Origin of the sequence: Mycolicibacterium xanthum (assembly GCF_019710635.1) — a bacterium.
GTDB lineage: Bacteria > Actinomycetota > Actinomycetes > Mycobacteriales > Mycobacteriaceae > Mycobacterium > Mycobacterium xanthum.
The window spans coordinates 56,807-172,149 of sequence record NZ_JAIFZS010000006.1 but is presented as its reverse complement, the minus strand read 5'-3'; the positions used below and the strand labels follow the sequence as shown (position 1 = coordinate 172,149).

At 70.1% G+C, this 115,343-nt stretch carries 105 protein-coding genes and 2 tRNA genes (2 of these 107 running past the window's edge); 42 read left to right on the top strand and 65 right to left on the bottom strand.

Features of this window, described 5'->3' with window-relative positions:
- The 10 genes from JDV09_RS03980 to ftsH form a co-directional block, all read right to left on the bottom strand.
- Positions 1-202, bottom strand: the start of a protein-coding gene (locus JDV09_RS03980) for a type III pantothenate kinase (RefSeq protein WP_221367805.1). The gene continues 614 nt to the left of window position 1, outside the view; 202 of the gene's 816 nt are visible here — the first part of the coding sequence; it begins with the start codon at positions 200-202; its stop codon lies beyond the left edge, outside the window.
- Positions 203-284: 82 nt separating this feature from the next.
- Positions 285-1,229, bottom strand: a complete 945-nt coding sequence (gene panC, locus JDV09_RS03975; protein WP_221367804.1) for a pantoate--beta-alanine ligase — start codon at positions 1,227-1,229, stop codon at positions 285-287.
- On the bottom strand, positions 1,226-2,173 hold the full coding sequence (locus JDV09_RS03970; protein WP_221367803.1) for a Rossmann-like and DUF2520 domain-containing protein: 948 nt from the start codon (positions 2,171-2,173) through the stop codon (positions 1,226-1,228). The genes panC and JDV09_RS03970 overlap by 4 nt, the downstream gene beginning before the upstream one ends.
- Before the next feature lie 78 nt (positions 2,174-2,251).
- Entirely contained in the window at positions 2,252-3,418 is a 1,167-nt protein-coding gene (locus tag JDV09_RS03965) for a DUF6779 domain-containing protein (protein WP_221367802.1), read from the bottom strand.
- A 77-nt stretch (positions 3,419-3,495) separates the two neighbouring features.
- Entirely contained in the window at positions 3,496-3,972 is a 477-nt protein-coding gene (locus JDV09_RS03960) for a DUF3180 domain-containing protein (RefSeq protein ID WP_221367801.1), read from the bottom strand.
- On the bottom strand, positions 3,972-4,499 hold the full coding sequence (gene folK / locus JDV09_RS03955) for a 2-amino-4-hydroxy-6-hydroxymethyldihydropteridine diphosphokinase (protein WP_221367800.1): 528 nt from the start codon (positions 4,497-4,499) through the stop codon (positions 3,972-3,974). Before folK ends, JDV09_RS03960 begins: the two co-directional genes overlap by 1 nt.
- Positions 4,496-4,879, bottom strand: a complete 384-nt coding sequence (gene folB / locus JDV09_RS03950; protein WP_221367799.1) for a dihydroneopterin aldolase — start codon at positions 4,877-4,879, stop codon at positions 4,496-4,498. Before folB ends, folK begins: the two co-directional genes overlap by 4 nt.
- Positions 4,872-5,687 (bottom strand): dihydropteroate synthase, encoded by an 816-nt coding sequence (gene folP / locus JDV09_RS03945; protein WP_221367885.1) that lies wholly within the window; start codon positions 5,685-5,687, stop codon positions 4,872-4,874. Before folP ends, folB begins: the two co-directional genes overlap by 8 nt.
- A gap of 44 nt (positions 5,688-5,731) precedes the next feature.
- Complete coding sequence (gene folE, locus JDV09_RS03940; protein ID WP_221367798.1) at positions 5,732-6,340, bottom strand: GTP cyclohydrolase I FolE; 609 nt, start codon at positions 6,338-6,340, stop codon at positions 5,732-5,734.
- Between the two features lie 29 nt (positions 6,341-6,369).
- The gene (gene ftsH / locus JDV09_RS03935) at positions 6,370-8,703 is read right to left on the bottom strand and encodes an ATP-dependent zinc metalloprotease FtsH (protein WP_221367797.1); all 2,334 of its coding nucleotides are present in this window, start codon (positions 8,701-8,703) and stop codon (positions 6,370-6,372) included.
- 239 nt (positions 8,704-8,942) lie between these two features.
- On the opposite strand from ftsH, the gene JDV09_RS03930 reads away from it, so the two are divergent.
- Complete coding sequence (locus JDV09_RS03930) at positions 8,943-9,896, top strand: alpha/beta fold hydrolase (RefSeq protein ID WP_221367796.1); 954 nt, start codon at positions 8,943-8,945, stop codon at positions 9,894-9,896.
- A gap of 14 nt (positions 9,897-9,910) precedes the next feature.
- Positions 9,911-10,642, top strand: coding sequence for an SIMPL domain-containing protein (locus JDV09_RS03925; protein ID WP_221367795.1), 732 nt, complete (start codon positions 9,911-9,913; stop codon positions 10,640-10,642).
- On the opposite strand, the gene JDV09_RS03920 is transcribed toward JDV09_RS03925, so the two are convergent.
- The 5 genes from JDV09_RS03920 to dacB form a co-directional block, all read right to left on the bottom strand.
- Entirely contained in the window at positions 10,639-12,888 is a 2,250-nt protein-coding gene (locus JDV09_RS03920) for a molybdopterin-dependent oxidoreductase (protein WP_221367794.1), read from the bottom strand. The genes JDV09_RS03925 and JDV09_RS03920 overlap by 4 nt on opposite strands.
- Before the next feature lie 64 nt (positions 12,889-12,952).
- The gene (hpt, locus tag JDV09_RS03915; protein ID WP_221367793.1) at positions 12,953-13,546 is read right to left on the bottom strand and encodes a hypoxanthine phosphoribosyltransferase; all 594 of its coding nucleotides are present in this window, start codon (positions 13,544-13,546) and stop codon (positions 12,953-12,955) included.
- Between the two features lie 58 nt (positions 13,547-13,604).
- Complete coding sequence (gene tilS, locus JDV09_RS03910) at positions 13,605-14,567, bottom strand: tRNA lysidine(34) synthetase TilS (RefSeq protein WP_221367792.1); 963 nt, start codon at positions 14,565-14,567, stop codon at positions 13,605-13,607.
- Entirely contained in the window at positions 14,546-15,616 is a 1,071-nt protein-coding gene (locus JDV09_RS03905) for an Rv3626c family coenzyme F420 biosynthesis-associated protein (RefSeq protein WP_221367791.1), read from the bottom strand. The genes tilS and JDV09_RS03905 overlap by 22 nt, the downstream gene beginning before the upstream one ends.
- Positions 15,613-16,986 carry a D-alanyl-D-alanine carboxypeptidase/D-alanyl-D-alanine endopeptidase gene (gene dacB / locus JDV09_RS03900; RefSeq protein WP_221367790.1) on the bottom strand — a complete coding sequence of 458 codons (1,374 nt, stop codon included), beginning with the start codon at positions 16,984-16,986 and terminating at the stop codon, positions 15,613-15,615. Before dacB ends, JDV09_RS03905 begins: the two co-directional genes overlap by 4 nt.
- 125 nt (positions 16,987-17,111) lie before the next feature.
- Here dacB and JDV09_RS03895 point away from each other — a divergent pair, with 125 nt between their 5' ends.
- From JDV09_RS03895 to alc, 3 genes are all read left to right on the top strand, one after another.
- The gene (locus tag JDV09_RS03895; protein WP_221367789.1) at positions 17,112-17,600 is read left to right on the top strand and encodes an inorganic diphosphatase; all 489 of its coding nucleotides are present in this window, start codon (positions 17,112-17,114) and stop codon (positions 17,598-17,600) included.
- Positions 17,601-17,785: 185 nt separating this feature from the next.
- Entirely contained in the window at positions 17,786-18,307 is a 522-nt protein-coding gene (locus JDV09_RS03890; RefSeq protein ID WP_221367788.1) for a 2-oxo-4-hydroxy-4-carboxy-5-ureidoimidazoline decarboxylase, read from the top strand.
- A 36-nt stretch (positions 18,308-18,343) separates the two neighbouring features.
- Positions 18,344-19,375, top strand: coding sequence for an allantoicase (alc, locus tag JDV09_RS03885; RefSeq protein ID WP_308123994.1), 1,032 nt, complete (start codon positions 18,344-18,346; stop codon positions 19,373-19,375).
- A gap of 66 nt (positions 19,376-19,441) precedes the next feature.
- Here alc and JDV09_RS03880 read toward each other — a convergent pair whose 3' ends face one another.
- Complete coding sequence (locus JDV09_RS03880) at positions 19,442-20,473, bottom strand: TerC family protein (RefSeq protein WP_221367883.1); 1,032 nt, start codon at positions 20,471-20,473, stop codon at positions 19,442-19,444.
- 220 nt (positions 20,474-20,693) lie between these two features.
- On the opposite strand from JDV09_RS03880, the gene JDV09_RS03875 reads away from it, so the two are divergent.
- The 6 genes from JDV09_RS03875 to JDV09_RS03850 are packed head-to-tail and all read left to right on the top strand — an operon-like array spanning position 20,694 to position 30,417.
- Entirely contained in the window at positions 20,694-24,623 is a 3,930-nt protein-coding gene (locus JDV09_RS03875) for a Pls/PosA family non-ribosomal peptide synthetase (protein ID WP_221367787.1), read from the top strand.
- Positions 24,620-25,966, top strand: a complete 1,347-nt coding sequence (locus JDV09_RS03870) for a M1 family metallopeptidase (RefSeq protein ID WP_221367786.1) — start codon at positions 24,620-24,622, stop codon at positions 25,964-25,966. Before JDV09_RS03875 ends, JDV09_RS03870 begins: the two co-directional genes overlap by 4 nt.
- Positions 25,963-27,213, top strand: a complete 1,251-nt coding sequence (locus JDV09_RS03865; protein ID WP_221367882.1) for a hypothetical protein — start codon at positions 25,963-25,965, stop codon at positions 27,211-27,213. The genes JDV09_RS03870 and JDV09_RS03865 overlap by 4 nt, the downstream gene beginning before the upstream one ends.
- Positions 27,214-27,263: 50 nt before the next feature.
- Positions 27,264-28,256 carry a UDP-glucose 4-epimerase GalE gene (galE, locus tag JDV09_RS03860; RefSeq protein ID WP_221367785.1) on the top strand — a complete coding sequence of 331 codons (993 nt, stop codon included), beginning with the start codon at positions 27,264-27,266 and terminating at the stop codon, positions 28,254-28,256.
- 8 nt (positions 28,257-28,264) lie between these two features.
- Positions 28,265-30,028, top strand: coding sequence for a hypothetical protein (locus tag JDV09_RS03855; RefSeq protein WP_221367881.1), 1,764 nt, complete (start codon positions 28,265-28,267; stop codon positions 30,026-30,028).
- A 20-nt stretch (positions 30,029-30,048) separates the two neighbouring features.
- Complete coding sequence (locus tag JDV09_RS03850; RefSeq protein WP_221367784.1) at positions 30,049-30,417, top strand: carboxymuconolactone decarboxylase family protein; 369 nt, start codon at positions 30,049-30,051, stop codon at positions 30,415-30,417.
- A 75-nt stretch (positions 30,418-30,492) separates the two neighbouring features.
- Here the strand turns inward: JDV09_RS03850 and JDV09_RS03845 are convergent.
- Both JDV09_RS03845 and JDV09_RS03840 read right to left on the bottom strand, forming a co-directional pair.
- A tRNA-Thr gene (locus tag JDV09_RS03845) sits at positions 30,493-30,568 on the bottom strand.
- A gap of 53 nt (positions 30,569-30,621) precedes the next feature.
- On the bottom strand, positions 30,622-31,866 hold the full coding sequence (locus tag JDV09_RS03840) for a DNA polymerase III subunit delta' (RefSeq protein ID WP_221367783.1): 1,245 nt from the start codon (positions 31,864-31,866) through the stop codon (positions 30,622-30,624).
- 82 nt (positions 31,867-31,948) lie between these two features.
- Here JDV09_RS03840 and JDV09_RS03835 point away from each other — a divergent pair, with 82 nt between their 5' ends.
- Positions 31,949-33,556, top strand: coding sequence for an adenylate/guanylate cyclase domain-containing protein (locus tag JDV09_RS03835; protein WP_221367782.1), 1,608 nt, complete (start codon positions 31,949-31,951; stop codon positions 33,554-33,556).
- On the opposite strand, the gene topA is transcribed toward JDV09_RS03835, so the two are convergent.
- The 3 genes from topA to JDV09_RS03820 form a co-directional block, all read right to left on the bottom strand.
- Positions 33,553-36,375: a type I DNA topoisomerase gene (gene topA / locus JDV09_RS03830; protein ID WP_221367781.1), complete on the bottom strand. Its 2,823-nt coding sequence runs from the start codon at positions 36,373-36,375 to the stop codon at positions 33,553-33,555. The genes JDV09_RS03835 and topA overlap by 4 nt on opposite strands.
- A 138-nt stretch (positions 36,376-36,513) precedes the next feature.
- Positions 36,514-37,113, bottom strand: coding sequence for a hypothetical protein (locus tag JDV09_RS03825; protein WP_221367780.1), 600 nt, complete (start codon positions 37,111-37,113; stop codon positions 36,514-36,516).
- A gap of 169 nt (positions 37,114-37,282) precedes the next feature.
- Positions 37,283-37,486, bottom strand: coding sequence for a cold-shock protein (locus tag JDV09_RS03820; RefSeq protein WP_011562175.1), 204 nt, complete (start codon positions 37,484-37,486; stop codon positions 37,283-37,285).
- A gap of 303 nt (positions 37,487-37,789) precedes the next feature.
- Here JDV09_RS03820 and sftH point away from each other — a divergent pair, with 303 nt between their 5' ends.
- Entirely contained in the window at positions 37,790-40,135 is a 2,346-nt protein-coding gene (gene sftH / locus JDV09_RS03815) for a DNA 3'-5' helicase SftH (RefSeq protein ID WP_221367779.1), read from the top strand.
- Between the two features lie 119 nt (positions 40,136-40,254).
- On the top strand, positions 40,255-41,355 hold the full coding sequence (locus JDV09_RS03810) for a PAS domain-containing protein (RefSeq protein ID WP_221367778.1): 1,101 nt from the start codon (positions 40,255-40,257) through the stop codon (positions 41,353-41,355).
- Here the strand turns inward: JDV09_RS03810 and JDV09_RS03805 are convergent.
- Genes JDV09_RS03805 through ssd form a run of 7 tightly spaced genes read right to left on the bottom strand, consistent with a single transcriptional unit; the run spans position 41,352 to position 45,885 of the window.
- Positions 41,352-41,666, bottom strand: coding sequence for an Rv3654c family TadE-like protein (locus JDV09_RS03805; RefSeq protein ID WP_221367777.1), 315 nt, complete (start codon positions 41,664-41,666; stop codon positions 41,352-41,354). The two genes, JDV09_RS03810 and JDV09_RS03805, sit on opposite strands and share 4 nt — an antisense overlap.
- 31 nt (positions 41,667-41,697) lie before the next feature.
- Positions 41,698-41,997, bottom strand: coding sequence for a TadE family type IV pilus minor pilin (locus JDV09_RS03800; RefSeq protein ID WP_221367776.1), 300 nt, complete (start codon positions 41,995-41,997; stop codon positions 41,698-41,700).
- Positions 41,998-42,020: 23 nt separating this feature from the next.
- A complete protein-coding gene (locus JDV09_RS03795; protein WP_372452837.1) occupies positions 42,021-42,200 on the bottom strand; it encodes a DUF4244 domain-containing protein in 180 nt (59 codons plus the stop codon).
- A 46-nt stretch (positions 42,201-42,246) separates the two neighbouring features.
- Positions 42,247-42,819: a type II secretion system F family protein gene (locus JDV09_RS03790; protein WP_221367774.1), complete on the bottom strand. Its 573-nt coding sequence runs from the start codon at positions 42,817-42,819 to the stop codon at positions 42,247-42,249.
- Positions 42,816-43,622, bottom strand: a complete 807-nt coding sequence (locus JDV09_RS03785) for a type II secretion system F family protein (RefSeq protein WP_221367773.1) — start codon at positions 43,620-43,622, stop codon at positions 42,816-42,818. Before JDV09_RS03785 ends, JDV09_RS03790 begins: the two co-directional genes overlap by 4 nt.
- Positions 43,619-44,797 (bottom strand): TadA family conjugal transfer-associated ATPase, encoded by a 1,179-nt coding sequence (locus tag JDV09_RS03780; RefSeq protein ID WP_221367772.1) that lies wholly within the window; start codon positions 44,795-44,797, stop codon positions 43,619-43,621. The genes JDV09_RS03785 and JDV09_RS03780 overlap by 4 nt, the downstream gene beginning before the upstream one ends.
- Positions 44,794-45,885 carry a septum site-determining protein Ssd gene (gene ssd, locus JDV09_RS03775; RefSeq protein WP_221367771.1) on the bottom strand — a complete coding sequence of 364 codons (1,092 nt, stop codon included), beginning with the start codon at positions 45,883-45,885 and terminating at the stop codon, positions 44,794-44,796. Before ssd ends, JDV09_RS03780 begins: the two co-directional genes overlap by 4 nt.
- Before the next feature lie 444 nt (positions 45,886-46,329).
- Between ssd and JDV09_RS03770 the strand changes: the two genes are divergently transcribed.
- Entirely contained in the window at positions 46,330-47,187 is an 858-nt protein-coding gene (locus tag JDV09_RS03770; protein ID WP_221367770.1) for an HAD-IB family hydrolase, read from the top strand.
- 471 nt (positions 47,188-47,658) lie between these two features.
- On the opposite strand, the gene JDV09_RS03765 is transcribed toward JDV09_RS03770, so the two are convergent.
- The gene (locus JDV09_RS03765; protein WP_221367880.1) at positions 47,659-48,387 is read right to left on the bottom strand and encodes a Fic family protein; all 729 of its coding nucleotides are present in this window, start codon (positions 48,385-48,387) and stop codon (positions 47,659-47,661) included.
- Positions 48,388-48,555: 168 nt separating this feature from the next.
- Between JDV09_RS03765 and acs the strand changes: the two genes are divergently transcribed.
- Positions 48,556-50,520 (top strand): acetate--CoA ligase, encoded by a 1,965-nt coding sequence (gene acs / locus JDV09_RS03760; protein ID WP_221367769.1) that lies wholly within the window; start codon positions 48,556-48,558, stop codon positions 50,518-50,520.
- A gap of 58 nt (positions 50,521-50,578) precedes the next feature.
- On the opposite strand, the gene JDV09_RS03755 is transcribed toward acs, so the two are convergent.
- Positions 50,579-51,283: a chymotrypsin family serine protease gene (locus JDV09_RS03755; RefSeq protein ID WP_443678022.1), complete on the bottom strand. Its 705-nt coding sequence runs from the start codon at positions 51,281-51,283 to the stop codon at positions 50,579-50,581.
- Between the two features lie 98 nt (positions 51,284-51,381).
- Between JDV09_RS03755 and JDV09_RS03750 the strand changes: the two genes are divergently transcribed.
- On the top strand, positions 51,382-51,939 hold the full coding sequence (locus tag JDV09_RS03750; RefSeq protein ID WP_221367768.1) for a phage holin family protein: 558 nt from the start codon (positions 51,382-51,384) through the stop codon (positions 51,937-51,939).
- Entirely contained in the window at positions 51,939-52,919 is a 981-nt protein-coding gene (locus JDV09_RS03745) for an alpha/beta fold hydrolase (RefSeq protein WP_221367767.1), read from the top strand. The genes JDV09_RS03750 and JDV09_RS03745 overlap by 1 nt, the downstream gene beginning before the upstream one ends.
- Here the strand turns inward: JDV09_RS03745 and marP are convergent.
- The 4 genes from marP to nth are packed head-to-tail and all read right to left on the bottom strand — an operon-like array spanning position 52,909 to position 56,308.
- Positions 52,909-54,099: an acid resistance serine protease MarP gene (gene marP, locus JDV09_RS03740; RefSeq protein ID WP_221367766.1), complete on the bottom strand. Its 1,191-nt coding sequence runs from the start codon at positions 54,097-54,099 to the stop codon at positions 52,909-52,911. The genes JDV09_RS03745 and marP overlap by 11 nt on opposite strands.
- Positions 54,096-54,890 carry an NUDIX hydrolase gene (locus JDV09_RS03735; RefSeq protein WP_221367765.1) on the bottom strand — a complete coding sequence of 265 codons (795 nt, stop codon included), beginning with the start codon at positions 54,888-54,890 and terminating at the stop codon, positions 54,096-54,098. Before JDV09_RS03735 ends, marP begins: the two co-directional genes overlap by 4 nt.
- Complete coding sequence (locus JDV09_RS03730; protein WP_221367764.1) at positions 54,890-55,543, bottom strand: TlpA family protein disulfide reductase; 654 nt, start codon at positions 55,541-55,543, stop codon at positions 54,890-54,892. Before JDV09_RS03730 ends, JDV09_RS03735 begins: the two co-directional genes overlap by 1 nt.
- A 9-nt stretch (positions 55,544-55,552) precedes the next feature.
- Positions 55,553-56,308, bottom strand: coding sequence for an endonuclease III (gene nth / locus JDV09_RS03725; RefSeq protein ID WP_308123992.1), 756 nt, complete (start codon positions 56,306-56,308; stop codon positions 55,553-55,555).
- Between the two features lie 104 nt (positions 56,309-56,412).
- Between nth and JDV09_RS03720 the strand changes: the two genes are divergently transcribed.
- Both JDV09_RS03720 and crp read left to right on the top strand, forming a co-directional pair.
- A complete protein-coding gene (locus tag JDV09_RS03720; RefSeq protein ID WP_221367763.1) occupies positions 56,413-56,712 on the top strand; it encodes a hypothetical protein in 300 nt (99 codons plus the stop codon).
- A 102-nt stretch (positions 56,713-56,814) separates the two neighbouring features.
- On the top strand, positions 56,815-57,489 hold the full coding sequence (crp, locus tag JDV09_RS03715; RefSeq protein ID WP_135128429.1) for a cAMP-activated global transcriptional regulator CRP: 675 nt from the start codon (positions 56,815-56,817) through the stop codon (positions 57,487-57,489).
- 127 nt (positions 57,490-57,616) lie between these two features.
- Here crp and JDV09_RS03710 read toward each other — a convergent pair whose 3' ends face one another.
- The 3 genes from JDV09_RS03710 to sp36 form a co-directional block, all read right to left on the bottom strand.
- Positions 57,617-58,432: an MBL fold metallo-hydrolase gene (locus JDV09_RS03710; RefSeq protein WP_221367762.1), complete on the bottom strand. Its 816-nt coding sequence runs from the start codon at positions 58,430-58,432 to the stop codon at positions 57,617-57,619.
- A gap of 100 nt (positions 58,433-58,532) precedes the next feature.
- On the bottom strand, positions 58,533-58,988 hold the full coding sequence (locus JDV09_RS03705; protein WP_221367761.1) for a RidA family protein: 456 nt from the start codon (positions 58,986-58,988) through the stop codon (positions 58,533-58,535).
- On the bottom strand, positions 58,985-59,146 hold the full coding sequence (gene sp36, locus JDV09_RS03700; protein ID WP_014817956.1) for a Sp36 family protein: 162 nt from the start codon (positions 59,144-59,146) through the stop codon (positions 58,985-58,987). Before sp36 ends, JDV09_RS03705 begins: the two co-directional genes overlap by 4 nt.
- Before the next feature lie 48 nt (positions 59,147-59,194).
- On the opposite strand from sp36, the gene bagA reads away from it, so the two are divergent.
- On the top strand, positions 59,195-60,220 hold the full coding sequence (gene bagA / locus JDV09_RS03695) for an ATPase BagA (RefSeq protein ID WP_221367760.1): 1,026 nt from the start codon (positions 59,195-59,197) through the stop codon (positions 60,218-60,220).
- Positions 60,221-60,233: 13 nt separating this feature from the next.
- The gene (gene bagB, locus JDV09_RS03690) at positions 60,234-61,364 is read left to right on the top strand and encodes an ATPase BagB (protein ID WP_221367759.1); all 1,131 of its coding nucleotides are present in this window, start codon (positions 60,234-60,236) and stop codon (positions 61,362-61,364) included.
- A gap of 23 nt (positions 61,365-61,387) precedes the next feature.
- Here bagB and JDV09_RS03685 read toward each other — a convergent pair whose 3' ends face one another.
- Positions 61,388-61,744 carry a WhiB family transcriptional regulator gene (locus tag JDV09_RS03685; protein WP_221367758.1) on the bottom strand — a complete coding sequence of 119 codons (357 nt, stop codon included), beginning with the start codon at positions 61,742-61,744 and terminating at the stop codon, positions 61,388-61,390.
- Positions 61,745-62,054: 310 nt separating this feature from the next.
- Here JDV09_RS03685 and ponA2 point away from each other — a divergent pair, with 310 nt between their 5' ends.
- The 5 genes from ponA2 to JDV09_RS03660 all read left to right on the top strand — a co-directional run bounded on the left by ponA2 (position 62,055) and on the right by JDV09_RS03660 (position 68,313).
- Complete coding sequence (gene ponA2, locus JDV09_RS03680) at positions 62,055-64,514, top strand: transglycosylase/D,D-transpeptidase PonA2 (protein WP_221367757.1); 2,460 nt, start codon at positions 62,055-62,057, stop codon at positions 64,512-64,514.
- A 56-nt stretch (positions 64,515-64,570) separates the two neighbouring features.
- Positions 64,571-65,536 (top strand): metallophosphoesterase, encoded by a 966-nt coding sequence (locus JDV09_RS03675; protein WP_221367756.1) that lies wholly within the window; start codon positions 64,571-64,573, stop codon positions 65,534-65,536.
- A complete protein-coding gene (gene cds1 / locus JDV09_RS03670) occupies positions 65,533-66,636 on the top strand; it encodes an L-cysteine desulfhydrase Cds1 (RefSeq protein WP_221367755.1) in 1,104 nt (367 codons plus the stop codon). Before JDV09_RS03675 ends, cds1 begins: the two co-directional genes overlap by 4 nt.
- Before the next feature lie 248 nt (positions 66,637-66,884).
- Positions 66,885-66,958 (top strand) — tRNA-Pro (locus JDV09_RS03665).
- A 422-nt stretch (positions 66,959-67,380) separates the two neighbouring features.
- The gene (locus tag JDV09_RS03660) at positions 67,381-68,313 is read left to right on the top strand and encodes a phosphatase PAP2 family protein (protein ID WP_308123991.1); all 933 of its coding nucleotides are present in this window, start codon (positions 67,381-67,383) and stop codon (positions 68,311-68,313) included.
- A gap of 30 nt (positions 68,314-68,343) precedes the next feature.
- Here JDV09_RS03660 and JDV09_RS03655 read toward each other — a convergent pair whose 3' ends face one another.
- On the bottom strand, positions 68,344-69,018 hold the full coding sequence (locus tag JDV09_RS03655) for an SIMPL domain-containing protein (RefSeq protein WP_221367753.1): 675 nt from the start codon (positions 69,016-69,018) through the stop codon (positions 68,344-68,346).
- Positions 69,019-69,123: 105 nt separating this feature from the next.
- On the opposite strand from JDV09_RS03655, the gene JDV09_RS03650 reads away from it, so the two are divergent.
- Genes JDV09_RS03650 through JDV09_RS03630 form a run of 5 tightly spaced genes read left to right on the top strand, consistent with a single transcriptional unit; the run spans position 69,124 to position 74,433 of the window.
- A complete protein-coding gene (locus tag JDV09_RS03650; protein WP_221367877.1) occupies positions 69,124-70,338 on the top strand; it encodes a DUF7847 domain-containing protein in 1,215 nt (404 codons plus the stop codon).
- 1 nt (position 70,339) lies between these two features.
- A complete protein-coding gene (locus JDV09_RS03645; RefSeq protein ID WP_221367752.1) occupies positions 70,340-70,990 on the top strand; it encodes a DUF4129 domain-containing protein in 651 nt (216 codons plus the stop codon).
- Positions 70,987-72,141: a DUF4350 domain-containing protein gene (locus tag JDV09_RS03640; RefSeq protein ID WP_221367751.1), complete on the top strand. Its 1,155-nt coding sequence runs from the start codon at positions 70,987-70,989 to the stop codon at positions 72,139-72,141. The genes JDV09_RS03645 and JDV09_RS03640 overlap by 4 nt, the downstream gene beginning before the upstream one ends.
- Positions 72,138-73,100 carry an AAA family ATPase gene (locus JDV09_RS03635; protein ID WP_221367750.1) on the top strand — a complete coding sequence of 321 codons (963 nt, stop codon included), beginning with the start codon at positions 72,138-72,140 and terminating at the stop codon, positions 73,098-73,100. The genes JDV09_RS03640 and JDV09_RS03635 overlap by 4 nt, the downstream gene beginning before the upstream one ends.
- Before the next feature lie 10 nt (positions 73,101-73,110).
- Positions 73,111-74,433 carry a DUF58 domain-containing protein gene (locus tag JDV09_RS03630; protein WP_221367749.1) on the top strand — a complete coding sequence of 441 codons (1,323 nt, stop codon included), beginning with the start codon at positions 73,111-73,113 and terminating at the stop codon, positions 74,431-74,433.
- Positions 74,434-74,452: 19 nt separating this feature from the next.
- Here JDV09_RS03630 and JDV09_RS03625 read toward each other — a convergent pair whose 3' ends face one another.
- Positions 74,453-75,445 (bottom strand): stage II sporulation protein M, encoded by a 993-nt coding sequence (locus JDV09_RS03625; RefSeq protein ID WP_221367748.1) that lies wholly within the window; start codon positions 75,443-75,445, stop codon positions 74,453-74,455.
- A gap of 28 nt (positions 75,446-75,473) precedes the next feature.
- Here JDV09_RS03625 and JDV09_RS03620 point away from each other — a divergent pair, with 28 nt between their 5' ends.
- Positions 75,474-76,406: an RDD family protein gene (locus JDV09_RS03620; RefSeq protein ID WP_221367747.1), complete on the top strand. Its 933-nt coding sequence runs from the start codon at positions 75,474-75,476 to the stop codon at positions 76,404-76,406.
- A gap of 173 nt (positions 76,407-76,579) precedes the next feature.
- Here JDV09_RS03620 and JDV09_RS03615 read toward each other — a convergent pair whose 3' ends face one another.
- Both JDV09_RS03615 and JDV09_RS03610 read right to left on the bottom strand, forming a co-directional pair.
- On the bottom strand, positions 76,580-77,734 hold the full coding sequence (locus tag JDV09_RS03615) for a cation:proton antiporter (protein ID WP_221367746.1): 1,155 nt from the start codon (positions 77,732-77,734) through the stop codon (positions 76,580-76,582).
- A 123-nt stretch (positions 77,735-77,857) separates the two neighbouring features.
- Positions 77,858-79,399: an NCS1 family nucleobase:cation symporter-1 gene (locus tag JDV09_RS03610; protein WP_221367745.1), complete on the bottom strand. Its 1,542-nt coding sequence runs from the start codon at positions 79,397-79,399 to the stop codon at positions 77,858-77,860.
- A gap of 243 nt (positions 79,400-79,642) precedes the next feature.
- Here JDV09_RS03610 and JDV09_RS03605 point away from each other — a divergent pair, with 243 nt between their 5' ends.
- On the top strand, positions 79,643-80,380 hold the full coding sequence (locus JDV09_RS03605; RefSeq protein WP_221367744.1) for a PadR family transcriptional regulator: 738 nt from the start codon (positions 79,643-79,645) through the stop codon (positions 80,378-80,380).
- 702 nt (positions 80,381-81,082) lie between these two features.
- Here the strand turns inward: JDV09_RS03605 and JDV09_RS03600 are convergent.
- The 3 genes from JDV09_RS03600 to glpK are packed head-to-tail and all read right to left on the bottom strand — an operon-like array spanning position 81,083 to position 85,085.
- Positions 81,083-82,840, bottom strand: coding sequence for an asparagine synthase-related protein (locus tag JDV09_RS03600; protein WP_221367743.1), 1,758 nt, complete (start codon positions 82,838-82,840; stop codon positions 81,083-81,085).
- On the bottom strand, positions 82,837-83,565 hold the full coding sequence (locus tag JDV09_RS03595) for a lasso peptide biosynthesis B2 protein (protein WP_221367742.1): 729 nt from the start codon (positions 83,563-83,565) through the stop codon (positions 82,837-82,839). The genes JDV09_RS03600 and JDV09_RS03595 overlap by 4 nt, the downstream gene beginning before the upstream one ends.
- Complete coding sequence (gene glpK / locus JDV09_RS03590; protein WP_221367741.1) at positions 83,565-85,085, bottom strand: glycerol kinase GlpK; 1,521 nt, start codon at positions 85,083-85,085, stop codon at positions 83,565-83,567. Before glpK ends, JDV09_RS03595 begins: the two co-directional genes overlap by 1 nt.
- A gap of 72 nt (positions 85,086-85,157) precedes the next feature.
- Here glpK and JDV09_RS03585 point away from each other — a divergent pair, with 72 nt between their 5' ends.
- From JDV09_RS03585 to JDV09_RS03570, 4 genes are read left to right on the top strand one after another with little or no spacing between them, the layout of a single operon-like run.
- Positions 85,158-85,895, top strand: a complete 738-nt coding sequence (locus JDV09_RS03585) for a class I SAM-dependent methyltransferase (RefSeq protein WP_221367876.1) — start codon at positions 85,158-85,160, stop codon at positions 85,893-85,895.
- Between the two features lie 40 nt (positions 85,896-85,935).
- A complete protein-coding gene (locus JDV09_RS03580; RefSeq protein ID WP_221367740.1) occupies positions 85,936-87,426 on the top strand; it encodes a glutamate-cysteine ligase family protein in 1,491 nt (496 codons plus the stop codon).
- 57 nt (positions 87,427-87,483) lie between these two features.
- Positions 87,484-88,143 (top strand): class I SAM-dependent methyltransferase, encoded by a 660-nt coding sequence (locus tag JDV09_RS03575; protein WP_221367875.1) that lies wholly within the window; start codon positions 87,484-87,486, stop codon positions 88,141-88,143.
- Positions 88,140-89,198 (top strand): isopenicillin N synthase family dioxygenase, encoded by a 1,059-nt coding sequence (locus JDV09_RS03570; protein WP_221367739.1) that lies wholly within the window; start codon positions 88,140-88,142, stop codon positions 89,196-89,198. Before JDV09_RS03575 ends, JDV09_RS03570 begins: the two co-directional genes overlap by 4 nt.
- A 6-nt stretch (positions 89,199-89,204) precedes the next feature.
- Here JDV09_RS03570 and mftD read toward each other — a convergent pair whose 3' ends face one another.
- The 4 genes from mftD to mftA are packed head-to-tail and all read right to left on the bottom strand — an operon-like array spanning position 89,205 to position 91,932.
- Positions 89,205-90,377, bottom strand: a complete 1,173-nt coding sequence (gene mftD, locus JDV09_RS03565) for a pre-mycofactocin synthase MftD (RefSeq protein WP_221367738.1) — start codon at positions 90,375-90,377, stop codon at positions 89,205-89,207.
- A 13-nt stretch (positions 90,378-90,390) separates the two neighbouring features.
- Entirely contained in the window at positions 90,391-91,566 is a 1,176-nt protein-coding gene (mftC, locus tag JDV09_RS03560; RefSeq protein WP_221367737.1) for a mycofactocin radical SAM maturase, read from the bottom strand.
- Complete coding sequence (mftB, locus tag JDV09_RS03555; RefSeq protein WP_221367736.1) at positions 91,563-91,832, bottom strand: mycofactocin biosynthesis chaperone MftB; 270 nt, start codon at positions 91,830-91,832, stop codon at positions 91,563-91,565. The genes mftC and mftB overlap by 4 nt, the downstream gene beginning before the upstream one ends.
- A gap of 1 nt (position 91,833) precedes the next feature.
- Complete coding sequence (gene mftA, locus JDV09_RS03550) at positions 91,834-91,932, bottom strand: mycofactocin precursor MftA (protein ID WP_221367735.1); 99 nt, start codon at positions 91,930-91,932, stop codon at positions 91,834-91,836.
- Between the two features lie 164 nt (positions 91,933-92,096).
- Between mftA and mftM the strand changes: the two genes are divergently transcribed.
- A complete protein-coding gene (gene mftM, locus JDV09_RS03545) occupies positions 92,097-92,972 on the top strand; it encodes a mycofactocin oligosaccharide methyltransferase MftM (RefSeq protein WP_221367734.1) in 876 nt (291 codons plus the stop codon).
- Here mftM and JDV09_RS03540 read toward each other — a convergent pair.
- From JDV09_RS03540 to JDV09_RS03465, 16 genes are all read right to left on the bottom strand, one after another.
- Positions 92,969-93,607 (bottom strand): MadR family response regulator transcription factor, encoded by a 639-nt coding sequence (locus JDV09_RS03540; protein ID WP_221367733.1) that lies wholly within the window; start codon positions 93,605-93,607, stop codon positions 92,969-92,971. The two genes, mftM and JDV09_RS03540, sit on opposite strands and share 4 nt — an antisense overlap.
- Complete coding sequence (locus JDV09_RS03535) at positions 93,604-94,959, bottom strand: MadS family sensor histidine kinase (protein WP_304619294.1); 1,356 nt, start codon at positions 94,957-94,959, stop codon at positions 93,604-93,606. The genes JDV09_RS03540 and JDV09_RS03535 overlap by 4 nt, the downstream gene beginning before the upstream one ends.
- A 19-nt stretch (positions 94,960-94,978) precedes the next feature.
- Entirely contained in the window at positions 94,979-96,163 is a 1,185-nt protein-coding gene (locus tag JDV09_RS03530; protein WP_308124002.1) for an iron-containing alcohol dehydrogenase, read from the bottom strand.
- A gap of 222 nt (positions 96,164-96,385) precedes the next feature.
- Positions 96,386-97,918, bottom strand: coding sequence for a VWA domain-containing protein (locus tag JDV09_RS03525; protein WP_221367731.1), 1,533 nt, complete (start codon positions 97,916-97,918; stop codon positions 96,386-96,388).
- Between the two features lie 9 nt (positions 97,919-97,927).
- Positions 97,928-99,094: an AAA family ATPase gene (locus JDV09_RS03520; RefSeq protein WP_221367730.1), complete on the bottom strand. Its 1,167-nt coding sequence runs from the start codon at positions 99,092-99,094 to the stop codon at positions 97,928-97,930.
- Complete coding sequence (gene mdo / locus JDV09_RS03515) at positions 99,094-100,386, bottom strand: NDMA-dependent methanol dehydrogenase (RefSeq protein WP_221367729.1); 1,293 nt, start codon at positions 100,384-100,386, stop codon at positions 99,094-99,096. The genes JDV09_RS03520 and mdo overlap by 1 nt, the downstream gene beginning before the upstream one ends.
- A gap of 179 nt (positions 100,387-100,565) precedes the next feature.
- Positions 100,566-101,681 carry an ergothioneine biosynthesis PLP-dependent enzyme EgtE gene (gene egtE / locus JDV09_RS03510; RefSeq protein WP_221367728.1) on the bottom strand — a complete coding sequence of 372 codons (1,116 nt, stop codon included), beginning with the start codon at positions 101,679-101,681 and terminating at the stop codon, positions 100,566-100,568.
- Positions 101,678-102,658, bottom strand: coding sequence for an L-histidine N(alpha)-methyltransferase (egtD, locus tag JDV09_RS03505; RefSeq protein ID WP_255604781.1), 981 nt, complete (start codon positions 102,656-102,658; stop codon positions 101,678-101,680). Before egtD ends, egtE begins: the two co-directional genes overlap by 4 nt.
- Entirely contained in the window at positions 102,658-103,362 is a 705-nt protein-coding gene (gene egtC / locus JDV09_RS03500; RefSeq protein ID WP_221367727.1) for an ergothioneine biosynthesis protein EgtC, read from the bottom strand. Before egtC ends, egtD begins: the two co-directional genes overlap by 1 nt.
- Positions 103,355-104,743, bottom strand: a complete 1,389-nt coding sequence (egtB, locus tag JDV09_RS03495) for an ergothioneine biosynthesis protein EgtB (RefSeq protein ID WP_221367726.1) — start codon at positions 104,741-104,743, stop codon at positions 103,355-103,357. Before egtB ends, egtC begins: the two co-directional genes overlap by 8 nt.
- A complete protein-coding gene (gene egtA / locus JDV09_RS03490) occupies positions 104,740-106,014 on the bottom strand; it encodes an ergothioneine biosynthesis glutamate--cysteine ligase EgtA (RefSeq protein WP_221367725.1) in 1,275 nt (424 codons plus the stop codon). Before egtA ends, egtB begins: the two co-directional genes overlap by 4 nt.
- A 129-nt stretch (positions 106,015-106,143) precedes the next feature.
- Positions 106,144-106,815, bottom strand: coding sequence for a sensor domain-containing protein (locus JDV09_RS03485; RefSeq protein WP_221367724.1), 672 nt, complete (start codon positions 106,813-106,815; stop codon positions 106,144-106,146).
- Between the two features lie 71 nt (positions 106,816-106,886).
- Positions 106,887-108,338 (bottom strand): catalase, encoded by a 1,452-nt coding sequence (locus JDV09_RS03480; protein ID WP_221367723.1) that lies wholly within the window; start codon positions 108,336-108,338, stop codon positions 106,887-106,889.
- 113 nt (positions 108,339-108,451) lie between these two features.
- Positions 108,452-108,931: a hypothetical protein gene (locus JDV09_RS03475; RefSeq protein ID WP_255604780.1), complete on the bottom strand. Its 480-nt coding sequence runs from the start codon at positions 108,929-108,931 to the stop codon at positions 108,452-108,454.
- Positions 108,932-109,011: 80 nt separating this feature from the next.
- Positions 109,012-110,547, bottom strand: a complete 1,536-nt coding sequence (gene hutH / locus JDV09_RS03470) for a histidine ammonia-lyase (RefSeq protein WP_221367721.1) — start codon at positions 110,545-110,547, stop codon at positions 109,012-109,014.
- Positions 110,548-110,611: 64 nt separating this feature from the next.
- Positions 110,612-111,400, bottom strand: a complete 789-nt coding sequence (locus JDV09_RS03465) for an IclR family transcriptional regulator (RefSeq protein ID WP_221367720.1) — start codon at positions 111,398-111,400, stop codon at positions 110,612-110,614.
- Positions 111,401-111,495: 95 nt separating this feature from the next.
- Between JDV09_RS03465 and hutU the strand changes: the two genes are divergently transcribed.
- The 3 genes in view from hutU to JDV09_RS03450 are tightly spaced (each overlapping or abutting the next) and all read left to right on the top strand, a layout consistent with a single transcriptional unit that may run on beyond the window.
- Positions 111,496-113,157: a urocanate hydratase gene (gene hutU, locus JDV09_RS03460; protein ID WP_221367719.1), complete on the top strand. Its 1,662-nt coding sequence runs from the start codon at positions 111,496-111,498 to the stop codon at positions 113,155-113,157.
- The gene (locus JDV09_RS03455; protein ID WP_221367718.1) at positions 113,154-114,368 is read left to right on the top strand and encodes an allantoate amidohydrolase; all 1,215 of its coding nucleotides are present in this window, start codon (positions 113,154-113,156) and stop codon (positions 114,366-114,368) included. Before hutU ends, JDV09_RS03455 begins: the two co-directional genes overlap by 4 nt.
- A protein-coding gene (locus JDV09_RS03450; protein ID WP_308123988.1) for a formimidoylglutamate deiminase crosses the window boundary here: on the top strand, positions 114,365-115,343 show its 5' portion. Its footprint extends 338 nt past the window's final position; the window shows 979 of its 1,317 coding nt (coding positions 1-979); it begins with the start codon at positions 114,365-114,367; the stop codon falls past the right edge of the window. Before JDV09_RS03455 ends, JDV09_RS03450 begins: the two co-directional genes overlap by 4 nt.

Below are 115,343 nucleotides of genomic sequence, written 5' to 3'. Positions count from 1 at the left end.
GCACGGTCGACAGCCCGGTCGCGCCGGTGAGCCGCTCCGCGTCGTCACCGATCAGTCCGTCGATCGTCAGCGCGAGTTCGTCGGCGGTCACCTCCGCCTCGGTGCGGATCCGCCAGTGCGAAACCACCTTGGCGTGGGCGCCCGTGCCGGAGATCAGCCCGACGACCGTATGGGTGTTGCGGACGTCTATCGCAAGCAGCACTCAGATCACCGAACCGACATCGTGCAGGTCGGCCTGCGTGACGCGCCACGGTGAGTCTTCGACTTCGTCATCGTTCGTAACATCAATTCCTCCAGGGCAGTTCGTGACTCTTGCCGGAAGCGGCACGCGGATGACCGTCGATCCCGGAGCTGGCCCCGATGTCGATCGCGATGTTGTCGAGCAGCCGGGTCCGCCCGAGCCTGGCGGCGACCAGCATCCGGCCCGCACCCTCGGCCGGCGCCGGTCCCAGCACCGGATCGCGGACCTCGAGGTAGTCGACCTCCAGCGCGGGCACCTCGTCGAGCACGGCCCGGGCGGCATCCAGCGCGGCGGGCACCCCGTTCGAGGCCGCATACATCCCGGCCAGCAGCGCCGCCGACAGCGCGCCCGCCTGGTCCCGCTGCTCGGCGTCCAGGTAGCGGTTGCGCGACGACATCGCCAGACCGTCGGGCTCCCGCACGATGGGCACCCCCATCACCTCGACGGCCAGATCGAGGTCGGCGACCATCTGCCTGACCAGAACCAGTTGCTGGTAGTCCTTCTCGCCGAAGAATGCCCGATCCGGGTGCACGACATTGAACAACTTGAGCACCACGGTCAGCATCCCGGCGAAATGTGTTGGCCGCGAGCCGCCTTCGAGTTCAGCGCCGAGGGGTCCGGGGATCACGGTGGTCCGGGGCCCCTCGGGGTACATGTCATCGCCGGTCGGGGTGTAGGCGACCTCGACCCCTTCGGCCCGCAGCGCGGCCAGATCGTCGTCAAGGGTGCGCGGGTAGGCGTCGAGGTCCTCGCCCGCGCCGAACTGCAGCGGATTGACGAAGATCGACACGACCACCACGGCGCCCGGCACCCGCCGGGCCGCCCGGACCAGGCTCAGGTGTCCGTCGTGCAGGGCACCCATCGTCGGCACCAGCATGATCCGGCGCCCGGTGGAGCGCAACGCGCGGGTCACATCGGACACGTCGCGCGGTCGCTGGTAGACGTTGAGCTGCCCGGCCACGAACTTCGGCGGAGTTCGAGTGGTCATGATCGTCCCGCTTCCGACAGCACCTCGAAGACCTCCTCGGGGGCGTGTGCACGCTGTGCCGTGCGCCACGAATTCGTTCGGTACGCCGCCGCCAGATCGGGATTCACCTCTGCCAGGGCCTGCAGATGGCCGGCGACGGCGGCAGCGTCGCCGCGGGCGACCGGACCGGTGAGGGCCGCCTGCCCGCGCTGCAACGCGTTCTCCAGCGAGGCGCGGGCCAACGGACCGATGATCCGCTCGGCGAGCCCAGCCGGGGTGTCGTCGACGGTCTGCTGGCCGAGCAGTTCCTGTCCCCACAGCGCCGCTCTGAGCGCCTCGACCGCGTCGAGCAGCACGGTCACGACATGGTTGGACGAGTGCGCCAGGGCCGCGTGGTACAGCGTGCGGGCGTCTTCGCGGACACGGAACGGCTCGCCGCCGATCTCCAGCACCAGCGACTGGGCGATCGCATAGCCGATCTCGTCGCCGGCGGTGATGCCGAAGCAGGTGCCGCGCAACCGGTCGACGTCCTCGTCGGTACCCGCGAACGTCATCGCCGGATGTATCGCCAGGGTGATGCACCCCTGTGCCGCCAGCGGCGCCAGCACGCCGACCCCGCTGGCGCCCGAGGTGTGCACCACGATGGTGTCGGCCCGCACCGCACCGGTCGCGGCCAGCCCTGCCACCAGGCCGGGCAGTTCGGTGTCCGGCACCGCCAGCAGCAGGAGTTCGGCACGGCCGGCGACCTCGTCGACGGGAAGCACCGGGGTGTCGGGCAGCCACCGTCCGGCCCGCTGCCGCGAGGCGTTGGACACCGCGTTGCAGCCGACGACGACATGCTCGGCTCGCTCCAGCGCCACACCCAGTGCGGTGCCGACGCGACCGGCGGAGATGACGCCGACCGTGAGCCGGGCCGGCCGGAGTCCGTCGTGGGGCGCACCCCCGGCGGCGGGAGGCTGCACCATCGCAGACGACCTCGCAGATTCTCAGGCATTCGTTCCGGTCCCGCGGCGCGGGTACCGGACGGTCGACACGAGCCTAACTCAATCCTCCCGGCGCCTGCGCCGACCGCCGCCGGACGGGCTGACCTGCAGGCGTGCCAACAGGTCGGCGACCGACTGGCCACCGGTGTGGGCACCGTCGGATGCCTGTTCGCCCTCCGGTTCCTCGGGCATAGGCGGCGGGGGCGGCTCGACGGGCACGTCCCCCGCGGTGGAGTGACGGCCCTGCGGTGCCTCCGGTGCACGCCTGCGGCCGACGTACTCACCGGGTGTGCCGTCGCCGGGCCGGGCCTCGCCCGCGACCCAGTTGCTGCCCGGCTCCCCCGCCGGGATCCACTGTCCCTCGGCCGGCGCCGGCCGCCAGTGCTGCGCGGCGGGTGCGGCCCCCTCCGGCGGCCGGGCCTGCGGAGGCAGCCACGGGAGATGCGGCTCCGGCGGAACCGCCCGTGGCGGTGGCGGCGCCCACTGCCCCTGGGCGGCGGCCTCGGCACGATGCCTGCTGTGCGGTTCTTCGGCAGGCACGCGGTGCCCACCGTAGGGTTCGCCGTACGCGGGCACCGGTTCGCTCTCCGGGGGGTGCGGTTCGGCGGGGACGTCGATGATCGGGCTCTCCTGGGTGTCCGAGTCGTCGTGGGCACCCACGCCGGCCAGAACCTCCTCGGCGTCCTCGGTGTCGATCCGGCTGCTGCTGACCCGTCCCGCGGTGTCCGGGCGCGGTGTCCACGGACCGATCTCCCTGGCGGCGTTGCGCTCGGTCCCGATCGCGTGCCGGTGCGACAGGTCGGCGTCGAACAGGAACTCCAGGTTGGCCCGCAACGCGGCCAGCTCGGCACGGAGCGCGGCCACCTCGTCGGACTGCTGCGCGCGCAACTCTGCGGCGAGCTCGCGACGCAGCTGGGTTTCGACTGACAGCTCGTACTCGCGCCGCGCGGAGATCTCCCGGTCGAGTTGCAGGTCGTAGACCAGCTTGAGGTCGCGCACCTTGGCCTGGTCGCTGTCGCTCTGCCTGCGGAACACGACCGACACGAACGCGGCCACCACCGCCGCCCACAACGCGAGAATGACTGCGAGCTTGAGCAACTCGACGCGATTGGTGAACACCAGGGCCGAACTCGCGCCGATCGCGAGCACCAGCAACACCGTCATCAGGATCCAACCGGGCCGGCGGGTGCTGCGCCGAATGCGCGCTCCGCGGCTCGGATCGGTCATGGGCCGACTGTACCCGCCACAGGTCACCTCGCGTGTCGACCGGTGCGGCGATTCGGCGTGCGTCGTCGGCGGATCCGTCAGCCGGGCGCTGGATCGGCGTTGTCCTGAGGATCGTCGGGAGACCTGCAGCAATGCTGCAGCCACAGAGCCGCGACGACCAGACCCAACGCACACAACGCGGCCACCACCGCACCCGCGGTGTCCTGCTCGGCGACCCGCAGCGTGCTCCGGCGGGGCAGCAGGTAGGCCACCACCGCCACCCACCAGCCGAACACCACGCTGCCCATCCACGCCGCCGCCTTGGCGATCACGACCGACCGCGCCACCGCCAGCGGGTGCAGCCGGTCGGTGCCCACCCCGATCTCACCGTGGCCGATCTTGGCCCGGACATAGCAGCCCCACCCGGCCAGCGCCGCGGCGACGCCGAGCAGCGACAACCCGGTCCACACCGTGATCGGCGGGAACCACCGGTACAGGACGCGCACCGACAGATAGCCGGCGACACCGGCCACCAGTGCGCCGACCGCGAGGTCGCGCCAGCGGGTCGGCCCCATCAGCCGGCGGTCCCGATCCGCAGTGCGAGTCCGGTCGCCCGCACACCGGCGCGTTCGGCCGGGTCGAGCGCATCCACCAGGTCGGAAACCCGGATCGTCGCGCCGTCCACGGTGAGCGTCGCATCCGCATCCGTGGCCACCCACGGGACCAGTACGAACGCCCGCACGTGCGCGTAGGGGTGCGGCAGCGTGAGTTCGGGGTCGGTCATCGTGACCTCACCGTCGGCGCCGTGACAGCTCACCACGTCGACGTCCAGCGTGCGGGGACCCCACCGCTGCGCACGCACCCGCGCTGCGGCGTCCTCGAGTTCGTGTGCGCGCCGCAACCAGTCATGCGCGTCGCGCGCCGGATCGCCGGCGAGCACCACCGCGTTGAGGAACGGACCCTGCTCGACACCGCCCCACGCGTCGGTCTCGTACACCGGGGACACGGCCGCGACCGCTCCGTCGAGCCCGTCGACCACCGACTGCAGATGGCCCAGCCGGTCGCCGACGTTGGATCCGATGGACAGCACCACCGTGCTCACAGGCCCGCGCCCCGTCCCCCGCGCCGCGACCGGCGGGCGACCACCGCGACATCGGCGAAGTCCAGCGGTATCGGAGCCGCCGGTTTGTGCACCACGACTTCGACGGCGTGGATCCGCTCGTCGGTCATCACGTCCTCGGCGATCTCGCCGGCCACCGTCTCGATGAGCTGCCGCGGCGGCCCGGCGACGATGCCGGCCGCACGCTGCGCGAGCGACCCGTAGTCCACGGTGTCGGCGAGGTCGTCGCTGACGGCCGCCGCACCGAGGTCGATCCACACGGTGATGTCGACGACGAAGTCCTGGCCGTCGCGGCGCTCGTGCTCGAACACCCCGTGGTGGCCGCGAACCCTCAACCCGCGCAACTCGATCCGGTCAGCCATCGCACCCCTCCCCGGCCCGCCGCCACGCCGCGACCACCGCGAGCGCGTCCACCGATGCCCGCACGTCGTGCACCCGCACCCCCCACACGTCGTGCCAACCGGCCAGCGCCGAGATCACCGCGGTGGCGGTCTCGCGACCGCCCGGCGGGCGCGGCGCGCCGTCCGGACCGGCCAGCAGAGCGCCCAGGAACCGCTTCCGGGAGGCTCCCACCAGCACCGGGATGCCCGTCGCGACGAACCGGGGCAGCGCGGCCAACAGCGCCCAGTTGTGCTGCGCCGTCTTGGCGAATCCGAGACCGGGGTCGATGATCAGCCGGTCCGGGTCCACCCCGGCATGCACCGCGGCGTCCACCCCGGCCAGTAGTTCGTCCCGCACCTCGGCGACGACGTCACCGTAGGCGGGCACCTCGTGCGGACGGTCGGCGCCGACCGAGCGCCAGTGCATCAGCACCCACGGCACCCCCGCATCGGCCACCACCCGCGCCATGTCGGGGTCGGCCCGCCCGCCCGAGACATCGTTGACGATCCGCGCGCCGTTCTCCAGCGCGGCACCTGCCACCACGGCGTGCATCGTGTCGATGCTCACCGTGATTCCTTGCTGGGCAAGCTCTTTGACCACCGGAAGCACCCGATCGGTTTCAACGGCCGAGTCCACCCTGACGGCGCCGGGGCGGGTGGACTCGCCGCCCACGTCGATGATCGCTGCACCCTGGGCGGCCAGCTCGAGACCGTGCGCGACGGCCCGGTCACGGTCGAGGAACAGCCCACCGTCGGAGAACGAGTCGTCGGTGACGTTGACGATGCCCATCACCTGCACGGCGGCGCGCTCGGACGTGGACGGGGTGGCCGCGCTCACTTGCGCAGGATCAGTTCCAGAGCCTCGGCGCGCGACGCCTTGTCCGTCTTGAACTGCCCGCGCACCGCGGAGGTGGTGGTCACGGCACCGGGCTTGCGGATGCCGCGCATGGCCATGCACAGGTGCTCGGCCTCGACCACCACGATGACTCCGCGCGGGGCGAGTTTGCGCATCAGCGCGTCGGCGATCTGGGCGGTGAGCCGTTCCTGCACCTGCGGGCGCTTGGCGTACAGGTCGACCACCCGGGCCAGCTTCGACAGGCCGGTGACCCGGCCGTCCAGACCCGGGATGTAGCCCACGTGCGCCACCCCGTGGAACGACACCAGGTGGTGCTCGCAGGTGGAGTACATCGGGATGTCCTTGACCAGGATCAGTTCGTCGTGCTGCTCGTCGAACGTGGTGTTCAGCACGTCGTCGGGATCGGTGTGCAGACCGGCGAAGATCTCCTGGTAGGCGCGGGCCACCCGGGCGGGGGTGTCCACCAGGCCCGGCCGGTCGGGGTCCTCACCGACCGCGATGAGCAACTCGCGCACCGCCGCCTCGGCACGGGCCTGGTCGAAACCCGGTGCGGCGAGCGTGGCCGAGTGGTTGTGCGAGCGCGTCATCGAAGTCTCCGTTCAGTGGTCGGCAGGCGCTACGAGCGGCTCGGCGGGTTTGTGCTGCCGTTCCCGCCGCCGGAATCGGCACTCGAATCCTCGACGGGGCCGGGTGCGGGTTGTCCCTGCTGCGGGTACGGCTGATGCGGCGGGTAGTAACCGTGCGGGGCCGGCGGGGCGGCCTGCTGCCAGCCCGACGGCGGTGGCGGCGGGTACCAGTAGCCCTGGGGCTGCGGCGCCCCGTCCGGCTGCGGCGCGCCCGGCCGCGGCGGCCACCCGGGCGCGTGCCAGCCCGCGGGCGCGCCGTAGTCGGGCTGGGTCGGACCGTTGGGCGCGGAACCGTTCGGGCCCGCCCCGTTGCCGCCGTTCTTGTGCGCGGCTTCCGCGGCCGCCTGTGAGGCCTGGGCGATCGCGGTCTTGAACGCGGGCTCGGGCATCGGCTTGGGCCACGGCTCGCCACGTTCGATGGCCAGCTCGCCGGGGGTCTTGATCGGCGGCTTGTCCGACGGCACCCGGCCACCGAAGTCGTCGAACATCGTCAACCGCGGGCGTTTCTTGACGTCCGCGAAGATGGCTTGCAGCTCGACGCGGTGCAGCGTCTCCTTCTCCAGCAGCTCACCGGCCAGTGTGTCGAGCACGTCGCGGTACTCGGTGAGGATCTCCCACGCCTCGGTGTGGGCCGCCTCGATGAGCTTGCGGACCTCGTCGTCGATGTCCCGGGCGACCTCGTGACCGAAGTCCGCCTGGGTGCCCATGGTGCGGCCCAGGAACGGGTCACCGTGCTCCGTGCCGTAGCGCACCGCGCCCAGCTTGCTGCTCATGCCGTATTCGGTGACCATCGCGCGGGCGATCTTGGTGGCCTGCTCGATGTCGGACACGGCGCCGGTGGTGGGCTCGCGGAACACCAGCTCCTCGGCGGCCCGGCCGCCCATTGCGAACACCAGCCGCGCGATCATCTCCGACCGGGTCATCAGTCCCTTGTCGTCCTCGGGCACCGACATGGCGTGGCCGCCGGTGCGGCCGCGGGCCAGGATCGTCACCTTGTAGATCGGCTCGATGTCGGGCATCGCCCAGGCGGCCAGCGTGTGGCCACCCTCGTGGTAAGCGGTGATCTTCTTCTCGAGCTCGCTGATGATGCGGCTCTTGCGGCGCGGACCGCCGACGACCCGGTCGACGGCCTCCTCGAGTGCGGCACCGGTGATGACGGTGCCGTTCTCGCGGGCGGTCAGCAGGGCCGCCTCGTTGATGACGTTGGCCAGGTCGGCACCGGACATCCCCACGGTGCGCTTGGCCAGGCCGTCCAGGTCGGCGCCCTCGGCGAGCGGTTTGCCCTGCGAATGCACCTTCAGCACCGCGCGGCGGCCGGCCAGGTCCGGGGACGACACCGGGATCTGGCGGTCGAAGCGCCCGGGACGCAACAGCGCGGGATCGAGGATGTCGGGCCGGTTGGTGGCGGCGATCAGGATCACGCCCTGGCGGTCGCCGAAGCCGTCCATCTCGACCAGCAGCTGGTTGAGCGTCTGTTCGCGCTCGTCGTGCCCGCCGCCGAGGCCGGCGCCGCGCTGACGGCCTACGGCGTCGATCTCGTCGACGAAGATGATGCACGGGCTGTTCTGCTTGGCCTGCTCGAACAGGTCGCGCACGCGGGATGCGCCGACGCCGACGAACATCTCGACGAAGTCCGAGCCGGAGATGGTGAAGAACGGCACCCCCGCCTCACCCGCGACCGCACGCGCCAGCAGCGTCTTTCCGGTGCCGGGTGGACCGTAGAGCAGCACACCGCGCGGGATCTTGGCACCGAGCGCCTGGTACCGGCTGGGGTTCTGCAGGAAGTCCTTGATCTCGTAGAGCTCCTCGACCGCCTCGTCGACGCCGGCGACGTCGGCGAACGTGGTCTTGGGCATGTCCTTGGACAGCTGCTTGGCCCGGGACTTGCCGAAACCGAAGCCCATCCGGCCGCCGGTCTGCATCCGCGAGAACATCACGAACAGGCCGACGAGCAGCAGCAGCGGCAGCATGTAGATCAGCAGCGTGCCGAACATGCTGCTCTGGTTGACCACGGTGTTGACTTTCGCGTTCTTGGCGCTCAACTGCTCGAACAGCGTGACCCCGTACCCGGTGGGGTACTTGGTGATGATCTTGTTGCTGTCCTCGGTGTCGCTGTTGCCGTTTTTCAGCTCGAGCCGCAGCTGCTGCTCCCGGTCGTCGATCTGCGCACCGGTGACGTTGTCGGTGTTGATCTGTGCCATCGCGACCGACGTGTCGACGGTCTTGTAACCGCGGGTGTCGTCGCTGAAGTAGAAGAACGACCATCCGAGCAACAGCACCACGGCGATCACCGTGAGGGTGCGGATCACATTCTTGCGATTCATGCGTGAGTCCGGTTCATCGATTCCTAGGGCCCACGAGCGGTCCCGCGGGCCAAATCCTTCCAATACGCGCAGTTGGAAACCTCAAGGCTACCGCTAGACCAACGTTTGGCAGTTCCGGGCGGTCCCGGAGGGAACCAGAGGGCACGGCCCGACGGTCCCGGGCTTCTCCGCGAGAGTGCATTCGCGGTCGTGACCAGGCTGCGGACAACCCCGGGTGCACGTTCGGCGAGACTGGACCCATGCGATCGCGGATGGTGCAGACGAACGGGGTCACGCTGCGCGTGACCGAGGCCGGCGAGCCCGGGGCGCCGCCGGCGGTGCTTCTCCACGGCTTTCCGGAGCTGGCGTTCTCGTGGCGCCATCAGATCCGCGCGCTGGCCGACGCGGGCTACCACGTGCTGGCGCCCGATCAGCGCGGCTACGGCGGCTCGGACCGACCGGCCGCCGTCGACGCCTACAACGTGGTCGAGCTGGTCGCCGACGTGGTGGGGCTGCTCGATGACGTCGGCGCGCGGCGGGCGGCGGTGGTCGGCCACGACTTCGGTGCGGTGGTGGCGTGGGCGGCGCCGCTGCTGCACCCGGAGCGATTCTCGGCGGTGGCCGGCCTGAGCCTGCCACCGGTGCCACGGCCGCGGGTGCCGACCACCCAGGCGTTCGGCAGGATGTTCGGCGACCACTTCTTCTACATCCTGTACTTCCAGGAACCCGGCCCCGCCGACGCCGAGCTGGCCGCCGATCCCGCGACCACGCTGCGGAAGCTGTTCGCCGAACCGCCCGACGATGCCGCGGCGGCACGGCGGATGCTCGCACCGGGACCCGAGGGATTGCTCGCCCGTATCCCCGAACCCGGCGGTCTGCCCGACTGGATCAGCACCGAGGACTTCGGCGTCTATGTCGACGAGTTCACCCGCAACGGGTTCACCGCACCGCTGAACTGGTACCGCTGCTTCGACCGGAACTGGGAGCTGATGGCGGCGCCCCCCGCCGCGACCATCGCGGTACCCGCGCTGTTCGTGGGCGGCACGGCGGACGCGACGCTGGCCTACACCCAGCGACACCGCGCCCGAGAGGTCGTCACCGGCGACTACCGCGAGGTGATGATCGACGGCGCCGGGCATTGGCTGACCGAGGAGTGCCCGGACCGGGTGACACGCCTGCTGCTGGACTTCCTTTCGGAGTCCGGCGCGAAATGACTAGTGTGCCGACCATGTCCATCACCGCGGTAGCGACGAAGCTGATGTGTCTGGCCGCAGCGGCGACCGCGGCCGTCACCGTCACGGCGTGCGACTCGCAGGCCGGCCCCGCAGCGGCGCCCGCCACGGCCACCGACGTCGGCAGGCAGGTCACGGTGGTGGGCTCGGGTCAGGTGCAGGGCACCCCGGACACGCTGACCGTCAACGCGTCGATGGAGTTCGTCGGCCCCGACGCCACCGCGGCGATGAATCAGACCAACGAGCGTCAGCAGGCGGTGATCGACGGGCTGGTGGGCCTGGGCATCGACCGCGGCGACCTGACCACCACCGAGGCCGACCTGCAGCCGCAGTACGGCTCCGACAGCGCCACGATCACCTCCTACCGCGCCACCAACTCGATCAACGTGAAGGTCCGCGATCTCGACACGGCCTCGGACGCGATCGGCCTGATCGTCTCCACCGGCGGCAACGCGGCCCGGATCAACTCGATCAGCTATTCGATCGAGGACGACTCCCAGCTGGTGCGCGACGCCAGGGCCCGGGCGTTCAAGGACGCCGAGGACCGCGCCGACCAGTACGCCGAACTGTCCGGTCTCAACCTCGGCAAGGTCGTCTCGATCACCGAATCCGGTGCCGCGCTGCCCCCGCCGATGCCCGCGCCGCGGGCCATGGAGGCCGCGGTCCCGCTGGAGCCCGGCCGGCAAACGGTCGGCTTCTCGGTGACCGTGGTCTGGGAGTTGACCTAACCGCGGCCCGCCGCCGCGGGCACGTCGACCGACCCGACGGATACCGGGATGCCGTTGAGCACCGCGGTTCCCGACAGCGGGTCGAGCACCGACCCGTCGTTGAGCTGGTTGACGTTCACGCCGGGCCGGCCGGCGGCCAGCCGCTGCCCGGTCCCGGTCCGGTCGTGCCCCCAACCGTGCGGCAGCGACAGCACCCCGCGCCGGATGTCCGCGGTGATCTCGACCGGCACCACCAACTCGCCGCCGGGCCCCTTCACGATCGCGGTGTCGGACACCCCCAGCTCCGCGGCATCGTCCGGATGCATCTGCAGCGTGCAGCGGTTGGTACCGCCGGCCAGCGCGGGCAGGTTGTGCATCCAGCTGTTGTTGGAGCGCAGGTGGCGCCTGCCGATCAGGACGAAACCGTCGGCACGACGGCCCAGTGCGTCGCGCAGCCGGGCGGCGTCGGCGACCAGCTCGGGTGGCGCGAGCTCGATCCGGCCCGACGGGGTTCGCAGCAGATCCGGCAGCCGCGGCTGCAGCGGACCCAGGTCGATCCCGTGCGGTGCGGCCTTCAGCCGGGCCAGCGTCAGGCCGTCGGGACGGCTGCCGAACGCGTCGCCGTAGGCGCCCAGCCGCAACATCATGTCGAGCCGGCGCTCGTAGCCCGGGCCGTCGGGCAGCATCGCGGTCAGCTCGTCGACGGCGCGCCCGGCCACCGGCGACCCGGCGTCGGCGGTCTCCTTGGCCAGCGTCATCGCGATGACCTGCTCGTCGACCAGGGCCGGGTCGGCATCGTGGCCGAGCCCGAAGATCACCAACGCGATCCGGGACAGGATCTCCGCTTCCCCCGGTCGCCCGTCCAGCGGCAGCACCGGCGGCGAGTAGCGCGCGTTGTTGCGGACCGCGAGATTGTTGAGCGCGAAGTCGAAGTGCGGGCTGCGTGACGGCGGGGGCGGCGGCAGGATCACGTCGGCGTGCCGGGTGGTCTCGTTCAGGTAGGGGTCGACGGATAGCATGAAGCCGACGCCGGCCAGCGCGCGATCGAGCCGCTGCCCGTCCGGCGCGGAGAGCACCGGGTTGCCCGCGAGGGTGATCATCGCCCTGATCTGGCCCTCGCCGGGTGTCTCGATCTCCTCGGCCAGCACCGCAGCGGGCAGCTCGGAGAGCGCTTCCGGGCGACCGGAGACCCGGCTTTGCCACCGCCCGGTCGTGAAGCCGCGGCCGGGCCGGTGCCCGCGCGGCGCGGGGGCCACCGCGGACAGCGGGAACATCGCCCCGCCGGGCCGGTCCAGGTTGCCGGTCAGCACGTTGACGACGTCGACCAGCCAGCTGCCCAGCGTGCCGAACTCGACCGTCGAGGTGCCCATCCGGCCGTAGACGGCGGCCGTCGGGGCGGCCGCCAGCTCCCGGGCCAGGGTGCGGATCTCCCCGGCCGCGACACCGCAATGCTCCGCGACCGACTCCGGCGGGAAGTCACGGGCCAGGGCTTCGACTTCGCCGAGGCCCGCGGTGTGCTCGGCGAGTGCGCCCAGGTCGACCAGGCCCTCGTCGAACAGCACGTGCACCACGGCGAACAGCAGCGCCGCGTCGGTGCCGGGCCGCGGTGCGATGTGCCGGTCGGCCAGCGCGGCCGTACGGGTGTGGGCCGGGTCGATGACCACCAGTCGGCCCCCGCGTTTACGCAGCGCCCGCAGCTTCCCGCCGAAGTCGGCGGCGGTGGCCAGGCTGCCGTTGGACACCAGCGGGTTGGCGCCGACGATCACCAGGTAGTCGGTGCGGTCCAGATCGGGCACGGTGAACGCGACGGGGCTGCCGAACATCAGGCCCAGCGCCACGTGCTTGGGCATCTGGTCCAGCGTGCTGGCCGAGAACAGCTGCCGGGTGCCCAGGCCGCGGATGATCAGCGGCGGATACAGCGCGCCGGCGACCGTGTGGGCGTTGGGGTTGCCGAGGTAGATGCCCACCGAGGCGCCACCGTGGTCGGCCAGCACCGCGCCCAGCCCGTCGGCGACCGCCGCGAATGCCTCGTCCCAGGTCGCCTCGGTGAGCACGCCGTCACGGCGCACCAGCGGCGCACTCAAGCGGTCGGGGTCGTTGTCGAGTTCGGCGAAGCTGGCGCCTTTCGGGCAGATGAAGCCCTTGCTGAACACGTCGTCGGCATCCCCGCGCGCGCCGGTGACGCGGCCGTCCTCGACGGTCAGCGTCAGGCCGCAGGTGGCCTCACAGAACGGGCAGATCCGCAGGGCGTGCGACACAGAGGGCATGTCGGCATTGTGCTCGCCACGGTGGCGGCGCGTCGACCCCTTGAACGGCCGGGCTCGGCGCGGTCTAGCGGCTTTCGTACACCTTGGGATCCAGCGTGCCGATGTAGGGCAGGTCGCGGTAGCGCTCGGCGTAGTCGAGGCCGTACCCGACGACGAACTCGTTGGGGATGTCGAAACCGATGTAGGCGATGTCGACGTCGGCGCGCACCGCCTCGGGTTTGCGCAGCAGCGTGCAGACCCGCAGCGAGCGCGGATGCCGGGTGTTCAGGTTGCGCAGCAGCCAGGACAGCGTCAGCCCGGAGTCGACGATGTCCTCGACGATCAGCACGTCGCGGTCGTGGATGTCGCGGTCGAGGTCCTTGAGGATGCGCACCACCCCCGAGGAGGAGGTCGACGAACCGTAGGAGCTGACCGCCATGAACTCGAGCTGGGTGGGCAGCGGGATGGCCCTGGCCAGGTCGGTGACGAACATGACCGCGCCCTTGAGCACGGTGATCAGCAACAGATCCTGCCCGTCGGCCCCGGCCAGCGCGTCGCGGTAGTCGACGGCGATCTGCGATCCGAGTTCGGCGGTCTTGGACCGGATCTGTTCTTCCGACAGCAACACCGACTTGATGTCCCCCGGATACAACTCGGCGGTATGCGCAGGCACGAGCACAGCCTAGCGGTGCCGCGCCGCGCGGGTGCGACACGATCGCCGATCCAGTTGCCGACCGTCATACCGGTTCCCGGTAGAGAATCAGCTGTTCGCCGCGTCGGCCCGCGAACAGCCGCTCGCGGGGCGGCCCGCCGGGCACCGCCACCCCGCCCTGTCCGCGCCACGCGGTCACCAGCGCATCCACCGCGTGGATCTGGACGGCGGTCAGTCCGCGCGCCCCGGCGGCCAGCAGCCAGGCGCGGATGGCGCGGCGGCGCACCGCGGGCGCCAGCCCGGCCAACTCGGTCACCGCCAGCCCGTCGCCGGTGCGGGCGCGGTCGAGGGCCTCACCCGCCAGCAGATCGAGCACGTCGCCGTCCTGCTGCAGCGCCGCCGCGGTACGGGCCAGCGCCTCGGCCACCCCGCCGCCGAGGACGTCCTCGAGCAGCGGGAGCACCTCGGTGCGCAACCGGACCCTGGTGAACCGGGCGTCGGTGTTGTGCGGGTCGCGCCACGGCGTCAGCCCCAGCTCGGTGCACGCCCGCTCGGTGAGCGACCGGCGCACGCCGAGAAACGGCCGGTACCAGGGTGGGTCGTAGGGCCGCATGCCCGCGATGGACCGGGCGCCCGATCCGCGGCCCAGCCCCAGCAGCACCGTCTCGGCCTGGTCGTCGAGGGTGTGCGCGAGCAGCACCGGTTGCCGGCCGCGGGCCTGTTCCAGCGCCGCGTAGCGGGCACTGCGGGCGGCCGCCTCCGGGCCGCCGGCGGTCCCGACGTCGACGCAGAGCACCTGGGCGGCAACACATCCCAGCGCAATGGCCTGATCACGCGCCGCGGCGGCGACCGCGCCGGAACCCGGTTGCAGCCGGTGATCGACGATCAGCGCCGTGGTCGGCACGACGGCCGCCGCGACGGCGGTCAACGCCAGCGAGTCGGGCCCGCCCGACAACGCGACGCACCATCGGGTGTCGCCCGGGGTGTGGTCGCCGACGAACCGGCGAAGCTCAGCGGTCAGCTCCGCTACAGCACCCGGTCGATCCATCGCTGCGGCTCGTCGATCTCGGTGGGCAGTGGCAGGGTCTCGGCGTCGGTCCAGACCGCGTTGAACCGCGTCATCCCAACCTTGCCGACGACGGCGTCGACGAACGCCTTGCCCCTGGTGTACTGGCTCATCTTGGCGTCGATGCCGAGCAGGGCGCGCATCAGCCGCTGCAGGGGCGGCTGATGCCGTTGCCTGCGCTCGTCGAACCGGCGCCTGATGGTGGCCACCGACGGCACCACCGCGGGCCCGACGGCGTCCATCACGTGGTCGGCGTGGCCCTCCAGCAATGTGCCCAGCACCAGCAGGCGGTCCAGCGCCTCCCGTTGCGGCTCGGACTGAACCGCCCGCAACAACCCCAGCACGCCCGTCGAGCTCGGTTCGGGCTGTTGACCGTTGGACCCCGCTCGGCGCGCGCGCAGATACTCGGCGAGCCGGCCGATCAGCTGCGCCACGTCCTCGCCGCTCTCGTCGGTGACGACGGCCAGCGACTCCGACATCAGGTCGGCCAGCCACGGGTTGGCCCGGAACTGCACCCGGTGGGTGACCTCGTGCAGGCACACCCACATCCGGAAATCGGCGGGCTGCACCCGCAGTTGCCGCTCGACGGCGATCACGTTGGGGTACACCAGCAACAGCTCGCCGCCGCCCGCGGCGAACGGGTCGTACTGACCGAGGATGCCCGAGGACACGAACGCCAGCACCGCCCCGGTCTGCACCCCGGCGATGCGTCCGCTGATCGCCCCGGGCCTGGCCTCGCCGTCGGCGCCGCCACCGGTCATCACCCGCATGGAGTGCGCCGCGGCGCTGATCCACTCCGGGCGGTTGACCACCCGGGCCTCGGGGACGTCGCCGCCCTCGATCAGGCCCGTCACCTCACGCACCGGCACCTCGGCGGCCCGGGCCGACTCGGCGAGCTGCTCGACAGCCTGCGTGCGGGTGTAGTCGGTGGCCGCGGGCTCGGGCCGGGCCAGCCGGCCGCCCAGCGACGCGGCGAGGTTCCAGTCGACGGCGCGGCCGACGTTGAAGCCGGATCCGGTCGCCGGGCTCATGCGCCGCATCCGCAGGAGCGCAGCGTGGCGGCGAACGCGTCGAGGGCGGTGCGCCCGGTGGGGCCCGCCTCGTTCGACAGCAGCGCGAACGTCAGGACCCGGCCGCTCTCGTCGGTGACGATGCCGGCCAGCGTGTTGGTCGCGGTCAGCGATCCGGTCTTGGCCCGCAGGTAACCCGCGGCGGCGCGGCCGGCGTCGGTGTCGAGGTAGCGGTTCGACAGGGTTCCGCTGCCACCGGCGATGGGCAGCAGGTCGACCAGCGGGCGCAGCGCGGGCCGGTCGTCACCGGCCGCGGCGTTGATCACCTCGTCCAATGTGCGGGCGGTGAGCCGGTCGTCGACCGACAGCCCGCTGGAGTCCAGCAGCCGCGCACCGGCCGTCTCGATGCCCGCGTTCCCGAGAGCGGTGAGGACGGCGCGGGCGGCGCCGTCGAAGCTGCGGGGCTGCCCGGCGGCGGCGGCCACCTCACGACCGGTCGACTCGGCCATCACGTTGTCGGAGTAGTTCATCATCTCGCGCAGCCGTTGCATCAGCGGCGGCGACTGCACCGAGGCGATCTCCTCGCCCCGCGCCGCGGCGGGCAGCACCGTCACCGTCGCCGGGTCCACCCCGAGGGCCACCGCGAGCGCCCGGCCGGCGTCCAGGGCCGGGGTTCTGGACCGCCGCGACTGGTCGGTCAGCGGCTGGGTGCGGCCCCCGTCGAGCATCACCGACTCCATCGGGGCGATATCGCCGCCGTCGATGTCCAGTGGATCCCAGCCGGGCGCCATCGTGGGTCCGCTGTAGGCGCTGACGTCGACCTGCACGGTCTTGACGGCGACCCCGCTGCGGCGGACCTGGTCGGCGAGATCGACGATCCGCGCCGCGTCGCGGTACAGGGTGTCCTGTCCGCGTGGCGCCGCCGACAGCGTCTGGTCGCCGCCCCCTACGAGCACCACCACGCCCGGCGAGGTGGACAGCACCGTCGTGGTCAGCCGGGCGTCCCGGTCCAGGGTCAGCAGGGCCGCGGCGGTGGTCAGCACCTTGTTGGTCGACGCCGGCTGCATCGGCACGTCGGGACCCTGCGCCCACAGCTGTTCGCCGGTCATCGCGTCGGTGATCCGGCCGGTGAAACGCCCCAGGTCCGGGTTGGCGGCGACACCGGCCAGCGCCGCGGCCAGGCCGGCCGGGGTCGGGGTCGCCGCGGCATCGGCGACGGGGACCACCGCGGGCGCGGCGGTGGCCGGTGCCGGCTGTGGCGCGACCGCCACCTGTTCGGAGTTCCCGCGCGAGGACACCAGCACAGCCGCCGCCACGATGACGCCGACGAGCAGCGCGATGGTCGCCCCGACCGCCAAGTAGGTGGATCGTCGCCACCGAGTGGGCCGCATCATCCTCCTGCCCTCGATCGACAACCCGAGCCACCCCTGCAGTGCAGGGTATCGCTCCTCTAAGGTGACCTCGGCGGGTGATACGCGCCCCACACACGGTCCGAGGTTGCGAAGGAGTCGCGGCGGTGCAGTTCGATGTCCTCATCGAGATCCAGAAGGGTTCACGCAACAAGTACGAGGTGGACCATGACAGCGGCAAGATGAAGCTGGACCGCTACCTGTTCACGGCGATGGGTTATCCGACCGACTACGGCCTCATCGAGGACACCCTCGGGGAGGACGGCGACCCGCTCGACGCGCTCGTCCTGCTGCCGGAACCGGTGTTCCCCGGATGCATCGTGGAGGCCCGTCCGGTCGCGATGTTCCGGATGACCGACGAGAAGGGCGGCGACGCAAAGGTGCTGTGCGTGCTCGCCGACCCGCGCTGGGACCACATCACCGACATCGGCGACGTGTCGTCGTTCGAGCTGGACGCGATCAAGCACTTCTTCGTGCACTACAAGGACCTCGAGCCGGGCAAGTTCGTCAAGGCCGCCGACTGGGTGGGCCGCGCGGAGGCCGAGGCCGAGGTCGAGCGCTCCATCGCGCGGTTCAAGGAGTCCGGCGGCCACTGATCGCTCTGGGCCCTCGAGATTGCACCCTCCAGATTGCTCTGGCGGTTGTGACCACGGGCGTCACACGACCCTGCACACAATCTCGGCGGCCCTGTCCCGACAGTGCGACATACACCACACCGCGATTTTGCGTGGCTGTAACACGGCGTAACGCCGTTGTTCCATCCAGCTTCGATCATGGCGGTGTGTTGCTGCATCAGGGGATCGGTTTGGACGCGTTCAACGCGATGCCGATGCGCCGCGCCGTGCACGCCCTCTTCGAATGCTGCTACAGCGTGCCGCTGGCCGCCGAGATCGCCCGGGCCCGTCCCTTCGCGAGCCACGACCAGCTGTTCCGCACCGCCGATTCGCTGCTGTTCGGGCTCGGCGAGGAGTCGATCGACTCCATCCTGCAGGCCTACCCGGACATCGGCCGCCGGCCCGGCAGTGAGAAGTCGCACGCCGAGCAGTGCGCGATCACCGACGAGCGGCCCGAGATGATGGAGCAGCTCGCGGCGGCGTCCAAGGAGTACCTGGACCACTTCGGGTTCGGCTTCGTGATGTACATCAACGGTTACGGCGCCGAGGATGTGCTGGCCGCCATGCACGACCGGATGCACAACGACGACGAGACCGAACGCAAGGCGGTCCGCAACGAGCTGGCCCGGATCAACCGCACCCGGCTCGAGCGGATGCTCGGCCCCGAGGGCGGCTTCGACAACTGGTGACAACCGGTTTGCCGGTGCTCGCATAGGCTCGTCCGGGTGAACACCCCGTCGAGACCCACCGGCCACACCCACTTTCTGTCCCTGCCCGACCTGGCGGCCCGGTCCGCCGGCGGAGCGGTGCTGTGGGCCAACGACGATGTGTTCGCCGAGAAGGAGAACCTGGTCAAGCCCGGTCCCGCCGAACACCGCCCGGCCACCTTCGGCCACAAGGGGCAGGTCTACGACGGTTGGGAGACCCGCAGGCGACGAGGCGTGACCGAGGATTCACACGATGCGGCGATCATCCGGCTCGGGGTGCCCGCGATCGTCCGCGGCGTGGTCGTGGACACCGCGTGGTTCACCGGCAACTATCCTCCGGAGATCTCCGTCGAGGCCGCGCATGTCGCAGGCCATCCCTCGGTGGAGGAACTCGTCGACAAGACCGAGTGGACGACGATCGTCGGGCGCACCGGCGTCAACGGGGACACCCGCAACCCGTTCGAGACCGACTCCGACCGGCGATGGACACACGTACGGTTGTCCATCTATCCCGACGGCGGCGTCGCGCGCTTCCGGGTGCACGGCGAGGGGCTGATCAACCCGGATTTCGCCGAGAACATGACGCTGGACCTGGCCGCCCTGGAGAACGGCGGCCGGATCACCGCCTGCTCGAACATGTTCTACAGCTCACCCAACAATCTGTTGCTGCCCGGGGTGGCGCGGACGATGGGTGAGGGGTGGGAGACCTCACGTCGCCGCGACGCCGGAAACGACTGGGTGGAGATGAGACTCGCCGGCCAGGGCGTGCTGAACGCGATCGAGTTGGACACGTCGTATTTCGTCGGCAACTCGCCCGGCGCGGCACGGGTGTCGGGCCGCGACGGCGACGGTGCGTGGTTCGAGATCCTGCCGCTGACCGAGTTGCAGCCCGACACCCGCCACCGGTTCCGCGTCTACGACGACCGTCCGGTGACCGCTGCGCGCCTGGACGTGTACCCCGACGGCGGAATGGCCCGGGTCCGGCTGTTCGGTGCGCTGACCCCTGCCGGTCTGCGCGACGTCTGCGACCGCTGGGAAGCCAGCACATAGGCGATCGTCACGACGCGACCGACGTCGCAGCCGCGCTCGGCCGCACCGCCGGCGCGGTGAGGTGACTCAGTGCGTCGGGCCGGCCTGCGCCTCGTCGGGGTCCTGCGTGCCGCCGGCCGGCTCGCCGTTCTTGCGCACATCGTGCACCCGCGTCTTGTACAGGCTCGCCGCGGTGGTGACCAGCAACGTGACGACGATGACACCCAGGCTCAGCAGTGTGGGGATCTCCGGCACCGGTACGTGTTCACCGCCGTTGATGAACGGCAGCTCGTTCTCGTGCAGCGCGTGCAGCAGCAGTTTCACCCCGATGAAGGCCAGGATGAGCGCCAGCCCCTGGGACAGGTAGACCAGCCGCTTGAGCAGGTCGCCGAGCAGGAAGTAGAGCTGGCGCAGACCCATCAGCGCGAACACGTTCGCGGTGAACACCAGGTAGGGCTCCTGGGTCAGGCCGTAGATCGCCGGAATCGAGTCCAGCGCGAACAACAGATCGGTGGTGCCCAGCGCGACGATGACGAGGAACATCGGCGTCATCAGCCGGGTGCCGTTCTCCCTGACCCACAGGCGCAGGCCGTCCCACCGATCGGTGAACTTCATGTGCCGCCGGGCGAACCTCACCACCGAGTTCTCGGCATCGTCGTCGTGCTCGGTGTCACGCACCAGCTTGATCGCGGTGTACACCAGGAACGCCCCGAAGACGTAGAACACCCAGGAGAACTGCTGGATCGCCACCGCGCCGAGCGCGATGAAGACCCCGCGGAAGATCAGCGCCAGGATGATCCCGACCAGCAGGGCCTGCTGCTGGTAGATCCGCGGCACCTTGAAGCTGGCCATGATGATCAGGAAGATGAACAGGTTGTCGACCGACAGGCTGTACTCGGTGAGCCAGCCGGCGAAGAACTCGAGTCCGTACTGGCTGCCGTGGAAGAACCAGGTCCACAGCCCGAAGATCACGGCCAGTCCGATGTAGATGCTCAGCGCGGTCGCGGTCTCGCGCCGCGACGGCTCGTGCGGGCGGCGCCCGATCACGACCACGTCGAACAGCAGGATCGCGATCGTCACCGTGAGCGTGATCGCCCACTCGAGCGCACTGACGTTCATCAAACCTCCGGCCGTCGTGTCAACGCCGGAGGTCTCTTCCACCACCGCATCGGCGGCCCACAGCACCGGTCGTCCTCATCCGGACGACGTGGTGACGACGCTGCGGCGAAGGAATACTCCCCTCCAAGTAGGCCATTCTGCCAGGCGGTCACCCGACACGCGAAACAAGGCGTTGCGCCACGACTACGTGCGGACTCTCGCCGCTTAGTAGTTTGTACCCGTGACAGCTGCGGATCCGACCCCGGAGATCCCCACCCAGTTCGTGCTGTCGGCGTCTGCGCCCGAATCGCGCACCCTGATCGACATCCTCTACGCCACCGCGGCCCGCCACCCGGACGCGACCGCGCTCGACGACGGCGCGGTGCAACTCACCTATGCCGAGTTGATCTCCGATGTCGAGGACAGTGTGCAGTGGCTGGCCGCGCGCGGCATCGGCCGCGGCGACCGCATCGGGATCCGGATGCCGTCCGGCAGCTACGCGCTCTATGTCGCGATCCTGGCGGCGCTGGCCGCCGGCGCGGCCTACGTGCCCGTCGACGCGGACGACCCCCAGGAGCGGGCCGAGTTGGTGTTCACCGAGGCCGACGTCGTCGCGGTGATCACCGAACGGGGCCTGGTCCGCGGCCCCGGCTCGTCGCGGGGCTGGCGGGCCGCCGCGCCGCTGAGCCGTGACGACGCCTGGATCATCTTCACCTCGGGCTCGACCGGCACCCCCAAGGGTGTGGCGGTCAGCCACCGCAACGCGGCGGCGTTCGTCGACGCCGAGGCGCAGATGTTCCTGCGGGACAACCCGCTCGGCCCCGATGACCGGGTGCTGGCCGGGCTGTCGGTGGCGTTCGACGCCTCCTGCGAGGAGATGTGGCTGGCGTGGCGACACGGCGCCTGCCTGGTACCCGCGCCGCGTTCGCTGGTGCGCAGCGGCATGGACCTGGGCCCGTGGCTGGTGTCGCGCGACATCACCGTGGTGTCCACGGTCCCCACCCTGGCCGCGCTGTGGCCGGTGGAGGCCCTGGAGGCGGTGCGGCTGTTGATCTTCGGCGGGGAGGCCTGCCCGCCCGACCTGGCCGAGCGACTCGCGGTCGACGGGCGCGAGGTCTGGAACACCTACGGCCCCACCGAGGCCACCGTGGTCGCCTGCGCCGCGCAACTGGACGGCCGCGGCCCGGTCAGCATCGGCCTGCCGCTGCCCGGTTGGGATCTCGCCGTCGTGGACAAGGACGGCGCCCCGGTCGCCGTCGGTGAGGTCGGCGAGCTCGTCATCGGCGGGGTCGGCCTGGCCCGCTACCTGGACCCGGAAAAGGACGCCGAGAAATACGCGCCTCTCCCCTATCCCAGCCCGATCTCGCATTGGAGCCGCGCCTACCGCAGCGGCGACCTGGTCCGCCTGGAATCCGACGGCCTGTACTTCGTCGGACGGGCCGACGACCAGGTCAAGGTCGGCGGGCGGCGGATCGAACTGGGTGAGGTCGACACCGCGCTGGTGCACCTGCCCGGGGTCAGCGGCGGCGCGGCCGCGGTGCGCCGCACCGCCAGCGGCACCCCGCTGCTGGTCGGTTACATCGCCAGCGCCGACCCCGATTTCGACATCGCGGCCGCCCGCGCCACGCTGTCGCAATCCCTTCCCGCCGCGCTGGTTCCGCGGCTGGTGCTGGTCGACGAACTGCCCACCAGGACCTCGGGCAAGGTCGACCGCGAGGCGCTGCCGTGGCCGGTCGACGACGACACCGACGCGGACGCGCCCGACCTCGGCGGCACGATGGGCTGGCTGGCCGGGCTGTGGCGCGACGTGCTGGCCGCCCCGATCGACGGTCCCGAGGCGGACTTCTTCGCCCTCGGCGGCGGATCGCTGTCGGCCGCACAGCTGATCGCCGCACTGCGCCAACGCTATCCGCAGGTCACCGTCGCCGACCTGTACGACCATCCCCGGCTCGGTTCACTGGCCGGCTATCTCGACGAGCTCGCCCCACCGCCCGAGGTGCAGATCCGCACGGTCACACCGGTGCCGCGGCTCACCCAGGTGGCGCAGGTGGCGCTGAGCGTGCCGCTGTCGATGCTGTCCGGGATGCAGTGGGTGGTGTGGCTGGCTATCGCGAACAACGTCGCCGCCGAGCTGTCGCTGCTGTCCTGGGCGCGCCCGATCGGCTGGTGGTGGGTGCTGGCCGGGTTCCTGCTGTTCGTCACGCCGCCGGGCCGGATGGGTATCGCGGTGGTCGCGGCGCGGGTGCTGATCGGCAACCTGCAGCCGGGCAGCTATCCCCGCGGCGGTTCGGTGCATCTGCGGGTGTGGCTGGCCGAGCGGCTCGCCGAGGCCGGCGGCGCGGAGAACATGGCGGGGGCGCCCTGGCTGGTGTACTACGCCCGCGCGCTGGGCAACAAGGTGGGCCAGGGGGTGGATCTGCACTCGGCGCCGCCGGTGACCGGGATGCTGACGCTCGGGCACCGCTGCTCGATCGAGCCCGAGGTGGACCTGACCGGCTACTGGATCGACGGCGATCTGTTCCACGTCGGGCCGGTGACCGTCGGCAACGATGCCACCGTCGGGGCGAGGACCACCCTGCTGCCCGGCGCGGTGGTGGGCAAGGACGCCGACGTCGCACCCGGCTCGGGGGTGGTCGGCAAGGTCAAGAACGGGCAGTACTGGAAGGGTTCCCCCGCGGTGAAGTCCGGCAAGGCCAAGCATCCGTGGCCGGATCACCGGCCGCCGCGGGCCCCGCACTGGGTGGCGGTGTACGGCGTGACCTCCGTGCTACTGGGCGCGCTGCCGCTGGCCGCACTGGCCGCCGGGCTGGCCGTGATCGGTTGGGCGGTGCGCGACACCGCAACGGTGGGCGCGGCCCTGGTGCCCGCACTGGTGTGGACCGTCCCGGCGACCCTGGCGGCCCTGCTGACCTATGCGGCGCTGACCGTGCTCGGCGTGCGGGTCCTGGCGCTGGGCCTGCGGGAGGGGTACCACCCGGTGCGCAGCCGCTCGGGCTGGCAGTTGTGGGCCACCGAGCGGCTGATGGACGGCGCACGCAACTACCTTTTCCCGATCTACGCCGGGCTGCTCACCCCGTGGTGGCTGCGGCTGCTCGGCGCCGAGGTCGGCAAGGGCACCGAGATCTCCACCGCGCTGATGGTGCCGAAGTTCACCGTCGTCGACGACAGCGCGTTCCTCGCCGACGACACCATGGTCGGTTCCTACGAGCTGGGCGGCGGCTGGATCCACGTCGCCAGGGCCACCGTCGGCAAGCGGGCGTTCCTGGGCAACTCGGGCATCACCCAGCCCGGTCGGCGGGTGCCCGACGACGGACTGGTCGCGGTGCTGTCGGCCACCCCGTACAAGGCCAAGGCCGGCTCGTCGTGGCTGGGCAGCCCGCCGGTGCGGCTGCGGCGCCAGCCCACCGCCGCCGACGCGCTGCGCACCTTCCACCCGTCGGCGCGGCTGAAGGCGCTGCGGGCCACCGTGGAGACCTTCCGGCTCGTGCCCGTCGCGGTCACCTTCGCGATCGGCCTGGGCGTGCTGTTCGGCATCCAGTCGCTGGTGGTCGTGGTCGGCTGGGGGTGGGCCGCGCCGGCCACCGGGCTGATCCTGCTCGCCGCGGGCGCGGTGGCCGGCACCATCGCCGTGCTGGCCAAATGGCTGGTGATCGGCCGGATCGGCGCGATCGAGCATCCGCTGTGGTCGTCGTTCGTGTGGCGCAACGAGGTGTCGGACACCTTCGTCGAGACGGTGGCCGCACCCTGGTTCGCCCGGGCAGCGGCGGGTACACCGGTGATGAACCTGTGGCTGCGGGCCCTGGGCGCGAAGATCGGACGCGGTGTGTGGTGTGAGACGTATTGGCTCCCGGAGGCCGACCTGGTGACCCTCGGCGTGGGTGCGACGGTCAACCGGGGCTGCGTCGTGCAGACCCACCTGTTCCACGACCGGATCATGCGGATGGACACCGTGGTGCTCGAAGCCGGCGCCACGCTGGGACCGCACTGCGTGGCCCTGCCCGCGGCGCGCATCGGCGCCGCCGCCACCGTCGGGCCCGCGTCGCTGGTGATGCGCGGTGACGTGGTACCGCCCTCGACCCGCTGGCAGGGCAACCCGATCGCACCGTGGCTGCCCCGCAAGAAGGATGCGCAGGCCCCCGAGCCGAAGCCGACCAAGCCGGCGGCCGCGTGACGGCACGCAGACGCGGGGGCAAGAAGAACACCCCACCGGTCATCGATCCCTACCTGCCCACCACCGGCAACTTCGGCTACCGCGTGTCCCGCTACGAGCTCGAGCTCGAGTACAAGGTCACCATCAACCGGCTGGCCGGCGCGGCGACCATCACCGCGGTCACGCTGGCCGAGTTGAAGGCCTTCACGCTGGATCTGTCCGGCGCCCTGTCGGTGTCCAAGGTCGCCGTCAACGGCAAACGCCCGGCACACTTCCGCACCGGCGAGGGCAAGCTGCACGTCACGCTGGTCGACAAGCTGCCCGCCGGGGCCGCGATGACGATCGCGGTGCGCTACGGCGGAACCCCGCGACCGATCCGGTCCCATTGGGGGGAGGTCGGTCTCGAGGAACTCACCGACGGGGTGCTGGTCGCCGGGCAGCCCAACGGTGCGTCGTCCTGGTTCCCGTGCGACGACCACCCGAGCGCCAAGGCCAGCTTCCGCATCCAGATCACCACGGAGAGCTCGTACTTCGCGATCGCCAACGGAAAGTTGTTGTCCCGCAGGGCCCGCGCCGGAATGACCACCTGGATCTACGAGCAGGCCGAGCCGACCTCGACCTACCTCGTCACCCTGCAGATCGGCATGTACGCCAGACACCGGATGGCCAAGAACGGCGCCGAGATCTTCGCGGTGCTGCCCGCCCGGCTGCGTCGCACGTTCGACCACGACTTCGGCCGCCAGCAGCAGATGATGAAGCTGTTCGTCAAACTGTTCGGGCCCTACCCACTGGCGACCGGCTACACCGTGGTGGTCACCGACGACGATCTGGAGATCCCCCTGGAGGCACAGGGCATCTCGATATTCGGCGCCAATCACTGTGATGGACAGCGCGGGTCCGAGCGGCTGATCGCCCACGAGCTGGCGCACCAGTGGTTCGGCAACTCGGTGACCGCGCAGCGCTGGCGGCACATCTGGCTGCACGAGGGATTCGCCTGCTACGCGGAGTGGCTGTGGTCGGAGCACTGCGGCGAGCGCAGTGCCGACGAACTGGCGCGTTACTACCATCAGCGCCTGGTCGCTTCGCCGCAGAACCTGGTGCTCGCCGATCCGGGTCCCCGCGACATGTTCGACGACCGGGTCTACAAGCGGGGCGCGATCACCCTGCACGTTCTGCGCAAACGGATCGGTGACACCGATTTCTTTGCGCTGCTGAAGGAATGGACGACGCGGTACCGGCACGCCAGCGTCGTCACCGACGATTTCACCGGGCTGGCCGCCCACTACGCCGATGACCCGCTGCGCCCGTTGTGGGCCGCCTGGCTGTACTCACCCGAGGTTCCCGCGCTGGACGCATGGGAATGACCGACGCGACGGCCGGCCCCTCCAGCGCGGTCACCCGGGGCAGCGTGGTCCGTGTCGGGGCGGCGACCGCGGTGTCGGCGCTGTGCGGCTACGCGGTGTTGTATCTGGCCGCCCGCGATCTCGAACCGGCCGGTTTCTCGGTATTCGGGGTGTTCTGGGGGGCGTTCGGCCTGGCCAGCGGCGCCGCGTTCGGTCTGTTGCAGGAGACCACCCGCGAGGTGCGTTCGGCACCGTTCGCCGAACCGGGCGGCGAGCACAGTCACCCGATGCGGATCGGGGCCGGGGTCGGGGTGGCGGCCGCCGCGTTGATCGCGATCACCTCGCCGCTGTGGTCGGCGCACGTCTTCGTCGACGACCGGTGGCTGAGCATCGTGCTGCTCAGCGCCGGGCTGGCCGGTTTCTGCCTGCACACCACGCTGCTGGGCATGCTGGCCGGGATCGACCGGTGGTCGCAGTACGGCGCGCTGATGGTCACCGACGCGGTGCTGCGGGTCGCGGTCGCCGCCACGACGTTCGCCGTCGGCTGGGGGCTGGGCGGATACCTGTGGGCCACCGTCGCGGGATCGGTGGGCTGGCTGCTGATGCTGCCGGCGTCGCCGACGGCGCGCGCGGCGGCGCGGATCCGCACACCCGGCACGTCGGCGACCTTCCTGCGCGGGGTCGGCCATTCGGTAGCGGCCGCGGGCGCCAGCGCGGTGCTGGTGATGGGATTTCCGGTGCTGCTCAAGGCCACCTCCGGCGACCTCGGCGCGGCGGGCGGCGTGGTGATCCTGGCGGTGACGCTGACCCGGGCCCCGCTGCTGGTACCGCTGACCGCGATGCAGGGGAACCTGATCGCCCACTTCGTCGACCAGCGGGCACACCGGCTGCGGTCGCTGGTCGTGCCCGCGGCGCTGGTCACCGGCATCGGCGCGGTCGGGGTGGTGCTCGCGGGGGTCTTCGGCCCGTGGCTGCTGCGCGAGGCGTTCGGCGCGCAGTACCAGGCCGATGGCGCGCTGTTGGCCTGGCTGACCGCGGCCGCCGTGACCATCGCGCTGCTGACCCTGACCGGCGCGGCAACGGTGGCCGCCGCCCTGCACCGGGCGTATGCGGCCGGCTGGTTGTCCGCGACCGTCGCGTCGACTCTGCTGTTGCTGCTGCCGGTCGCCCTCGAGGTCCGCACGGTGGTCGCGCTGCTGTGCGGCCCGTTGCTGGGCATCTCGGTGCACCTGCTGGCGCTGGCCGGGGCGGGCCGGGGCGCCGCATAGGATGCGGGCGAGCGCGCCGCAACCGGGCCCGCCCCGACGAAGGAGAGATCATGACCTGGCTGGTGACCGGCGGGGCCGGCTACATCGGCGCTCATGTGGTGCGCGCGCTCCGTGACGCCGGCACCGAGGTGGTGGTGATCGACGATCTCTCCACCGGGCTGCAGCGGTTCGTCCCCGCCGGCGTGCCGCTGGTGCGCGCGAATCTGCTCGACGGCGCCGCGGTGCGCGACACGCTGGCCACCCACCGGGTGACGGGGGTGATCCACATCGCGGGTTACAAGTTCGCCGGCGAGTCGGTGAAACGGCCGCTGCACACCTATGCGCAGAACGTCTCGGCGATGGTCACGCTGCTCGAGGCGACGACCGAGGCCGGCATCGACAAGGTGGTGTTCTCGTCGAGCGCGGCCACCTACGGCACCCCCGACACCGAGGTCGTCGACGAGGCGACCGCGACGACGCCGGAATCCCCGTACGGCGAGAGCAAGCTGATCGGCGAGTGGCTGCTGCGCGACGTCGGGCGCGCGACCGGTCTGCGGCACACCAGCCTGCGCTATTTCAACGTCGTCGGCTCGGGGTCCGACGACCTGTTCGACGTCAGCCCGTTCAACCTGTTCCCCAAGGTGTTCGACATGCTCTACCGCGGCCGGACGCCGCGGATCAACGGAACCGACTACCCCACACCCGACGGCACCTGCATCCGCGACTACGTGCACGTCTCCGACATCGCGCTGGCCCACGTCGTGGCGGCCGAGCGGCTGACGGCCGGGCAGCAGCTGGAGCCGGTCTACAACCTGGGCAGCGGGACCGGAACCTCGGTCCGCGAGATCATGACGGCGATGCGTGAGGTGACGGATATCGATTTCGAACCAGAGCCGGCGCCGCGCCGGCCCGGGGATCCGGCGCGCATCGTCGCCACCGGCGAACTGGCCGCCCGCGACCTGGACTGGGCGATGCGGCATTCGCTCACCGAGATGGTGGCCTCGGCGTGGTCGGCGCGACAGGCGGCCGGCACCGAGTACCCGTCGTCCGCGCCGGTTCCCTGACCGGCCAGATGAACTGGGTCGGCCGCACCGCTCTGGCGCTGATCGCTCTGCACCTGGCCGTCCGGGCGGCGCTGGCGTTCGGCGGCTACTTCTACTGGGACGACCTGATCCTCGTCGGCCGGGCCGGCACCCAGAGCCTGCTGTCGCCCGGATACCTGTTCGACGATCACGACGGCCACGTCATGCCCGGCGCATTCCTGATCGCCGGCGCCATCACCCGAGTGGCGCCGCTGAACTGGGTGGGACCGGCCGTCAGCCTGATGGTGCTCGCGGCGCTGACGTCGCTGGCGCTGCTGCGGGCGCTGTATGTGATCCTCGGCTGGCGTCCGATGTTGCTGGCGCCCTTGACTTTCGCGCTGTTCACCCCGCTGGCGGTGCCGGGGTTCGCATGGTGGGCGGCCGGGCTGAACTCGCTTCCGATGCTGGCCTCGATGGCCTGGGTGTGTGCCGATGCGATCCTGCTGCTGCGCACCGGGCGGCACCGCTATGCATACTCGGCGACGCTGGCCTACCTCGGCGGCCTGCTGTTCTTCGAGAAGGCGGCGATCATCCCGTTCGTCGCGTTCACCATCGCCGCGCTGTACCACCACGTGACCGACACCGGGTCCGTGCGGCAGGTCTGGCAGCGGGGCCGGCGGTTGTGGGTCGCCTGCCTGGCCGTCACCGCCGGGTGGGTCGGCGTCTATCTGGTGGTCGTCGATCAACAGCGCTGGAGTTTCGACCTGTCGATGACGTCAGAGCTGTTGTGGCGCTCGGTCACCCACGGCATCGTCCCGGGTCTGGCCGGCGGGCCGTGGGACTGGCAGCGCTGGGCTCCGGCCTCGCCGTGGGCGATGCCCCCGCCCGCGGTGATGATCCTCGGCTGGGTCGCGCTGGCCGGGGTGGTGGCGGTGACACTGCTGCGCAAACGGCGCATCGGGCCGCTGTGGCTGGCCGCGCTCGGCTACGCCGCGGCCTGCCAGTTGCCGATCTATCTGATGCGTTCGTCGCGGTTCACCGCCCTGGAGCTGGCGCAGACCCTGCGCTACCTGCCCGACCTGGTGTTGGTGCTGGCGCTGCTGGCGGCCGTCGGGCTGTGCGCGCCCAACCGGGACACCTCGACACGACTGGACGCGTCGCCGGCCCGCACCGTCGTGGCGGTGGGCCTGGCAGTGGCGTTCGTCGCGAGCAGCCTCTACTCGACGGCGACCTTCCTGACCAGTTGGCGCGACAACCCGGCCCAGCCGTATCTGCAGAACGCCAGGGCGGGCCTGGCGGCCGCGCACGCCGACTCGGATGCCCCGCTGCTCGACCAGGAGGTCGATCCGCTGGTGCTGCAGCGGGTGGCCGCGCCGGAGAACCTGGCCTCGCACATGTTCGCGCTGCTTCCGGAACGCCCCGAGTTCGCCTCGGCGACAACCGAACTGCGCATGCTGGATGCGCACGGGAAGCTGGTGGACGCCAAGGTGACCTGGGTGCGCAGCATCGTGCCGGGCCCCGCGCCGCAGTGCGGCTACCTCGTGCAACCCGACTTCCCGGTGACGATGCCGCTGGACGGCCCGCTGCTGCCGGCCGACTGGACCGCCGAGATCAACTACCTGGCCAACAGCGACGGCTCGATGATGCTGTCGCTCTCGGAGGGCGCCGAGGCCAAGGTCGCCGTGCACCCCGGCCTCAACCGTGTCTTCGTCCGGCTGCCGGGGGCGGGCGACGCGATCACCGTGCGGGCCAACACCGCCGCGCTGTCGGTGTGCATCGCGTCGGGCCCGGTCGGGTTCGTCGCACCGAAGTGACCTTGTGTCACGCTGATGGCATGACGGATATGCGCGCCAAGGGTCTCGAGGTGTTCGGTGAACTGATGCCGGGCGTACTGGCCGACGGCCAGACCACACTGGGCGAGGATGGATTCGGCGCCGAATTGCTCGACATCGGCCTGGAGAACGTGTTCGGGCGGCTGTGGGGCCGAGACGGGTTGAGCCGGCGGGACCGCAGCCTGGTCACCCTCGGCATCCTCATCACGCTGCGCGCGACCGACGAGTTGAAGTACCACGTGCAGATCGCCCGCACCAACGGGCTCTCCGAGGACGAGATCGCCGAGGTCATCTACCACGCCAGCGGGTACGCGGGCTTCCCCGCCGCCAACAGCGCGATGCAGACCGCCCGGGCCGCCCTGCAGGAGTGACGGTCGGCGCCGAGCGTGCGCTGACTGCGAGATTTCGGGCCCGGATTCGCAGTGCGCGCACGCTGGGCGCACGCGTGGAGCCGCCTGGGGGAATCGAACCCCCGACCTATTCATTACGAGTGAATCGCTCTGCCGACTGAGCTAAGGCGGCCTACCGGCGCACCGGCGGCCTGAGTCTACGGCAGGGGTCCCCGGGCACCCAAGTCAGCCGCGCAGCGCCTGTCCGACGGTGCCCACCATCGCGTCCACGGCGAACTTGGGTTTCACGTTGACGGCCAGCGCCTCGCGGCACTCCAGCACCGCCTCGATGCAGCGCAACAGCTTCTCCGGCGAAGCGTGTGCAGCCAGCGCGGCCACCTTGTCCGCCATGTCGGGGTGGTTCGCCGAGACCCCGCCGGCACCCGAGGCCACCAGCAGCGCGTCGCGGAAGTAGGTTGCCAGGTCGATCAGTGCGCGATCCAGCGCGTCGCGCGAGGCCCGGGTCTGCCGGGATTTCTGCCGGCGCTCGAGATCCTTGAGCGCCCCGGTGGACCCCCGCATGGTCCCGGCGGTACCCTTGCCGGTCCCACCCGCCCCGAGCGCCGTGCGCAGCTCCTCGGCCTCGGCCTCGTTGCGGTCCTCGGTGAGGGCCTTGGCCTCCGCTTCGGCAGCGGCCACCAGCTCCTCGGCGGCGGCGAACGCCCGCGACGGCGTGGCCGCCTCGCGAGCCAGACCCAGCGCACGCTGCCGCCGTTGCCGAGCCTGCTCGTCGGTGGCCAGCCGCCGCGCCCGCCCGACATGACCGCCGCTGACCGAGGCCGCCCATGCCGCGTCCTGCTCGGTCAGCCCGTCGGAATCCACCAGCACCCTGGCGATGGCATCCACCGACGGGGTGACCAGGGCGACGTGGCGGCACCGGGAACGCAACGTGATCGCGATGTCCTCCGGATCCACCGAGGGCGCGCACAGCAGGAACACCGTCGACGGCGGTGGCTCCTCGACCACTTTCAGCAGCGCGTTGGCCGCCCCCTCGGTCAGCCGGTCGGCATCCTCGACGACGACGACCTGCCATCGACCGGTGCCGGGGCGGCGCGATGCGATCTGCACGATGGTGCGCATCGCGTCGACCCCGATGGAGAGCCCCTCCGGCACGATGCGGCGTACGTCGGCGTGCGTACCGGCCATCGTGGTGGTGCAGGCCCGGCATTCACCGCAACCGGGATCGCCCGTCGAGGTGCACTGCAGCGCGGCGGCGAAACACAGTGCCGCGACGGATCGCCCGGACCCGGGCGGACCGGTGATCAGCCAGGCGTGGGTCATCGCCCCCGCCGACCCGGCCGGCCGGGCAGCGGTATCCCTCACATCCCGGCCGGCTCTGTGAGTGGAATCACCCCGGGCCGCCCGCGCCGCTGCCATCAGCTCTTTCTCGACCGCACCCTGGCCCACCAGGCGCGAGAAAACACCCGTCATCGCCCATAACAGTAGTGCTGCGAACCGACACGTCCGTCCCAGACGCCCCGTCCGGGTCAGTTCCGACCGATACGGTGAACGGATGGCTGCGGAGGCGACCGAGGTGGGGCGGATCAGTGCATTCGTCCGATGGGTCGCGCGCACCCCATGGCCGGTGTTCACGCTGGGCATGCTGCAGGCCGACATCATCGGCGCGCTGCTGGTGCTGGGCTTCCTGCGGTTCGGGCTGCCGCCCGAGGATCGCATCCAGCTGCAGGACCTCCCGGCCTCCAACCTGGCGATCTTCCTGACCTACCTGTTCGTGTCGTTCACCGTGGCCTCGTACCTGACGCTGCGCATGCTCATCCCGGTGATGCGCTGGCAGCGCCGGGACATGCTGCTGGGCGACCGCGACCCGGCCGACACCGAGGTGGCCCGCATGCGGGCGCTGAAGATGCCGTTCTACCGTTCGGTGATCAGCGCCACCAACTGGCTGCTCGGCTCGGTGGTGTTCATCGTGGCGAGCTGGCCGGTGGCCAGCAAGTCGGCGCCGGTGGTGGCCGTGGCGACCGGACTGGGCGCCACCGCGACCGCGATCATCGGCTACCTGCAGTCCGAGCGGGTGCTGCGACCGGTGGCGGTCGCCGCGCTGCGCGGCGGGGTGCCGGAGACCTTCCGCGCGCCCGGGGTCATCCTGCGCCAGGTGCTGACCTGGGTGCTGTCCACCGGCGTCCCGGTGCTGGCCATCGTGCTCGCCCTGGCGGCCAGCAAGTTCGAGGTGCTCACCGCGCCCGCCGACCAGCTGATCACCACGATCCTGCTGCTGGCGATCGTCGCGCTGGTGATCGGGCTGTCCAGCACCGTGCTGGTGGCGATGTCGATCGCCGACCCGTTGCGCCAGCTGCGCTGGGCCCTGGGCGAGGTGCAGCGCGGCAACTACAACGCACACATGCAGATCTACGACGCCAGCGAGCTGGGCCTGCTGCAGGCCGGGTTCAACGACATGGTGCGCGACCTCGCCGAGCGGCAGCGGCTGCGCGATCTGTTCGGCCGCTACGTCGGCGAGGACGTCGCGCGCCGCGCGCTGGAACGCGGCACCGAGCTGGGCGGCCAGGAACGCGAGGTCGCGGTGCTGTTCGTCGACCTGGTCGGATCGACCCACCTGGCCGCCACCATCCCGGCGGCCCAGGTGGTCAATCTGCTCAACGACTTCTTCCGGGTGGTCGTCGACACCGTGAACCGGCACGGCGGGTTCGTCAACAAGTTCCAGGGTGACGCGGCGCTGGCCATTTTCGGCGCCCCGATCGAGCATCCCGACGCCTCCGGGGCCGCGCTGGCGGCCTCCCGTGAGCTGCACGACGAGTTGATCAACGTGCTCGGCGAGACCGACTTCGGGATCGGGGTGTCGGCCGGTCGGGCGATCGCCGGCCACATCGGCGCCCAGGCCCGGTTCGAGTACACCGTGATCGGCGACCCGGTCAACGAGGCGGCCCGGCTGACCGAGCTCGCCAAGATGGAGAAGGGCCACGTGCTGGCCTCGGCCGTCGCCGTCAGCGACGCCCTGGACGCCGAGGCGCTGTGCTGGGACGTCGGCGAGATCGTCGAGTTGCGCGGCCGCACCGCGCCGACCCAGCTGGCCCGGCCGATGAATCTGGCGGTGGCCGGCGAACCCACCAAGATCGCCGACGAGCTGAGTCGCCGACCCGGCTAGCCCTTTTTGGCCGCCTTCTTCGCGGGTGCCTTCTTGGTGGCCTTGCGGGTCCGTTTGACCGGTCCCCTGGCCCGGCGGTCGGCCAGCAGCTCGGCCGCCCGCTCGTCGGTGATCGACAGCACGTCGTCGCCCTTGCGCAGGCTGGCGTTGGTCTCGCCGTCGGTGACGTAGGGGCCGAACCGGCCGTCCTTGATGACCATCGGCTTGCCGCTGACCGGGTCGTCGCCCAGCTCGCGCAGCGGCGGTGCCGCCGCGCGCTGCCCGCCACGCCGCTTCGGCTCGGCGTAGATCTTGAGCGCCTCGTCGAGGGTGATGTCGAAGATCTGGTCCTCGGTGGCCAGCGACCGCGAATCGGTTCCGCGTTTCAGGTAAGGCCCGTAGCGGCCGTTCTGGGCGATGATCTCCTCGCCGTTGGCCGGGTCCACCCCGACCAACCGCGGCAGCGACAGCAGCTTCAGGGCGTCCTCGAGCGTCACCGTCTCCAGGTCCATCGACCGCAGCAGCGAGCCGGTGCGCGGCTTCGGGCCGGTCGGCTTCTTGCCCTTCTTGGCCGTCGAGCCCGCCTCGCCGTCGTCAGGCGGCGGCTCCGGCAGCACCTCGGTCACGTACGGGCCGTAGCGGCCGTCCTTGGCCACGATCTCGTGACCGGTGTCCGGATCGATTCCCAGCGAACGGCCCTCTTGCGGTGTGGCGAAAAGCTTTTCGGCCAGCTCCAGGGTCAGCTCATCCGGGGTCAGCTCATCGTTGAGGTTGGCACGCTGAGGCTTGAGCTCACCGTCGGGATCGTCGGGGTCGACGACCATGCGTTCCAGGTACGGGCCGTTGCGGCCGACCCGGACGTTGACCGCGCGCCCCTCGGAGTCGTCGAACAGCTTGATGGAGTTGACCTCTCGGGCGTCGATCCCTTCGAGGTTGCCGCCGACGAGCTTCTTCAGCCCACCGGCGCGGGCGATCGAACCATCCACCCCGTGCTGACCACCGAAGTAGAAGTTGTTGAGCCAGTTGGTCCTTCGCTCGTGTCCCGCGGCGATCTCGTCGAGCTCGTCTTCCATCGCGGCGGTGAAGTCGTAGTCGACCAGGCGGCCGAAATGCTGTTCGAGCAGCCCGGTGACCGCGAACGCCACCCAGGACGGCACCAGTGCGCTGCCCTTCTTCTGGACGTAGCCGCGGTCCTGGATGGTCTTGATGATCGAGCTGTACGTCGACGGCCTGCCGATGCCGAGATCCTCGAGCGCCTTGATCAGCGACGCCTCGGTGTAGCGGGCCGGCGGCGAGGTCGAGTGCCCGTCTGCGGTCAGATCCCTGGCATCGACACGCTGGCCCTGGGTCAGGTTGGGCAACCTGCTCTCGGCGTCGTCGGACTCGCCACCGGCGAGCTCGTCGATGCTCTCCACGTAGGCCTTCAGGAAGCCCGGGAACGTGAGGGTACGGCCGCTGGCGTTGAACACCACCTGCTCGCCGCCGACGGCGGTGCCGTCAATCGTGCGGGAGACGGCGGTGCCGGCGATGCGCAGGCTCAACGTGGTGCCACGGGCATCGGCCATCTGCGAGGCCACGGTGCGCTGCCAGATCAGCTCGTAGAGCCGGAACTCGTCGGTGTCCAGCGCCGAGTGCAGCTGACCGGGGGTCTGGAACACGTCACCGGCCGGCCGGATGGCCTCGTGGGCCTCCTGGGCGTTCTTGACCTTGCGGGTGTACTGCCGCGGCGTCGGATGCAGGTATTCCTCGCCGTAGAGCTGACGGGCCTGGCTACGCGCCGCCTCGATGGCCGACTGCGACAGCGTGGTCGAGTCGGTACGCATGTAGGTGATGTAGCCGTTCTCGTAGAGGCGCTGGGCGATGCTCATCGTGCGCTCGGAGGAGAACCGCAGCTTGCGGCCCGCCTCCTGCTGCAGCGTCGAGGTCATGAACGGCGCATAGGGCCGGCGGGTGTACGGCTTCTGCTCGACCGAGCTGACGGCCAGCTGGGCACCGCGCAGTCCGGCCGCCAGCGCGCCGGCGGCGGACTCGTCGAGCACCAGCACCTCGTCGGGCTTGCGCACCGCACCCAGCGAGTCGAAGTCCCTGCCGGTGGCCACCCGCCGCCCGTCGACGGTGTTGAGCTTGGCGGTGAACGTCGGCGGGCTGGCCTGGGCATCGGACACGCTGGCGTCGAGCTCGGCGGTCACGTCCCAGTACGCCGCGCTGCGGAACGCCATCCGTTCACGTTCGCGCTGGACGATGATGCGGGTCGCGACCGACTGCACGCGCCCCGCCGACAGCTTCGGCGCGACCTTCTTCCACAGCACCGGGCTGACCTCGTAGCCGTAGAGCCGGTCGAGGATACGGCGGGTCTCCTGGGCGTCGACCAGGTCGTTGTCCAGGTCGCGGGGGTCCGCGGCGGCGGCGCGGATCGCCGGCTCGGTGATCTCGTGGAACACCATCCGCTTGACCGGTATGCGCGGTTTGAGTGTCTCGAGCAGGTGCCAGGCGATCGCCTCGCCCTCCCGGTCGCCGTCGGTGGCCAGGTAGAGCTCGTCGACGTTCTTGAGCAGGTCCTTCAGCTCAGCAACCGTGGCCTTCTTGTCCGGGCTGATGATGTAGAGCGGCTCGAAGTCGGCGTCGACGTTGACCCCCAGCCGGGCCCACGGCTCGGATTTGTACTTGGCGGGCACATCGGCGGCGGCGCGTGGCAGGTCCCGGATATGGCCACGGGAGGATTCGACGATGTAGTTGGAACCCAGATAACCAGCGATTTTGCGCGCCTTGGTGGGCGACTCGACAATGACGAGTCGCCGGACAGTTCCATTTCCCCCGCTGCCGCGGTCCCCGTCAGCCACCTGGTCTGTTCACCGATCTAGCTCCACCTCTTCTGCTGCCCGCAGGTTCGCATTTCACTCATGCGGCCCGCGATGGCAACTGACAATTTCGCACCCCCGGCCTGCCGACGCAAACCGGCCCTCCCCCCTCGGACGGCCTCAGACCGGCTGGACGCTGGGCCACTGCGACAACGCCTCGGGATCGGCCGGAGGTTCCCCCACGTTCTCTACCAGGCGAGACAGCCGCCGTCGCCCACTGATCCGCAACGCCGGACGTGACCCCCTGGTGCCGATCAACGTCGGCGCGATTCCCACCCTCATCATCGCCGACGCGAGCGCGGAATGCGTGTCGGGGGCATGCGGGTCCAGCCCCAGCAGATAGCGGTCGGCCTCCCGCGAGCCTGCCGCCAGCGTCCAGGCCCGCAGCTCGCGTGGGCCCGGCAGCCACTGCGGGGGCACCGTCTTGACCGCCCCCCTGGTCCATTCCTCGGCGATCCCGACCAGCCGGGCGTCCACCGCCGTGCGCACCAGCGGGGTGTTCTCGTCGGTGCGGACGATCTCCGGCTGCACGCCGGCGTCGGCGATCATCTCGGCCAGCGCCTCGGCGCGCCACATCCGGTCCACCACCACGGACAGCCGCGCCGCCTGTCCGTCGGCACCGCTGACGAGCACCACCTGTCCCGGGCCGGCCAGCATCCCCGTCAGATCGGCGATCGCCGGGGGCACCGACTCCGCCGAGAAGAAGGACAGCTGGCTCACACTCCCGACCCTAGGGCAGCCTGCCCGTCCAGTCGGGATACCGGGCCGCACCGAGTTCGCGCCGAACGGATCAACCCGGAAAGGAACAACCCCCGCGCCGTCCAGAGCGATGACGCGGGGGTGTTCGATGTGGTTTCGAGCCGAGGGCTCGGTGGTCTTCGGTGGCCGCTCAGATGGTCCGAACGCCGGTGGCCTGCGGCCCCTTGGGGCTCTGGCCGACCTCGAACTCGACCTTCTGGTTCTCCTCGAGGGTGCGGAAGCCGCTTCCCTGGATCTCCGTGTAGTGAACAAACACGTCCGCCGACCCATCTTCAGGCGCGATGAAGCCGAACCCCTTCTCCGCGTTGAACCACTTCACAGTTCCCTGTGGCATCTTTCGTACTTTCCTTCTCTGTATTCACCGGGTGCGGTCCACCGTCCTTCGGAAGACCGGGCCCGTTCCGACCGCCATACCTTCGTGGAGTGCTCGGAACTCGACCCGACCTACAACCCTCGCAGGAACCGCGATCGCAACGTCGTTCCTGCGAGTGTTGGGACACGAACACAGAAGCTGCGACCGCGAGTAGTCAATCACGTTCCGGCCTGCGGCGACAGTCTCAACGCAATCACGTAGTGAACAATTCACATGGGGCGGGTTTCGGGCGGTGGACAGGCGACACGCGGGAGGTGCTCGGTGATGGATTCGGCGCCCGATTTCGGTCGTGAGCTGCTCGCGTGCGCGGTAGACGGCACCGCGGCCGACGAACACCCCCTGCGGCACGTCGCGGATCTACCTGCGCGCCGGGCCAGGTCCGGTCGCTGGCCGTCCTGGGCCGACCCAGATGTGGTGCGAGCCTTCCTTGATCAGGGTGTGGCCGAACCGTGGTCGCATCAGCGGTCGGCCGCCGATCTGGCGCACGACGGCAGCCATGTGGTATTGAGCACCGGGACCGCGTCGGGCAAGTCCCTGGCCTACCAGTTGCCGATCCTGACGGCGCTGGCGGAAAACCCGAGGGCGCGAGCGCTGTACCTGTCCCCGACCAAGGCGCTCGGACACGATCAGTTGCGCGCCGCCGCGACGCTGACCGGGGCGGTACCCAGGCTCGCCGACGTCGCGCCGACGCCGTATGACGGCGACAGTCCTTCCGAGGTCCGCCGTTTCGCCAGGGAGCGGTCGCGGTGGATCTTCTCCAACCCCGACATGATCCACCTGTCGATGTTGCGCAACCACGCCCGCTGGGCGGTGTTCCTGCGCCAGCTGCGCTACCTGGTTGTCGACGAATGTCATTACTACCGGGGAATTTTCGGCTCCAACGTGGCGATGGTCCTGCGTCGCCTGCTACGCCTGTGCGCGCGCTACGCGCCGCCCGGCGGGCAGGTGGGCGGACCCACCGTCATCTTCGCCAGCGCGACCACCGCCGAACCCGAGGCCACCGCCTCCGAACTGATCGGCCAGACCGTCCGGGCGGTGACCGACGACGGCTCCCCCCGGGGCGCACGCACGGTCGCGCTGTGGGAGCCGGCGCTGATCGGTGATCTGATCGGCGAGAACGGGGCACCCGTTCGCCGGTCCGCGGGCGCCGAGGCGTCCCGTGTGATGGCCGACCTGATCACCGAGGGTGCCCGGACACTGACGTTCGTGCGCTCGCGACGTGGCGCCGAACTCGTCGCCCTGGGCGCCAGGGCCCGACTGTCCGACACGACACCGGATCTGGCCGCACAGGTGGCCTCCTACCGGTCCGGGTATCTCGCCGAGGACCGCCGGGCGCTGGAACGCGCGCTGGCCGACGGCGAACTGCGCGGCCTGGCGACCACCAACGCATTGGAGCTGGGGGTGGACATCGCCGGCCTGGACGCCGTTGTGCTGGCCGGGTTCCCCGGGACCGTGGCCTCGTTCTGGCAGCAGGCCGGTCGGGCGGGCCGACGCGGGCAGGGTGCACTGATCGTGCTGATCGCCCGTGACGACCCGCTGGACACCTACCTGGTGCATCACCCTGCGGCATTGCTGGACAAACCGATCGAACGGGTGGTGATCGACCCGGCCAACCCGTACATCCTTGGGCCGCAGCTGCTTTGCGCGGCCGCCGAGCTGCCGCTGACCGATGCCGAAGTCCGGATGTGGGGCGCCGAGGAGGTGGCCGGCACGCTTGTCGACGACGGGCTGCTGCGCCGCAGGCCGAGCGGGTACTTCCCCACCCCGGGCGTGGATCCTCACCCCGCGGTGGACATCCGCGGGTCGATCGGCGGACAGATCGCGATCCTGGAGACCGACACCGGGCGGATGCTGGGCAGCACGGGCACCGGACAGGCGCCCGCCGCGGTCCACCCTGGCGCGGTGTACCTGCACCAGGGCGAAAGCTACGTCGTCGACTCGCTCGACTTCGAGGACGGGATCGCGTTCGTCCACGCCGAAGACCCCGGGTACACGACCTTCGCCCGCGAACTGACCGACATCAGCGTCACCGGCGCCGGTGAGCATGCCGAGTTCGGCCCGGTCACCGTCGGCCTGGTCCCGGTGTCGGTGAGCAACACCGTCACCGGCTACCTACGGCGACGACTCGACGGCGAGGTGATCGACTTCGTCGAGCTCGACATGCCGACGCGCACCCTCGAGACCATGGCGGTGATGTGCACGATCACACCGGAGGCGCTGCAGGACAACGGGATCGATCCGCTACGGGTACCCGGTTCACTGCACGCCGCCGAACATGCCGCGATCGGGTTGCTGCCGTTGATCGCCAGCTGCGACCGGGGCGACATCGGCGGGGTGTCCACGGCGGCAGGCCCGGTGGACGGGCTGCCGTCGATCTTCGTCTACGACGGCTACCCCGGCGGGGCGGGCTTCGCCGCCCGCGGATTCCGGATGATCGCCGATTGGTGGTCGGCAACCGCCTCGGCGATCGACGCCTGCGAGTGCCCCTCCGGGTGCCCGTCGTGCGTCCAGTCCCCGAAATGCGGCAACGGCAACGATCCGCTCGACAAGGCCGGCGCGGTACGCGTGTTGAGGCTGGTCATCGGCGCGCTGACCAACGACGGGGGTTGAGTCGCTCTCGAGGGTGATCAACCCTCCTCGACGGTGATCAACCCACGACGATCGGCACCGAATGCGCCTCGTCGGCCGGCCGACCGGTCCGCAATTTACCCCTCGGTAAGATATTGGCCATGACCCACGACTGGATGCTCGTGGAGACACTCGGCACCGAGCCCGCCGTCGTCGCCCAGGGTGCCCACACCAAGGATCTGGTGCCCGTGCGCACCTTCCTGCGGCGCAATCCCCATCTCATGGCCATCCAGACCGCGATCGGCGAAACAGTCCGCGCGCGTGGCGGTTTGAGCAGCATCACCCCGAAGAACGACCGGGTCATCCGCACCGAGGTCGTGCAGATGACCGACGGTCGCATCCACGGTGTGCAGATCTGGGTCGGAACCCCCGACGAGGAGCCGCCGCCGCGGCCGCTGGTCGGCCCGCTGATCTGGGATCTGACCCGGGGCACGGCGAACGACACCGCGGAGTCGCTGCGGATCAGCGGATGGGATCCGGCCACCGAGGCCACCCACGGCCGCGCCTTCGCCGACGACCTGCCGCGGCGTGCTCTCAACCCCAGTGAGGCCAAGATCCTCGGCATGATCATCCAGCCCGAAGTGGGTGTGACCATCTGCAACACCTGGGATGTGACCGACTATCGCGGCGAACAGATCACGGTGGGGTTCGTCGCGCGGTCGATGCCCGAGGTCCAGGCCGACGGCAGCGAGCGGCTGATCTGCCGGGCGATGAACTGGCGCAGTGTGCGGGAGGGGACCAGCATCCAGCACGACCTCCTCGCTCAGCGAATCCTGAACGGGCTGGCCGAGCCGGGCGTGTACCGGGCACTGGTGGACCCGCAACATTGGACGCTGCTCAAGTGGCTCGATGACCCCGTGCCGTTTTTCGACTGGCGGGCCGGGATGATCAACGCTCGGGTGATACACCCCGACGACCAGGCCGCAGCGGCTGCGATGGCCGCCGAGTTCGACAGCGGGGGGGCGACGTCGGGCGTGCTGCGCATGGTCGCCCGCAGTGGCGGGTGGACGCCGGTGCACGTGTCGGTGCATCGGGTGGAGTTGGGCGACGGCATCTATGCCGGGCTGGCGATTCTGCGCCTGCCCACCGCAGCCGAGTTGACCGCAGCGGGCCTCGACGGTGCCGACGCTTCCGCCAAACCCGGCATCGGCCGGAAGGGCAGGTCCCGCAAGGACAAGGCGGACACGGCCGGGGGCTCCTAGCGCGACCGGTGTTCCTGCGGCCCTGCCCTGGCGAGGGCGGTGGCCGGCCCCGACCAGCGGCCACCCAGGCCCGGGGCCACGCGGACGGTCACCACCACGTCCAGTTCGTCCAACGCACAGGACCCCAGCACCGCATCCATCTCCTGCGCCAGCCGCTCCGCCCTCGCGCACGCCACACCGATACCCGCCGGGACCGCGTCCGCGCCGGCGAGTGCGGCGAGATCGGCTGCGGCTTGGGCGCGGTGACGCGCGATCACGGCCGAACCGATATGGGCACCGGCAACCGCAATCAAGACCAGGGCCGCCGCCATCGCCGCGGCGACCAGGCTGGCCGAGCCTCGCTCACCTGGGCTCTGCTGCCGCCCGCGCCTCGGCGGCGATCGAGATTCCCGGCAGCAGGGCCGATCTCGCCGTAACGGTGACCACGACGAAGCCTCCGTCACGACGCACCCGCACCGCCGCTCCCGCCGGGGCGATCGCCTGGGCGGCCTGCTGCGCGCCCTTCTGATCACCGCGCGCCACCAGTCGCGCCGCCTCCCGGGCCGAGTCGATGCAACGCACCTGTGTCGACACGGCGGCGACTCCGGCCAGGCAGCAGACCAGGACCACGACCAGCGCGATGATTCCGAAAGCTGCTTCCACGGTGGCGATTCCGCCGTCACCGGCTAGTTGCTCGTGTTCAGCGCGCGGGCGATGATGTTCGTCAGCGCGGTCACGATGGAATCTCCGGTGACGACGCTGTAGAGAATCGCGCCGAATGCCGCCGCGGCCACCGTCCCGATGGCGTATTCGACCGTACTCATCCCATCGTCGGCCACCGCGAGCGCCACAATCCTGCCTCGCATCTGGCAAAGGCGTTGTCTGACCATGCTTTTCCTCCTTCATCTTTAATCACAGGACTCCTGAGTCGAGGATGTCGCCGGCGAGGCCTGCGACGACGGGCACGATGCCCAGACACAGGAAGGCGGGCAGATAGCAAAGCCCGAGCGGCCCCGCGATGTGCACGGCCGCACGCTCGGCCCTGGCCGCCGCGGCGTCCGCCGCCGCGTCCCGCAACCGGGCCGCGAGCTCTTCGACTCCGTGCGCCAAGGCGGTGCCCGATGACGCGGAGCGACGCGCCAGCCGTAGAAAGGCCTCGACATAGCGGTCCGGCGGATTCTCGGTACCCGCCCAGGCCCGGGCCGGATCCGCGCCGAGGGCCAGGAGATCCGCGGCCCTGCGCAGCGGTGCCGCCAACCCGGCGGGGGCGGATCCCGCGACCCCGGCCGCCGCGATCGACACGGCCATCCCACAGCGCAGGCACGCGGCCAGAACCTCGAGGCTGGCCGCGACGGCCAGCTCGTCGTCGTGGCCGGGCGCTGCCCGGTCGGGCCCTCGGCCCGGCACGTCGACCCAGATCCTGGCCGCCCGCGGTCGAGGCCAGGTCAACAGCGACATCGCGAGAAGCATCGCCGCCCAACTCATGCGAGCACCCGAGCGGTGATCCGGTCCGACCAGAGCAGCCCGGCGCAGATCAGCAGCGTGCCGACGAGGAGAAACCAGCCGCCCGGACCCGGCGACATCAGAAACCCCAGCGGCTCGGCGCCGATGGCACAGCCCATCAGCACCCCCAGCGCGGGGAGCCCGGCGAGCACGGCTGCGGTGGCTCTGGCGCCGGCCAGGCCGGCCTCCACCCGTCCCCGGAACCGCTCGCGTTCGACCAAGTCGCACCGCGCCGCCTGCATCAGTGATGCGATCGCCAGCCCGTGGGTCTGGGCCAGCTCCCAGCAGACCGCCAGACGATCCCAGTGTGCCGGCACCCTCGAGCGCCGGGCCTCCGCGCGCAACCCCGCGACGACGTCGGCGCCGAGCACCGCCCGGGCCGCGACGCCGCGAAGGGCCCGTGCCACCCGCCCGTCCGACTCCGACGCGGCGGCCTCGATCGCGGCGACAGGGTGCGCGCCGATCCGCAGTTCGCCGACGAGGACGTCCAGCGCGCACTGGAGTTCGGCGGCCTCGTCACGGCCCTGCTGCCTGTGCCGCGCGCTCCGTCTCCGGGTGAACAGGGTGGCCGCCAACAGACCGATCGCCACCACCGCGGCCCCGGGCAGGGCCACCGCCGCCACCGCGGCGACCGCGGCGACCGCGGCGGCGATGATCGCGCCGCCCGCCGCTGCCGGCACCCGCGCGTGGCCCGGCCGCGCAGGTATGAGCGACCGGACGCGTCGGCGGATCGAGCACGGGGCGACCAACAACGCCGCCGCCAGCGCCAGCGCCGCGGCGCTCATGCTCCGGTCCGCTGCGCGATGAGGTCGGACAGTTCTCCGGCGCCGGGGCCTGCTCCGGTGCCGGCACGCCAGCAGGGCAGCACGCCCACCCGGCCGTTGCCGGTGCGCCGCAGCAGCCCGACCTCGCCGAGCCGCCGCCTGCCCGAGCGATCCCTGGCCATGTGCAGCACCACCTGGATCGCCGCGGCGAGTTGGCTGTGCACGGCGTCCCGGTCGAGCCCGGCGGGCGCGGCCAGTGCCTCGAATCGGGCGGGTACCTCGGCGGGGTTGTTGGCGTGCACGGTTCCCGCACCGCCGTCGTGCCCGGTGTTCAACGCGGCGAGCAGGTCGACCACCTCGGCGCCGCGCACCTCGCCGACGACGATGCGGTCCGGGCGCATCCGCAGTGCCTGTCTGACCAGATCGCGTACGGCGACCTGGCCGACTCCCTCGACGTTTGCCGCCCGCGCGACGAGGTTGACCAGGTGCGGGTGGCGCGGGGACAGCTCGGCGGCATCCTCGACACACACGATTCGCTCACCCGCGGGCACCGCGCCCAGCATCGCTGCCAGCAGCGTCGTCTTGCCCGCACCGGTACCCCCGGACACCACGAAAGCCAGCCGGGTACCGATGATGTCTCGCAGCAGCGGAGCGATCTCGGCATCGATGGTGCCGGACCCGAGAAGCGCATCGAGGCCCTGGGTGGCAGGACGCAGCACCCGCAGGGACAGGCAGGTACCCCCGGCCGCGATCGGAGGCAGCACCGCATGCAGCCGCACGGTGAACGGCCCTCCGGCACCGGCGGCACCGAGGCCGCTCAGCTGGCCGTCGACCCACGGCTGGGCGTCGTCCAGCCGCCGACCGGCGGCCAGCGCCAGCCGCTGCGCGAGGCGGCGCACGGCGGCTTCGTCAGCGAACCGCACCGGGGCTCGTCGCAAACCATGCCCGTCGTCGACCCATACCGCGTCGGGGGCCGTCACCAGAACGTCGGTGGTGCCCGCAGCGCACAGAAGCGGCTGCAGGACGCCGGCACCGACCAGCTCGGTCTGCAATTCGCGCAGGCTGCTCAGGACCTCCGTGTCACCGAGCAGCCCGCCGGACTCTGCGCGGATGGCCTCGGCGATGACGTTCGGCCGCAGCGGGGCACCGTCCGCGGCGAGCCGCTCGCGGACCCGGTCCACCAGCGATGGGCTCACGCGGCACCCGCCGTGCGGTCGGGCTGGGGGCGACGGCCGACCACCTCGAGCACCGCGCGTGCCGCCGATGTCAACGGCGAACGCCTGCCCATCCGCAGACCGCCGTGCTCGAGTCTCACCTCGAGGCCGGGCTGTGGACGCATGGCGGCCAGCACCGGCAGCCCCACGATCCGCTCGACGTCGGCCGGTCGAAGCCCGCCGGGAGCCGGGCCACGCACGACGACACCGACATTCGGGTTGGCCGATGCCGCCCAGCGGGCGGTCGCCGCGGCCGCCGCGCACGATCGCACGTCCGCTGGAGTGATCAAGATCACCAGATCGGCGGCGGCCAGCGCCGTGTCGGTCACAGGGGTCGGCTGCCGGGCCACATCGCACACGACCGTGACACCGCCACGACTGCCCGCGTCGATCACCGCGGCCAGCGGGCGCGGGTCGATGTCGTTGCTGGAATCGCCGCCAGACAACACGCGACTGCCCGACAGCACGCTGACTCCGTGCCGCCGGGGCAGCGCGTCACGCAGTGCCCGATAGCTCAGGCGCCCGCCTTCCAGTGAAAGGTCGGTCCAGCGCAGTCCGGGTTCGGTCTCGCTACCGAGCACCAGATCCACCCCGCCGCCCCACGGATCCGCATCCACCAGGAGCGATTCCACCGCGGTGCGCGCCAGCGCCGTCGCGAAGACCGAGGCACCTGCGCCACCCCGACCCGCGAGGACCGCCACCACCGGGCCTCGGCCGTCGCCGCCGCGTGCGGCCTCCGCGGCATCGGCGAGAGCCGCCATCAGATCGCCGTCGGTGAGCAACGTCACAACCTGCTGCGCGCCGACGGCCACGGCCGCCCGCCAATCAGCAGGCGCGGGCTCATCGCCGCTGATCAACAGTACCCGCGGGCGTCGGGCCAGACCGCGTTCGGCGCACCGATACGCCGATGCGGCGTCGAGCAGAACCGCCGCAGCGCCCATCCACGCCCGACGGTCGGGCGGTGCACAGACCCGCACGGCCCGTAGGCCGGCCGCGGCTACCACCCGTTCGATGTCACCGGCGAGGGCGCGGTCCTCGATCAGAACCAAGATGTCTTCAGCGGTCCTCATGCCTCACAGCGTGGCCGCCCGGCAACCGTGCGGGAAAGGTCGGGAAGCGACGCGGCACGAATCTGTGGATGAACCGCGCGCTGGGGATAACGCGCTGGGAATAAAGCGCGCGGGTCGGCACGGCGAAAATGGTGTTCCGCAATCAGCGAAGGTTCGGTGATATATCCGCCGGGCGAAAAGTCCCACATAAAAGGGACGACCCCCGCCAGGGGGGGAGGAGGCGGAGGTCGTCGTGTATCAGCCCCGGGGGGTCGGGCTGATGCACACTCGGCATAAGCCGAGTGATGCCCACTATACACACGCAAGACAGTGCCGGCGCAAGTACCACGACGGCAACAAGTCGGCCACGACCTGGAAAGGCTGCAGTCACCGACACGTGGCGTGAACTGCCAATTTGTACGATCTGTCGCAATTTGTCACGCGGTGTCGCTCTATGCTGGGGCGGTGACCACATCCGACCCGGCGGCTGCGGTTCGCCACACCGCCGACGGTCCCGATTCAGTCGCCAGTCCCATTCGCACCGCTGCGTTCTTCGATCTCGACAAGACCGTGATCGCGAAATCCAGCACATTGGCTTTCAGCAAACCCTTCTTCAGTCAGGGGCTAATCAATCGGCGTGCAGTTCTCAAGTCGAGCTATGCGCAATTCCTGTTCTTGATGTCCGGTGCCGATCACGACCAGATGGACCGGATGCGCTCGTACATCACCAACATGTGCGCGGGGTGGGACGTCGAACAGGTCAAGTCGATCGTCGGTGAGACCCTGCACGAGATCGTCAACCCTCTGGTCTTCGCGGAGGCCGCCGAACTGATCGCCGATCACAAACTGTGCGGCCGCGACGTCGTCGTGGTATCGGCCTCCGGCGAGGAGATCGTCGCGCCGATCGCCCGTGCGCTGGGGGCCACCCACGCGATGGCGACCCGGATGGTCGTCGAGAACGGGAAGTACACCGGCGACATCGCGTTCTACTGCTACGGCGAGGGCAAGGCCGAGGCGATCCGGGCGCTGGCGGCCCGCGAGGGTTACGCGCTGGAGCATTGCTACGCCTACTCCGATTCGATCACCGATCTACCGATGCTGCTGAGCGTGGGCCATCCGACGGTGGTGAACCCCGACCGCGCGCTGCGCAAGGAGGCCGGCGCCCGCGGATGGCCGGTGCGCACGTTCTCCAAGCCGGTGTCGCTCCGCGACCGGCTGCCTGCGCCGTCGACGGCTGCGGTCGCCACCTCGGCGGCGGTCGGGGTGAGCGCCTTGGCGGCGGGTGCGCTCACCTACTCCCTACTGCGCCGATTCGCGTTCTGACCCGAGCTACCCGGCAGTAGCTGAGGCGCGTCGATAACGATCCGGGTTCGGAACGACGCCGGGAGCGCGTTTAGCCCTTGCTGTGATCGGGGTCACGTAGTACAAAGGAAGCACGGAAGCCGGGTGAGGCCAAGGCCGAACCGGAAGAGAAGGTTCGTTCTCCCGACCTCGGCTCCCCGGCACGGGTCCCGGAACCCACGCGGAGCACATGCCGCGGAATAGGCAGAAGCGTTGCGGGCCTGCGTAGTTGCGAAAACCGGACGTACATGACGACCTCTTGGGTGGGGTCTCAGACGTAACGGTTCGTAAGGACGCCGAGGCCACCCACGCAACCCCGAATGCACGCATGGTAACCGGAGATCCGTGCTGGCGGGCGGCGAGCCGAGCCGGTTTCAACAGCTGGGAACAGTTCTTGAGACCACATCGGATCGTCGCCCGCTTTGCGTTGCTGTGCGACGCGCCCAGCGATCCTCACGACGACATCGCCTGCGCGATGGCCAGGGCCTCCCGCGCGCCTGCGTGCAGCGCTTCACTGCTGAGCACCAGCCACGCCGCCAATCCGTCGGGAGTGCCCGAGGCAAAGCCTTGCGCCGCCGCCCGATAGTCGCCGGAGCGGCGCATCCAGTGCACCTCGGGGACCCCGAGCCCGTGCGGGTCCAGACCGCCGGCGATGGTGACCAACCGCGACACCGCGCGGGCCACCACGCCGTCGGCGGTGCCGAACGGCTGCAACGTCAGCAGCTCCCCGTGCGCGACCGCGGCCAGCACCGGCGCCGGTACCCGGGTGCCACCGGTGACGAGATCGGCGAGCAATTCCAGCCTGCGGCCGGTGTCGACGTCCCCGCGCGGGCGGCCCAGCGCGTCGCCGGCCACCAAGTCTGCGGCGGCCAACGCATGCAGCCGCGCGATCGCCTGCAGCGGCGCCCGCCGCCACACCCCGACCAGCGCCCCTTCCCCACCCTCGAGAGCGTCGGCCACCCGCAGCGCACCCGCCAGCACCGGATCGGCGCCGTCGCCATCGGGGCCCGCGGGCGGGAACTGCAGGCCGCCGCCCTCGAGCACCGAGGACGCCCGCGCCGCCCGCACCGCGGCCTCGGCGGCCGTCTTCGGCCAGCCGCGCAGGTTGGTGCGGTGCCGGTGCGCCCGGCCCAACGCCTCGCGCGCATCGTCGGCGGCCTGCTGGACGCCGGCCAGTGCCATCAAAGGGGCCAGCGGATCCCGATTCGCCGCGTCGCCGGCCCTGCTGCCCGTCACGCCGGACACGCTAGCCGACCGGCGGGCACCGCTCGTCGCGGATCTGGCGCCGCCCGCAGCCTCAGTTGTGAGTTGCCAACCTCAATGCAACGTTGGGTGACTACCCTCACAGTCATGACCGAGACGCATGTGGAAGCTCCGTCGCTGTATCCGCCCGACCCCGAGTTCGCCGCGAACGCCAACGCGACCGAGGCGTTGTACGACGAGGCCGAGGCGGACCGACTGGCGTTCTGGGCCAAGCAGGCCAACCGACTTTCCTGGGACACCCCGTTCACCGAGGTGCTCGACTGGTCGGACGCGCCGTTCGCCAAATGGTTCGTCGGCGGCCGGCTCAATGTCGCGTACAACTGCGTCGACCGCCATGTCGAGGCCGGCATCGGTGACCGGGTGGCCATCCACTGGGAGGGCGAGCCCGTCGGCGATGCCCGCGACATCACTTACTCCGAACTCAAGGACGAGGTCTGCCGGGCGGCGAACACGCTGGCCGGGCTCGGCCTCAAATCCGGGGACCGGGTGGCGATCTACATGCCGATGGTGCCCGAGGCGATCGTCGCGATGCTGGCCTGCGCCCGGCTCGGCGCCATGCACAGCGTCGTGTTCGCCGGTTTCTCCGCCTCGGCGCTGCGGGCCCGCATCGAGGACGCCCAGGCGACGCTGGTGATCACCTCCGACGGCCAGTTCCGCCGCGGCAAGGCCGCACCGCTGAAGGCCGGGGTGGACGAGGCGATCGAGAGCCTGGGCGACGACAACCCGGTCCGACACGTTCTGGTGGTGCGGCGTACCGGGATGGACGTGCCGTGGACCGACGGCCGTGACGTGTGGTGGGACGACACGGTGTCCAACGCCTCAGCCGAGCACACCCCCGAGGCGTTCGACTCCGAACAGCCGCTGTTCCTGCTCTACACCTCCGGTACCACCGGAAAGCCCAAGGGCATCATGCACACCTCGGGCGGCTACCTGACCCAGGCGTCCTACACCCACCTCAACGTCTTCGACATCAAGCCCGAGTCCGATGTCTACTGGTGCACCGCCGACATTGGCTGGGTCACCGGCCACACCTACATCGCGTACGGGCCGCTGTCCAACGGCGCCACCCAGGTGGTCTACGAGGGCACGCCGGCCTCCCCGGACGAGCACCGGCATTTCCAGGTGATCGAAAAGTACGGCGTGACAGTCTATTACACGGCCCCGACGGTGGTCCGCACGTTCATGAAGTGGGGCCGCGAACTGGCCTTCGGGCACGACCTGTCGAGCCTGCGGCTGCTGGGCTCGGTGGGCGAGCCGATCAACCCGGAGGCGTGGCGATGGTACCGCCTGGTGTTCGGCGGCGACCAGACGCCGGTGGTGGACACCTGGTGGCAGACCGAGACCGGCGCGGCGATGATCTCGCCGCTGCCCGGGGTGACCACCTGCAAGCCGGGGTCGGCGATGCGCCCGCTGCCGGGCATCTCCGCCAAGATCGTCGACGACGACGGCAACGAACTCGCCCCCAGCCCGGACTACGGCGAACACGTCACCGGCTACCTGGTGCTCGACAAGCCGTGGCCGTCGATGCTGCGTGGCATCTGGGGCGATGAGGAGCGATTCAGGGAGACCTACTGGTCGCGGTTCGCCGAGCAGGGCTGGTACTTCGCCGGCGACGGCGCGCGCTACGGCACCAACGGCGAGATCTGGGTGCTCGGGCGCATCGACGACGTCATGAACGTCTCGGGCCACCGGATCTCCACCGCCGAGGTGGAGTCGGCCCTCGTCGGCCACGCCGGTGTCGCGGAGGCGGCCGTCGTGGGTGCCACCGACGAGCACACCGGCCAGGGCATCTGCGCGTTCGTGATCCTCAAGGCACACCACGCGGACATGAGCCGCGACCAGATGATCGACGAACTGCGGGCCGAGGTGGCCCGCGAGATCTCCCCGATCGCCAAACCGCGCGAGATCCACGTGGTGCCCGAGCTGCCCAAGACCCGCAGCGGCAAGATCATGCGCCGGCTGCTGCGCGACGTCGCCGAGGGACGCGAGCTCGGCGACACCTCGACGCTGCTGGACCCCAGCGTGTTCGAGGCCATCCGGGCCAGCAAGTAGGCCGGGTCCGATCGCCGGCTCAGCCGGCCGGGTCCGATCGCCGGCTCAGCCGGCCGGGTCAGCCGGCGCCGACCGGGACGAAGCCGCTGCCGGGCCGGCCCTTGGCCGCGATATCCGCCAGCTGTGTGTTGATCGACATCGTGACGGCCGGCGTGTGCAGCGGGATGAACTTGACGATGCACGTCGGCAGGTTCTCGGAGAACGCTCCGTGGATCATCCCGATGAGGCGGTTGTTCACCGTGACCGGAGCGCCGGAGTCGCCGGGCCCGCCGCACACCTGGTTGAGGATGGTGCCGGGCTCCTCACCGGGCCCCCAGGTGACGCCACACGAGTAGCCCGTGGTGCGGCCCAGCTTGCACGCCACGTCGCCGAACTTCGGGTCGGGCCCGAGCCCGTCGATGCGGAAACCGTCGACGGTGTTGACCGGCCGGACCTTGCCGCGGTCGAACTGGATCACCGCGTAGTCCAGCGAGTCGTTACCGGCCACCATGGTGCCGACCACGCCGGCGTTCTCCTCCGCCTCGGAGGCGACCTGGGCCCCCGGTCCGCCGCAGTGCGCCGAGGTGAAACCGATCAGATTGCCCTGCCTGTCGGTGCCGATGGCGGTCAACGTGCACAGCGTGTCGCCATCGATCACGAGTCCGGAGCCGCCGCCGAGCGTCACCGCGTACTGTGCGTTCGCGGGCAGCGCCGGCGCGACGAACACAACGGTCAGTGCCGTGACGAGGGCGCGAAGAATCGGGCGGCACACGCTGATCCTCAAGTGTCAATCCCCAATCGAGGCGCCCGACCCGTCTTACCCGACAAACCCCGACAGTCTATCGTCGGCCGGAATCGTTTCGTGGGACGCCACGTGGCAACATGAACGCGACCGACACCGAGGCGAAAAGGAAGCTTGGCGTGAGCGATCGCAGAAACGGCGTGCCGACCACCGTGACCTCGATACCGCTGGTGGATCCCCACGCGCCGAAGCCGGATCCATCCATCGGGGATCTGGTCAGGGACGCCACCACCCAGGTGTCCACGCTGGTGCGCGCAGAGGTGGAACTCGCCAAGGCCGAGATCACCCGTGACGTCAAGAAGGGCCTGACCGGCAGCGTCTTCTTCATCCTCGCGCTGGTGGTGCTGTTCTACTCGACGTTTTTCTTCTTCTTCTTCCTCGCCGAGCTGCTCGACACCTGGCTGTGGCGGTGGGCCGCGTTCCTGATCGTTTTCGGGATCATGGTCGTGGTCACCGCGGTGTTCGCGTTGTTCGGCTATCTGAAGGTGCGCCGCATCCGCGGGCCGCAGCAGACGATCGAGTCGGTCAAGGAGATCCCCGAGGCCTTCACCGCCGGCGCCGACAAGGCCGCCGCCAAGTCCAGGGCCGTCGCGACGACCGACACCAAGCAGGCGACTGCCGACCCGTCCGGCTGGTAATGGCCCGACCCGATCCGTCGGTCGTGCGCATCGACGGGCCGTGGCGCCATCTCGATGTGCACGCCAACGGTATCCGCTTTCACGTCGTCGAAGCCGACCGCCGGACGGGCGCCGACGACCGGTCCAGACCGCTCACCGACCGGCCGCTGGTCATCCTGCTGCACGGATTCGGGTCGTTCTGGTGGTCCTGGCGCCATCAGCTCAGGGGTCTGAGCGGGGCCCGGGTGGTGGCCGTCGACCTGCGCGGCTACGGAGCCAGCGACAAGCCGCCCCGAGGCTACGACGGCTGGACGCTGGCCGGGGACACCGCCGGGCTGGTGCGGGCGCTCGGGCACAACACCGCAACGCTGGTCGGCCACGCCGACGGCGGTCTGGTCTGCTGGGCCACCTCGGTGCTGCACCCCCGGATGGTCAACGCGATCGCGGTGGTCAGCTCACCGCACCCGGCCGCGCTGCGGGCCTCGGCGCTGCGCCGCCGGGACCAGGGCCGGGCACTGTTGCCGTCGATGCTGGGATACCAGCTGCCGATGTGGCCGGAACGGGCCCTGACCCACCACAACGGCGAGGAGCTCGAACGGCTGGTGCGCAGCCGTGCCGGCCGCGCATGGCAGGCCAGTGCGGATTTCGCCGAGACGATCCCGCACCTGCGACGGGCCATCCAGATCCCGTCCGCGGCGCATTCGGCGCTGGAGTACCAGCGCTGGGCGGTTCGCAGCCAGCTGCGCGGCGAGGGCCGCCGGTTCATGCGATCGATGAAACGGCCGCTGTCGGTACCCGTGCTGCATCTGCGTGGCGACGCCGACCCATACGTGCTCGCCGACCCGGTGTACCGGACCCAGAACTACGCCCCGCACGGCCGCTACGTGTCGATCGACGGGGCCGGGCACTACGGGCACGAAGAGGCGCCGGACACGGTCAACGCACAGCTGATGCGCTTCCTCCAGCAGGTCTACCCGCGCCACCGCCCCGTCACTGATTGATGCAGGTGCCGGTGGGGACGCGGTCGACGTTGCCCACCTTGGCCATCTGCCTGGCCACCTCTTCGGCGGTCAGCACGAACCCGGTGTCCGGGTCGTCGACGGCGGCACCGAACACCACGCCGAGCACCTTGCCGTTGCGGTTGATCATCGGGCCGCCCGAATTGCCCTGCTTCACGCTGCCCCGGATGGTGTACACCTCGCGGGTGACCGTGGTCGTGCGGTAGATGTCGGGTCCGTTGAGCTCGATGACCTCGCGCACCCGCGCCGGGGTGGGGGTGAACACTCCCCCGCCGGGATATCCCATGACGATGCCGTCGGTACCCGGCGGCGCCTCGCCGTCGGCGAACTGCAGCGGCGCCGACGGCAGGTTGGGCACGTCGAGGATCGAGATGTCGGCGTCGGGGTCGTAGCTGACCACCCCGGCCTGGTATTCCTGGCCGTCGACCTCGACGGTGACGCTCTCCGAGCCGGCGACGACGTGCGCGTTGGACATCACCCGGTTCGGCGCGACCACGAAGCCGCTGCCCTCCAGCACCTTCTGGCAGCTCGACGCGACACCTCGGACCTTCACCACGCTGGGGCGGGTCGCGTCGACGACCGCCAACGTGGCCAGCGAGGCGTCCGGGACGTCGACGGCGGCGACCTGGGTCGGGCCGAACGGCTTGAGGACGTCGTGCAGCCCGGCGTTGTCCCACAGCGCCGACAACCGGTTGGGCACCGTACGCATCCAGCTCGGCGCGACGGCATCGACCTCGGCGATCACCTTCGAATCACGCACCGCAGCGGCCAGCGTGGGTTGCGGCGAAGAACTCAACGCCGTGCCCAGCAGCCATGCGGCGGTGAGGACCAGGACCAGCTGCAAGGCCACGCCGATGACGGAGTCGACCACCCGCAACGCCGGGTTACGAATCGCCCCGCGTACCGCCCGGCCGAGCACCACACCGGCGATCTCGCCGACCACCACCAACACCAGGATCAGGAACAAGGTGATGAACAGCTTTGTGCGGGGTCCGCTGAGGTGAGTGACCACGTGCGGGGCCAGCAGCACACCGGCGACGGCTCCCAGCGCGACGCCGACCAGAGCCAGCAGGGAACCCGGTGCCCCCGATCGCCAGCCCGAGACGGCAGCGACCAGCGCCACACCGAGGATTGCTATGTCCAGCCACTGTGACGATGTCATCGTTGCGCTTCACCGTAGCTGCCCTGGCCGTCGAGCAGCGCCATTGCGTCGTCGAGTTCCATCACGTGGTCGGTGTCCCAGGAGGTCGACCAGCCGGCCACGTCCAGCATCGCCGCGATCACCTGACCGGTGAACCCCCAGACCAGCATCTCGTTGAGCAGGAACGCCGGGCCCGCGGTGCGGCGGGTGTTCTGGCGGCGGTACACCATGATCCGGTTCTCCGGGTTGACGAACGCACGCACCGGAACGCGCGCGACGTGCGCGGTCTCCGATTCGTCGACCACGGCCACCGGTCCGGGATCCGGCGAGTAGGCGAGCACCGGCACGACGTGGAAGCCCGACGGCGGGATGAACATGCGCTCCAGCGTGGCCAGGGGCTGCAGCCGGCCGGTCTCGATCCCGGTCTCCTCGTTGGCCTCCCGCAGCGCGGTGTGGACGGGGTCCCGATCGCCCGGATCGGCCGCGCCGCCGGGAAAGGCGGCCTGACCGGCGTGGTGGCGCAGCGTGGCCGAGCGCACGGTGACGAGCAGGTCGGCATCCGGCGGCAGCGTGCCTGCGACGCCCCCGGACGGCCCGGAGAACAGCACCAGCACGGCGGCGTCGCGCCGCGATCCCGCCAGCGCCGCCGACGTGTTGGCGGCGGTCAACACCGCGAGCACCTCGGCGGGGACCCGCCGGCGGTAGGCGTTCTTCACCGCGTCCGGGCGCCCGATCAGGGGTACCAGCCACGGCGGGGCGGCATCGGGCGTCAAGTCACCGACCCGATCCTCCCAGCCCGGCTCGCCACCCATCACGTCGCTCCGATCTCGGGATCGACCGCGGCGGCGATGTCGTCGGCAGTCGCGAACGACCGCGGCAGGATCTCGGCAACGCTACCGTCCGCACGGAGCACCACCGTGGCCGGCATGACGTTGGGTACGCGCAGCGCTGCGGCGATCAGCCTGCGGCCGTCCTGCAAGGTGGGCAGGTGCACCCCCAGCTCCGCCAAGCGCAGCAACGCCGCGGCCTCGTTCTCGTCCTGGTGCACCGTCACCACCATGACGTCGTGCCCGACCCGGCGCTGGTACTCGGCCATTGCGGGCAGCTCGTCGGCACACGGGCCACACCAGTGGGCCCACAGGTTCAGCACGACCGGCTTGCCGGCCAGCGCCCGGGCGACGTCGACCCGGGTTCCGTCACCGGCACACTCGAGCACGATGCCGCGAAGCCGCTCGGGTCCGGGGCCCTCGCCGGCTCCGGGACACGGGTCGAGGTCGGCGCGGGCGCGGGGTGCCGCCAGGGCTTCGGCGGTGTCGCTGTCGCGCCGGTCGCGCATGCTCGGGCTGCCCGGCAGCGAGGTCGGCCCGGTGGCGGCGGGATCGTCGCCGAGCTCCGACCACAACGCGGCCACCAGCGCGATGAGCACCACCGTCACCGCGATGGTCCAGCGGGCCGAGACACTCATCAACCGGGTCTACAGCCCGGCCAGCGCGAGCAGGTGCTCGGTTTCGGGCCCCTTGACCAGCGGTGCGGCGATCAACGGATCGGTCGGACCGGTCCCGAACGACGGGCAGTCCCTGGCCAGGACACACACCCCGCAGGCCGGTTTGCGGGCATGACACACCCGGCGGCCGTGGAAGATCACCCGGTGGCTGAGCAGGGTCCACTGGCTGCGCTCGATGAGCTCACCGACCGCGAACTCGACCTTGACGGGATCCTCCTCCGCCGTCCAGCGCCAGCGGCGAACCAGCCGGCCGAAGTGGGTGTCGACGGTGATGCCCGGGACGCCGAACGCGTTACCCAGGATCACGTTCGCGGTCTTGCGGCCCACTCCGGGCAGCGTGACCAGTTCGTCGAGCGTGCCGGGCACCTGGCCGTCGAATCGCTCGACCAGCTCCTGGCCCAGCCGGATCAGCGAGTTGGCCTTGTTGCGGTAGAACCCGGTGGGCCGGATCAGCTCCTCGAGCCCGGCGCGGTCGGCGCGCGCGTAGTCCAGCGCGGTGCGGTACCTGGCGAACAACGCGGGAGTGGTCAGGTTGACCCGTTTGTCGGTGCTCTGGGCGGACAGGATGGTCGCGACCGTCAGCTCGAGCGGGTCGGTGAAGTCCAGTTCGCAGTAGACGTGCGGGAACGCCTGTGCCAGTGTGCGGTTCATCCGCCGGGCCCGCCGGATCAGTCCGAGCCGGGTTTCGCGCTCCCACTTGCGGTCCGACTTGCGCGCCACGCTCACCAGAACAGCCTACTGAGCGGGCCGACGGCGCGGGTCGCGGACCGGTTCCCACCGTCGGCCAATCGTGATCGCGCTGAGATCTGTGCCGTGTTTACTTCACCCTTGTGTCGTCGTTGCTCGTCGCGCTGATCCCCGGGATGCTGATGCTCGTCACCTTCGGGCTCGACCGTGTCGAGGCGAGCCTGGACCGCGACACCATCTCGGCCGCCGAGGTGGCCGAGTTCCTCCAGCAAGCCACGGTCCGCGACATCGACACGCTCGCCGGGGTCGGTACGGACACGATGCCCGCCGGAGCCGCCGAACTCACCGGCGACAACCCCCGGCCGGATTTGCCCACCCGCGGATACATTCATCACCGGCCGAAAACCGAGTTTCAGCAGACCCGACATGCCGATCGTGTGTAGCGTGGGCTGGTCACGAAGGGCATGCCTCTAGACTGATCGCACGATCCATCTCGAGGTCATTGTGCGCATGTCTGATCACCTAACAGCTTTAAGAGGGGCAACGTGGACGAGATCCTGGCCAGGGCCGGAATCTTCCAGGGGGTCGAACCCAGCGCCGTTTCCGCGCTGACCAAGCAACTGCAACCCGTCGACTTTCCCCGCGGGCACACCGTGTTCGCCGAGGGCGAGCCCGGCGACCGGCTGTACATCATCATCTCGGGGAAGGTGAAGATCGGCCGGCGGTCACCCGACGGCCGGGAGAACCTGCTCACGATCATGGGTCCGTCGGACATGTTCGGTGAGCTGTCGATCTTCGATCCCGGACCGCGCACGTCCAGCGCCACCACGATCACCGAGGTGCGTGCCGTCTCGATGGACCGCGAGGCGTTGAAGGCCTGGATCGCCGACCGCCCCGAGATCGCCGAACAGTTGCTGCGGGTGTTGGCCCGCCGCCTGCGCCGCACCAACAACAACCTGGCCGATCTGATCTTCACCGATGTGCCCGGCCGGGTGGCCAAGCAACTGCTGCAACTCGCGCAACGCTTCGGCACCCAGGAGGGCGGCGCGCTGCGGGTCACCCACGACCTCACCCAGGAAGAGATCGCGCAACTCGTCGGCGCCTCGCGCGAGACCGTCAACAAGGCGCTCGCCGATTTCGCCCACCGCGGCTGGATTCGTCTCGAGGGCAAGAGCGTGCTGATCAGCGATTCCGAGCGGTTGGCACGCCGCGCGAGGTAACGAGCGAGCATCCTGCACCGGGCCCGCCAGCCAAGTTCCGCCCGTGAGTTCCGCCGAAATGGCATTCCGGCTGCGGAAGTTCGAGTAGCAGCCTGCCGGAATGCCAGTTCGGCGCAAATCAGCGGCTTCAGCGGCGCAGGTAGTCCAACTGGGCCTGTACCGACCATTCGGCGACATCCCACAGTTTCTCGTCGACGTCGGTGTAGACGTGCTCGACCACCTCGCGGGTGCTCGCACCCTCGCCCAGCTCCCGTAGCGCGCCGCGGACCTGATCCAGGCGTTTCTCACGGTGGGCCAGGTAGCCGTCGCTGACCGCCACCATGTCGTCGAGTTCGGGACCGTGGCCGGGCAGCACCCGGCGGTGCCCAAGTCCACGCAGTCGGCGCAGCGACTCCAGGTAGTCGCCGAGATCGCCGTCCTCGCGGTCGATCACGGTGGTCCCACGGCCCAGGATGGTGTCGGCGGTCAGCACCGCCCCCGGCTCCTCGGCGCGGGCGTCGTCGACGAGAAACGACACCGAGTCGGCGGTGTGGCCGGGGGTGGCCAGCACGGTGATCCGCAGCCCGGCCGCATCGATCACCTCGCCGTCGGACAGCGGCCCGCCGAGGCCACGGAGGAACCCGCTGCCCACCGACCGCACCACCGCACCGGTCAGCTCGACGATCCGGTCGATGCCGCCGGTGTGGTCGCTGTGCCGGTGGCTGATCAGCACCAGCGGGATCGGGCCGAGCGCGGCCAGCCGCTCGATGTGCTCGTCCGCAACGCCGGCCGGGTCGTCGGGCCCCGGGTCGACGACGACCATCTCGTCGCTACCCGCGCCCCGCAACACCCAGGTGTTGGTGCCCTCCAGCGTCATCAGGCCCGGGTTGTCGCACAGCAGCACCGAGGCGGACTCGGTCACCGGCCTCAGCAGGCCGTAGGCGGGATGCTCGAGTCCGCTCACCCGACCTCTGTCTGATCGTCGCTCACGCGACCTCTGTCTGATCGTCGCTCACCCGACCTCTGTCCGATCGTCGCTCACGCGACCTCTGTCCGATCGTCGCTCACCCGACCTCGAAAATCGCTTCGACCTCCACCGGCGCGTCGAGCGGCAGCTCGGACACCCCGACCGCCGACCGGGCGTGCCGGCCCGCTTCACCGAACACCTCACCGAACAGCTCCGAGGCCCCGTTCACCACGGCCGGCTGGCCGCCGAAGCCGGGCGCCGAGGCGACGAACCCGACGACCTTGACCACCCGCACCACCGAATCGATCCCGACCAGCGCGTCGACCGCCGCCAGCGCGTTGAGCGCGCACTGCCGGGCCAGCTTCTTGGCATCGTCGGCGGACACCTCGCCGCCGACCTTGCCGGCGAGCGGAAGCTTCCCCTCCACCATCGGCAGCTGACCGGCGGTGAAAACGAGGTTCCCCGTCTGCACGGCGGGCAGGTAGGCGGCCACCGGAGCGACCACCTCCGGCAGCGCGATCCCCAACTCCGCCAGCCGTGCCGAGGCGGTCACTTCGGTCGCTTCAGGTAGGCGACGTGCTGCTCACCGGTCGGCCCCGGAAGCACCGAAACCAGCTCCCATCCGTCCTCGCCCCACTGGTCGAGGATCTGCTTGGTGGCGTGCGTCAGCAGGGGAACGGTCGCATACTCCCAACGGGTCGGTTCACTCATGCCGGTGAGCTTATCCGGCCGGCCACTCCCCTTGGTTAGCATGCACTCGTGGCTACCACACCAAACGGATCGAAGACGATCGGTTGGCCGTCCCGACTGACCAAGGCGCGCCTTCATTTCGTCACCGGCAAAGGCGGTACCGGCAAATCGACGGTCGCGGCCTCCCTGGCCCTGGCGCTGGCGGCCGGCGGCCGCAAGGTGTTGCTGGTCGAAGTCGAAGGGCGCCAGGGGATTGCGCAGTTGTTCGACGTGCCGCCGTTGCCCTACGAAGAGGTCAAGATCGCGACCGCCGACGGCGGCGGTCAGGTCAACGCGCTGGCCATCGACACCGAGGCGGCGTTCCTGGAATACCTCGACATGTTCTACAACCTGGGGTTGGCCGGCCGGGCGATGCGCCGAATCGGCGCCATCGAGTTCGCGACGACGATCGCGCCCGGCCTCCGGGACGTGCTACTGACCGGCAAGATCAAGGAGATCGTCACCCGCTCGCCCGGCGAGCGGGGCAAGCAGGCCTGCTACGACGCCATCGTCGTCGACTCCCCGCCGACCGGCCGTATCGCGCGGTTCCTCGACGTCACCAAGGCCGTCTCCGACCTCGCCAAGGGCGGGCCGGTGCATTCACAGGCCGAGGGCGTGGTGCAGCTGCTGCACTCCGACCTGACCGCGATTCACCTGGTCACGCTGCTGGAGTCGCTGCCGATCCAAGAGACCGTCGAGGCGATCGACGAACTGCGGCAGATAGAGCTGCCGATCGGCAGCGTCATCGTCAACCGCACCATTCCGGCCCACCTGTCACCCGACGCCCTCGCCAAGGCCGCCGAGGGCGACATCGACGCCGACGCGGTGCGAGCTGGGCTGACCAGCGTCGGTATCACGTTGTCGGACGCCGACTTCGCCGGCCTGCTCACCGAGACGATCCAACACGCGACCCGGATCGCCGCCCGTGCCGAGAGCGCCGAACAGCTCGTCGAGATCGACGTTCCACGGCTGGAGCTGCCCACCCTGCCCGACGGTGTCGACCTCGGAAGCCTGTACGAATTGGCCGAAGCGCTCGCTCATCAGGGCGTGCGGTGATCGGAGGAAACCGATGAGCACAACCCCGCCTGCGCTGGACATGGCCGCGATCCTGCGTGACACGTCGAACCGGGTGATCGTCTGCTGCGGCGCGGGCGGCGTCGGCAAGACCACGACGGCAGCCGCGATGGCGCTGCGGGCCGCCGAGTACGGACGCACCGTGGTGGTCCTGACGATCGACCCGGCCAAGCGGCTCGCTCAGGCGCTGGGCATCCGCGACCTGGGCAACTCACCGCAGCGGGTGCCGCTGGCGCCGGAGGTGTCCGGCGAGTTGCACGCGATGATGCTCGACATGCGGCGCACGTTCGACGAGATGGTGGTGCAGTACTCCGGGGACGACCGGGCCGACGCGATCCTGGAGAACCAGTTCTACCAAACGGTGGCGACCTCGCTGGCCGGCACGCAGGAATACATGGCCATGGAGAAACTGGGCCAGCTGCTCGCCGAGGACAAGTGGGACCTGGTCGTGGTCGACACCCCGCCGTCGCGAAACGCGCTGGACTTCCTCGACGCCCCGAAGCGGCTGGGTAGTTTCATGGACAGCCGGTTGTGGCGGCTGCTGCTGGCCCCGGGCCGCGGCATCGGGCGCCTGGTCACCGGTGCGGTCGGATTGGCCATGAAGGCCATGTCGACGATCTTGGGCTCGCAGATGCTCTCGGACGCCGCGGAGTTCGTGCAGTCGCTGGACGCGACGTTCGGCGGGTTCCGGGAGAAGGCCGACCGCACCTACGAGTTGCTCAAGCGCCGGGGCACCCAGTTCGTGGTGGTGTCGGCGGCCGAACCCGACGCGCTGCGGGAGGCATCGTTCTTCGTCGAGCGGCTCTCCACCGAGCACATGCCGCTGGCCGGGCTGATCCTCAATCGCACGCATCCGACGCTGTGCGAGCTGCACGCCGACAAGGCGGCCGAGGCGGCGGCCGAACTACAGAAGACGGATCCGGGCTCGGTGGCGGCCGCGGCCCTGCAGATCCACGCCGACCGCGCCTCGACGGCACGACGGGAGATACGGCTGTTGTCGCGGTTCACCGGAGCCAACCCGCATGTCGCGATCGTCGGGGTGCCGTCCCTGCCGTTCGACGTGTCCGACCTCGATGCGTTGCAGGCCATCGCCGACCAGATAACCGGCGAAGCTCCGGCGGCTTGATCAACCGCCTGTGAATGAGCCGGTCAGCCGGCGGTGCGGTGTTTGCGCTGAGCCGCGAAGAAGTCGGCCCAGGAAATTACCTCGGGATGCTGCTTGAGCAGAGCGCGCCGCTGACGCTCCGTCATTCCGCCCCACACGCCGAACTCGACGCGGTTGTCCAGGGCATCGGCGCCGCACTCCGCGATCACCGGGCAATGACGGCAGATCACCGCGGCTTTGCGCTGTGCGGCACCGCGGACGAAGAGTTCGTCCGGATCGGTCTGGCGACATCTGGCCTGCGAAACCCACGCAATACGGGCTTCTGCCTCCGCACCGTGCAGAATGGACTGGGCGGACGGACTGACGGTGGTCTTGCGTGCGACGGGCTTGATACCGGACACCAGCGATCCCCTTCGTTCTGGCCGCGCCCCGACAACGCAGACGGCTGTTCCCTCCTGACGCCGGTCGCAGAATGCGATCTACGCCACACAGCATGGTGCAGGTGTGACCTGCATCGCACTGTGTGCCTAACTTAGGTGGTCAGGGCGGTTCGGCGCAATACATCTGTGACCACTTTTTTGGGACGACCGTGCCGTCAGCACCGCCTGATCGACGTTTTCGCGGTTTCCGCGCTGGCCGCGCCCGGTGATCCCGGGCTGCCGGGAGAATGGGCGCGCTGGGGCACAGCTAATCGGTAGCTAGTCTGTACCCATGCCGGAGCACCCCCCGACCAAGCCGCCCACCGCGGTCACGGTCATCAAGCTCGCCTGGTGCTGCCTGCTCGCCAGCGTCATCGCCGCCGGGTTGATGTTCCCCGTCGTCGGCGGAATCGGGCTGATGTCCAACCGGGCCTCCGACGTGGTCGCCAACGGATCCGCCCAACTCGTCGAGGGCGAGGTGCCCCAGGTGTCCACGATGGTCGACGCCAAGGGCAACCCGATCGCCTGGCTCTACACCCAGCGCCGCTTCGAGGTGCCCAGCGACGAGATCGCCAACACGATGAAGCTGGCGATCGTCTCCATCGAGGACAAGAGGTTTGCCGAACACAACGGTGTCGACTGGCAGGGCACCCTGACCGGCCTGTCCGGCTATCTTTCGGGCAACCTCGACACCCGCGGCGGCTCCACCATCGAGCAGCAGTACGTCAAGAACTACCAGCTGCTGGTGATCGCCCAGACCGACGCCGAGAAGCGCGCCGCGATCGAGACCACCCCCGCGCGCAAGCTGCGCGAGATCAGGATGGCGCTGACGCTGGACAAGACGTTCACCAAGCCGGAGATCCTGACCCGCTACCTGAACCTGGTGTCCTTCGGCAACGGTGCGTTCGGCGTCCAGGATGCCGCGCGGACCTACTTCGGGATCGACGCCTCGGAGCTGAACTGGCAGCAGGCGGCCCTGCTGGCCGGCATGGTGCAGTCGACCAGCACCCTGAACCCCTATACCAACCCGGACGGTGCGCTGGCCCGGCGGAACGTGGTGCTGGACACCATGATCGAGAACCTGCCCGAGTACGCCGACGAGCTGCGCGAGGCCAGAAACCAGCCGCTGGGCGTGCTGCCGCAGCCCAACGAGCTGCCCCGGGGTTGCATCGCGGCCGGTGACCGGGCGTTCTTCTGCGACTATGCGCTGGACTACCTCGCGCGGGCGGGGCTGAGCAAGGACCAGGTGGCCAAGGGCGGATACCTGATCAGGACGACGCTGGACCCCGACGTGCAGGCCTCGGTGAAGTCCGCGATCGACAGCGTCGCCAGCTCCGACATCACGGGCGTCGCCAGCGTGATGAGCGTGATCCGGCCCGGCAAGGAATCCCATCCGGTGCTCGCGATGGCCAGCAACCGCACCTACGGGCTGAACCTCGATGCCGGCGAGACCATGCAGCCACAGCCGTTCTCGCTGGTCGGTGATGGTGCGGGCTCGATCTTCAAGGTGTTCACCACCGCCGCGGCGCTGGAGATGGGCATGGGGATCAACGCCCAGCTGGAGGCGCCGTCCCGGTTCGAGGCCAAGGGTCTGGGCACCGGCGGCGCGCGCGGCTGCCCGCCGGCGACGTGGTGCGTGCAGAACGCGGGCAACTACCGCGGTTCGATGAACGTCACCGATGCGCTGGCGACCTCGCCGAACACGGCGTTCGCCAAGCTGATCGCGCAGGTCGGTGTGCAGCGCACCGTGGACATGGCGGTCAAGCTGGGGCTGCGCTCCTACGCGCTGCCCGGCACCGCGCGCGACTACGACCCCGAGAGCAACGAGAGCCTGGCCGACTTCGTCAAACGGCAGAACCTGGGCTCGTTCACGCTGGGCCCGATCGAGGTGAACGCGCTGGAGCTGTCCAACGTCGCCGCCACGCTGGCCTCCGGCGGCACCTGGTGCCCGCCCAGTCCCATCCAGGCCGTGTTCGATCGCAACGGTGACGAGGTGTCGGTCACCACCGAGACCTGTGAGCAGGTTGTCCCCGAAGGCCTGGCCAACACGCTGGCCGTCGCGATGAGCAAGGACGACACCGGTGCGGGTACCGCAGCCGGCGCCGCCGGTTCGGTGGGGTGGAGCCTGCCGATGTCGGGCAAGACCGGAACCACCGAGGCGAGCCGCTCGGCGGGCTTCCTGGGCTTCACCAACCAGCTCGCCGCGGCCAACTACATCTACGACGACTCGACCGCACCCGGCGCCCTGTGCTCCTTCCCGCTGCGGCAGTGCGGCAGCGGCAACCTGTTCGGCGGCAACGAGCCCGCCCGGACGTGGTTCACCGCGATGAACCCGATCGCCACCATGTTCGGCGACGTGGTGCTCCCGCCGACGGATCCGCGCTACGTGGACGGGGCGCCGGGCTCGCGGGTGCCCAGCGTCGCGGGCATGGGCCTGGACACCGCCCGGCAGCGGCTGCGCGACGCCGGCTTCCAGGTCGCCGACGAGGCCACCCCGGTGAACAGCGGCTCCCCGAAGGGCGCCGTGGTGGGCACCTCGCCGACCGGACAGACGGTGCCGGGGTCGATCATCACGATCCAGGTGTCCAACGGCATCCCGCCGGCGCCACCGCCGCCCCCGCCGGGCGCCCCACCGCCGCCTGGCCTGCCGCCGCCGGTGGGCCAGACGGTCATCGAGATCCCCGGCCTGCCGCCGATCACCGTGCCGGTGCTGGGTCCGCCGCCGCCGCCGGCCGCGCCGCCACCGCCCTGACGCCGTCGGGCCGGTGAGCGCTGTGCCGCACAGCCGAGGGCAGTATCCTCACCTGCATGCCTGATGCTTCACCCGGATCGATCCTGAAGACCACCGCAGTCGCCTCGCTGGGCACGCTCGCGGCCGGGATCGGGTACGCCTCGTTGATCGAGCGCAACGCGTTCGTGGTGCGCGAGGCGACGATGCCGGTGCTCACGCCGGGTTCGTCACCGCTGAAGGTGCTGCACATCAGCGACATCCACATGCGCCCCAGCCAGCGCCGCAAGCAGGCGTGGGTGCGCGAACTGGCCGGCTGGGAGCCCGACCTGGTGGTCAACACCGGCGACAACCTGGCCCATCCCAAGGCGGTGCCCGCCGTGGTGCAGGCCCTCGGCGATCTGCTGGCGCTGCCCGGGGTGTTCGTGTTCGGCAGCAACGACTATTTCGCCCCGAAGCTGAAGAACCCGGCCAACTACGTGACCAACCCGAGCCGCCGGATCCACGGCGAGCCGCTGCCGTGGCAGGATCTGCGTGCCGCATTCACCGAACGCGGCTGGCTGGACATGACGCACACCCGACGCGAGTTCGAGGTGGCCGGGCTGCACGTCGCGGCGGCCGGCGTCGACGACCCGCACCTGTCCCGCGACCGCTACGCGACCGTCGCCGGGCCGGCCAGCCAGACCGCGAACCTGACGCTGGGCCTGGCACACTCGCCCGAACCGCGGGTGCTGGACGAGTTCGCCGCCGACGGCTACCAACTCGTGATGGCCGGCCACACCCACGGCGGCCAGTTGTGCCTGCCGTTCTACGGCGCCGTCGTCACCAACTGCGAACTCGACCGGTCGCGGGTCAAGGGTCCGTCGCGGTGGGGCGCCCACACCCAGCTGCACGTGTCGGCCGGCATCGGCACGTCACCGTTTGCGCCACTGCGATTCTGCTGCCGCCCCGAGGCCACGCTGCTGACCCTGGTGGCCGCCCCCACCGGGGGTTCGGATGCCGAAACCCATGTGGGACAGTCATATCCGACCGTGTCGGCGCGGTGAATCAGCCGGCCGCATCGGCCTGCCACCAGTCACGTTCCTGGGTGGACAACGCGGTGCGGCTGATCGAGGCCGACACCCGGCGCAGCGCCGACACCCATCTGCTGCGCTACCCGCTGCCCGCCGCCTGGTGCTCCGATGCCGATGTGGCCCTGTACCTCAAGGACGAGTCGACGCACATCACCGGCAGCCTCAAGCACCGGTTGGCGCGCTCGCTGTTCCTGTACGGACTGTGTAACGGCTGGATCGGGGAGGACACCACCGTCATCGAGGCGTCCTCCGGGTCGACCGCGGTGTCCGAGGCCTATTTCGCGGCGCTGCTCGGGCTGCCGTTCATCGCGGTGATGCCCGCTTCGACGAGTGCCGCGAAGGTGGCGCTGATCCAATCACAGGGTGGCCGTTGCCATTTCGTCACTGAGTCGGCGCAGGTGTATGCCGAGGCGCAGCGGCTGGCCGACGAGACCGGCGGCCACTACCTGGACCAGTTCACCAACGCCGAGCGGGCCACCGACTGGCGCGGCAACAACAACATCGCCGAATCGATCTTCGACCAGATGGGGCAGGAGACGCACCCGATACCCGACTGGATCGTGGTGGGCGCGGGCACCGGGGGGACCTCGGCGACGATCGGGCGATACATCCGCTACCGCCGCTATCCCACCCGGTTGTGCGTGGTGGATCCGGAGAACTCCGCGTTCTACCCGTCCTACACCGAAGACGACCCCGATGTGGTGACCGGGCTGTCGTCGCGGATCGAGGGCATCGGCAGGCCCAGGGTGGAGCCGTCGTTCCTGCCCGGCGTGGTGGACCGGATGATCTGCGTGCCCGATTCGGCGTCGGTGGCGGCGGCCCACCACGTCAGCCGGGTACTGGGCCGACGGGTGGGTCCCTCCACCGGAACCAACATCTGCGGAGCATTCGGCCTGCTCGCCGACATGGTCGCCCAGGGCTGCAGCGGCTCGGTGGTCACGCTGCTCGCCGACAGCGGCGACCGCTACACCGAAACCTATTTCTGTGACGAGTGGCTCACCAGCCACGGGCTGGATCCCTCGGCATCTGCCGAGGTGCTGGCCGAGTTCGAGAGGTCCGGCCGCTGGCCGTGATCCTCGGCCCCCCGGGTCCGGGTCAGCGGCCCTTCGGACGTCAGGAACAGCCACAACGCGGCCAGCGCGAAAAAGCCCAGGTAGATCGATGCACCCAAGCCAGTCATGTCACGCCCCGTTTCTTCGTCATCTGTTGCTCAGTGTGCATAACGCCACCGACAACCCGGATCCATCCCGCGGCGTGTCGCCCCGGCAGAACGCGTTTGGCTTCAACGTCGGTCCGTGCGATAGGCTGTCGAGGCTTCACGCGGGGTGTGGCGCAGCTTGGTAGCGTGCTTCGTTCGGGACGAAGAGGTCGTGGGTTCGAATCCCGCCACCCCGACTCACGTCGACGTCGGCAAGGGCTCTGGCCGGGTAATCCGGTCGGGGCCTTCCGACCGCGGCAACGGCTTGTTCTCGACCATCGCGGTCGAATACGGTTGCCGGCACTTCGGCCGCGGCCTCGCCGGCGGGTCCGGTACTACCCGCCTCCCGGCACGCTTTCGGTAACCCGCTGGTGAAGACCACCGGGGGTTTCCGGTTCGCGGCGCGATCCGGGCCTCCCAGCGCCGGTGCCGCCTCGACCCGAGGTTGTCGCGATCCACCCCGGGGTGCATCAATATCGTTGCAAGTCAGTACTTTTCGGATCGATCCGGTGCGCTGCGCCGACAGCCGGGGTCGGTGCCGCACGGTCGCGCCGGTGCACGCAGGGGCGCCGCGCAGGATATGCTGCCGCACCGGGCGACCATCAGGGAGGGATTTCGCGTGGAGGTGAGAACCGACCGGATCCGGGTGCTCGACGACGCCGGCCGGCTGCGCCGTGCGCGGCACCGCTGGACGGCCGTGCTGATCGGTGCCCTGTTGTTCGGCGTCGCCGTCTACCTGCTGTTCGTGCAGACCACCATCGGCCAGATACTCGAGGACGCCGCGCTGCGCGGCGCGAACCAGGTCGACCCGGAGGTGCGCAGGGCCGCCCACGATCAGTTCGGGACCATCACGGTGACGTCCCAGCTGGCTGCGGCGGCGATCGTCGGGCTGATCGGGCTGCTGCGACGGCAGGTGTGGCTTGCCGTCGCGGGGCTGTCGGTGATCTTCGGCGGCCAGGCCGTGACCCAGGTGCTCAAGTACTACCTGCTGACGCGTCCGGACCTGGTCTCCTCGGTGCACGGGACCTTCGCGGAGAACACCCTGCCCAGCGGGCACACCACGGCGGCGATGTCGCTGCTGTTCGCCACGCTGATCGTGATGCCCTACCGGTTCCGCGGGGTCGCGATGTTCTTCACGCTGACCTGGGCGGTGGGCATCGGCGCCTACACCGTGATCATCAAGGCCCACCGGCTCTCCGACACGCTGGCCGCCGACGCGGTCGCGCTCGTCGTGGCCTGTGCGGCGTCGCTGTTCCTGGCCCGCACCCGGCGTATCCGGGCGGTGGTGTCTCCCGGGGCGGCGCGGTACACGCTGCGCACCGTGTTCGTGGTGCTGATCGCCGCGGTCGGAGCGGCGAGCCTGATGCTGGGCCTGCTCGGCGTGGTGCAGGCCGCCCGGGTCCGCCACGTCGACAAGGCGGTCGAGTGGCACCTGTTTCTCGGCGCACAGTGGCTGGCGGCGGCCGGGTCGATCGTCGCCGCGCTGCTGTTCTGGTGGACATGGCACCGGCTGGAGAGCAAGCGCAGCGGGGACCGCGTCGACGTCCGCTGACCGGGCCGACCGGCGCCGGCCACGGTCATGTCAGGGTCCGGCCGCGAATCGGGCGTCCACCGTCGCCGAGAGCTCCAGGTCTCGGGGGACGAGCTCGACATCGGGTGCCGGGGCGGCGTGAGCGGCCGCGCGGACCGGATGCTCGGACGGACCGCCCGCGGTGGGACCCGACGTGTCCGAGAGCATCCCCGGGTCGGCGACGGCCAGCGGACGGACGGTGCCGACGTCCAGCGCGTCGGCATACTGCTGGGCGCGCGTGACCGCGTCGCGCACGGCGAGATGGCGCACCTCGCCGAGCAGTTCGTCGCGGCGGGCATCGGTCAACTCCCAGCTGACCCGCGCCACCCGGAACCCCTCGGTCCCCGCGACGTGGGCACCGGTCCACGCCGAGAGTGCGGCGAAGTCGCTGAATTCGACGGTCACCGCGACGCTGGCGTGGTGTACGAGCGGCAGCCGCTTGCCGTCCTTGTTCCAGGGGCGTTGCGACCAGGTGCGCAGCTGCTCGGCCGACCATCTCGCCACGGCGGCCGGGTGACCTTCGGTCAGCGGCGTCAGGGAGGCCTTGACCGACTCCAGGTCCCGGGCGATCCGCTCGTAGACCGGTGGCATCTCGGGGCCCTCGTAGGACAGCGTGGCGTGCACGACTGCGCGTTCGGGGGCGGTGAACACCGAGTGCGAGCCTCGGACCGTGATCTCGATCGCCATGGCGCCACGGTAGCGCCGCGCGTGCCGGCGCATTGCTGGACCGCCGGATGCCGCGCTGAGCTCGGCCCGTTGTCATTCGCTGCGGTGATCGACAAGATGGTGATCATGACCCACGACGCCGGCGGCTACGGCTCGGCGGCGCCACCGCCGGCTGGTGCCGTGCCGACCGCATATCCCCCGCCCGGATATCCCGGCTACCCGGCACCCGGTTACGGACCTCCACCGGGGTACGGCCCGCCACCCGGCTACGGGCCGCCACCCGGCTACGGCCCCCCACCCGGCTACGGGCCGCCACCGGGATATCCCCCCGGTTACGGTCCCCCACCCGGCTACGGGCCGGCGGTGCTCAAGCCCGGCGTGGTGCCGCTGCGCCCACTGACGCTGTCGGACATGTTCAACGGCGCGGTCGCGTACGTACGCGCGAACCCCAAAGCCACCCTGGGGCTCACCACCATCGTGGTGGTGGCCGCCCAGCTCATCTCGGTGCTGGTGTCGTTGTGGCCGTTCGCGTTCACCGGCGACATCGCCAAGGCGCTGGACGGCAACGCCGCCGACGTCGAGATGCTGATCAGCTGGGGCGCCGCCAGCGTCGCCGGATATGCGACGACGTGGTTGTCGACGATCCTGCTCAGCGGGATGCTGACGGTGGTCATCGGCCGTGCGGTGTTCGGCGCGGGTATCACCATCGGCGAGTCCTGGCGGCGGCTGCGCCCACGCCTGTGGCCGCTGATCGGCTTCATGGCGCTGCAGTCCGTCGCCCTCGTGCTGCTGCTCGGCATCCCGATCGCCATCGGCGTCGTCGTCGCGCTGGCCGCCGGCAGCGGCGCGGCCGGATTGGCCCTGGGCGCAGTGCTGTTCGCCGTCGCCGCGGCACTCGCGGTGTACCTGTTCACGATGCTGGCCTTCACCCCCGCGGTCATCGTGCTGGAGCGCCGCGACATCGTTTCGTCGATCCGGAGGTCGTTCGCGCTGATCAGAACCGACTTCTGGCGGGTGTTCGGGATTCGGCTGCTGGCCGGGCTGGTGGCCGGGCTGGTGGCCGGCGCAGTGTCCATCCCGTTCAACCTCGGTGGCCAGATCGCGATGACCGCGTCGGCATCGACGGCCGCGGCGATGATCGGGCTGGCACTGTTCGCCGTCGGCGGCGCCGTCGGCCAGATCATCACCGGCCCGTTCAGCGCCGGTGTCATCGTGCTGCAGTACACCGACCGGCGGATCCGCGCCGAGGCGTTCGACATGGTGCTGCAGACCGGGGCCGCGGCCGGGCCGACGGCCCCCCCGGAGTCAACCGACGACCTGTGGCTGACCGGCCAGCGCTGAGGTGGCCACGATCGACATCGACCGCGACGCCGCGCACGACGCCGCCCAACAGGAGCTCGGCAAGCCCATCTACCCCAAATCGTCACTGACCGAACAGATCTACGCCTGGATCGAGGATCTGATCTACCGGCTGGTGGCCAAGGGTGCGTCGGTGCCGGGGGGCTGGTTCACCGTGGCCGTGCTGCTGATCCTGGTGGCCGTGGCGGTCGTTGTCGCGGTACGGGTCGCGCGGCGGGCCATGCGGACCAGCCGCGGAAAATCCGAGACCCTGTTCGGTGGGCACGAGCTCAGCGCCGCCGAGCATCGTGCGGCAGCGGAACGCTTTGCGGCGTCCGGAGAGTGGGCGCAGGCCATCCGTCACCGGCTTCGGGCGATCGCCCGAAGACTCGAGGAGACCGGGGTGCTCAACCCGGTGCCCGGGCGCACCGCGACCGAGCTGGCCCGCGCCGCCGGTCGGGCCATTCCCGGGCTCGCAGCCGAACTTGCCTCTGCGGCAGAGGCTTTCAACGACGTCACCTACGGTGAGCGCCCCGGCCTGGAGTCGCAGTACCGGATGATCGCCGAGCTGGACGACAAGCTCGGCGAGCGACGGACCGCGGGTCCGGAAGGCCCCGTCACCACCGTCGCACAGACCTGGGCCGAGGTGCGATGACGGCGTCGAGCCCCTCGACGGCCGTCGGCCCCGGTCTGGCATCCCGATGGCGGGGCTTGCGCTGGGTGCTGCTGGCCGTCGTGGTCGTCGTCGCGGTGGCCACGCTCAGCGCATGGCTGACCGCGCCGCGTCCGGGCGGACCGCTGGATCCGGCCTCGACGGCGTCCGACGGCACCCACGCGCTGGTCACCCTGCTCCGTGAGCAAGGTGTCACCGTGATCGAGGCCGGTGACATCGAGACCGTGGAGCGCGAGGCCCGCCCGGACACCCTGCTGGTGGCGGCGCAGACCTACGACCTCTACGGTGACGACCTGATGCGGCGGCTGGCCGACCTGCCCGGTGACCTGCTGCTGGTCGATCCACTGGGAACCACCCGCGAGGTACTCGCCCCCCGGCTGCGGCGCGGCGACCCGACCGACTACGGCGGCATCGACCCCGGCTGCGACCTGCGCGAGGCCAACCGGGCCGGGACGGTGCGATTCGACGGCGCCGATTCCTACGAAGCGGTCGGCGATGCCCCGGTCACGCTGTGCTACGACGGCGTGCTGGCGCGCTACACCGAGGACGGCCGCACGGTCACCGCGGTCGGCAACGCCCACTTCCTGATGAACGAGGGACTGCTGCAGGAGGGCAACGCCGCGCTGGCGATGAACCTGGCGGGAAACCGGCCGAGGGTGATCTGGTATGCGCCCCAGCACAGCCAGGGCGGGGAGACCGGCGGCGGCGGCCGCATCGGCGACCTGATCCCCACCCAGGTGAAGTGGCTGGTCTGGCAGCTGATCCTCACGGTGGCGCTGTTGGCCGTGTGGAAGGGACGCCGCATCGGCCCGCTGGTGGCCGAGCGGATGCCGGTGGTGGTGCGGGCCTCGGAGACCGTGGAGGGTCGCGGCCGGATGTACCGGTCCCGACGGGCCCGCGACCGCGCGGCCGACGCGCTGCGGACCTCGACGCTGCAGCGCATGCTGCCGCGCATCGGCCTGGGCCCCGCCGCACCGCCGACGGCGGTCGTCGAGGCCGTCGCACAACGGTGCGGTCTCGACCCCCGGTCGGTCGCACATACTCTTTACGGACAGCCACCGGCCACCGATGCCGATCTGGTGAGCCTCGCCCATTCACTCGACGACATCGAAAGGCAGGTCGCTTCGTCGTGACACAGCCCATCACCCACGACGGCGCCCGAAACGCGTTGATGGCGCTGCGCGCCGAGATCGCCAAGGTCGTCGTCGGTCAGGACGCCGTGGTCAGCGGTCTGGTCATCGCCCTGCTGTGTCGCGGCCACGTGCTGTTGGAGGGCGTGCCGGGGGTGGCGAAGACCCTGCTGGTCCGCACGCTGGCCGCCGCGCTGCAACTGGATTTCAAGCGGGTGCAGTTCACCCCCGACCTGATGCCGGGCGATGTCACCGGTTCGCTGATCTACGACGCCCGGACCGCGGAGTTCAAGTTCCGTCCCGGCCCGGTCTTCACCAACCTGATGCTGGCCGACGAGATCAATCGAACCCCGCCCAAGACCCAGGCCGCTCTGCTGGAAGCGATGGAGGAGCGCCAGGTCAGCGTCGACGGCCAGCCGCGCCCCCTGCCCGATCCGTTCATCGTGGCGGCCACCCAGAACCCGATCGAGTACGAGGGCACCTATCAGCTGCCCGAGGCTCAGCTGGACCGCTTCCTGTTGAAGCTCAACGTCTCGCTGCCGCCGCGCGACCAGGAGATCGCCATCCTGGACCGGCACGCCCGCGGTTTCGACCCGCGCGATCTGTCGGCGGTCACCCCGGTCGCCGGCCCGGCCGAGCTGGCTGCGGGCCGGGAAGCCGTGCGGCAGGTGCTCGTCGCCGATGAGGTGCTCGGCTACATCGTCGACATCGTAGGTGCGACAAGGCATTCCTCGGCGCTTCAGCTCGGGGTCTCGCCACGGGGTGCGACGGCGCTGCTGTCCACGGCCCGGACCTGGGCGTGGCTGTCCGGCCGCGGTTACGTCACCCCCGACGACGTCAAGGCGATGGCCAGGCCCACGCTTCGGCACCGGGTGGCACTGCGGCCGGAGGCCGAGTTGGAAGGCGCCAACGCCGACGGGGTGATCGACGGCATCCTGGCCGCGGTGCCGGTGCCCCGATAGTCGCGCGCCAGTGGTCATCACGGGACGAACCGGCCTGATCGCACTGCTGTGTGCGGTGCCGATCGCGCTGTCCCCGTGGCCTGCGCTGGTGTTCACCGGCGCACTGGCGCTGCTCGTGCTGGCGGTCATCGTCGATACCGTGCTGGCGGGCAGTCCGCGTGCGCTGCGGCTGGATCGCAGCGGGCCGACCTCGGCCCGGCTGGGCCAGCCGGTGACCGCCGTGCTCTCGGTCGACAACACCGCGCGCTCGCGCTTCCGCGGGGTCATCCGGGATGCGTGGGCGCCCAGCGCCCGCGCGCAGCCACGTACCCATGACGTGAATCTCGCTGCAGGCCAACGGGTTCAAATCGAGACCACGCTGCGTCCGGTACGCCGCGGCGACCAGACGTCGGCGCTGGTGACGGCGCGGTCGGTCGGGCCGCTCGGCCTGGCCGGGCGGCAGTGCTCACATCGGGTGCCCTGGCAGGTCCGGATCCTGCCGCCGTTCCTGTCCCGCAAGCACCTGCCCGCCCGGCTGGCCCGGCTGCGCGAGCTGGAGGGCATGACACCGGTGTTGATCCGGGGTCAGGGCACCGAGTTCGACTCGCTGCGCGAGTACGTCGTCGGCGACGACATCCGCTCCATCGACTGGCGTGCCACGGCACGGCGAGCCGATGTGGTGGTGCGCACCTGGCGCCCCGAGCGCGACCGGCGGGTGGTGATCGTGCTCGACACCGGCCGGACCTCGGCCGGGCGGGTGGGGGTGGATCCCACAGCGGCGGACCCCGGCGGCTGGCCCCGGCTGGACTGGTCGATGGATGCGGCGCTGCTGCTGGCGGCCCTGGCCGCCCGGGCCGGCGACCACGTCGACTTCCTGGCCCACGACCGGGTCACCCGCGCGGCCGTCGTCAACGCCTCGCGCACCGAGTTGCTGGCCCAGCTCGTCGACGCGATGGCGCCACTGGAACCGGCGCTGATCGAGTCGGATGCCCGGACGATGGTCGCCGCGGTGCAGCGGCGGGTGCGCCGGCGGGCGCTGGTGGTCCTGCTGACCGATCTGAACGCCTCGGCGATCGACGAGGGGCTGCTGACGGTCATCTCGCAGCTGACCGACAAACACCAGGTGCTGCTGGCTGCGGTGTCCGACCCTCGGGTCGACGCGCTGGCCGCCGGGCGCTCCGACGCGGCTGCGGTCTATGACGCCGCCGCCGCAGAGCGCGCCCGCAACGACCGCCGAGCGGTGGCGTCCCGGCTGCGCCGAAGCGGGGTCGACGTCGTCGATGCACCGCCCGAGGACCTGGCCCCGGCCCTGGCCGACCACTACCTGGCCATGAAGGCCGCGGGCCGGCTCTGACCCTTTCCCCGGCGGGCAGTCAGCCGGTCGGGACGACGTCGGGCGCGTCCTCGATGTCGCCCGTCTCGCCGAGCAGCGCGGCCCGGCGACCGAAGTAGTACACGTAGCCCAGGAACGCCACCAGGACGGCGACACCGATCGCCACCCGCATGAAGGTGGGCAGCGGCGACGGGGTGACGAACCCCTCGATCAGGCCCGCCACAGCCAGCACCACCACCAGACCGACGGCCACCGAGATCACCGCGCGTCCCTGCTCGGCGAGCACCTGGCCGCGTGGCCGGTTGCCCGGCGAGACGATCGACCAGCCGAGCCGCATCCCGGCGCCCGCGGCCAGGAACACCGAGGTCAGCTCGATCAGCCCGTGCGGCGCCAACAGCCCGAGCAGCACATCGCCTTTACCCGCCTGGAACATCAAGCCCGCATTGAGCCCCAGATTGAGCGCGTTGTTGAACAGCACATACGGGATCGGAATGCCCAGCAGCACGGAGTAGCCGATGCACTGCGCGGCGATCCACGCGTTGTTGACCCACACCTGAAGAGCGAACGCGCCGGCCGGGTGCTCGCTGTAGTACTCGGCGAAGTCGTTGTTCACCAGCTGGGCGATCTCCTCGGGCGTGCCGACGGCGGCCTGCACCGCGGGATTGGTCGCCACCCATACCGCGATAGCCACCGCGACCACGAGAAATCCGACCGCCGACCCGAGCCACCAGCGCCACGCCCGGTAGGCGGTCACCGGGAAGGACACTGTCCAGAACCGGACCAGTTCCCGCCACAGCGGGGCATGGGCACCGGTGACCACCGACCGCGCCCGCGCGACCAGGCTGGACAGCCTGCCCACCAGAACCGCGTCCGAAGAGGCCGAACGCACCATCGACAGGTGGGTGGACACCCGCTGGTAGAGCTCGACCAGTTCGTCGACCTCCGCACCGCTGAGCTTGCGGCGGTTCTTCACGAGATCGTCGAGGCGCTCCCACGAGGCTCGGTTCGCCAGAACGAACGCATCCACATCCACGCCGTGAATCCTAGTAGCGTGGTCGGCTATGGTCGGTTCGCACGAGCACGTGGTGACCGGTGACGCCGTGGTGCTCGACATCCAGATCGCGCAGCTACCGGTGCGCGCGCTGTCCGCGCTGATCGACATCATCGTGGTGTTCGTCAGTTACCTCGTCGGGGTGATCCTGTGGGCGGCCACCCTGGCACAGTTCGATTCCGCGTTCTCCGCAGCCGTACTGATCATCTTCACGGTGCTGGCACTGATCGGATATCCGGTGATCTTCGAAACCGCAACCCGCGGTAGGTCGTTGGGCAAGATCGCGATGGGGCTTCGGGTGGTCTCCGACGACGGTGGCCCGGAACGATTCCGGCAGGCGCTGTTTCGCGCACTGTCCGGCGTGGTCGAGATCTGGATGCTCACCGGAGGCCCCGCAGTGATCTGCAGCCTGCTCTCCCCGAAGGGCAAGCGGATCGGCGATATCTTCGCCGGCACCATCGTGATCACCGAACGTGCCCCACGGCTGGCGCCCACCCCGATGATGCCGCCCCAGCTGGCGTGGTGGGCGTCCAGCCTGCAGATGTCCGGACTGCAGCCCGAGCAGGCCGAGCTGGCCCGCCAGTTCCTCTCGCGCGCACCACAGTTGAATCCGCAGGTGCGCGACGAGATGGGCCGGCGGATCACCGCCGAGGTGCTGTCGCGGATCTCGCCGCAACCGCCACCCGGCACCCCCGCGTCACTGCTGCTGGCGGCCGTACTCGCCGAACGCCACCGGCGCGAACTGGAACGGCTGCGGCCAGAGGCACCCACCGGCCGGCCTGCACCCGCCGGGTGGCCCCCGCAACCGCCCCCGCCCGCGCCGCCGGGCTACGTTCCTCCGCCGGCCGCGCCGCCGGGCTACGGTGCTGCGCCGGCCGCGCCGCAGACCTCCGCTGCGCCCCCGGCCGCGCCGCCCACCGACGGGTTCGCCCCACCGTCCTGAGCTCAGCGGCGGATCGATCCGACCGTCAGCAGCACCGCGGCGAGCAGGCTCGTCGTCGTCCGGACGTGGTTCCACGCGACCCACGAACTCAGGTAGGCCTGCCAGTCCGCAGCCGCCGACGGGCCGAGCGCGTCTACGGCGTGAGCCCGGCCGGGTACCGCCTCCGACGCACGTCAGGGCGGGGCACTGTCGGCGCGCTGACGGCGCGCCACCGCCGCGGCGGCGATCGATGTCGCTGCGATGGTGACCAACGCGCCCAGGATCAGCGCCGCCGGCTCTCCGGGCGCCAGCAGGCTCTCGCCGGCGCCCAGGGTCGCCGCGGCCACCGGCACGCCGAGTTGCGCACCCGCGAACACCGCGAGGGCCACCGGCTGGCCCGCTACCCGGCCCACCGCGTGGGCCAGCAGCGCGGCGCCGCCCAGCACGAGTCCGAGCAGGATCAGCGCCGGGTTCACCCCCAGCTCCCGCACGTTCAGCGACGCGCCGAGCCACACGAAGAACAACGGGCCGAAGAACCCCTCGGTGACCCCGAACAGCTGCCGGGCCAGCCGGCGCGGCTCACCGACGGCCGCGACCGCCAGGCCGAGCGCGAAACCGGCCAGCATGATCGACACCCGGCTGGCGATGGCCACCGCACACAGCGCGAACAGCAACAGCAGGCTCACCCGGAGTTCCAGCGCCATCCGGTTCCGTCGGGAATACCGGTGCAGGCGCCGTCGCCATCCGCGCCGGTCCGCGGTGCGCAGGAACGCGTACACCGCGGCGGCGCCCGCCGCCAGGGCCAGCGAGCCCACCGCGGCCCGGGCCGCCCGGTGCGGATCGATCACCAACGGCAACAACACGATCGCCGCGGTGTCGGCGATGGCGATCTGGGCCTTCACCGACAGCACCGCGGGACCGGCCAGCCCGAGCGAGTCCATCACCGGAAGCGCCAGCGCGGCCGACGACGACGCGATCACCACGGCGTACAGCAGGGCGTGTCCGGTGCCGAACAGATACGCCGCCGCCACCCCGAACACGGCGGCCAGCGCCCCGACCACGAGCGCCCGGATCGCCGCGCCCGGAACGGAGGCGCGCAACGTGACGTCGCGCACCGGTACGTGCGTCCCCGCCACGAACATCACCAATGCGAAGCCGACATCGGCCACCAGGATGAAGGTCGGATCGGTGTGGTCGACGATCCCGAATCCGGTCCTGCCGACCACCATCCCCGCCGCGAGTTCGCCGATGACGACCGGAATGCCGAGATGCCGGACCGACGCCAGCAGCGGACCCGCCAGACCGATGACCACGATCAGGGTCAGCGTGCCGAATCCGATTCCGCCCACCGCCCGAGGTTACTCAGCCACCGATCGAAATCCCCCGGAATCCATCCGGAACACGCTGTGGCAGCTTGATTCTGGCCACCGGCCGCCGAGAGAGGGCCGCACCGGGTCGTGACCCGGAACGGATCAGCCGACCGCGGTGCGCTGCGACTCCGGCGAACTCAGCGGCTGCCCGCGCATCACCAACCAGTGCACGGCCGCACCCAGCGCCGCCCCGAACACCCAGGCGAAACCGGACAACGCGCTCAACGCAGGCACCCAGACCGCGGCGATCGCGAACACCGCCGCGATGCCGAAGGCCCACAGCGCCCGCACGTTCCAGCCCTTGGTGTAGTAGTAGGTGCCGCCCGGATCCAGCGAGTACAGCTGCTGGATCTCCAGGTTCTTCTTCCGGATCAGGAAGTAGTCGGCGACCATCACGCCGTACAGCGGTGCGAGCACCGCACCGAGCGTGTCGACGAACTTGGGCAGACCGGCGTTGCCGATCACCGACACCCACAACGCTCCGATGATGAAACCCAGCACCGCGGTGATGCATCCGGCGATCCGGAAGTTGAGCTTGTCGGGCTTGAGGTTGACGATGTCGTACACCGGCGGGATGAAGTTGGCCACCAGGTTGATCCCGACGGTCGCGACGAAGAACGTCACCGCCGCCAGGATGCTCAACCACAGGTTGCCGACCTGGCCGACGATGTCGGCGGGGTTGGTCATCGGATCGCCCTGACCGTCCTGGAAGACGATGTAGGCGCCGGCGGTGATGAACAGCGACAGGAACGTGAAGAACGCCAGGCTGACCGGCAGCCCGAGGAAGTTGCCGCGCTTCATCTCCTTGTCGGAGCGGGTGAAGCGGGCGAAGTCGCCGAAGTTGATGATGACGGCCGCGAAGTACGCGATCATCGTGCCGACCACGCCGATGAACGCGCTCACCGCGGCCATGCCGGACTTCTCGCCGGCGAACAGTTCGCCGACCGAGCGCAGCAGCCCCGATCCCGCCTGCCACCAGATCGCGATGAGCAGTAGCACCATCACCGCATAGACCGCGGGACCGGCGAAGTTGAGGAACTTCACGATGCCGTCGATACCGCGCACGAACAGGAAGATCTGGAACGCCGCCACCATCGTGTAGGACACCCAGTCCACCCACGTCATCCCCAGGAAGGTCCCGGTGGGCGACGCTCCGATGATCGCGGTGATGGCCAGCGCCACCGCGGTCGAGGCGAAGTAGGTCTGCGCGCCGTACCAGAAGATCGCCACGATGCCGCGGACGGTGGCCGGGAACATCGCGCCACGCACCCCCATCGAGGCACGCGCGACCACCGGATAGGGCACGCCGTACTTCACGCTGGGTTGCCCCGACCAGTTCACGAACATCATCACCAGCGCGCCGGACAGGATGATCGCCGCGAGGACGAACCAACCGTTGATCCCCGCGGTGATGAACAGGCTGGCCGCCAGCGTGTAGCCGGCCAGGCTCTGCACGTCGTTGGTCCAGACGTTGAAGATCTCGAACCAACCCCACTTGCGCTGCGAGGGCGGCGTCGGGGCCAGTTCGTCGTTGTGCAGGCTGGCGTGGCCGCCGGCGATCACGAAGTCCTGATCGCCGTCCTGCACCACGACCGCCGATGGCGACGACGCGATGATCGCCGGTTCGGAGTTGGGTTCGGTCATCCTCGGGTCCTTTCCCGGACCTCGTGACGGCCCGCCCTCCGTCTGGCGCATCACAGCGACGCGCCGTTGTCCCGACACGCTACGAGGACCCTGTTTCTCCCGTGTAAGTCCGGCATTTCCCTTCGGTGACATGCGAAATTCAAAAATCTTGGACCCATACGTTGCATCGACGATAGATTGCGATATATCGTTGTGCTATCGGAAACGCAGTCGACGTTTCCCATCGACAAAGGACCTACAGACATGAGCAACCCATTCATCACACCCGCAGGACCTCCCGGACCGTTCGGATTCGGCCCCGCCGACCGGCGCGCGCTGCACCAGCAGCGGCGCCAGGCACGCCGGGAATTCCGCGAGAATCTGCACGGACACGCCGGCCAGGACGCATTCGGCGAGGGGACGGGCTTCGGGCCCGGTTCCCGGGCCGGCCGCGGCCACCGGTTCCCGCCCGGCCCCGGCGGCGGCTTCGAGTTCGGCTTCGACCCGCGCGGCGGGTTCGGATTCGGCCCGGGCCCGCGCGGCGGCCGCCGGGGCGGCGGACGGCGGGGCAAACGCGGCGACGTCCGCGCCGCCATCCTGTCGCTGCTGACCGAACGCGCCATGCACGGCTACGAGATGATCCAGGAGATCGCCGAACGCAGCCAGAACGTGTGGAAGCCCAGCCCCGGCTCGGTGTACCCGACCCTTCAGCTGCTCGTCGACGAAGGCCTGATCGAGGCCACCGAGACCGAGGGCAGCAAGAAGCTCTTCGAGCTGACCGGCGAGGGTCGGGCCGCCGCGGAGAAGGTCCAGACACCGCCGTGGGACGGCCTGGCCGAGGACGTCGAGCCCGGACAGGCAAACCTGCGCACTGCGGTCACCCAGCTGATGGGCGCGGTCGCACAGTCGGCCTACGCCGCCTCTACCGAGCAGCAGGAACGCATCGTCGAGATCCTCAACAACGCCCGTCGCGAGGTCTACGGCGTCCTAGGAGAGGACTGATCCCATCGCGGGTCCGGCGGCGGTTTCTTCCCAAATAGGGCGCGTAACCGCGCCGGATGTGCGTCATAGCCGGTGTGTTCCGTCCGCCACGCGATCGCGATGAAGCGCTCGCCGTGCTGCTGCGCGCAATCAAGTTGGGCATCAACCACACCGTCGGGCTGCATCACCAAGGGCCCACAACTCTGGAGACTACGGAAACACGGTCAACGTTGCGGCAGCGGAGCCGTGCACGACACCGAGTCAGCGAAATTCTTCTCCGTGTAGCCGCCTCGCGGATCGCTAAGCGGCCCACCCTTCTTACCGCCGGTCAAAATGCGTGCATCGCCACGAGCAACGACGCGCGGAGGCCTGTACGCCTTGCTCACCGAAATCGCTCTCCTGAACCGGCGTTCAGCGTCAGCGCGCGGGCAGCGGCGCTACGGTTGAAACTGAGTCGGAGTAGAAATCCTCCGGACCCATTCCGCCACGAGGATCGCTGATCCGGTTCTGCTTGCGTCCACCGGTCAATGTACGGACATCGCCTGTCGCAAGAACACGAGGCCGGCGGTATTTCTGCTCCATCGGAGATGCTCCCCTATATAGATCGCCATCTGGGTCGACGTGCGTGACCGATGCTACAGCGGAACTCTTCCCACGGCGTGGATTTGACGCAGATTTACCGCACTTGCCGCTCCAACGAGAGCCACCGCGGCGCGGGGACGATCAGGGCGGGGCCACTCGCAGGAGCTGCGGACGTCCCATCCGATGCAGCTGAGACAGCCAGTGTTCGATTTGCACCGCAGCCTTGAAATGGTGCACCGAATACAGCCAGCCCACTGTCGAGCGATCGATGGATTCCCGCCACCGAGCGAGATCCACATAGCCCCGTCTTGCGATCTCTGGTGATTCCCAAAGCAGTTCGATCCAGTCGGATGCCTGCTCGAGACCGCGGAAGATGGCGAGATCCGTTGTCGCCTTCGAACGTCGCCGCAGTGTGGTTTCGCTGACTCGACCCGCGAAGGCGTAGCGCTGGACAGCGCGATCGATGCGGGGATCCACACCCGCTTGCCACGGGGTGGACAACGCCACATCCACCATCTCGGGCGACAGGAACGGATGTCTGGTATCCACCCGATGCGCGGTGAAAGGATAGCTGCTGCGCACTGTTTCGGCCGCGTGCACGATCCCCTCCCAGACCGCTTGTTGGTCGACACGAAGTGCGCGCAGTTCGCTTCGCGCCGATTCACCTGCGCGGGCATTCTCGGATTGAACAAAGTCCGCCGCCAGCCACGGCGCGTTTATCGACACCGGCGCCGTCGGGCGCATCAAGAGGTCGGTTCCGCGGCGCCAGTTCATCCACCCGCGAAATCCCGAGCGCGACAGCCAATACGTCGCGGGGCGGGGCGCAGGCGAGTCCGAACTCCACCAACGGGCCTGCCGCCATGCTGCCCACCAGTTTCCCGTCCGCAGCAGATCTGCGATGTGCCATGGGAGCGCGCCCGCGGAGAACACTTCATCCCCGCCTTCGCCGGTGAGGATCGCGGTGGCTCCTACCTCTCGGGCGATCTCATCTTCGGCGAGGTCTTGCGCCCAGGTGACCGTCGCGTAGCTCGGTGCAGCGATGAAGTGGTCGAAGGCGGGCCCTGCCGAGAACGGAAGGCATCGACTGACGTCGATCGGATGCCACGGAACCGAGTTGTTTCGCAGCGCCGCCGCGATCCATTCACGTTCGTCGCATGTTGGCTGTTCGGTGAACACGGTGCTGATCGCGTGCGCGTCGCGGTCGGGGGGCAGACAGGCGAGCAGCGTGCTCGAGTCAAGGCCTCCCGAGAGATGCACCGCGACGGCACCTTCCGGTGCCGAATTCCCGACCGCGATATCGACGGCGCGGACCAGCCGGTTCTTCTGCGCCTCGAGATCTCCTGTTGCGCAGCCGATGGTCGGCCGCCACTCGACCGAGAGCTTCGGTCCAGTGGCGTCCGACCACTTCGCCGCCTGGCCGATTCCGAGACGGCTGATCTCGCTGTACGGGGTGCGAGTTCCCAGGTGCCTGCCACGAGCGAGCAGGTCAGCGATGTAGATTTCATCGATCGAGTCGGCGCGCAGCTCGCGGGCTGTCGCGCCTAGATCGCTCGATATGACGATCACGTCAGCGCTGTTGGAGAAATAGAGCGGACGCAGGCCCATCCGGTCCCCGCCGGCGACGACTGTCGGGCCGTCCGCGATCACCGCGCAGTATTCGCCATGCAGGCGCTGACCGAAGCCCGTCCCCCATCGCCGGTACGCAGCGGCAACCAGTTCGCAGTTCTCGTAGTGGCGCGACCGGTGCGACCCGGTCGGGTGACCGGCTTCCGCGGCAAGGTAACCGTAAAACCACACTGCCAGTCCATGGGCCTCCACCGGTTCCGGCCACCCGCGCACCCGTTCTGACGGGAGACGCCAAACCAGGAAACCGTTCAACCGCGACAGCCCGTTCGTCATCGCCGGTTGATCACCGTGTACACGCCGCCGACGTCGGTACGGTCATGAATCGGAGTTCGCTGCAGTTCCACCCACGCGTGAGCTTCGAACGGATAGAGCCGAACTCCCAGCACGTGTTCCGCAGGCCATCCGGCGCATCGCAGAAATCGGGCGAGGGCCATCGAGCGTGGTAAGCAGTCCATCGGTGCATCACGGCTCGGGTAGAGATTCTCGGCCGCGGCAAACTTGGCCACAGCGACATCGATCGGCACACGAGGGGATGCCTCCACAGCGATGGGCCGGACCAGCGCGTCGTAGGCCGGCCAGAATCCGCGCTTGAGGAGCCGATCGGCGCGTAGCCGCGCTTTCCACGCCGCCGCAATCGACGGTCGGGACCGTGGCACGGTGTCCGGGGTCGCAGCCGCCGGCTGCGACGGACGGGCTTGCAGCCAACCGGCCTGGATCTGCTCGGCGATGAACAGTGCCGCATCCTGCTCGATCACCGTGCGCGGTGCGCCCAACTGGTCGGCCAGCTCTTCAGCGGAGATCCGGCTGGGCCAGGGTGAGGTCGAATGCACCCAGAAACGTGTGGCGACCCGATCGAACACCGAGTACTCACCGGCCCACAAATCGAGGAGCACGAGATGCTCCTCGACGACCGCTGTGGCGGCGTGCGGACTGACGAACCACTGCTTCGCCAGCACCGATTCGCCGGGTCCGTGCCGCGACGGGTCTACCCAGGCCATCACTCGACGTCCACCCAGTCCAGCGTGCGCTGCACGGCCTTCTGCCACCCCGCATACCCGGCCGTGCGCTGCTGCTGCGACCAGTTCGGCGTCCAGCGCTTGCCCTCCTGCCAGTTGGTCCGCAGCTCGTCGGGGCCGTCCCAGAACCCGACACCGAGCCCGGCCGCGTAGGCGGCGCCCAGCGCGGTGGTCTCGGCCACCACCGGACGCACCACGTCGACGCCGAGCACGTCGGACTGGATCTGCATGCACAGATCGTTGACGGTGATGCCGCCGTCGACCTTGAGCACCTCGAGATGCACACCGGAATCGGCTTCCATCGCGTCGACGACGTCGCGGCTCTGATAGCAGATCGCCTCCAGCGTCGCCCGGGCCAGGTGCGCGTTGGTGTTGAACCGGGACAACCCGACGATCGCGCCGCGCGCGTCGGAACGCCAGTACGGTGCGAACAGCCCGGAGAAGGCGGGCACGAAATACACCCCGCCGTTGTCGTCGACCTGACGCGCCAGCGCCTCGCTCTGCGCGGCTCCGCTGATGATGCCGAGCTGGTCGCGCAGCCACTGCACGGCCGAACCGGTCACCGCGATCGAGCCCTCCAGCGCGTAGACCGGCTTGGCCGAACCGAACTGATAACACACCGTGGTCAGCAGCCCGTGGCGCGAGCGCACGATGTCCTCGCCGGTGTTCAGCAGCAGGAAGTTGCCGGTGCCGTAGGTGTTCTTGGCCTCGCCGGCGGTCAGGCAGACCTGGCCGATCATCGCGGCCTGCTGATCGCCGACGATCCCGGTCAGCGGTACCTCGTGGTCGAGTGGTCCCGCCGGGTGGGTCAACCCGTACGGATCCGGCGACGACGACGGCCTGATCTCGGGCAGCATCGCCCGCGGAACCGAAAAGAACGACAGCAGCTCGTCGTCCCAGTCCAGCGTCTCGAGATTCATCAGCATGGTGCGGCTGGCGTTGGTGACGTCGGTGACGTGCACGCCGCCCTGCGGACCGCCGGTGAGGTTCCACACCACCCAGCTGTCGGCGGTGCCGAACAGCGCATCGCCGCGCTCCGCATCGGCCCGCAGCCCGTCGACGTTCTCCAGCAGCCACTGCAGCTTTCCGCCGGAGAAGTAGGTCGCCGGCGGCAGCCCCGCCTTGTGCCGGATGACGTCGCCGCGACCGTCGCGGTCCAGTGCGGCGGCGATCCGGTCGGTGCGGGTGTCCTGCCAGACGATGGCGTTGTAGTACGGCCGGCCGGTGCGGCGGTTCCACACCAGCGTGGTCTCGCGCTGGTTGGTGATGCCCAGTGCGGCGAGGTCACCGGCACCGAGCCTGGTGGTGTTCAGCGCCGTCATGACCGCCGACACGGTGCGCTCCCAGATCTCGACCGGGTTGTGCTCCACCCAGCCCGCCCTGGGCAGGATCTGCTCGTGTTCGAGCTGGTGACGGCCGACCTCGGCGCCGTCGTGGTCGAAGATCATGCACCGGGTGCTGGTGGTGCCCTGATCGATGGCTGCGACGAAATCGGCCGGCATTCGTCCATGATGGACCACGTGGCAACCGACACCGACATGACCGCCGGCGACGCCGGCACCGGCATCGCCGCGATGCCGCGCGGCGGGCCGGACGCGTCATGTCTGGACCGGCTGCTGCAGACCGGGCTCACCGAGTACCTCGATCGCGACTCCACCGGCGACGCTGCCCTCGAGGCGCGCAAGCGCAGCGTCATCCGCGCGCTGGAGTGGACCGGCGAGGTGTTCGGCAACCATGAGCGGTTCGCGAAACTCGCCCTCGACGAAGTCGCCGACGTCGCCGACCCGAAGATCCTCGAACTCGGCGCCGGGCACGGCAAGCTGTCGGCCAAGCTGCTGGAGTGGCATCCGAGCGCCCGGGTCACGGTGACCGATGTCGAGCCGTCCTCGGTCGCCGCGATCGCCGCAGGCGAGCTCGGTGGCCATCCGCGCGCCAAGGTGCGGCGGATGGACGCCACCGACCTCGACGCCGCCGACGGTGAGTTCGACCTCGCGGTGATCGCGCTGTCGTTGCACCACCTGCCGCCCGTGGCGGCGGCCCGGGTGCTCGCCGAGGGCACCCGCGCCGCCGACAAGCTGCTCGTGATCGACCTGCCGCGGCCGCCCGCACCGCTGCACCTGCTGCGGCTGGCCACGGTGCTGCCGTTGGCCCCGGTGGTGCCGTTCGTGCACGACGGGGTGATCAGCTCGTTGCGCGCCTACAGCCCGTCGGCGCTGCGCGCCCTGGCGGCCGCGGCCGACCCGGCGATCGAGGTGCGGTTGAGCGGTGGACTGTTCGGCCCGCAGGTCGCGGTGGCCGGCCGGCACGGGTAATCGGACGCGGAATCGCCGCCTCTGCCGCCACAATGACGGTGTGGGCGAGGAACTCAAGCAAGCCACGTTCAGCCGCGCGCAACGGCGCGACTACCGGCGCAAGGTGCAGCTGTGCCTCGATGTCTTCGAGACCATGCTGACCCAGTCCAGCTTCGATTTCGAGAAGCCGCTGACCGGGATGGAGATCGAGTGCAACCTGGTCGACGCCGACTACCAGCCGGCGATGAACAACTCCGAGGTCCTCGAAGCGATCGCCGATCCGGCGTATCAGACCGAACTGGGCGCCTACAACATCGAATTCAACGTTCCGCCGCGACGGCTGCCCGGCCGCGCGGCGCTGGAACTCGAGGACGACGTGCGCGCGAGCCTGAACGCCGCCGAGGCCAAGGCGAGCACCGACGGCGCCCACATCGTGATGATCGGGATCCTGCCGACGCTGATGCCCGAGCACCTGTCGGGCAGCTGGATGAGCCAGTCCACCCGCTATCAGGCACTCAACGACTCGATCTTCACCGCCCGCGGCGAGGACATCATGATCGACATCACCGGCCCGGAGCGCCTCAGCCTGCAGGCCGCCACGATCGCACCCGAATCCGCCTGCACGAGTATGCAATTGCATCTGCAGGTGTCGCCTGCCGACTTCGCCAACAACTGGAATGCCGCGCAGGTGCTGGCCGGCCCACAGCTCGCGCTGGGCGCCAACTCGCCGTTCTTCCTCGGCCACCAGCTGTGGGCCGAGACCCGCATCGAGTTGTTCGCCCAGGCCACCGACACCCGCCCCGACGAACTCAAGACGCAGGGCGTGCGGCCCCGGGTCTGGTTCGGCGAACGCTGGATCACGTCGATCTTCGATCTCTTCGAGGAGAACGTCCGCTATTTCCCGTCGCTGCTGCCCGAGCTCTCCGACGAGGATCCGGTCGCCGAGCTGGCCGACGGGCGCACCCCGTTGCTCTCGGAGCTGCGCCTGCACAACGGCACCATCTACCGGTGGAACCGGCCGGTCTACGACGTCGTGGAACAGGACGGGGTCGGCCGGCCGCACCTGCGGGTGGAGAACCGGGTACTGCCCGCCGGACCGACCGTGCTGGACATGATGGCCAACTCGGCGTTCTACTACGGCACCCTGCGCGCCCTGTCCGAAGAAGATCGCCCGCTGTGGACGAAGATGAGTTTCGCTGCCGCGGAAGCGAATTTCCGGCATGCCGCCCGGCACGGGATGGACGCGCGGCTGTATTGGCCCGGTCTGGGCGAGGTCACACCCGACGAGTTGGTGCTGCGCGAGCTGCTGCCGCTGGCCGACGAGGGACTGCGGCGTTGGGAGGTCGCCGCCGAGGTCCGCGACCGCTATCTGGGGGTCATCGAGGGCCGCGCCAAGACCGGGCGCAACGGCGCGGCGTGGCAGGCGGCCACCGTGTCGGCGCTGCAGGACCGGGGCATGAGCCGGCCCGACGCGCTGGCCGAGATGCTGCGGCGCTACTGCGAAGGCATGCACACCAACGCCCCGGTGCACAGCTGGGAACTGCCGCGCTGAGGCAGGCCGGGCCGGCGTACCGTCGGGAGGATGAGCGACCCCGACGATCTCGACGCGATGGACTGGGACGATGCCTACCGCGGGGAGGCCGGCTTCGAGGGAGCGCCGCCGTGGAACATCGGTGAGCCCCAGCCGGAGCTGGCCGCGCTGATCCGGGAAGGCAACGTGCGCGGCGAGGTGCTCGACGCCGGATGCGGGTACGCCGAATTGTCGCTGGCGCTGGCCGCCGACGGATACCCCGTGGTCGGCATCGAGCTGACCCCGACGGCGGTCGCCGCGGCCCGCCGGGCCGCGGCCGAACGCGGCCTGACCACGGCGACGTTCGTGCAGGACGACATCACCACGTTCACGGGTTTCGACGGACGCTTCGACACCATCATCGACTCCACGCTGTTCCATTCCCTGCCCGTCGAGGCGCGCGACGACTACCAGCGCTCGGTGCTGCGCGCCGCGGCACCCGGGGCCGCGTACTACATCCTGGTGTTCGCGCGCGGGGCGTTCGCCGCCGATGCCACGCACCAGCCCAACGAGGTCGACGAGGCCGAGCTGCGGGCGGTGGTCGGCCGGTACTGGCAGATCGATGACGTCCGCCCGGCGTTCATCCACGCCAACGTGCCCGCCGCGGGGTCGCCGTTCCCGGTTCCGCCGCACGAGCGCGACGACAAGGGCCGGCTCAAGTTCCCGGCGTTCCTGCTCTCGGCGCACAAGAGCCCATGACGGCGACGTTCGAGGTGCCCGCGGTCGACATCACCCCGTGGGTGAGCGGCGGCATCGACGAAACCTACGCGGCCGAAGCCCGCGCCGCGGTCGCCCGCGCGGTCGACGATGCCTGCAGCCGTGTGGGTTTCATGCAGATCCTCGGCCACGGCATCCCCCGGCCGACCCTCGATGGGCTGGCCGGCGCGATCGACGGGTTCTTCGGCCTGCCCGAGCAGACCAAGAGGACCTACCGGGTGAGCGGCGCCAACCGCGGCTACAGCCCGCCCAGGAGCGAATCGCTGAGCCTGTCGCTGGGGGTGGAGTCGGCGAACCGGATGAACGACTTCTTCGAGGCGTTCAACGTCGGGGTCGAGGCGCGTTCGTTCCCCCACCTGGACCTCGACGAGGCCGACTACGGCATCAACGTCTGGCCCGCCGAGCCGCCCGGATTCCAGCCGGCCGTGCTGGACTACTTCGCCGAGGCCGGCCGGGTGGCCCGGGTGCTGACCGACATCTTCTGCGCCGCGCTGGGCCTGGCGCCCGATTATTTCTCCCGGTTGACCGATCATTCGATCGACGTGTTGCGGATGAACAACTACGCCCTGCCGGAGGGCACCATGACGGCCGGCGGTGAGCTCACCGGGATGGGCGAGCACACCGACTACGGCATCGTCACGGTGCTGTGGGCCGACCGGGTGGCGGGACTGCAGGTGCTGGGCACCGACGCCCGCTGGCACGATGTCGCCCCATTGGACGGCGCGCTGCTGGTCAACCTCGGCGACCTGACCGCCCGCATCACCAACGACCGGTGGATGTCCACGCTGCACCGGGTCAAGCCGCCCATCGTCGACGGCACCGTCAAGCGCCGCCGGTCGGCCGCGTTCTTCCACGACGGCAACGTCGACGCGGTGATCTGCACCGCGCCCGGCTTCCTGGACGACGACGCCGGCCTGGCCTACGAGCCGATCACCGTCGGCGCGCACATCGCGGCGAAGCTGGCCGGTTCCCGGCAGGGCAAGGCCAACGTCGCCGCGGTGCGCGAAGCCGCCCGGGTGCTCGCCGCGGAGTCCTGACCGGGCTCAGACGCCCAGGTCGCGGCGAAAGCCGTCCGGCATGACCAGGTCGGCCGGGGTGAGTTCCTGCACCGACGACAGACCCAGCCCGAGCAGCGCGGAATCGATTCCGCCACGCAGGACGTCGAGCACGTTCTCGACTCCGGCCTGTCCGCCGGCGGCCAGGCCCCACAGGTAGGCCCGGCCGATCATCACCGCACGCGCACCCAGCGCGACGGCCTTGACGACGTCGCTGCCGCGGCGGATGCCGCCGTCGAGCACCACCTCGATGTCGCCGCCCACCGCCTCGGCGATCGCGGGCAGCGCCCGGATCGGGGCGGGGGTGCCGTCGAGGTTGTTGCCACCGTGGTTGGACACCGAGATCGCGCTGACCCCGGCGTCGACCGCCCGTTTGGCGTCGTCGACGCGCATCACGCCCTTGAGCATGAACGGGCCGCCCCACTGTTCGCGCAGCCAGGCGATGTCCTCCCAGGTGGGTAGGTCGGTCTGCATCCACTCGCCGTAGGCGCCGAAGAACGTCGGCGCCTCGCCACCGTCGGCGAGGTTCGGCGCGGTCAGGTCGGGCACCCTGCCGGTCTTGGCGAATTCCAGCAGCCAGCGCGGCCGGCGGATGCCCTCCGGGGCGAACTTCAGCATCGCCCGCAGGTCCATCTTCTCCGGGATCGCCGGGCTGCCCCAGTCGCGCCCACTGGAGAACGACCAGTCCGTGGTGATGATCAGCCCGACCGCACCGGCCCTGCGCGCGCGTTCCATCCGGGCCACCAGCCGGTCCCGGCCGCCGGTCCAGTACATCTGGAAGAACGTCTGCGGGTTGGCCGCGGCGACCTCCTCGATCGGCTTGCTCGCGAACGAAGACAGTCCGATCGCGGTCCCGCGGGCCGCGGCGGCGCGCGCCACCGCCACCTCGCCGTCGGGGTGCACGGCCTGCACGCCCGTCGGCGAGATCAGCACCGGCAACGAGATAGACTGTCCCATCACGGTTGTCGCCATGTCGCGCTTGCCCGACAGCCCGGCCACGTGCGGCGCGAAACCGAGCTCGCCGAACGCCGACAGGTTGTCGCCGACGGTGATGCCCTTCTCCGAGCCCGCCACCAGCGCGCTGTACACGCTGGGCGGCAGCCGTTTCTGGGCCCGCCGCTGAGCCTCGGCGACGGTCTCGAACCAACCGGTCTTGGCCATGATGTGTACTCCTTTACTGCAGTCCGGCCAACGGATTCTCGTCGCAGGCACGGCGGGGTCGGTTGACCACTCTCAGCGGCAGCGACCGGGAATGGTCGACCGCCGGTTTGGGTACCTGACGATCACCGGCGAGTGCGGATTCGCCGTACCCCTGCACGCATTCGGGGTCCGGGCCGTCCAGCGGAAGGCCGGTGAAGAACTTGGCGGCCATGCAGCCGCCGCGGCAGGCGTCGAAATGCGCGCAGGACGCGCATGCGCCGCCGGTGGTGGGGGTGCGCAGCTCGGTGAACAACTCCGAGCCCCGCCAGACCTCGGTGAATCCGCCATCCGCGGTGACGTTTCCGGCCAGGAACTCGTCGTGGATCGCGAACGGGCAGGCGTAGACGTCACCGACCGGGTCGATCAGGCAGACCACCCGTCCGGCGCCGCACAGGTTCAGCCCGGGCAGGGACTGACCGTAGGCCGAGAGATGGAAGAACGAATCCCCGGTGAGCACACCGTCACCGTGGGCGACGAGCCAGTCGTAGAGTGCCCGCTGTTGGGTCGCGATGGGATGCAACTCGTCCCACACGTCGGCTCCCCGGCCCGATGGCCGCAGCCGGGTGATGCGCAGCGTCGCCCCGAAGCGATCCGCCAGCGCCTTGAACTCGTCGAGTTGGCCCACATTGTGCCGGGTCACCACCACCGAGATCTTCGCGTCGGAAAAGCCTGCGGCCCGCAGGTTCTCGAGCGCCCGAACGGCCATGTCATAGGAGCCCGCACCGCGCACCGCGTCGTTGACCTCGGCGGTGGCCCCGTCCAGCGATATCTGGACGTCGACGTAGTCGCTGGCGGCCAGCTTCCGGGCGACCGCGGGCGTGATACGAACCCCGTTGGTGGAGAACTTGACCCCGACGTGGTGGGCGGTCGCGTAGTCGACCAGTTCCCAGAAGTCGCTGCGCACGGTCGGTTCCCCACCGCCGATATTGACGTAGAAGACCTGCATGCGCTCGAGTTCGTCGATGACGGCCTTGCACTGCTCGGTGCTCAACTCGCGGGGGTCGCGCCGGCCCGAGGAGGACAGGCAGTGCACGCAGGCCAGGTTGCACGCGTAGGTCAGCTCCCAGGTCAGGCAGATGGGCGCGTCGAGCCCGAGCTCGAACTGGTCGACCAGCGTGCCCCCGCTGGGGCGGTCCAGGAAGGTGGTCACGACGCGCGCTCCAGCATGTGCGATTCGGCGAGCACGCCGAGGGCTGCGGCGTATCTCCCGGTGTCGTCGACGCCCGCGGCGCGCAGCGCGTCGCGGGCGCTGCTGTGCCCCGGCAGCGAACGGACGATGCCGACCACGGTCCGGTCCTTCAGGAAGGACAGCTTCCTGGTACCGAAGTGGTAGAGCAGCGCGCCGAACGGCTCCGGACGCAGGGCGACCTGCGGATGCAGCCGCCATCCCGCGTCCACGTCGAAGGTGCCGGACATGTCAGTAGACACCGCACATGCCGTCGATGGAGACCTCCTCGACGAGCGTCTCGGCGACCAGCTCGGCCGAGTCGTCCTGGGTGTTCTCGGTGTGGTCCATGCGTCATTCCTCCGCTTCGTGTGACGTGCTGCACCCGAAGCTATGGCACTGGGTGCACTAAAGGAACTCGCCGACCGGGCAGGAACCTACCCACCCGGACGGGTCGCACATCGCGCCCTTTCGGTGCGCGCGCGACGCCCGCGCCGGTCAATAGCGTTTCGGGTATGGAAGCCGCCGTGCTCAATCCGCTGGCGCCCACGCCGCGCGGCATGTGGAGCGGCCACGGCATCCGGGTGCGCCGCCGGCGTGGCCCGCACCGCCCGCACGTCGGTGGGGAGACCGTGTGCACGCCGCACTTCTGTGTGCAGCGGCACGGTCGCCTGCTGACCGTCGAGCACAACCTGCTGCCCGACGAGCTGTGCGACGAGCTGGCCGTGATGCTCGCCGAGGAGCTGGTCGACATAGGGGCCCTGCACGGGCAGAGCGAGTTCGAACTGGTCTTCACCGGCATCGTGCGCTCCACCGTCGACGGCGGCCTGTCGGCCTGGCTGCGCTTCTACCGCAACTCGGTGGACCGTCTCGAGGCCGGCACCACCGCGTTCGCACCGATCCACGCGTGGGCCGCCGGCGAGGTGCGGGGACACCGGCTGATCGACCTGGGGTCCTGCTTCGGATTCTTCCCGCTGCGGATGGCGCGCCGTGGAATCGAGGTGTTCGCCACCGATCTCAGCGCTCCGACGATGCACCTGCTGCGCCAGATCAGCACGGCCATGCGCCGGCCGTTGACCACGCTGGCATGCGACGCCGCCGAAGTACCGCTGCCCGATCGCTGCGCCGACACGGTCACCGCGCTGCATCTGATCGAGCATCTGCCCACCGACGCGGTCGATGCGGTGCTCGACGAGGCGATCCGGCTGGCGCGGCGGCGCGTCGTGGTCGGGGTGCCGTTCGAGGACGAGCCGCGGGACTGCTACGGGCATATCCAGCGTTTCGACCTGACCACCCTGCAGCGCACCGCCGAACGGCTGACCCGGCGCCACCCCGCGATCTCGGCGCGCGCCTACGAGTTCCACGGCGGCTGGTTGATCCTGGACCGCTAGATGAGGCCGCGCTTGCTGGCGGCGTACACCGCCTCGGCGCGCCTGCTCACCTCGAGCTTGCGCATGATGTTGCTGACATGGAACTTCGCGGTGGTCGCCGAGATGTAGAGCTTCTCGCCGATCTTGTTGTTGGACAGGCCCGCCGCCAGCAACCGCAACACCTCGATCTCCCGGTCGGTGAGCTGCTGGCGCGGCTCGGCCCGCCCGGACATCGAACGCACCACCGCCGCGGCGCTGCGCGAGTCGAACGCACTGTCGCCCGCCGAGATCGCCCGGATCGCACGCACCAACTCGGTGGTGTCGACGTCCTTGACGACGTAGCCGCGGGCGCCGGCGTGCACCGCGCGCACCACCAGGTCCTCGTCGAGGAACGTCGTGAGCACCAGCAGCCCGAGATCCGGGTAGGACTCGGACAGCTTGGCGCACAACGCCAGTCCCTCGAACTCCGATCCGGCCGACAGCTTCAGGTCCAGCAGCACCACATCGGGGTCGGTGGCCCGCACGATCGCCTCGGCCTCGGCCTCGGAGGCGGCCTCGCCGACCACGATGAGGTCCTCGGCTCGTTCCAGCACCGACCGCAGGCCCTGCCGCAGGATGGCGTGATCGTCGACGAGGACGAGCCGGATGGGTTTCATGAGGACTGGCCTTCCACGCGGGGAATGCGGGCGACGACGCGGACACCGCCGATCCGGGACCGGTACACGTCGAAGGTACCGCCGTGTTCGGTGGCCCGGGCCCGCATGTTGGCCAGTCCGCGGTGGCGGCCGTCGACATCGGCCGCCTCGGAAAGCCGCAGCATCAACCGCAGCTTGGCCGGGTCACCGGTGCCGTCATCGGCGACCGACAGGCTGACGGCGTGCTCGCCGTAGGACAGCCGCACGATCGCCCGGGTGGCGTTACCGTGCATGGCCGTGTTGAACAGCGCCTCACCGGCGATGCGCAGCAGGGCGTGTTCGACCTCGCTGGGCAGTTCCGCCGGCGTGCCGCTGACGCGCAGCGTGACCCGAAGATCCTCGGGCATGTGCACGGTCGCCAGCTGAGCCAGCATCTCGCTCAGGCTGGACCGATAGGCATCCCCCGGCTGGTTGAGCGCGTAGATCGCCGAGCGCAGCTGCTCGGTCGCCGAGCGGGTCAGGTCCTTGGCCAGATCGAGCCGGTCGATCAGATCGTTGCCGCCGGCCTTACCGTCGATCTCGCTGCGGCACACCTCGATCTGCATGCCGGCCGAGAGCACCGTCTGCGCGACGCTGTCGTGCAGCTCGCGAGCGATCCGGTGGCGTTCGGAGTTGAGCACCTGATGACGTTGGGCCGCACCGAGTTCGCGCTGAGTGGCCAGCAGCTCGGCGTTGTGCGCCTCGGACTGCGCCAGCAACGTCACCGACTTGGTGAACAGCGCCGAGTTCTGCAGCGCCACCGCGGTCTGGCTGGCCAGGATCCGCATCACCACGCCGTCGGTGTCGTCGAGGGTGCGGTGCGGCGGAGTCCAGGCGGCGAACGCTCCGATCACCTCGCCGTCGAGCTCGATCGGCACGTGCGCATGGTGGTTCTCGATCACCGGCAGCCGGAACTGGGCCAGCTGGCCGCGCAGGATGTCGTTGAGCCGGTTGAGTACCGCGTCGGGCAGGAACGGCCCCGGATCCTTGGCGCCGGAGAGACCTTCGAACGCATACACCACTCCGGCGGAGTCCAGGATCAGATGCCGGACACTGGCCTCGGGCAGCGCGCCGTCGGCCAGCGCCAGCAGCACCCAGTCGGCGTCGAGGTTGGTCCGGGCCGCCTCGGCGACGGAGCGGACCAGGTTCTCCGGGCCCTCGATCGTCTGCACCAGCGCGCCCGAGATGGTGTCGAAGGCGGCGACGACGCGGTCCAGTCGCTTGGCGATATCGCGCAGCTCGGGATAGAACGTCCCCTTGCCCGACCGCAGACCGGTCAACCGCGCCAGGTCCGGGGCGTTGACCCGGCGGCGCCGTTCGCTGGCCCGCGACAGCTCGGTCACGACGCGGCCCTCACATCGCCGCCCGGAACAACGCAAGCATCTGCGCCTCGTCGGCGGTGCGCGGGTTGGTGCTCATGCAGGCGTCCTGCAGCGCGGTCTTGGCCAGCCGCGGCAGGTCCTCGTGGCGCACGCCGAGGGCGGCCAGGCCCCGCGGCACCCCGACCTCGCCGGCCAGCCGCTCGATGCGGTCGGCCAGCGCCAGCGCGGCCTCGGTCGCGGGTGCGCGCGGATCCGATACCCCCAGGCAGGTCGCGATGGTGGCATACGGTCCGGGGTCGGCCTCGGCGTTGAACCGCACGACGTGCGGCAGCAGCACCCCGTTGATCACCCCGTGCGGCAGGTCGAGCAGCCCGCCGACCTGATGGCTCATCGCGTGGGCGGCGCCGAGGATGGCGTTGGTGAAGGCCAGCCCGGCCTCCAGCGCGGCCTGCGCCATCAGCGCCCTGGCGGTCATCTCGGCGGGCCGCTCCATCGTGTGCACCAGGTTGTCGGTGACCATCTGCACGGCCCGCAGCGCGTGGTGGTCGGTGAGCTGGTTGTGGCCCAGCGACACGAACGCCTCGACGCCGTGGGTCAGCGCGTCCAGCCCGGTGGCGGCGTTGAGCCAGTCCGGCATGGTGGTCAGCAGCCGCGGGTCGATGACGGTGATGTCGGGGACCAGCGCCCGCCCGAGGATGGTGATCTTGGTGTTGCGGGTGGTGTCGGTGACGATGCAGAACTGCGACACGTCGGCGCCGGTGCCCGACGTCGAGGGCACCACCACCAGCGGCGGAATCGGCACCTGGGCCTTGTCCACGCCCTCGTAGTCGAGGATGTCGCCGCCGTTGGCGGCCAGGATCGCCACCCCCTTGGCGGCGTCGATGACCGATCCCCCGCCCACCGCCACGAGCACGTCGCACCCGTGTTCGGCGTAGGTCTGGAAACCGTCGGCGATCTCGTGGTCCTTCGGGTTCGGCGTGACCGAACTCCACACCACCACGTCGACGCCCTGTTCCTCGAGATGGCCGGTCATCTCGTCGGACCAGCCCGCCTCGATCAGGCCGGGATCGGTGACCAGCATCGGGCGCAACGCCCCGTGCCGCATCGCGGCGTGCGCGGCCTCCACGAGGGAATCGACCCCGAACACGATCTCCGGGGCGTGGAACTTCAGCAGCCGCGGCGCGGCCGCGGCACAACCGTGGTCGTGCTCGGGGATCGACGTGGGATAGCCCGCCCGCGTCGGCGTCCGCGTCGACGTGTTTCTGACCGCTCTCGCCACTGCCTCGCCTTGCCCGCCACGCGCCGGGCGCACCGAATGTGACCCGGACAACATCGTGCGGTCCAGCGTACGGCCCCCCTCTGCCGAAATGGCATTCCAGCAGGCCCTCTCTCGACTTTCTCCTGCTGGAATGCCATTTCGGCGGGGTGCCATCGCCGCCTACCGCCCGACGGCCTCGGCGGCGAAGTCGTGCGCCGCCCGCTCCAGCCCGCTCAGGTCCTGCACCACCCGGATCCGGTCGCAGAACTCGCCGTAGGCGGGCAGGTCACAGCTGCCCAGCCCCCAGGAGTAGCGCGGCTCGGGGGTCAGCCACACCGTCTCGCGGGCGCGGCGGGTGATCTCCTCGAACGCGGCCAGGTTGGGATCCTTGGCGTTATTGCGTCCGTCGCCGAGCACCAGCAGCGTGGTGCGGCGGGTGATCGCCGAGGAGTGTTCGGCCAGGAAGTCGCCGAACACGGTGCCGTAGTCGGAGTTCGCAGCCGTGTCGATCACGTCGCCACCGAAGATCAGCCCCAGCGCGCGCTCGCTCGGGTGGTCGCGGAACAGCTCGGTGGTCTCGGCCAGGTCGGCGACGAACACGAACGAGCGCACCTGGGTGAACAGGTCCTGCAGGCCGTGCACCAGGTTCAGGGTGAACCGCGACGTGGCCCGCACCGACAGGCTGACGTCGGCGAGCACCACCAGCCGGGGCCGGTCCTCGGCCCGGCGCACCGTGACCGGAACGAACGGCACCCCGTCGAAGCGCATGTTGCGCCGCATCGTCTGCCCCGGGTCGACCCGGCCCGCGGAGGCGATGTGCCTGCGGTGGGTCAGCGCGCCGTGCAGCGTACGGGCCAGCCGGCGCAGCGAGTCCTCCAATTCGGCGCGCTCGCCTTCGCCGATGCGCTCCACCTGCGCCGCGCGCTGCTCGCGGTCCTCGATGATCTTGGTCTCCAGCGCCAGCAGCGCCTCCAGGTGCCGCTTGAGCGCCTGCGGCAGGTTCTCCAGCACCCCGGCCAGCCGCGCGCGCAGCGCGGCCGCGGCCTGCATGTCGGTCTCGTCACCCAGGGGGCCCAGCTCGTCGGCCAGCCAGCCCAGCAGCACGTCCTGCTCGGCGATGGACAGCTCCGCGTCCACGGCGGTGCCGCTGGAGGTGGCCAGGCTGCCGGCAGCGCCGGCGCCGCTGAGCCGGTCGGTGGACAGCTGGATGCGGTAGGAGTCGTCGGCGCCGGTGCGGCTGTCCTTGGAGAACGCGATCTCGTCGGTCAGCGCGGCGAGATCGATCTTGTTCGCCTCCTGGTGCAGGTTGTAGCGCTGCGCCAGGTCCTCCTGCTTGAAGTAGTCCCGGATACTCGCCGGCTTGCCGTGTTCGTGCCCGGGCTCGGGGGTTTCGCTGGGCTCCTCGGACAGCGTGAACGAGTCCAGCTCACCGGTGTCGACAAGGTCGTCGTGGGCGTGGGAATGGCCGCCCTGTGCTCCGTCATCCGGGCCGACCCGGACGAGGGAGAAGAACGCGTCGAAGATCTCGTCGAAGATCGGTTCGTCGCGGTGGTCCTTGACCAGCGCGACGCGCAATGCGGTGCGCAGGACAGCCCGGGAAGTCAACACACCGGGCTGCCCAGCGCACCGCATCGCGTCCAGCGCCTCGGGGATCGAGACGCGCACGCCGGCCAGCCGCAGCAGCCGGACGAACCGGTGCAGGGTCGCCTCCACCGGTGGCTCCTACAGCGCCCGGCGCCGGCCCAGCGACGCCGCCTGCCCGGCCTTCTTGGGGGTGCCGTAATAGCCGTCGGTGAACCGGCCGGGCTTGTCCTTGGCCGCCCGCGCCGCCCGACCGTCCGCGCCGTGATCGTCGTCGTCGTGGCTGTGGTTGTGGCCACCGCGCGGGTGATCGTGGCCCGGGCCGTGATCGTGACCGCCGTGCGAATGGTTGTGCGAGTGACCGTGATCGTGTGGGTGCAGCGAGTCGGGCACCTTCGCGTTTGGGTCCACCAGCCGCGGCAGCGCGTCGAGGGCTTTCCGCACATCCTTGTCGTACTTGACCACGACCGACACCGTGTCGGAAAGCACCTGTCCGGACAGTTCGTCGACGCCGAGCACCGCGAGCGTGCGGGCCCAGTCGATGGTCTCCGAAATGCTGGGGGCCTTGCGCAGTTCCAGCTCCCGCAGGCCCCGCACGATGCCGACGAGCTGGCCGGCCAGCGCGTCGGACAGACCGGTGTTCTTCGACCGGACGATCTCCAGCTCCCGATCGGCGGCCGGATAGTCGAGGAACAGATGCAGGCAGCGACGTTTCAGCGCGGCCGCCAGATCTCTGGTGTTGTTCGACGTGAGGATCACGTACGGCGCGTGCCGGGCGACGAACGTCCCGATCTCGGGGACCGAGACCTGGTATTCGCCGAGCAGTTCCAGCAGCACGGCCTCCAGCGCCTCGTCGGCCCGGTCGATCTCGTCGACCAGCAGCACGACGGGTTCCTCCGAGCGCACCGCCTCCAGCAGCGGGCGCGGCGCCAGGAACCGGTCGGAGAAGAACACGCTCTCCTGGGCCCCGATGCGCTCGACGGCCTCACCGAGATCGGTTGCATCCGCGACGATCTGGCCGATCTTCTCGCGCAGGATCTGGGTGTAGAGCAGCTGCTTGCCGTAGTCCCACTCGTAGAGCGCCTTGGTCTCGTCCTGGCCCTCGTAACACTGCAGGCGAAGGAGCCGCCGGCCGGTCGCGGCCGCCAGCACCTTGGCCAGTTCGGTCTTCCCGACACCCGCCGGCCCCTCGATCAGCAGGGGCTTGTCCAGCCGGGTCTGCAGGAACACGGTGGTGGCGAGCCGCTCGTCGGCGATATAGCCTTCGCCGGCGAGCGCCTCGCGCACCTCCTCCACGGAGTCGAACATCAGGGCAGCAGCTCGTCCAGATCGCCGTTCATGCAGTGGTCGACGACCGGCCGGACGGTGTCGAACGTGCACTCCTTGGCGTTGCCCGGGGTGCAGGCGTCGCCGAGCACGTGGTTGGTGATGCGGTCCACGTCGGCCTTGTCGCCCTTGATCACCGGGGAGTTCTCGTAGAACTTCGTCGGCCCCTGGCCGAGCCGGTTCTTCGAGTAGCTGTCCTGCTTGACGTCGGTGAACTTCTCGATGATGTTCACGTCGCGCAGCAGCCGGATCGCCGCGGCCAGCGCCGCGTCGGCGGCCTGCACGTCGGTCATCCCGTAGGTGTCCACACCCATCGCCTGGGCGATGTCGGCGAACCGCTTGTAGGCCACCGGCATGTTGAACGCCCACACGCGCGGCAGCGCGATCGCGTTGTTGAGCCCGTGGTGGGTGTCGTAGAACGCGCTGACCGCGTGCGAGATGGAGTGGATGATGCCCAGCCCGCCGGAGTTGAACGCCTGAGCGGCGATGTACTGCGCATACATCATGCCCTCGCGGCCCTTGAGGTCGGTGCCGTTCCAGGTGGCCTCGCGCAGGTTCTCGGCGGTCAGCTTGATGGCGCGTATCGCGTTGCCCAGCGACGGCTCGAAGTTCAGCCGCGACACGTAGGGCTCCGAGGCGTGGGCGAGCACGTCGAACCCGCACTGCGCGGTGTAGTCGACCGGGCACTCGTAGTACAGCACCGGGTCGTCGACGGCCAGCGTGGTCACGCTGGCGTCGTCGAAGGCGACGTACTTGTGCGGGTTGTCGGGATCGGTGGTGGTGTCGGTGATGACGTAGGCCCACGAGGTCTCCGAGCCGGTGCCCGCGGTGGTGGAGATCGCGATGTGCGGCGGGTTCTTCGGGTTCTCGCTCTTGTTGAAACCCTCGAAGTCGTTGACGTTGCGGCCGTCGTGGGCGATCGAGATGCGTGCGCCCTTGCAGGCGTCATGGGTGGAGCCGCCGCCGATGGAGACGAAGCTGTCGCACTCGTTCTCCTGGTAGAGCTTCACCGAGTCCATGACGTTGTAGTCCTTGGGGTTGGACTCGACCTTGTCGTAGACGACGACCTCGAGTCCGTGCCATTTCAGCGACTCGGCCATGTTGTGCACGATGTCGGTGCCGCGCAGGCCCGAGGACATCAGCAGGACGCGCTTGAAGCCCATCCTGAGGGCTTCGGGCCCGACCATCTCGTGTGCGCCCGGGCCCATCATGGCGCGCGGGAACGGGTGGAATTCCTTGATGGGGAAGGGCTTGAGTAGATCTTCGACCTTCATCTGCGGGTCCTTTCTGGTAGCCGGCTCCGATGCAGCAGGAGGTGTCGGCCACCAACGTAGGCCCCGGAATGTGAGCCACGGAACAGCTCGGGGGCAAGACCGAATCCTCGGGCAGCGCAATTGCACACGACCGGGCAGTGCCCCACCTACCCGGTCGGGCAGGTGGCCCTCGGCTGCGGTCAGCGCGTGACGGCGATCAACGCTGCCTCCAGCGCGGCCAGGTCGGCGTCGGTGACGTCGACGTGCGGCGAGATCCGCAGCGCGGGGCGGGTCATCTCCCGTGGGGCGCGCTCGGGACCGAGGTAGGTCGTCACGATCGCGTGCTCGGCGAGCAGCCGGGACCGCACCGTCATCGGGTCCACCCCGTCCGGCGGGCGCAGCGTGGTGATGGCGCTGGGTTCGCCGACCGGTTCGACCACGGTCCAGCCCGCGGCGCCGTCGAGCACGGTGCGGGTGCCGGCCCCGACGTCGCGCAGCCGGGCCCGGACGGCGTCGGGCCCTGCGGCCAGGTGCTCGCCCAGGGCCACCGAAAGCGCCACGTGCAGTCCGATGTTCACCTCTGCATGGGCCAGCCGCAGCACGGCCGGTTCGGACAGCAGCCCGGGCCGGGTCGCCAGCATGCCGACCCCACGCGGCCCGGCGGTCCATTTCCGCGACGACGAGTACAGCGCGTCGGCGCCGATCCCCGCGCAGTCCAGATGGGCGAACCCCTGTGCAGCATCGACGATGATCGGGATGCCGTGGGCCCGGCAGATCTCGGCGATCGCGTGGGCGGGCTGGGCGATTCCACTGTGGCTGCCCAGGATCGTGAAGTGCACCAGTGCCGGCGGGTCGTGCGCGAGTGCGTCGGCCGCGGCGTCGACGTCGAGCCGCCCGGAGCCGTCGACCGGCAGCGGCAGCGTCGCGAAGCCGTGCCGTTGCATGGTGATCAGGTTGGGCCCGAACTCGCCGGGCAGGCAGGCCAGTCGGCGCTCACCCGGCCGGTCGCCGAGCAGGATGTCCAGTGCGTGTCCGGATCCCGTCGTGAAGAAGACGTCGGCGTCGGCCATCCCGGTCAGCGCCCGCACCGCGGCACGACCGGCCTCCAGCGCGGGCGCGGCGGCCTCGGCGGCCACGTAGCCCCCGACCTCGGCTTCGTGGCGGGCGTGCCGCGCCGCCGCGTCGATCACCGCGAAGCTCTGCCGTGAGCAGGCAGCGCTGTCGACGTGGACACCCGCCGGGGCGGGCCGTGCCGCCCGCCAGCGCTCGCCGAGCGTCACTTCACCGACAGTGCTCATTTCACCGACAGTGCTCATTTCACCGACAGAGACAGAGCGAAGTCGCCCGCATCGTCGGTCCACCAGTGCTTGCGGCGCAGACCGGCGGCTGCCAACTCGGCGTCCACGCCGTCGCGACGGAACTTGCACGACACCTCGGTCAGCATCTGCTCGCCGTCGGCGAAGTCCACGTCGAGGCCGAGCGCGCCGACGTGCACCCGCTGGGCGCGTATCGACCGCAGCCACATCTCGATGCGCTCCTCGGCGGCGTTCCACCGGGCGACGTGGTCGAACGCGGAGATGTCGAAGTCGGCCCCGAGTTCGCGGTTCACCACCGCGAGCACGTTGCGGTTGAACCGCGCCGTGACACCGGCGCTGTCGTCGTAGGCGCGGATCAGCCTGACGGGATCCTTGACCAGATCGGTGCCCAGCAGCAGCGTGTCGCCGGGCGCCATCATGTCCGACACCGAGGCCAGGAACTCCGCGCGCGGACCAGGGGTCAGGTTGCCGATCGTGGACCCCAGGAACGCGACCAGCCGACGGCCCATGCCCGGGATCTTGCCGAGGTGTTCCTCGAAATCGCCACACACGGCGTCGATCTCGATGCCCGGATACTCCTTCCCGATGGCCACTCCGGCCGACTCCAGCACACCGGCGTCGACGTCGAACGGGATGAACCGGCGCAGCGAACCTCGATCGCGCAGCGCATCGAGCAGCCTGCGGGTCTTCTCCGAGGTTCCGCTGCCCAACTCGACCAACGTGTCCGCCCCGGCGGCCGCCGCGATCTCGCCAGCGTGCGCGGAAAGGATCTGCGCCTCTGCCCGGGTCGGGTAGTACTCGGGCAACCGGGTGATCTGATCGAACAGGTCACTGCCCACGGAATCATAGAACCACTTGGGTGGCAACGACTTCGGGTGCTTGGACAGACCCTCTCGGACGTCGCGGCGAAGGGCCTCCTCCGCGGCGTCGGCGGCCAGGTAGTTGGCGAGCGAGAAGTCCACGGGTTCAGAGGCCATCACGGTCCTTTCAGCGGCGTCAGCGTCACGTGCATGTCGACGACGTCGACCAGATGCCGGTCCGGGATCTCCTGCCAGGCCGGATCGTCGTCATAGGGTTCGCTGGCCAGCACGACACCGTCGGGCCTGCGCAGCAACGAAAGGGTGTCGCCCCAGGTGGTGGCGAGCAGCCGGGAACCGTTGGCGGCCAGGATGTTCAGCCGCGCGTTCGGGTCGTCGGCCGCGACCGCGGCGATGGTGGCGCCGAGCGCGTCGAGGCCGCGGTCGAAGATCAGGGCGGCCAGCAGCGCGCTGTCGTTGGTCGACTCGGCGTGCCGCGCCGGCGGCAGCACCGCAGTGTCGACCAGACCGTTGTGCGACAGCAGCCAGGCGCCGTCGGTGAACGGGGCACTGGCCGATGCCTCGATCGGCATGCCTGCGCTGGCCGAGCGCACAGCGGCCACCACGCACCGGCTGCGCAGGACCGGGGCCACCGAGGCGAAGGACACGTCACCCCACAGCGGCGCGGCGCTACGCCAGCGCCGGGGCACGACACCGGCTTCGTCGGTGTCGGCGTAAAACCCCACGCCCCACCCGTCTGCGTTCATCAGCCCGTGCTTCTGGCGGCGCGGCGCGTAGGACTGGACCAGCAGCCCCGACGGCGGGTCCAGCATCAGCGCGGCCACCGACACCGGATCGCCGAGCCAGCCCAGATGCCTACACATCGCCGGTCGCTCTTCGCCCAAGCGGCTCATCATCAGTCGCTCTTCGCGCAAGCGGCTCATCATCAGTCGCTCTTCGCGCAAGCGGCTCATCGGCGTCCCAGGCCAGCCGCACACCGGAGAAGATCTGCCTGCGGACCGGGTGGTCCCAGTTGCGGAAACTCGGCCGCAGGATGGAGGGCGCGACCGCCCACGACCCACCGCGCAACACCCGGTAGTCACCCGAACCGGCGCCGTCGAAGAACGGCACCGAGTAACGCTCGTACACCATCGGGGTGAACCCCGGCCACGGCCGCAGCGGCGAGGTCGTCCATTCCCAGACATCGCCCATCATCTGCTCGACCCCGTAGGCCGACGCACCCTCCGGGTACGCGCCGACCGGGGCCGGCCGCAGCGCATCACCCCCCAGGTTGGCCAGCGCCGGGCCGGGATCGGCCGATCCCCACGGGTAGCGCCGTCGCGTCCGGGTCTGCGGATCCCATGCGCACGCCTTCTCCCATTCCGCCTCGGTGGGCAGCCGGGCGCCCGCCCATGCGGCGTAGGCCTGCGCCTCGAAGAACGTCACATGCTGGACCGGCTCGTCGTCGGGGATGTCCTCGACATGGCCGAACCGGGTTCGGGTCCCGGTTTCCGCGTTCCAGAACAGCGGAGCGGTCAGCCCGGCCCGCTGCCGGTGCTCCCAGCCCGCCGGTGACCACCACCGGGGCTCGCGATAGCCGCCGTCGGCGATGAACGCCCGCCACTCACCGCTGGTGACCGGCACGCGGCCGATCCGGAAGGCGGGGACGTCGACGACGTGCGCGGGCCGCTCGTTGTCCAGCGAGAACGGCTCCGTCTCGGCATCCACACCCAATACGAACTCACCGCCGGGGACGAGCACCGAGGTCCCCGCCACACCCTCGCGCCCGCCGGGCAGTGCCGCCCCGCGGTCGAGCAGCGGCGCCCCGCGACGCAGGCTCAACGCCTGCAGCATCGTCTCGTCGTGCTGGTTCTCGTGGCTGACCACCATGGCGAAGGTGAACGCGTCGGGGTGCCCATCGGGCAGTGCGTCGAGCGCGTCGAGTGCCCGGCCGCGCACGGTCGCGCAGTACGCGCGGGCATCCGCGGGCGGCAGCAACGGCAGGTCGACCCGGCTGGCCCTGGAGTGCACGAAGGCGTCGTAAAGCTGGTCGACCTGCGGCGACAGCAGGCCCCGGCGGTCGGGATCGCCGCCGCGCAACAGCCACAGCTCCTCCTGCTGACCGATGTGCGCCAGATCCCAGACCAGCGGGCTCATCAGCGGGTCGTACTGTCGGCGCACCTCGGCGTCGTCGAAGTCGACGAGCCGCAGGGTGCGGTCGCGGGCCCTGGTCAGCTCGGTGGCGAGCAGCTCGCGTGACGTCACAACTCCCCTTGTGCCAGCTGGGTCACCGCACCGCCCACCCCGTAGGTCACCACCCGGTCGGCGAAGTCGTCGGCCGGGCAGCGGCCCTGCTCGACCGAACGCGTCAGTTGCTCCATCGACTCCTGCAGGTGAGCCGGCGCGCGTTCGGCCGCGGCCGCCACGCACCGCCGGGCGGCCCGGTGCAGCCGCCGGTCACGCAGTCCGACCCGGGCAGCCCGGTCCCACGTGGTGGCCACCGACTCGGTCGCCTCGGCGGCGAGGTCGGCCGCGCCGGGGTCGTCGAGCAGCGTCGCCAGCGTGAACGCCACCGACGGCCAGATCGCGTCCGAGACGCTGTCGAGGTAGCGCACCTCGAGGAACCCGCGCGGGCGTACCGGCGGGAACAACGTCGTCAGGTGGTAGTCCAGGTCGGCGGTGGTCGGCCTGCGGTTGCCCAGTAACACCCGGCCGTCGGCCCAGTCCGCAAAGGGCACCCACCCGGCGACCGGTGTCGGGTCCGGGCGGTGCACCAGCATCACCGGCGCGCGCAGCGCGTAGCGGGCCCAGTCGCTGGCCGGGTCGTCACCGCTGGCGCCCAGGATCGGGCCGCACCGGGCCGCGTCGAGCTGGCTCCACACCCGTTGCCGGGTGGAACGCCACCCGGTGAACCGGCCACCGAGCATCGGCGAGTTCGCCGTGATGGCGATCATCGTCGGGCCGAGCGCATGGGCGAGCCGGACCCGCTCACTCCACCCCGACGCCGGTCCCGCCTCGATGTTGACCTGAACCGACGCCGTCGACGTCATCATCGCCGCGCCCGCGGTGCCGGTCCCGCTGGCGCGGAAGAACCGTTCCATGGCCTGGTAGCGGCCGCCCGGGTTGACCCGGGCGGCGGGGCGCAGCGGGTCGGCGCCGAGCAGCACCAGCCCGAAACCGGCGTGGGCGAAGGACGCCCGCAGCACCGCGCGATCCATCGCCATGGCCGAGATGGCCGCGGCGGCATCGACCAGCGGCGGGCCGGACAGTTCGACCGCGCCGCCCGGCTCGACGGTGACGGCGCTGCCTCCTGGCAGTGGCGGAAGAGCCGCGATCGCCGAGGTCAGCTCGTCCCAGCCCGGGCGCCGCGACGGATCACCCAGGTCGTAGCAGTGGGCCTCGACCTCCAGGCCCACCCGGCCGACCGGGCCGTCGGTCAGGCATCGCTGCACAACGTGGCCGGCCGCTGCCGAGGCGCTGGTCAGCTCGTCTGCTGTGCAGCCGCTGCCGGCATCACATGCGATGGTGCGGGCCATACCAACCCCCTCCGGGTCGGGAACGATCGCTGCCTTGTGTCCATCTTCCAGAACACACCGACAAAGTCCCGCGTTTGGCGGGTGACACGTGGGTGACGTGTACCCGAACCCGCCCGGCGTTACGGACCGCTACTGACCGAGCGTGTTCTGCATGGCGCCGGCCAGCACGGCGACCGCGGGCCCGCCGTTGCCGGACTGACACACCTTGGCCTGCAGCAATACGTTCTCCCGCAGCCTGGTGGTCACGAAACAGCGGCGGTCCGTACCCGCTTCCTGCTTGACCCAGTTGGCCTCCGTGGCCTCCGCGGGGCCCCCGGTGAACGTCCACACCTGGGTGGTGAGGTTATCCAGGTGCATGGCCGTGGTCTGGCCGTTGCAGCCGACGGTCCGGTCGACCACCCGGTGATAGGCCCGCCCCGCGGCGTCGGGGTTGGCGAACACGCCGACGGCCTGTTTGACGAAGTGCGTCATATCGGTGGGTGACTCCTGGGTGGTCGCCCCGTTGAACGCGGCCAGGTCGGGATCGTTGTAGACCTCGGGCAGCCCGATGTCAGCCCAGTTGTTGCACACCGGGTTGTCCACCCAGAACGACTGGAACGGCGCGGTGAACGTCCACTCGAAGCCCATCCGGGCGCCGACGATGTTGCCGACCGACCCCTTGGGCAGCACCGCGTAGTTGACCACCCCCGGAGCGGACGGCGTCGCCGCGGCCGGAGCCGCCGACAGCACCGCCAGGCCCGCACCGAGGGCCAGACCTGCGGCGCGCGTCCGCCCGCCGCCGGTCGAGATGCCGATGCTCATGGCCTCGATCATGCCAGCGGTGGGGATTTCGGTGTGAATGTCGCCGCTGAGCGGCGATATTCACACCGAAATCACCCGCGTACGCCCTCCTCGACCTTCTTGCCGAGGTCGGGGTCGACGTTCTTCCAGTACTCGAAGACCCGCGACAGCACCGGCTCCCGCACACCCTTCGATACATGACCGATGATGTTGTGCGCCAACCGGTCCCGGGCGTCGTCATCGAGGACCTCGCGGACCATCGTGCCGGCCTGACCGAAGTCGTCGTCGTCTTCGCGTAGCGCGTACGCGCTGCGCACCATCTCGCTGTCGGCGGCCCAGTGCACCTCGGCGGCACGCTTCGGATCGGCCTCGGGCCCGCCCATCGAGTTCGGCGTGTAGACCGGATCGGTCGCGTTGCGGATCCGCATCGCGCCGTCCTTGCTGTAGGCGCGGACCTCCGTGTGCGGCTCGTTCACCGGGATCTGCTTGTAGTTGACGCCGAGCCGGGCCCGGTGTGCGTCGGCGTAGGAGAACCCCCGGGCCAGCAGCATCTTGTCCGGGCTCAGCCCGGTGCCGGGCACGATGTTGTTCGGCTCGAACGCGGCCTGCTCGATCTGCGCGTGGTAGTCGACCACGTTGCGATTCAGCGTCATCCTGCCGACCTCCTGCAACGGGTAGTCGGCGTGCGGCCACACCTTCGTCAGGTCGAACGGGTTGAACCGGTAGGTCTTGGCGTCCTCGAACGGCATGATCTGCACGTGCAATGTCCAGGTCGGGAAGTTGCCGCTCTCGATGGAGTCGTAGAGGTCGCGCTGGTGGTAGTCGCCGTCCTCGCCGGCGAGTCGGTCGGCGTCCTCCTGGGTGAGGAAGTCGATGCCCTGATCGGTCTTGAAGTGGTACTTCACCCAGAACAGCTCGTCGTTGTCGTTGAGCCAGCTGTAGGTGTGGCTGGAGTAGCCGTTCATCTGCCGCCAGGTCTGCGGAATGCCCCGATCGCCCATCAGCCAGGTCACCTGGTGCGCCGACTCCGGTGACAGAGTCCAGAAGTCCCACTGCATGTGGTGATCGCGCAGGTTGGTGGCCTGCATGCGCTTCTGGCTGCGGATGAAGTTCTGGAACTTCATCGGATCGCGAACGAAGAACACCGGGGTGTTGTTGCCCACCATGTCGAAGTTGCCCTCGTCGGTGTAGAACTTCAGCGCGAATCCGCGCGGGTCCCGCCAGGTGTCTGGGCTGCCGCGCTCCCCGGCGACGGTGGAGAACCGGGCCACCAGCTCGGTCTTGGCGCCCGGTTGCAGGAACGCGGCCTTGGTGTAGGCGCTGACGTCCCGGGTCACCTCGAACTCACCGAACGCACCACCGCCCTTGGCGTGCGGCTGGCGCTCCGGGATGCGTTCGCGGTTGAAGTTGGCCATCTGCTCGATCAGGTAGTGGTCCTGCAGCAGGATGGGGCCGTCGGGGCCGACGGTCAGCGAGTGCTCGACGCTGGGGATCGGCGCGCCGCCGTCGGTGGTTGCGAATTTCGTGGCGTCTTTGTCAGTCATGTCCCTCTTCTCCTCGGGTGCGGCGGCCCATCGGGCGGTCCGCCGTCACGTCCTATCCGGCGGAGTACCCCACACGGCCGTGGGATCCACCCGAGGAGAAGAGAGATCTGTCGCTAAGGGCGCTGCGGCGATGCCGGACCGCCCTGCCCACCCGAGCCGCCCTGGCTCCCCGGCGGTTGCGGGACCCCGATCCTCGGACCGTCGGAACCGAACGGTCCCCGGAACTCGGGACCCCGCCCGAACTCGCCCTGCGGACCCATCGGGAACATCGGCGGCGCCGGGTGGAGAACGAACTGATGGCCGCGGTCGTCCCGGGGGCCCTGTCCGACCTGCTTGCCGACGAAGAATCCGGTGCCGAAGATCACCGCCACTATGATCACCGACCCCGCAATGATCCCCACCAGCGCGGCGGCCTTGTTCAGCCGATTGGACTCCGCGGTGGCATAGACCGGCTGCGCCGGCATCGGGGGGACCGGTGGTGGGACGGGTCCCGGCTGCGGAGGCAGGGTCCCGGCGGGCGGTCCGGTCATGACCGGACCGGTCGCGGGCTCTGACGGATCTTCGGGTGCCGGCGGCGTCGTTGCTTCGCTCATGGCTACGATCATTCGCCGCGATCCCCAGCGGACATTAGGCGTCCGCTGTGAATCCGCTATGAGCCGGTCGGCGATGCTGGTCAGGCAAGCGGGCCGGTCACACCCTCCGCGGCGGCGACGACCGCGCCCGACGCGACCAGATCGACGACAGCGGCGATCTCCGGCGCCAGATAACGGTCGGGCCCTGGGCCCTCGACGGCCGAACGCACCAGCGACACCACCGCAGCGGTGCCCGGCGCGGGGGCCAGGGGTGCGCGCATGTCGATGCCGCGCGCCGCGGTCAGCACCTCGATCGCCAGCACCCGGGTCAGACCGTCGACGGCGCGACGCAGCTTACGGGCGGCCGACCAGCCCATCGAGACGTGGTCCTCCTGCATCGCCGACGACGGGATCGAGTCGACGCTCGCCGGCGCGGCCAGGCGTTTGAGTTCGGACACGACGCCCGCCTGGGTGTATTGGGCGATCATGTGCCCACTGTCGACACCGGGGTCGCCGGCCAGGAATGCGGACAGTCCGCGGCTGCGGGCGACGTCGAGGAACCGGTCGGTGCGCCGTTCGCTGATGCTGGCCAGATCGGCCACGGCGATGGCGAGGAAGTCGAGCACATAGGCGACGGGCGCCCCGTGAAAGTTGCCGTTGGACTCGACGCGGCCGTCGTCGGTGACGACAGGGTTGTCGATGACGCTGGCCAGTTCGCGCCCCGCAACCAGACGGGCATGGTCGGCGGTGTCCCGTGCCGCGCCGGCCACCTGCGGTGAGCAGCGCAGCGAGTAGGCGTCCTGCACGCGTGCACAATCGGGGGTCTGGTGGCTGGCGATGATCGCCGAATCCGACAGCAGCGTACGCAGATTCGCTGCCGATGCGGCCTGGCCGGGGTGCGGACGCAGGCGCTGCAGGTCCTCGGCGAACACCCGGTCGGTACCGAGTTGACCCTCGACGCTCATCGCGGCGGCGATGTCGGCGACACGGAACAGGTTGTCCAGGTCGGCGAGCGCGAGCACCAGCATGCCGAGCATGCCGTCGGTGCCGTTGATCAGCGCGAGGCCTTCCTTCTCGGCGAATGTCACCGCCGACAGACCGTGAGCGGTCAGCGCGTCCGCGGTCGGCAGCAGCGCACCGGAGGCGTCGCGCACCGACCCTTCACCCATGATCGCCATTGCGACGTGTGCCAGCGGCGCGAGATCGCCCGAGCAGCCCAGACTTCCGTACTCGTAGACCACCGGCGTCAGGCCGGCCGACAGCAGGTTCGCATAGGCCTGGGCAGTCGCAACGCGTACGCCGGTGCGGCCGGTGGTCAACGTCGAGAGCCGCAGCAGCATCATCGCGCGCACCACCTCGCATTCGACCTCGGGGCCGGATCCCGCAGCGTGGGAGCGAATGAGGCTGCGCTGCAGAGTGGTTCGCATGTCCTCCGGGATGTGCCGGGTTGCCAGCGCGCCGAAGCCGGTCGAAACGCCGTAGACGGGCGACGGTTGGGCGGCCAGCGCCTCGATGTGAAGCCGGCTCGCCTCGATCGCCGCTACTGCATCGTCCGACACGCGGACGGCAGCGCCTGCCCGGGCGACCGCGACGACGTCGTCGAAGCTGACTGGACCGATGCCGACGGTGACTGTCATGCCGCCAACCTAGGCCCTGGCCGGACCGCTGAGGACCCGCCCCGGTCAGTTATCGTCTCGGATCTCAGACAGAGTCGAACCAACCGTCGGGGCCGTGGCCCGACATCGCGGCCGTCAACTGCTGGGCACCGGTACGCACCGCCCGCACCAGCTCGTCGTGTGAAGCCCGGCTGTGGTCCTGGCGCCAGGTCACGCTGATCGCCCCGCATGGCCATCCGGAGCGGTCGAACGCGCAGGCCGCCACCGACTGCAGCCCGGCGGTGACCAGCCCGATCTCCTCGGCCCACCGCTGTCTGTGCTCGGCGGCCAACACCCGCCGCAGCTCGGGCAGGGTCGCAGGGCCCTGGCCGGTGCGGTTGACGAAGCCACGCGGGAACAGCGCACGCACCTGCGCGGCGGGTAGGTGCGCGAGGATCGAGCGCCCGTTGGCCGTCAGGTGTGCGGGCAGGCGGACGCCGACGTCGGTGACCAATGTGACGGGGATACGCGCGACCGCGGGCTGTTCCTTGAGCAGGTACAGCGTTTCGGCTCCGTGCAGCACGCCCAGGTGGGCGGTCTCGCCGATGCGGGCGACCAACCGTGTCAGGACGGGGCGCGCCAGCATCTCGAGAGGTTCGTGACGCAGATAGGCCGACCCGATCTCGAACGCCGACATGCCCAGCCCGTAGGAACGCTGGTCGGGGAAGTGCACCACGAAACCGCGCGCGATCAGTACGTCGAGCAGATGGTACGTCGACGACCGGGGGATCCCGACATCACGCGTGATCGCCGCCCCGGACACCGGGCCGGGCTTACCCGCCAGATACAACAGCAGATCCAGGGCCCGGCCCACCGCTGGGGAAGTGCTCGACATGCCGGGCCGCCTTTCCGGAGCGGGGTCTCGGATACGAGACACTAGCTGTCTGAAGTCCATGGATCAATGGGCAGACATCGGGTGTGCTGAAAGGCATGGAAACCACGGCACGCACCGTCCGCGCACCCCGCGGCAGCGAGATCAGTTGCAAAGGCTGGCAGCAGGAGGCCGCACTGCGGATGCTGATGAACAACCTCGACCCCGAGGTCGCCGAACACCCCGAGGAGCTGGTGGTCTACGGCGGCACCGGCCGGGCGGCACGCAGCTGGGAGGCGTTCGACGCCATTGTCGCGACGCTGCGCACACTCGAGAACGACGAAACGATGCTGGTGCAGTCGGGCAAGCCGGTCGGCGTGTTCCGGACCCACGAATGGTCGCCGCGGGTGTTGATCGCCAACTCGAATATGGTCGGCAATTGGGCGAACTGGGAGAAGTTCCGTGAACTCGAGGCTGCCGGACTGACGATGTACGGCCAGATGACGGCGGGCTCGTGGATCTACATCGGCACCCAGGGCATCCTGCAGGGCACCTTCGAAACGTTCGGTGCGGTCGCACGCAAGAAGTTCAACGGCACCCTGGCGGGCACGATCACGCTCACGGCCGGCCTGGGCGGGATGGGCGGTGCCCAGCCGCTGGCAGTCACCATGAACGACGGCGTCGCGATCTGTGTGGACTGTGATCCCACGCGCATCGATCGCCGCATCACCCAACGCTACCTGGACACCAGGGCCGACTCGGTGGAAGAGGCCCTACGGCTCGCCGTGCAGGCGCGAGACGCCAAGCGCCCGTTGTCCATCGGTCTGCTCGGCAACGCCGCCGAAGTCTTTCCCGAATTACTCGAGCGTAATGCGCCGATCGATGTCGTCACCGACCAGACATCGGCCCACGACCCGCTGTCCTACCTCCCGGTCGGTATCGCGTTCGAGGACATGCGCAAGATGGCCGACAAGGATCCCACCTACTTCACCGAACAGGCGCAGCAGTCCATGGCGCGCCACGTCGCGGCGATGGTCGGCTTTCAGGACAACGGCGCCGAGGTGTTCGACTACGGCAACTCGATCCGCGACGAAGCCCGAAAAGCAGGTTACGAAAGGGCTTTCGAGTTCCCAGGCTTCGTGCCCGCGTACATCCGCCCACAGTTCGAGGAGGGACTCGGGCCGTTCCGGTGGGCCGCACTCTCCGGCGACCCGAAGGACATAGAGGCCACCGACAGGGCGGTCATGGACCTGTTCCCCGATAACGAGCACCTGCACCGGTGGCTGACGATGGCCGGCGAAAAGGTCGCCTACCAAGGCCTGCCGGCACGGATCTGCTGGCTCGGGTACGGCGAACGGCACCGTGCCGGGCTCCGATTCAACGAGATGGTGGCCAACGGGGAGGTGTCGGCACCGATCGTGATCGGCCGCGATCACCTCGACTCGGGATCGGTGGCATCGCCCTACCGCGAGACCGAGTCGATGCTGGACGGGTCCGACGCCATCGCCGACTGGCCGTTGCTCAACGCCCTGGTGAATACCGCCTCGGGCGCGTCATGGGTGTCGATTCACCACGGTGGCGGCGTCGGCATGGGACGCTCCATTCACGCCGGGCAGGTGACCGTCGCCGACGGCACCCCGTTGGCCGCCCAGAAGCTGGAGCGGGTACTGACCAACGACCCGGGCATGGGCGTCATCCGCCATGTAGACGCGGGCTACAAGCACGCCGCTGACGTCGCCGCCGACCGCGGTGTCCGGATTCCCATGTGGGACGTCCGGTGACGTTCGACTCGTTGTGGACGTCGATCCTCGACGTCGGTCGCGATCCCGCATCCGGGGGCTATCGCCGGTTCGCCTGGACGGCGGCTGATCTGACGCTGCGGGAGTGGTTCACCGGCGAGGCGCACCGCCGCGGCATGTCGTGCGAGGAGGACCGCAACGGCAACCTGTGGGCGTGGTGGATGCCGCCGGGCTGGATCGGCGATCCGACGGGCGCGTTTGTCACCGGCAGCCACCTGGACTCGGTGCCCGGCGGCGGGGCATTCGACGGCCCGTTGGGCATCGTGGCCGCGTTCGCGGCGATCGACCTGCTCGTGGGCAACGGGATCACCCCGAAGATGCCCGTCGCCGTGGTCGCGTTCTCCGATGAGGAGGGCGGCCGGTTCGGCGTGGCCTGCGTGGGATCCCAGTTGTCCACCGGCGCCGTCACCGCCGAGCGGGCGCTGAACCTGCGCGACGCCGACGGCACCACGCTTGCCGAGGCGATGACCGCCGCCGGCCGCGATCCTGGTCGTGTGGGTCCGGACGCCGACCTCGTCAAGCGCGTCGGGGTCTACGTCGAGTTGCACGTCGAGCAGGGCCGCGCACTAGACCTGGTGAACCAGCCGATCGCGGTGGCCTCGGCGATCTGGCCGCACGGGCGTTGGCAGCTCACGTTCTGCGGCATCGGTAACCACGCCGGTACCACGCGGCTGGTCGACCGCCACGACCCGATGCTGGCGTTCGCATCGACCGTTCGTGCGGCGCGCTCACGCGCCGCCGCGCACGAGGCCGTCGCGACCTTCGGCAAGCTGATGGTGACGCCCAACGGCGCCAACGCGATTCCTTCGCGCGTACACGCCTGGCTCGACGCCCGCGCCGGTGACGAGCAGACCCTCACCGCGATGGTCGAGGCCATATCCGCCGATGCCACCCGCTGGGCCACCGAGGACGGCGTCGCCGTCGAGGTCGACGTCGAATCGATCAGCCCCGCGGTCGTCTTCCCCGAGGCACCGCGCGCACGGATCATGCGAATCCTGGGCGAGGTTCCCGTCCTGCCGACCGCGGCCGGGCATGACGCCGGTGTGCTGTCGGCGACGGTTCCGACCGCAATGTTGTTCGTGCGCAATCCGACCGGAGTGTCGCATTCGCCCGACGAGTACGCCGAGATCGCCGACTGCCGCACCGGCGCCCGCGCACTGGCCGACGTGATGACCGACTGGGTGACCGGGTGAGCCGGACCTGGTGGTGTGAGCATGCCTGGCTGGGTGACCGGTTCGCCGACGGCGTGCGCGTGACAGTGGCCAACGGCGTGATCACCGCCGTCCAGCCGAACACCGCACCGGAGGGAAACACGCTGTACGGCATGGTGATTCCCGGTATGGCGAATACTCACTCACACGCCTTCCACCGCGCGCTGCGGTCGCACACCCAGCGCGGCGGCGGCTCGTTCTGGACATGGCGTGATGCGATGTACCGCGTCTCGCAGCGCCTGACGCCCGATTCCTACCTCGAGCTGGCCCGCGCCGTCTATGCAGAGATGGCGCTGGCGGGCATCACCACTGTCGGCGAGTTCCACTACTTGCATCACGGCCCCGACGGCACACCTTACGACGACCCGAATGAGATGGGCCACGCCCTGATCGAGGCCGCGGCGCAGGCCGGTATCCGGCTGACCCTGCTCGACACCTGCTATCTGACGGCCAACGCCGCGGGCGACCCGCTGGAGTATCACCAGAGGCGCTTCGGCGACGGTGACGCCGAGCGATGGGCACGGCGTGTGGACGGGCTGAAAGGCGACGGCGTGCTCGTCGGCGCCGCAGTGCACTCCGTGCGCGCCGTCCCCCCACCTCAGGCGACGACGGTAGCCGAGTGGGCGCAACACCGTTCGGCCCCGCTGCACGTCCATTCCAGCGAGCAGATCGCCGAGGTGCAACAGTGCCGGCAGGCTCATGGCGCCACGCCGACGGCGGTGTTGAAGGAGCACGGGGTGCTGGGTCCGCGTACCACCGCGGTGCACGCCACCCATCTGACCGAGCGGGATGTCGCCGATATGCTCGGCACCGGCACCGCCGTCTGCTTCTGCCCCACCACCGAACGTGATCTCGGCGATGGCATCGGGCCGGCCGCCGCCCTGATCGACGGCACCTTCAGTCTGGGCAGCGACAGCCACGCCGTGATCGATTTGTTCGAGGAGGCACGTGCGGTCG

Excerpts from the sequence above, each read along its gene's own strand:
- JDV09_RS03620 (WP_221367747.1), top strand. The coding sequence starts at position 75,474 with ATGGTCGGTTCGCACGAGCACGTGGTGACCGGTGACGCCGTGGTGCTC.
- JDV09_RS03570 (WP_221367739.1), top strand. The coding sequence starts at position 88,140 with ATGACGGCGACGTTCGAGGTGCCCGCGGTCGACATCACCCCGTGGGTG.
- egtD (WP_255604781.1), bottom strand. The coding sequence starts at position 102,658 with ATGGCCTCTGAACCCGTGGACTTCTCGCTCGCCAACTACCTGGCCGCC.
- panC (WP_221367804.1), bottom strand. The coding sequence starts at position 1,229 with ATGACCACTCGAACTCCGCCGAAGTTCGTGGCCGGGCAGCTCAACGTC.
- mftB (WP_221367736.1), bottom strand. The coding sequence starts at position 91,832 with ATGTCCGGCACCTTCGACGTGGACGCGGGATGGCGGCTGCATCCGCAG.
- JDV09_RS03750 (WP_221367768.1), top strand. The coding sequence starts at position 51,382 with ATGAACGCGACCGACACCGAGGCGAAAAGGAAGCTTGGCGTGAGCGAT.
- JDV09_RS03925 (WP_221367795.1), top strand. The coding sequence starts at position 9,911 with ATGTCCATCACCGCGGTAGCGACGAAGCTGATGTGTCTGGCCGCAGCG.
- JDV09_RS03795 (WP_372452837.1), bottom strand. The coding sequence starts at position 42,200 with ATGCGAGGCAGGATTGTGGCGCTCGCGGTGGCCGACGATGGGATGAGT.
- JDV09_RS03520 (WP_221367730.1), bottom strand. The coding sequence starts at position 99,094 with ATGTTCGACTCCGTGGAGGAGGTGCGCGAGGCGCTCGCCGGCGAAGGC.
- JDV09_RS03475 (WP_255604780.1), bottom strand. The coding sequence starts at position 108,931 with ATGAGCGAAGCAACGACGCCGCCGGCACCCGAAGATCCGTCAGAGCCC.
- glpK (WP_221367741.1), bottom strand. The coding sequence starts at position 85,085 with ATGCCGGCCGATTTCGTCGCAGCCATCGATCAGGGCACCACCAGCACC.
- marP (WP_221367766.1), bottom strand. The coding sequence starts at position 54,099 with ATGACATCGTCACAGTGGCTGGACATAGCAATCCTCGGTGTGGCGCTG.
- mftM (WP_221367734.1), top strand. The coding sequence starts at position 92,097 with ATGGAAGCCGCCGTGCTCAATCCGCTGGCGCCCACGCCGCGCGGCATG.
- bagB (WP_221367759.1), top strand. The coding sequence starts at position 60,234 with ATGAGCACAACCCCGCCTGCGCTGGACATGGCCGCGATCCTGCGTGAC.
- tilS (WP_221367792.1), bottom strand. The coding sequence starts at position 14,567 with ATGGATCGACCGGGTGCTGTAGCGGAGCTGACCGCTGAGCTTCGCCGG.
- JDV09_RS03610 (WP_221367745.1), bottom strand. The coding sequence starts at position 79,399 with ATGACCGAACCCAACTCCGAACCGGCGATCATCGCGTCGTCGCCATCG.
- JDV09_RS03650 (WP_221367877.1), top strand. The coding sequence starts at position 69,124 with ATGACCCACGACGCCGGCGGCTACGGCTCGGCGGCGCCACCGCCGGCT.
- JDV09_RS03465 (WP_221367720.1), bottom strand. The coding sequence starts at position 111,400 with ATGTCGAGCACTTCCCCAGCGGTGGGCCGGGCCCTGGATCTGCTGTTG.
- JDV09_RS03600 (WP_221367743.1), bottom strand. The coding sequence starts at position 82,840 with ATGACGAACGGGCTGTCGCGGTTGAACGGTTTCCTGGTTTGGCGTCTC.
- JDV09_RS03655 (WP_221367753.1), bottom strand. The coding sequence starts at position 69,018 with ATGGCGATCGAGATCACGGTCCGAGGCTCGCACTCGGTGTTCACCGCC.
- JDV09_RS03835 (WP_221367782.1), top strand. The coding sequence starts at position 31,949 with ATGGCTGCGGAGGCGACCGAGGTGGGGCGGATCAGTGCATTCGTCCGA.
- JDV09_RS03865 (WP_221367882.1), top strand. The coding sequence starts at position 25,963 with ATGACCGACGCGACGGCCGGCCCCTCCAGCGCGGTCACCCGGGGCAGC.
- ftsH (WP_221367797.1), bottom strand. The coding sequence starts at position 8,703 with ATGAATCGCAAGAATGTGATCCGCACCCTCACGGTGATCGCCGTGGTG.
- hutU (WP_221367719.1), top strand. The coding sequence starts at position 111,496 with ATGGAAACCACGGCACGCACCGTCCGCGCACCCCGCGGCAGCGAGATC.
- JDV09_RS03675 (WP_221367756.1), top strand. The coding sequence starts at position 64,571 with ATGCCTGATGCTTCACCCGGATCGATCCTGAAGACCACCGCAGTCGCC.
- JDV09_RS03810 (WP_221367778.1), top strand. The coding sequence starts at position 40,255 with ATGACCCACGACTGGATGCTCGTGGAGACACTCGGCACCGAGCCCGCC.
- sp36 (WP_014817956.1), bottom strand. The coding sequence starts at position 59,146 with ATGAGTGAACCGACCCGTTGGGAGTATGCGACCGTTCCCCTGCTGACG.
- hutH (WP_221367721.1), bottom strand. The coding sequence starts at position 110,547 with ATGACAGTCACCGTCGGCATCGGTCCAGTCAGCTTCGACGACGTCGTC.
- JDV09_RS03480 (WP_221367723.1), bottom strand. The coding sequence starts at position 108,338 with ATGACTGACAAAGACGCCACGAAATTCGCAACCACCGACGGCGGCGCG.
- mdo (WP_221367729.1), bottom strand. The coding sequence starts at position 100,386 with ATGAAGGTCGAAGATCTACTCAAGCCCTTCCCCATCAAGGAATTCCAC.
- JDV09_RS03640 (WP_221367751.1), top strand. The coding sequence starts at position 70,987 with ATGACGGCGTCGAGCCCCTCGACGGCCGTCGGCCCCGGTCTGGCATCC.
- folB (WP_221367799.1), bottom strand. The coding sequence starts at position 4,879 with ATGGCTGACCGGATCGAGTTGCGCGGGTTGAGGGTTCGCGGCCACCAC.
- JDV09_RS03575 (WP_221367875.1), top strand. The coding sequence starts at position 87,484 with ATGGACTGGGACGATGCCTACCGCGGGGAGGCCGGCTTCGAGGGAGCG.
- folE (WP_221367798.1), bottom strand. The coding sequence starts at position 6,340 with ATGACGCGCTCGCACAACCACTCGGCCACGCTCGCCGCACCGGGTTTC.
- acs (WP_221367769.1), top strand. The coding sequence starts at position 48,556 with ATGACCGAGACGCATGTGGAAGCTCCGTCGCTGTATCCGCCCGACCCC.
- JDV09_RS03765 (WP_221367880.1), bottom strand. The coding sequence starts at position 48,387 with ATGGCACTGGCCGGCGTCCAGCAGGCCGCCGACGATGCGCGCGAGGCG.
- sftH (WP_221367779.1), top strand. The coding sequence starts at position 37,790 with ATGGATTCGGCGCCCGATTTCGGTCGTGAGCTGCTCGCGTGCGCGGTA.
- JDV09_RS03820 (WP_011562175.1), bottom strand. The coding sequence starts at position 37,486 with ATGCCACAGGGAACTGTGAAGTGGTTCAACGCGGAGAAGGGGTTCGGC.
- JDV09_RS03585 (WP_221367876.1), top strand. The coding sequence starts at position 85,158 with ATGCCGCGCGGCGGGCCGGACGCGTCATGTCTGGACCGGCTGCTGCAG.
- JDV09_RS03970 (WP_221367803.1), bottom strand. The coding sequence starts at position 2,173 with ATGGTGCAGCCTCCCGCCGCCGGGGGTGCGCCCCACGACGGACTCCGG.
- JDV09_RS03540 (WP_221367733.1), bottom strand. The coding sequence starts at position 93,607 with ATGAAACCCATCCGGCTCGTCCTCGTCGACGATCACGCCATCCTGCGG.
- JDV09_RS03920 (WP_221367794.1), bottom strand. The coding sequence starts at position 12,888 with ATGCCCTCTGTGTCGCACGCCCTGCGGATCTGCCCGTTCTGTGAGGCC.
- JDV09_RS03965 (WP_221367802.1), bottom strand. The coding sequence starts at position 3,418 with ATGACCGATCCGAGCCGCGGAGCGCGCATTCGGCGCAGCACCCGCCGG.
- JDV09_RS03745 (WP_221367767.1), top strand. The coding sequence starts at position 51,939 with ATGGCCCGACCCGATCCGTCGGTCGTGCGCATCGACGGGCCGTGGCGC.
- JDV09_RS03605 (WP_221367744.1), top strand. The coding sequence starts at position 79,643 with ATGAGCAACCCATTCATCACACCCGCAGGACCTCCCGGACCGTTCGGA.
- JDV09_RS03930 (WP_221367796.1), top strand. The coding sequence starts at position 8,943 with ATGCGATCGCGGATGGTGCAGACGAACGGGGTCACGCTGCGCGTGACC.
- ponA2 (WP_221367757.1), top strand. The coding sequence starts at position 62,055 with ATGCCGGAGCACCCCCCGACCAAGCCGCCCACCGCGGTCACGGTCATC.
- JDV09_RS03855 (WP_221367881.1), top strand. The coding sequence starts at position 28,265 with ATGAACTGGGTCGGCCGCACCGCTCTGGCGCTGATCGCTCTGCACCTG.
- JDV09_RS03485 (WP_221367724.1), bottom strand. The coding sequence starts at position 106,815 with ATGAGCATCGGCATCTCGACCGGCGGCGGGCGGACGCGCGCCGCAGGT.
- folP (WP_221367885.1), bottom strand. The coding sequence starts at position 5,687 with ATGGGCATCGTCAACGTCACCGACGACTCGTTCTCCGACGGTGGGCTG.
- JDV09_RS03840 (WP_221367783.1), bottom strand. The coding sequence starts at position 31,866 with ATGACGGGTGTTTTCTCGCGCCTGGTGGGCCAGGGTGCGGTCGAGAAA.
- JDV09_RS03960 (WP_221367801.1), bottom strand. The coding sequence starts at position 3,972 with ATGGGGCCGACCCGCTGGCGCGACCTCGCGGTCGGCGCACTGGTGGCC.
- JDV09_RS03850 (WP_221367784.1), top strand. The coding sequence starts at position 30,049 with ATGACGGATATGCGCGCCAAGGGTCTCGAGGTGTTCGGTGAACTGATG.
- egtC (WP_221367727.1), bottom strand. The coding sequence starts at position 103,362 with ATGTGTAGGCATCTGGGCTGGCTCGGCGATCCGGTGTCGGTGGCCGCG.
- JDV09_RS03595 (WP_221367742.1), bottom strand. The coding sequence starts at position 83,565 with ATGGCCTGGGTAGACCCGTCGCGGCACGGACCCGGCGAATCGGTGCTG.
- galE (WP_221367785.1), top strand. The coding sequence starts at position 27,264 with ATGACCTGGCTGGTGACCGGCGGGGCCGGCTACATCGGCGCTCATGTG.
- JDV09_RS03785 (WP_221367773.1), bottom strand. The coding sequence starts at position 43,622 with ATGAGCGCCGCGGCGCTGGCGCTGGCGGCGGCGTTGTTGGTCGCCCCG.
- egtA (WP_221367725.1), bottom strand. The coding sequence starts at position 106,014 with ATGGCCCGCACCATCGCATGTGATGCCGGCAGCGGCTGCACAGCAGAC.
- JDV09_RS03730 (WP_221367764.1), bottom strand. The coding sequence starts at position 55,543 with ATGAGTGTCTCGGCCCGCTGGACCATCGCGGTGACGGTGGTGCTCATC.
- egtE (WP_221367728.1), bottom strand. The coding sequence starts at position 101,681 with ATGAGCACTGTCGGTGAAATGAGCACTGTCGGTGAAGTGACGCTCGGC.
- JDV09_RS03735 (WP_221367765.1), bottom strand. The coding sequence starts at position 54,890 with ATGGGTGGCGAGCCGGGCTGGGAGGATCGGGTCGGTGACTTGACGCCC.
- JDV09_RS03790 (WP_221367774.1), bottom strand. The coding sequence starts at position 42,819 with ATGAGTTGGGCGGCGATGCTTCTCGCGATGTCGCTGTTGACCTGGCCT.
- JDV09_RS03880 (WP_221367883.1), bottom strand. The coding sequence starts at position 20,473 with ATGAACGTCAGTGCGCTCGAGTGGGCGATCACGCTCACGGTGACGATC.
- ssd (WP_221367771.1), bottom strand. The coding sequence starts at position 45,885 with ATGAGGACCGCTGAAGACATCTTGGTTCTGATCGAGGACCGCGCCCTC.
- mftD (WP_221367738.1), bottom strand. The coding sequence starts at position 90,377 with ATGGCCAAGACCGGTTGGTTCGAGACCGTCGCCGAGGCTCAGCGGCGG.
- dacB (WP_221367790.1), bottom strand. The coding sequence starts at position 16,986 with ATGCGGCCCACTCGGTGGCGACGATCCACCTACTTGGCGGTCGGGGCG.
- JDV09_RS03905 (WP_221367791.1), bottom strand. The coding sequence starts at position 15,616 with ATGAGCCCGGCGACCGGATCCGGCTTCAACGTCGGCCGCGCCGTCGAC.
- mftA (WP_221367735.1), bottom strand. The coding sequence starts at position 91,932 with ATGGACCACACCGAGAACACCCAGGACGACTCGGCCGAGCTGGTCGCC.
- JDV09_RS03805 (WP_221367777.1), bottom strand. The coding sequence starts at position 41,666 with ATGGCGGCGGCCCTGGTCTTGATTGCGGTTGCCGGTGCCCATATCGGT.